Here is a 110,333-nt window from a genome sequence, read left to right as displayed (position 1 = left end):
TGACCGCATCGGCCAGGGTCAACGCCTGCGCGCCGCGGTTGAACAGATAGGTCTCGAAGCGGTTGAGCGGCTCGACCGCGATCTTGACGCCGACCTTCTTGGCATGGGTGAAGCATTCGCGGGTGGCGTCGACCACCCACTTCCATTCCTCTTCCTCGGTGCCGTCCGGTACCACTTTGCCGACGGTCGCGGGCACCAGCGTTATGATCTCGCCATCAAGTTCGCTGACCATGGTCAGCACGTCCTTGACGTACTGCACCGAGCGTTCGCGCTGGCCCTGGTCCCTGGCGGCAAGGTTGCGTTCGCCCAGCATCAGCGTCACCGACCCCCAGCAGCGGATGCCGTATTCTTTCAGCAGCGCGCGGGTCTCCTTGGTCTTGTATTGCTCGGGCTCGCCGGAAATCTCGATCGACTCGTAGCCGAATTTCTTGATGCGCTTCAGCGTCACCTCCAACGGTTCCGCGCGCATCCAGTTGTGCGTCGAAAGATGCATGGTCTATCCTTCCCAGAATTCGTCTGTGCCAGTTCGCCTGCGACGCGCCCCACAAGGCGCGTCGCGTGTTTCCTCCCCAAGGCGCTCCAGCGTTTTTGCGCAACTGGTTCGACCAATTGGGCCCTAATGGAGGTCTACAGCAATTTTTGTCGCGCGGCAAGAACCGCCGCCATGCGATATCGACATCTGTGTACCGTATTGATTATGCTGGTATATATCGCCAAAAATGGAATGCCCTGGCAGCTTTGCGCGTGAGTCAAATGGCTTGACCCATTTTCGGTATTTGGTAATACCAGAATGCCGATACGAGAATGCACATCACGAGAGACCAAAGAGGCTGGCCCTGCTTTCATCAGACGCTATGCTTGGTCCTTGGAAAAATGAATTGGGAGGATGCCGATGCCGTCGACAATGAAGGGTCCGGGGCTGTTTCTGGCGCAGTTCGCGGGGGATACCGCGCCGTTCAATTCGCTGGCCTCGATCACCAAATGGGCGGCCGGTCTCGGTTACAAGGGCGTGCAGATCCCGACCTGGGATGCACGCCTGTTCGACCTCAAGAAGGCGGCATCTTCCAAGACCTATTGCGACGAGGTGAAAGGCATCTGCGCGGATGCCGGCGTCGAGATCACCGAACTGTCGACGCATCTTCAAGGGCAGCTGGTGGCGGTGCACCCGGCCTATGATGCCCAGTTCGACGGCTTTGCACCGCCTGCGGTGCACAACAACCCCAAGGCCAGGCAGAAATGGGCGGTCGAACAGATGGAGTTCGGCGCCAAGGCCTCGAAGAATCTTGGCCTGAAAGCCTCGGTGACGTTTTCCGGCGCCCTAGCTTTCCCGTACCTCTATCCCTGGCCACAGCGGCCGGCCGGGCTGATCGAGGAGGCCTTCGCCGAGCTCGGCACACGCTGGAAGCCGATCCTGGACGTCTATGACGAAAACGGCGTCGATGTCGGCTACGAGATCCATCCTGGCGAGGACATCTTCGACGGCGCAACCTTCGAGATGTTCCTAGATGCGGTTGGCGGTCACAAGCGCTGCAACATCAACTACGACCCGTCGCATTTCCTTTTGCAGCAGCTCGACTATCTCGAATTCATCGACATCTATCACGAGCGGATAAAGGCCTTCCATGCCAAGGATGCCGAGTTCAATCCGACGGGGCGGCAAGGCGTCTATTCCGGCTATCAGAGCTGGACCAATCGCGCGGGGCGATTCCGTTCGCTTGGCGACGGGCAGGTCGATTTCGGCGGCATCTTCTCCAAGCTTACCCAGTATGGCTACGATTCCTGGGCGGTGCTGGAGTGGGAGTGTTGCCTCAAGCATCCGGAGGACGGCGCGGCCGAAGGCGCGCCCTTCATCCAGCACCACATTATCCGGGTGACGGAAAAGGCCTTTGATGATTTCGCCGGCGGCACCACCGACAAGAAGATGCTGCGCGCCATGATGGGTATTTGAGACAAGCAGGAGAAAGACATGGTCGGCGCATCGAAGTCGGAAGCGGGGGGCGGCCCGATCCGCTATGGTATGGTCGGCGGCGGCCAAGGCGCCTTCATCGGCGCGGTGCACCGGATCGCGGCGCGCATGGACAATGACTTCGTGCTGGTGGCCGGCGCCCTGTCGGCCAGTCCCGAGCGCGCCAAGGCTTCCGCCGCCGAACTCGGTCTCGACCCGGCGCGCAGCTACACCTCCTATGCCGAGATGGCCAAGGCCGAGGCCAAGCGCCCGGACGGCATCGAGGCGGTGGCGATCGTCACCCCCAACAATGTGCACGTGCCGGCGGCCAAGGTCTTCCTCGAGGCGGGCATCCACGTCATCTGCGACAAGCCGCTGGCGACGACTTTGGCCGAGGCCAAGAAGCTCGCGGCCGTGGTTGAAAAGACCGGCAAGGTGTTCGTGCTGACGCACAATTACACTGCCTATCCGATGATCCGGCAGGCGCGCGAGATGGTGGCCAAGGGCCAGCTTGGCGACATCCGCATCGTGCAGTCCGAGTACCCGCAGGACTGGCTGACCGAAGATCTTGCCGCCACCGGCCAGAAGCAGGCGGCGTGGCGCTCCGACCCCAAGCAGGCGGGCGCGGGCGGCGCGCTCGGCGACATCGGCACGCACGCCTACAATCTGGCGCGCTTCGTCTCGGGTCTGGAGCTCGGTTCGCTGTCGGCCGATCTCGACGCTTTCGTGCCGGGGCGGCTGCTCGACGACAATGTCAATGTCATGCTGCGCTTCAAGCCGGTCGGCAAGGTGCATCCGGCCAAGGGCATGATCTGGGCGAGCCAGGTGGCGCCGGGCCACGAGAACGGGCTGAAGCTGCGCATCTATGGCTCTAAAGGCGGGCTGGAATGGGTGCAGGCCGATCCGAACTATCTCTGGTACACGCCGTTCGGCCAGCCCAAGCAGTTGCTCACCCGCAACGGCGCCGGCGCGCTGCCAGTTGCGGGACGCGTCAGCCGCGTTCCGTCTGGCCATCCGGAAGGCTATCTCGAAGGCTTCGCCAACATCTACCAGGAGGCGGCGCGGGCGATCCGCGCGGCACGCAAGAAGGGCGGCAAGCCGGGCAAGGACGTGGTGTTCCCGACCATCCAGGACGGCGTCGAAGGTATGGCGTTCATCGAGGCCTGCGTTAAGTCATCGAAGAAGAACGGGGCGTGGACGAAACTTTAGGGAGCGCCGGCGCCAAGTCTCTTCTCCCTTCGGGGAGAAGGTGGCCGCGAAGCGGCCGAATGAGGGCGCATGGTGCGAGATGCGAAAGAAACCAGCGCGCGCCGTCAAACGGGGAGGGGCTGTCGATGAAAATCGGCATGTGCATGTTTTTGTGGACGACTTCCGTGTCTAAGAAACACGAGCCGTTGCTGCGCGACATCAAGGCGACCGGCTTCGACGGCGTCGAGATACCGATCTTCTCAGGCACGCCAGAGGACTACAAGAACCTTGGCGATTTGCTCGACCGCATCGGGTTGGAGCGCACGGCTGTTACGGCGATGGGCGACCCGGCGATGAATTTGATTTCGCCGGATGCCGCGACCCGCAAGGCCGGCATCGGCTACATGAAATGGGCGATCGATTGCGCCCAGGCGCTCGGCGCGAGTACGCTGAGCGGGCCGCTGCATTCGACGCTCGGCGCCTTCTCCGGCAGCGGGCCGACCGCTGCCGAGAAGAAGCGCTCGATCGCCTCGCAGCGCGCCATTGGCGATCATGCCGGCAAGCGGAACGTTACCATCGGGTTGGAGGCGCTCAACCGTTTCGAGTGCTATCTGCTGAACACGATGGCCGATCTGTCCGAGCACGTCGATGCCATCGACCGGCCGCACATCAAGGCGATGTACGACACCTTCCACGCCAATATCGAGGAAGCCGACCCGATCGGCGCCTACATGAAGCACCGCAGGAATGTCGTGCACATCCACATTTCGGAGAACGATCGCGGCGTGCCGGGACGCGGGAACATTCCGTGGAAAGAGACTTTCGCGGCCATCCGCAAGAGCGGCTATGACGACTGGCTGACGATCGAGGCGTTTGGCAGGTCGCTGAAGGATCTGGCGGCGGCGACCAAGGTGTGGCGGGATTTTTCCGAGACGCCGGAGGCAGTTTATCGCGAGGGATACAGGCATATCAGGGATGGGTGGAAGCGGGCGGCTTAGCCGCTCACTTCCCTCATCCACGGGCGCAGCGGACGCGGAGACTCGAGGACCCATGCCGCGACTGTCGCGCGCCGCAGCGGTGCAGGTAGGAGATGCGAATGGACGCCTCTTTTTGCACCGCTGGATTCTAGCGCAGACGTCACCGAATGAAACCTCGGGTCTGCGCCGCGTCGCTTCGCTCCTTGCTCCGCCCGTGGATGAGGAAGCGACGGGCCTTTTCGCAAATCGCCGAGGTATGCGATCTGCCTTAACTCGGCACTTATCGCTCCACCAAATTTTTCGGATGTCTTACCCCACCTCGATCACAGCCTTGATCAACCCCGATTTCTCATGCGCCCAGCGGGCGAGATCATCCGGCGTGCCGGCCAGCGTGGTGCGGTGGGTGACGAGTTTTGCCAGCGGCACGGCGCCGTTGCGGATCGAGGCGGCGACGTGGTCGAAATCGACTTTCAGCGCGTTGCGGCTGCCGATCAATGTCATTTCCCGCTTGTGGAATTCCGGGTCGGAAAAGACGATGTCGTCCTTGACGACACTGACCAGCACGAGCGTGCCACCATGCGCGACATGTGCGAAGGCCGACTGCACCGAGGCGGTGTTGCCGGTGGCGTCGAAGACGATGTCGAACCCTTCGCCGCCGGTTGCCTCGCGCACCAGTTCGGCTGCCGCTTTTTGTGAGGCGTCGAGCGTGGCGAAGCCGAGTTCGCCTTTTGCAAAATCCAGCCGCTCCGTGCTCATGTCGAGCAGGCTGACATCGAGCCCGGCGATGCGCGCAAACAGCGCTGCGCCAAGGCCGATCGGCCCGGCGCCGATGACCAGCGTGCGGGCGCCTGGTTCGGCGCGAGCGCGCCGCACGGCATGCGCGCCGATGGCGAGGAATTCCACCGCCGCCGCATCGGCCAGCGACAAGCCGTTTGCCGGATAAAGATTCTGCGCCGGCACCAGGATCTGCTCGGCCATGGCGCCGTCGCGATGGACGCCAAGCACTTCGATCCTGACGCAGCAATTCGGCTTGCCGTGCCGGCAGGCGATGCATTTTCCGCAAGCGAGATAGGGATTGATGATGACGGGCTCGCCCACGGCAAGGTCGACATCTTCGCCGGTCTCGACGACGGTGCCCGACACTTCATGGCCCATGATGCGGGGATAGGCAAGGAACGGGTGCTTGCCTTCGAAGATGTGGTAGTCGGTGCCGCAGATGCCGACATGGCTGACGGCGACCAGCGCCCAGCCGGCAGGCGGCGCTCCTGGCGCCGGCCGGTCTTCCAGGACAAGCTCGCCGGGCGAGCGGCAGACAACAGCTTTCATTCGGCAATTCCAGTGTTTCTCAAAAAGGCGCCGGTCCGTTGTTAAGCAGGCCGGCGCAGAAGGTCAGGGAGAATTACTTGCCGCGACGGCGCAGCCCGTCGAAATAGACGATGATTATGATCAGCGCGCCGGTGATGATGCGCTGCCAGAACGAGTTGACGTTGAGCAGATTGGCGCCGTTGTTGATGGTGGCCAGGATGAAGGCGCCGAGCAGTGGGCCATGCACCGAGCCGACGGCGCCGAACAGCGAGGTGCCGCCGATCACCGATGAGGCGATCGCCTGCAACTCCCAACCTTCCGCCTGGGTCGGGTTGCCGATGCCGATGCGCGCCGCCAGCAGCACGCCGACGAAGGCCGCGCATAGGCCCGACAGCGTGTAGGCCATGTAGATGGTGCGCTGGACATTGACGCCCGAGAGGCGCGAGGCCTCGGCATTGGATCCCACAGAGAAGAGATAGCGGCCCCAGCGGCTGTGGTGCAGGAAGATGTAGGCCGGGATACCGACCAGGATCACCATCCAGAACAGATTGGGGATGCCGACAAAGGAACTGCGCGAGAACGCGGTGAAGCTGTCGCTGTTGATGTTGATCGAATTGCCGTTGGTCATCAACAGGCCGATGCCGCGCAACGAGGTCAGCGTCGCCAGCGTGATGATGAAGGGCGGCAGGCCCATCTTGACGATGCCGAAGCCATGGAACAGGCCGATGGCAACGCCGACCAGCAGCGTCACCAGAATGGCGACCCAGATCGGGAAGCCGGCATTGATCATCATGGCGACAATGACGGTGGCGAAGCCGACCACGGCGCCGACCGAGAGGTCGATGCCGCCGGTGATGATGACGAAGGTCTGGCCGACCGCCATGATGGCGATCATCGAGCCCTGCCGCAAAAGATTGGCGATGTTGTTGGAGGACGCGAAGCTCGGCGTCGCCACCGACAGCACGATCCAGAGCAGAACCAGCAACGCCAGAAGCGTCAGCCCGAACAGGACGTTGTAGTTCCGTTTCGGTTTTTCGATCGCGGCGGTTTCGATGCTCATGGTTCCTCCCGTTTCTTCTTGTCTGGACGGCGTTTTCAGCCGATCGCCTGCGTCAGCACGTCTTCATGGCTGGCGGCGCGAAAACCGTGGCTGGCGACCAGTTTGCCGCGCCGGAACACGTGCAGCGTATCGGCGAGCTCGTAAACCTCGGGCAGATAGGACGAGATCAGGATGATGCCGGCGCCCTTGGACAACAGTTCCCCGAACAGGCGGTAGATCTCGGCCTTGGTGCCGACATCGACGCCGACGGTCGGCTCGTCGAAGATGAACAGCTTGGCGCCATGCGCCAGCCATTTGCCGATGACGATCTTCTGCTGGTTGCCGCCGGACAGGCTGGAGGCCAGGGCGCCGCGCGTCGGCGTTTTGATGCGGAGGCCGGCGATCTGGCGATCGGCCTCGGCCTTTTCCTTCGCACCGGAGATCAGCATGTTGCTGGAGATGCGCTTGTAGATCGGCAGGTTGAGGTTGAGGCCGACCGGCAGGTTCAGGCACAGGCCCTGGTCGCGGCGGCTTTCCGGCGCCAGCGCCATGCCGAGCTTGATCGCGTCGTGCTCGGAATTGATGTGGACCGGCTTGCCTTGCCAAAGGACCTGTCCGGCCGACTTCTTGTGGCGGCCATAGAGCGTGGTGACGAACTCGCTCCGCCCGGCGCCGATCAGGCCATAGAGCCCGACGATCTCGCCGGCGCGCACCGTCATCGAGACGTCTTCGAAACCCTTGCCCGACAGGTTTTTCGCTTCAACGATCACGGCACCGGGGGTGAAATGCTCCTTATGGTAGACTTGCTCGATCGAGCGGTTGATCATCATCTTGACCAGCTCGGCGTCATTGGTCTCGGCAATGTTGCGGGTGCCGACCAGCGTGCCGTCGCGCAGCACCGAGACGCGATCGGCGAGTTCGAACACCTCTTCCATGCGATGGCTGATGTAGATGATGGTGACGCCTTCGCCCTTGAGCCTGCGGATCAGCGTGAACAGCTGGTCGGCTTCCTTGCGGGTGAGATAGGCGGTCGGCTCGTCGAAGATCAGGAATTTGGTGCCGCGCACGGTGGCGCGGGCGGCGGCGATCAGCTGCTGCTGGCCGATGGTGAGGTCACCCAGCATGACATGCGCCGGCAGGTCGAAGCCGAGACCGTCGATGATCTTCTGCGCTTCCTTGACCATGGCGCGCTGCTGCAGGATGCCGAAGCGCGAATTCTCCTCGCCGAGGAACATGTTGGCGGCGACGGTGAGATGGCGACAGAGCACGACCTCCTGATGCACGGCGTTGATGCCCAGCGCCATTGCCTCGTGCGGGGTTGCCAGCGCTGCCGGCTTGCCCTCCCAGATGACATCGCCGGAGGTGCGCGGCATGACGCCGGTCAGAAGCTTGATCAAGGTGGATTTGCCGGCGCCGTTCTCGCCGACGATGGCGTGGATCTCACCTGCCTTGAAGGCAAGGTGAACGGGCTTCAGCGCATGCGTGCCGGGATAGCGCTTTTCCAGCCCGTGCAGTTCGAGGATCGTCCTGCCGGGCGCTAGCGTTGGGGCCGGGTGCAGTTCCTGCGCCATGGGCGTCATGACAATCCTCCCAGATTGGCCTTACGATTGGCACGTCGCGATGCAGTCAAGCCGCATCGTCGAGGTGATTCAAGCCGGTGGATATTCAAGCTTGTATCCGGTGTTTCCGGGGCGCGAGGCCCCGGAAAGGATTTTTGGTCGACGGGCTCAGAGCTTCGGGTTGAGCAGGGCGTCGATCTTGGGGTCTTTCATGTTTGCCTTGGTCACCAGGTTGGCGCCTGTGTCGACATTGGCCTCGACCTTCTCGCCCTTCGAGGCGGCGAGCGCGGTCTTGATGCCGTCATAGCCCATCCGGTACGGATCCTGGACGACGAGCGCGGAAATGACGCCGTCATTGAGGAACTTGATCAGCTTCTCGTCGCTGTCGAAGCCGACCAGCGCCAGCTTGCCGCCAAGGTTGTTCTCGGCGACTGCCTGACCGACGCCCTGCGCCATGATCAGGTTGGACGCGAAGATGCCCTTGAGGTTCGGGTTGGCGGTGATCAGGTCGGTGGCGATGTTGAGACCGGTCGTTGCCTGGCCGTCGGCATATTTGTCGGCGACGAGCTTCAGCCCCGGATATTTCGCGGCCAGCTGCTCGGTGAAGCCCTGCTTGCGCTGCTCCAGCGAACCGGCGCCCGGCGCGTTGGTGATCAGGGCGACGTCGCCCTCGATCTTGCCGCCATTGGCTTCGCCGATGGCTGCTGCAAGACCGTCAGCGGCGACGCGACCGCCCTGCACATTGTCGGTGGTCAGGAACGAGGTGAACGCCTTGGAGTCGGCGCCGGAGTCGATGCCGATGACCTTGACCTTGCTGGCCGCTTCATCGATGGGCTTGCCGAGCGCCTTGAATTCGGTCGGCGCGATGACGATCGCGGCCGGGTTGCCGGCGACGGCATTCTCGAGGATCGAAACCTGGCCGTTGACGTCGGTTTCAGCCTGGGCGCCGAGTTCGGGTACGTTGACGCCGAGATCCTTGCCGGCCTTGCGGGCGCCGGCCAGGACGATCTGCCAGTAGAAGGACGTGGTGTCCTTGACGATGATCGGAATGGTCACGTCCGCCGCCGAAGCCGGCGCCGTCTGCAGCGTGCCGGCAAGCATCGAGGCGGCAGCAAGTGCCATCAGTGAGCGGCGGTTGAGAATGCTGGTCACGAATTTCATTAGGAATCCTCCCTAGATCGCCCGGTGAAGGTTGCGGAAGCTCCATTTGGATAGGCGCGGCCCAAAAGGAACTTTATCAATAAAAAACAGTTGCCGCTTTTTGATAGTGCATCGGTCCGGCCGACGCAAGCGGTGTTTCATATCGGCCTGCGCATGGCTCGGCGGGGAAACCTCCCTGCCGATCCTCAGTGCCACGTCCAGACGCTCCCGATCCTCCTTGATCATCATGGAATATTAATTCCACCGTCGAGTCAATATGGAATATTCATTCCTTCTTGAGAGCCGTGATCGTGGCGTTTCGTCAGCCGAGCTCCTGAACGATGGTGTAGGGAGTGTAGCGGGCGAATTCCGCTTGCGGCACCTGGACGTTGAACAGGTCGAGGTTGCGCGTCAGGTTGGCGGGCTTGGCCGTTCCGGTCAGCACGCTGGCCACGACAGGCTCCTGCAGCGGAAACTGCAATGCAGCCGCCGCCAGCGGATATCCGCCCTCATCAGCGATTTTCTCCATCGCCCCAACACGCTCGAGTATGTCCTGCGTCGCCGGCAGATAATCGAAATGCGCGCCGTGCACCGGCCCGGTCGCCAGGATGCCGGAGTTGAAAACGCCGCCGATGATGAGCGAAGTCTGTCGCTCACGACACAGCGGCAGCAACTCGGCTTCAGCCGAGCGGTCGAGCAGCGAATAGCGGCTGGCCAGCAGGATGCAGTCGAGCGGCGCTTCGCACAGCACGTCGAGGCAGATCTGCACCTCGTTGACGCCGAGCCCATAGGCGGAAATCACGCCGGACGTTTTAAGCTCTTCCAGCGCCTTCAAGCCGCCGTCGATCAGCTGGCGAAAGTGCAGCTTCGTCTTCTCGACGCCATGTGTGTAGGTGCCGATGTCGTGCACAAACAGGATGTCTATCCGGTTCAGCCCGAGCCGGGCATAGGAGAACTCGACCGAGCGCATGATGCCGTCATAGGAGTAGTCGTAGTCGAGCGCGAAGGGCAGCGGGTCGACATAGGAATGATCGGGAACCTGGTCTTCCGGCACCGGGCGGAACAACCGTCCGACCTTGGTCGACAGCACATAGGAATCCCGCGGCTTGTAGCGCAGGAAATCGCCGGTCCGCCGTTCCGACAGGCCGAAGCCATAGAAGGGCGCGGTGTCGAAATAGCGCAGGCCGGCATCCCAGGCTGTCTGCAGCGTCTCCATCGCCGCTTCGCGCGGACACGCCCGGTAGAGCCCGCCGATCGCCGCCCCGCCGAAGCTTATCTCGGTTACCTCGAGCGCAGTCGTGCCGATGCGGCGTTTGTCCATCCACAGCCTCCCCTTGTGAGCCGTCTTTGCAGCCCGCTTTTTTCGTCGGTGGTTAGAGCGTCGCGCCGAGGTGCCACGGCACGAACTCGTTGTCGCCGTAGCCGAACGCCTCGCTCTTGGTCTTGCGGCCCGATGCCGTCTCGACGATGAGTTCGAAGAGTTCCCGGCCCATGCCGGCGATGGTCTTCTCACCCGAAGCGATGACGCCGCAATTGACGTCCATGTCCTCTTCCATCTGGTGGTACATGGTCGAGTTGGTGGCGACCTTGATCGACGGCGTGGGCCGGCAGCCGAAGCAGGAGCCGCGGCCGGTGGTGAAGACGATGATGTTGGCGCCGCCCGCCACCTGACCGGTCGCCGAGACCGGGTCGTAACCGGGCGTGTCCATGAACACCAGGCCACTGCCGGTGACCTTTTCGGCATAACCGAAGACGCCGTTGAGCGGAGTCTGGCCGCCTTTGGCCACGGCGCCCAGCGACTTTTCCAGGATGGTGGTCAGACCGCCGCGCTTGTTGCCGGGCGAGGGGTTGTTGTCGATCGAGGCGCCGTGCTTGGCGACATGGTCCTCCCACCATTTGACGAAACCGTCGAGCTTCTTGGCGATCTCCGGCGTTGCCGCGCGATAGGCGAGCAGATGTTCGGCGCCATAGATCTCCGTCGTCTCCGACAGGATGCCGATGCCGCCGACGCCGGCCAGGATGTCGACCGCCGCTCCCAGCGCGGGATTGGCGGTGATGCCCGACATGCCGTCGGAACCGCCGCATTGCAGGCCGACGACGATCTCCGAGACCGGGATCGGCTCGCGCTGATACTGGCCGACTTCCTCGGCGATTTCGGCGAGCACGCCCATCGCCTTTGCGACCGATTTGCGCGAACCGCCGGCGTCCTGGATGTTGAAATGGCGTTTTCCCGCCGCCGCACCCTTCTGGCCGTAAAGGGTGAGCTGGTTGACCTCGCAGCCGAGGCCGACCATCAACGCGCCGCCGAAATTCGGATGGCGGGTGTAACCGGCGAGCGTGCGGTGCAGCACCATCATGCCGTCGCCGGTGCCGCTCATGCCGCAGCCCTGGCCATGGACGATCGGGACGAAGCCGTCGATCCCCGGATATTTCGGCAACAGCACGCGGTTGGCCTCGTCGGCAATGGCGTGGCAGACGGTGGCCGAGCAATTGACGCTGGCGATGATGCCGATGAAGTTGCGCGTGCCGGCACGGCCATCGGCGCGACGATAGCCCATGAATGTCCGGGCGCGGTCAGCTTCGGTGGCATGCTCCGCTTCGCTCGGCGGCACGACCGGCAGACGGCCGGACTCGAAGACCAGATTGTGCGAATGGACGTGGTCGCCGGGCGCGATGTCCTGGGTGGCGCGGCCGATGGCCTGGGCATACTTGACCACCGCCTCGCCGGCGGCGATAGGCTTGATCGCCACCTTGTGGCCGGGCTCGATCAAGGCCGTGGCGACGGCGCCGCCGGGCAGAGGGGTGCCGATCTCGATGCGGCCATTGGCGACCGCGACATTGTCGGCGGGGGACAGAAGAATGCTGTTCGAGGCGTTCACGGGCAGTTTCCTGGGTCTGTTCCTGGGGATGCGCGGATTGACACGCGTCTGTTTACATATAATGTCTTTTATCGTGAAAAAACATTTGTGCGTCAATTGTTTTTTCAGGAGGAGACCATGCGTCCGATGGACGCTTGGCTTGTGGGGAGCGGCGTCTGACACGCAGAGCGTTTTGCTTTGCCGGGTGAGCGCCAGGACATATGTGATATCGCGCTTCAAGCCAGCCACAGCAAGCGCCGGCGCGCAACGGGGCAGGGATGTCGAAGAGCAACAACGTCTACAAGGACGCTTACAACAGGGGTCTGCGGCTGCTCGATGAAACGCAGAGCCTGCCGTCGGAGCCGGAACTGGGCACTTTGCTCGGCGTCAGCCGGACCACCGTGCGCACCATTCTGGCGCGCATGGAAGAGACCGGGCTGATCGCGTGGAACAAACGCAGCAAGACAGTGCTCAGGGCGCCGAAGCCGGATGATTTCTTCCCCGAGGAGGAGACAGACACACTGGCCCAGATCATCGAGCGGTCGTTTATGCGCAGATTGCTGGCTGGCGGCGCCGAGGCCGGCATGCAGATCAACGAGCTCGAACTGGCGCGCGAGATCGGCGTCGGCACCACCAGCGTGCGCGAGTTCCTCATCCGCTTCTCCCGCTTCGGCCTGATCGAGAAGCGGCGCAACAGCCACTGGGTGCTGAAGGGGTTTACGCGAGCCTTCGCGCTCGAACTCACTGAAATCCGCGAGATGTTCGAGATACGCTCGGCGGCGGCCTTTGCCGCCTTGCCTGGGGATAGTCCGGTCTGGGCGGATCTCGACCGGCTGGAAGACGAGCACCGGCTTCTGGCCAGCGAAATCGCCATCCGCTTCAACGAATTCTCGGAGCTAGACGAGCGCTTCCACCGGCTGATCCACCGGGCGTCGCACAACCGCTTCATCGTCGATTTCTACGACGTCATCGCCATGATCTTTCACTACCACTACCAGTGGAACAAGGCGCAGGAGCGCGAGCGCAACGAAGTCGCGGTGAGCGAGCATCTCGCCTACATCGCGGCGCTGAAATCGCGCGATCTCGGCAAGGTCGACGCCGCCTGCCGCAAGCATCTGAAGTCGGCACGCCACACGCTGTTGACGTCGATCCCGGAAATCGGCGGCCGCCCGGCTTCCTGAGCGCGACGTCCGAAGGGACGTTATGCGCACAAGATCTCTGCCTCATGCCGTTATCCCAAACCGCTGCGCACTTTTGTGCGACATGGATCGAACGCGCCGCGTTGCCGCAGCGATGATTTGGCGATTTTCCGCCGACATGCCGCGTGCTAGATATCCACGCGTTGCTGCGTGAAGAGGCAGGTCTTTGGACTTCCGGCGTAAGAGATGGAGCATGACGGCCGCCTTTGTCGCGGCCTGTGTGCTGCTGCTCCAGTCGACGCTCGGCGTGCTTGCTTTCGGCATTGCGCCGGATGCCTCGCAACTCGACGCTTTCGGCAACGTCATCTGCAGCCATGATGGGGCGGTCCAGCTTCCCGGCGGCGATCCGCACCAGCAGCATATGCCCGCGTGCTGCATGCTCGGCTGCAGCATGGCCTCCGTCGCCTATGCGCCGCCAGCAGGCGTCGGCGTGGCGCCGGTGAGCCTGTCTTTTGAAACAGTCGCGTTTCTCCCGCCGGCAGTCAGGCATCCCGACGTCACGCGTGAGCGCTCTCCGGCCAATCCGCGCGCGCCGCCGCTTGCGGGCTGAAAAACCGCCGCTCGCTTCGCGTAACCTGCGCAGGCGATAATCATCCAATGATAAACACGTTCGCAGCCGGACAAAGGCGCGACCTCATATTCATGGAGCCTACCCATGTTCCTTTTTCTTCGTGCCGGCGCGTTGCGCCGCAGTGCCCCTTTCTCCATCACTATCGAGCAGCGTCTCGGCAGCGCCCTCTTCGCCTTTGCACTGTTGTTCGCCGGCCCCCATTCCGTCCTTGCGCATGAGTTCAAGGCCGGTGACATCGAGATCGAGCATCCCTGGTCGCGCGCCACGCCGGCCGGCGCCAAGGTTGCCGGCGGCTATTTCACCATCGTCAACAAGGGCAGCGCAGCGGACCGGCTGCTGTCGATTTCCTCCGACATTTCGGGGAAGGCCGAACTTCATGAAATGGGGGTGAAGGATGGCGTCATGACCATGCGCCCGGTCAGTGGCGGCCTGGACATTCCGGCGGGCGGCAAGATCACGCTGGGTCCCGGCGCCTACCACGTGATGTTCATGGATTTGAAGCAGCCCCCTAAAGAAGGCCAGATGTTTGCCGCTAAGCTGACTTTCGAGAGGGCCGGAACCGTGACCGTCGAGTTTGCCGTGCAAGCCATAGGCAGCGCGCCACCCCTGGAAGACAACGACTGACCAATTATTGCCAATCAATTTTTTCGAGAGGGACCCATCATGAACAAGCATCATTTGCCGGCCGCTGCATTCCTCGTCCTGGGGACAAGTGCCGCCTTCGCCCATATCACGCTCGAAACACAGGAGGTTGCGGTCGGTTCGACCTACAAGGCCGTGCTGCGCGTGCCGCATGGCTGCGACGGCAAGGCGACGATTGCCGTGCGCGTGCAGATCCCGGAAGGGGTGATCGGGGTGAAGCCGATGCCCAAGCCCGGCTGGACGCTGCAGGTCAAGAAAGGCAAGTACGAGAAATCCTACCAGCTCTATGGCGAGGCGGTGACCTCGGGCGTCAAGGAAGTCGACTGGAGCGGCGGCAGCCTGCCGGATGAATTTTATGACGAGTTCGTCTTCCGCGGCACGTTGGCCGCCGATCTGCCGGCCGGGCAAAAACTCTATTTTCCGGTGGTGCAGGAATGCGATGGGGCCACCACGCGTTGGATAGAGATTCCGGCGGCTGGTCAGGATGAGGATGCGCTGGAAGATCCGGCGCCCGGCCTCAACCTGCTGCCGAAGAAATGATGCATTGGCGGCGCGCTGCTTCGAAGCGGCGCGCCACTGTTTTGGTGGATGGCATGAACGTGGCCTGTTTTCAGCGGATAGAACGGACAGCCGGCAGGTGCTTCGGCCTGCTGGCCGCGATCCTGCTGCTTGCCGTCCTTGCCACGCCAAACCAGGCCTTTGCCCATGCGGCGCTGATCAAGGCCGAGCCTGCCGACGGCGCGGTTCTGGAGCGAGCGCCGACGCAATTTTCGCTGACCTTCAGCGAGCCTGTGTCGCCGCTGGTGCTGACCTTGGTGCGGCCCGACGGTACGCCTGTCGCTTTGACCTCGTTTCGGTTGAGCGACCAAACGGTTGAGATCGACAATCCACAAAAGCTCGGGCCGGGCACCCATGTCTTGAGCTGGCGGGTGATTTCCGCCGATGGCCATCCGGTCGGCGGCTCGGTGCTGTTTTCCGTTGGCGCGCCAAGTGCGGCGCCGGCGGTGGGGGAAGCTGTCGATATAGATTTGCGGTCAGCGATCTGGACCGGCAAGGTTCTTCTCTACATCGGGCTTTTCCTCGGCATTGGCGGCGCCTTCGCGCTGACATGGCTGGCGCAAGGCCAGCGCTCAGGCCAGCGCTTCGTCATTGCCGCCATCCTGTGCGGGCTGGTCGCAGCACCCCTGTCGCTCGGGTTCCAGGGGCTGGACGCGCTGGGCGCGCCACTCGCCCGGCTGGCGCAACCGGTGGTCTGGCGGACGGCGCTTGGCACCAGCTTCGGCTGGACGGTGCTGATTTCGCTGGCGGCGCTCGGGCTTGGCCTGCTGTCGTTGGTCGGATCGCGTGCTGGCGCCAGGCCGTTGGCGCTCGCCGGGCTGGCCGGTGTGGGTGCAGCCCTTGCCGCCAGCGGCCATGCCAGTGCAGCCGAACCGCAATGGCTGACGCGGCCTATGGTGTTCCTGCATGGCGCCGGCATCGCTTTCTGGGCTGGAGCATTGCTGCCGCTCGGCCTGGCGTTGAGCAGCCAATCGGTGGAAACCGGGGCGTTCCTGCGGCGGTTTTCGCGCGCGATCATGCCCGTGGTGGTAGTGCTTGCCGCCGCCGGTGTGGTGCTCGCCATCATCCAGGTGCAGACACCGGCGGCACTGGTCAACACCGCCTATGGCCGGCTGCTGCTGATCAAGCTGGCGCTGCTGGTGTTTCTGTTCACGCTGGCGGCGGTCAATCGATGGCGGCTCACCGCCTTGGCCGAGGCCGGAGCGACGGAAGTGCGGCGACGGCTTAGCCGCTCGATCTCAGTCGAAATGCTGATCGTGCTCCTGATCTTCGGCGTTGCCGCCGGCTGGCGCTTCACGCCGCCGCCACGGGCCCTGGCAATCGCCGCGGCACAACCGACGTCGACCCATATCCACACTATGAAGGCGATGGCCGACATCGACATCACGCCCGGCCATACCGGGGAGGTCACCGCCTCCATCGTCATCATGGATGGCGATTTCGGCCCGCTCGACGCCAAGGAAGTGACGCTGGTGCTGTCCAAGCCCGATTCGGGGATCGAGCCGATCAAGCGTCCGGCGACCAAGCCAGGCGACGGCACCTGGCGGGTCGATAATCTCGTCATTCCGATTCCAGGCCGCTGGACGGCGCGGCTCGATGTTCTGGTTTCGGATTTCGAAGTGATAAAGATCGAAGCGCCGATCGATATCCGCGCCGAGTGATATTCAGCCCGCCCGCGAAGGACGCTCAGCCGAGTTCCTGGGCTAACCCGATGAGATGCCCTTCCGGCCCGCGGATGTAGCAGAGCCGATACACGTCCTCGTAACGGACGACTTCACCGACCAGCTGCGCGCCACGCTTGCGGAGCCTTTCAAGCGTGTCGTCGATGTCGTCCACGGTAAACATGACGCGCAGGTAGCCCAAGGCATTGACCGGGGCGTTGCGGTGATCGGCAACGACAGGCGGCGTGAGGAAGCGGGAGAGCTCGAGCCGGCCATGACCGTCCGGTGTGCGCATCATGGCAATCTCGACGTGCTGATCGCCGAGCCCGGTGACACGTCCGGCCCACTCGCCTTCGATCGTCGCCCGCCCTTCCAGTTCGAGGCCGAGCTCGCGAAAGAAAGCAACTGTCTCGTCGAGGTCCTCGACGACGATTCCGACATTGTCCATCCGTTTGACTGCCATGTGTCCAACCTATCGCCATATGTTCGATCGGCAAGGCGTCGCCTGGTCACCAACTGACCCTTCCTGACTCGGTCTGACACAACGCAGACGCAACACAATTCGGCGAGGCGGTTGACGTGGCGCGAAAGGCCCGTCAATCATCTCGCCGAAAAGTGGGCATCCCGAAAAACGCGGCCTCAACAAAATCCGAAAGCAGGGAAGAAACGATGGAAAAAGCCGAAATAGGCCTGATCGGCCTTGGCACAATGGGCTCCAACCTCGCGCTCAACATTGCCGAGCACGGGCACCGCATCGCCGTCTTCAACCGCACCAAGGCGCGCACCGATGCCTTCCTCGAAGGCGCCGGTTCGCTCAGGGACATGGTGGTGCCCTGCTACAGCCTGGAGGAACTGGCAGCTGCGATCAAGCCGCCACGCCCGGTCATCATCATGGTGCTGGCCGGCAAGCCGGTCGACGAACAGATCGAAGCGCTGCGCGGCGTGTTGTCTGACAACGATATCGTCATCGATGCCGGCAACGCCAATTTCCGCGATACGATGCGGCGCTTTTCGGAACTGTCGGGCTCAGGTCTCACCTTCATCGGCATGGGCGTATCCGGCGGCGAGGAAGGCGCGCGCCATGGACCGTCGATCATGGTCGGCGGCACCGAAGACTCCTGGAAGCGCGTCGAACGCGTGCTGACCGCGATCTCGGCCAAGTTCAAGGATGAACCGTGCGCTGCCTGGCTTGGCACAGACGGCGCCGGGCATTTCGTGAAAACCATCCACAACGGCATCGAATATGCCGACATGCAGATGATCGCCGAGATCTACGGCATCCTGCGTGACGGTCTCGGCATGGGGCCGAAGGAGATCGGCAAGGTCTTCGAGGACTGGAACAAGGGCCGGCTCGATTCGTATCTGATCGAGATCACCGCCAAGGTGCTGGCCGCCGACGATGCAAAGACCGGCAAGCCGGTGGTCGACATCATCCTCGACCGTGCCGGCCAGAAGGGCACCGGCAAATGGTCTGTCATCGAGGCGCAGCAGCTCGGCATTCCGGCGACGGCCATCGAGGCGGCAGTGGCGGCCCGCGTGCTGTCCTCGATCAAGGATGAGCGGCAGGCGGCCGAAAAAGCCTATGGCAATATCGGCGTCACCAAGATCTCCGGCGACAAGGCGGCACTTCTGAAAGACCTGGAGCTGGCGCTGCTCGCCGGCAAGATCGCCGCCTATGCACAAGGTTTCGCGGTGATGAGCGCCGCCTCGAAGGAGTTCAACTGGAACTTGCCGATGCCGACCATCGCCAAGATCTGGCGTGCCGGCTGTATCATCCGCTCGCAGATGCTCGACACCATGGCGGAAGCCTTCGGCTCGGGCGGCGCGTCCACCAACCTTTTGATGGCGCTGGCTTTCACCACCATGATGCAGGAGGCGCATCCGTCGCTTAGGCGCACCGTTGCCAAGGCATCGGAAGCAGGCTCGCCGGTGCCTGCACTGGCGTCGGCACTTGCCTATTTCGACAGCTACCGCCAGGGCCGCGGCACCTCGAACCTGATCCAGGCGCAGCGCGACTTCTTCGGCGCGCATGGCTTCGAGCGCATCGGCGAGCAGGGCGCTTTCCATGGGCCATGGGGAAGTGGAGCGGCCGGATAGGGTCAGGTGAGGCGGACCTCTCAGGTCGTGCCAGTCAGCCCTGATACGCGACGACGTCGCCTGGCTTGACCACTGTCTGCAAAGAGCCAGGTGCCGCGCCGCCTATCCAGCCCAGCACGGCGCGGGCAAGCTCGGTGCCGGCGAGGCGGAAGTCTTCGTTGACGATCAGCAACTCCCGGCGGAACAGATGCAGCAGTTCCGACGATTGCTTGGACACGACATCGACGTCGCGGCCGAGTTTCAGGCCGGCATCCTCGATGCCGGCGACGATGGCCAGCGTCGCTGCGGCGGCGCTGCTGACGAAACCGTCCGGCCTGACGTCGCGGCGCATCAACTGCGCGGTCCGCGTCCTGATCTGATCGATCGACTGGTCGATCGAAACAGCGTTGAACGGCACTTCGCTGGCGTCGACCTCGCTCAGTGCGTCGGCAAAGCCATTGACCGTGTGGTCGTAATAGGTGAGCCCGACCGGCGGCGCTACCAGCGCCAGCCGGCGCCGGCCGACGCTGGCCAGATGGCGTACCGCTTCGGCGGCGAAGGCGTAATTGTCGAAGTCGTGATAGGGGTGGACAAGCCCCATATCGGTGCGGCCATGCGTGGCAAAGGGTATGCCACGCTCCAGCATGTAGCGGGCGCGCGGATCGTTGGGCTGCGTGCGTGAGATGATGACGCCATCGGCCGAGCCGGACTCGACCAGATACTTTACCGGGTCCAGCGGATCCTGCGAGCGCGAGTAGGGCGTGACGATCAGGTGATAGGGTGTGTCGGCAATGACCTCCGAGACGCCGTAGATGATGTCCGAGACAAAGCTCATGATCTCGCGCTCGGTATTGAGCACGAGGCTGATAACATTGGTCTTGCCAGTCCGCAGGCGCACGCCGGCGCGGTTCGGCCGGTAGCCGATCTGCCTGGCGACGAGTTGAACCCGCCGCCTGGTCTCGGCGCCGATCTCGGGTGCATCCTTGAGCGCGCGCGAGACGGTGGTGACGCCGAGCCCGGTCATGAAGGCAAGCGTTTTCAGCGTCGGCCGCTCATGCGCCGACGCCTCGTCGTCCTTCTCCGTCTGGTCCCTGTCCATTCGTCCCGCCCCGTCAGGCGCATAGCAGCCGCCGGACCAGCCGACAATCGCTTCGATGACGATGTGGCACGGTTCTTCGCCGTCAGGCCTCAATATACTGAAACGTTACAGATTTCCAACATCGCAGCGCGTGGGTCTCTCAAGCCATGGTTTTGGCAGGGTTTGGCGGCCAGAAACGTTGCGCGAGAATCAGGTTCGAGACGGTTTTCTTGCGCTGCAGCATGATTTTGCAGCGCAGCACCCGGTTTTGCGCGGAGTTTGCCGGTTTGCACGCAACGAATTTGTTCGCGCCTCGAAAAAACATTCGAGCGCGTTTATCTCAGGGGTTGCACGCTCCGCATAATTGCCGTATCGAAAATCTGTAACGTTTCAGATTCTGGGAGGAACCGAAATGCGCTATAGACTTTTGACCGCTGCCCTTGCCGCGACGGCCGCGCTTCAGCTTGCCGGCCCGGCGGCCGCCACCGACCTGGAAGTCACCCATTGGTGGACGTCGGGCGGCGAGGCGGCGGCGGTTGCGGAATTCGCGAAGGCTTTTGACGCGACCGGCAATCACTGGGTCGACGGCGCCATTGCCGGATCCGGCGGCACGGCACGGCCGATCATGATCAGCCGCATCACCGGCGGCGATCCGATGGGCGCCACCCAGTTCAATCACGGCCGGCAGGCCGAAGAACTGGTGCAGGCCGGCCTGATGCGCGACCTCACCGATGTCGCCACCAAGGGCAAGTGGACGGAAATCGTGCGGCCGAAGAGCCTGCTCGACAGCTGCACCATCGACGGCAAGATCTATTGCGTGCCGGTCAATATCCACTCCTGGCAGTGGTTGTGGCTGTCGAACGAAGCCTTCGAGAAGGCCGGCGTGCCGCTGCCGAAGGACTGGAATGAATTCGTGGCGGCAGCGCCCGCCCTGGAAAAGGCGGGCATCATCCCGCTCGCTGTCGGCGGACAGGCCTGGCAATCTTCCGGCGCCTTCGACGTGCTGCTGGCGGCGGTCGGCGGCACCGACGCGTTCCTTAAGGTCTACAAGGACAAGGATGCCAAGTTCGCCGCCGGGCCCGAGATCGCCAAGGTCTTCAAGGCCGCCGACGATGCCCGCAAGATGGCGAAGAACACCAATGTGCAGGACTGGAACCAGGCAACCAATCTCGTCATCACCGGCAAGGCCGGTGGCCAGATCATGGGTGACTGGGCGCAAGGCGAGTTCCAGGTTGCCGGCAAGGTCGCCGGCAAGGACTATGCCTGCCTGCCGGGCCTCGGTCTGAACGAAGTGATCGCCACCGGCGGCGACGCCTTCTATTTCCCGCTGCTCAAGGATGCCGACAAGTCCAAGGCGCAGGAGGTGTTGGCAGAGACGCTGCTCGACCCTAAGACTCAGGTCGCCTTCAATCTCAAGAAGGGCTCGCTGCCGGTGCGCGGTGACGTCGATCTCAATGCGGCGAACGACTGCATGAAGAAGGGTCTGGCGATCCTCGCCAAGGGCGCCGTCATCCCGTGGACGGACCAACTGCTTTCGCAGGATACCCAGAAGCAGAAGGAAGATCTCTTCGCCGAATTCTTCGCCAAGCCGGACCTGACCATCGAAGACGCGCAGAAGCGCTTTGCCGACCTCATCGCTTCGGCAGACTGACGTTGGAGGCAATACACCTCGATCCCGGCCTTGCGAAAGCAGGGCCGGGATCGCACCGCCCTTACCCAGCCGGCTGACGAGATGAGCAAGAGCGAACGCCCCAACCCGCTGTTCCGCAACATCAATGCGAAGGTCGCCTCGATCCCGATGATCCTCACCGCGTCGGTGGTTTTCGTCGGCGGCACCGTCTGGACGGTGTTCTATTCCTTTACCAATTCGAAGCTGCTGCCACGGCTGAATTTCGCCGGGCTCGACCAGTATTACCGGCTGTGGGCGACGCCGCGCTGGCTGATCTCGATCGAGAACCTTTTGATCTACGGCGCGATCTCGCTCGTGTTCTCACTGGTCATCGGCTTCCTGCTTGCAGCGCTTCTCGACCAGAAGATCCGTTTCGAGGACACGTTCCGCACCATCTTCCTCTATCCGTTCGCGCTTTCCTTCATCGTCACCGGCCTGGTCTGGCAGTGGCTGCTCAATCCGGATTTCGGCATCCAACATGTGGTGCGGGACCTCGGCTGGACGAGCTTCAACTTCGACCCGCTCTACAATTCCAGCATCGTCATCTACGGCATTTCGATTGCGGCGCTGTGGCAAGGCACCGGGCTCATTATGTGCCTGATGCTGGCCGGCCTGCGCGGCATCGACGAGGACATCTGGAAGGCAGCGCGGGTAGACGGGATCCCGATGTGGAAGACCTATCTGTTCATCGTCATCCCGATGATGCGGCCGGTTTTCATCACCACGCTGGTCATCATCGCGTCGGGCATCGTCAAGGTCTACGACCTCGTTGTCGCCCAGACCAGCGGCGGCCCCGGAATCGCCTCCGAAGTGCCGGCCAAATATGTCTATGACTACATGTTCTTCGCACAGAATCTTGGCCAGGGCTTTGCCGCCTCGACCATGATGCTGCTCTCGGTGGTGATCGTCGTCGTGCCGTGGGCCTACCTTGAATTTGGAGGCAGGAAGCGTGGCTGACCCGGCCGTCCCTTTGCCCGCCAGCGCGGGTGCCGCCGAGCGCGAAGCCTCCGGGCCGCGCGGGCCGAAGCCGCGGCATGTCTTCTCGCGCCGCAATATCTTCCTCTATGGCACGCTGATCGTGGTGGCCGTCTACTATCTGCTGCCGCTCTACGTGATGGTCGTAACCTCGCTCAAGGGCATGCCCGAGATACGGATGGGCAATATCTTCTCGCCGCCGCTCGAAATCACGTTCGAACCGTGGGTGAAGGCGTGGGCGACCGCCTGCACCGGCCTGAATTGCGACGGGCTTTCGCGCGGCTTCTGGAATTCGGTGCGCATCACCGTGCCGTCGGTGCTGCTGTCGATCGCGATCGCCTCGGTGAACGGCTATGCGCTCGCCAACTGGCGCTTCAAGGGCGCCGACACATTCTTCGTCATCCTGATCGTCGGCGCCTTCATCCCCTATCAGGTGATGATCTATCCGATCGTCATCATCCTGCGCGAGATCGGCCTCTACGGCAGCCTCAGCGGCCTGGTGATCGTCCATTCCATCTTCGGCATGCCGATCCTCACGCTTTTGTTCCGCAACTATTTTGCCTCGATGCCGGAAGAGCTGTTCAGGGCGGCACGGGTCGACGGCGCCGGCTTCTGGGGCATCTTCCTGCGGATCATGGCGCCGATGTCGCTGCCGATCTTCGTCGTCGCCATCATCCTGCAGGTGACCGGCATCTGGAACGACTTCCTGTTCGGCGTCGTCTACACCCGCCCCGACACCTATCCGATGACGGTGCAGCTCAACAACATCGTCAATTCGGTGCAAGGCGTGAAGGAGTACAACGTCAACATGGCCGCCACCATCCTGACCGGCCTTGTGCCACTCATCGTCTACTTCATTTCCGGCAAGCTTTTCGTGCGCGGCATCGCCGCCGGTGCGGTGAAAGGGTGATGGCGATGACGGCAGCCAACGGCACCAGCGTTTCGATCCAGGACCTGTCCCTGAACTTCGGCTCTGTATCGGTGCTGCAGACCCTCAATCTCGAGGTCGCAGAGGGCGAGTTCATCGTGCTGCTCGGTCCATCGGGCTGCGGCAAGTCGACCTTGCTCAACTGCATCGCCGGGCTGCTCGATATTTCCGAAGGCCGCATCTTCATCAAGGGCAAGAACGTCACCTGGGAAGAGCCCAAGGATCGCGGCATCGGCATGGTGTTCCAGTCCTATGCGCTTTATCCGCAAATGACGGTGGAGAAGAACCTGTCGTTCGGCCTGCGCGTTGCCGGCGTGCCCAGGGACGAGATCGCCAAGCGCATCGCCCGCGCCGCCGAGATCCTGCAGATCGAGCCGCTTTTGCAGCGCAAGCCCGCGGCCTTGTCCGGCGGCCAACGCCAGCGCGTGGCGATCGGGCGGGCGCTGGTGCGCGACGTCGACGTCTTCCTGTTCGACGAGCCACTATCCAATCTCGACGCCAAGCTGCGCTCGGAACTGCGCGTCGAAATCAAGCTTCTGCATCGCAAGCTGCAGAACACCATGATCTACGTCACCCACGACCAGATCGAGGCGATGACGCTGGCCGACCGTATCGCGGTAATGCGCGGCGGCGTCATCCAGCAGCTTGACGCGCCGCAGACGATCTATAACCGGCCGGTCAACCGGTTTGTCGCCGGCTTCCTCGGCTCGCCGGCGATGAATTTCCTCGAAGGGGAGCTGGAGGCCAGTGCTGCTCCAGTGTTCAGGACCGACGGTGTTTCGGTGCCGCTCGATCGCTATACCTTTGACGGCACGGAGCGCCCGGCCGGCGCTTGCGTGCTGGGCATCCGGCCTGAACATATCGCTTTCGGTGACGCGGCGAAGTCGATGCCGTTTTCCGCCGGCGGTTCGGTCGAGATCGTGGAGCCGATGGGTTCCGACACGCTGGTGTGGACGAAGCTTGCCGGCCGCAACCTCTCCTTCCGCGTCGAGGCGGAACGGACGCTGCGCAGCGGCGATCCGATCCAGTTCGGTTTCGATCCGGCGCGCGCCTCGCTGTTCGACGCTGCGACCGGCAATCGCCTGTGACCCTCTAGAATCATCCGCAAACCATCCTCCCAAGAACGATCCCCCTAAAACGATCTCGCGAAAACGATCCCCCGAAAACATCCCCAAGCCTTAACCACCCAAGAAACGGACAGAGACGATGAACTGGTCATTCCAACTCTACAGCGCCCGCAATTTCCAGCCGTGGGACGGCATCCTGAAAATGCTTGGTAAGCTCGGCTACAAGGAAGTCGAAGGTTTCGGCGGCGTCTATGACGACCCCAAGGCGTTCCGCGCCGAACTCGACAAGAACGGGCTTTCGATGCCGACCGGACATTTCTCGATCGATGCGCTGGAGAATGATTTCGACGGCGTACGCAAAACAGCCGACGCACTCGGCATTACGCTCGTCATCTGTCCCTATCTCGTGGCCGAGCAGCGGCCGGCCGACGCTGCCGGCTGGCGCGGCTTCGGCGAGCGTCTGGCCAAGGTCGGCGAGACCGCAATAAAAGCTGGCTACGGCTTTGCCTGGCACAACCATGATTTCGAGTTCAAGACACTCGCCGACGGCTCGGTGCCGCAGGATCACATCCTGTCGGCTGCGCCCGACATCGGCTGGGAGATGGACGTCGCCTGGGTAGCCCGCGGCGGCGTTGATCCGCTGCCGTGGATCGAAAAGCACGGCAAGCGCATCAGCGCCGTCCATGTCAAGGACATGGCCAAGTCAGGCGAAGGCCTTGACGAGGACGGCTGGGCGGATGTCGGCCACGGCACCATCGACTGGGCCGGCCTGATCAAGACACTTCGGGCGAAGAGCGCGGCCAGATACTACGTCATGGAACAGGACAACCCCAACGACATCGAGCGCTTCGCCAGCCGCTCGCTCGCATCCGTCAAGGCTTACTAGGAACAATCATCATGGCAAAGAAACTGGGTATCGGCGTCATCGGCTGCGGCAACATCTCGAAAGCGTATTTCTCGCTGGCGCCGCTGTTTCGCGGCATCGAGATGCGTGCCTGCGCCGACATCAACATGGACGCGGCGAAGGCACGGGCGAAGGAGTTCGAGCTGCGCGCCGAGACCGTCGAAGAACTGCTCAAGGACGACGAGATCGATATCATCGTCAACCTCACCATCCCGGCGGTGCACTACGAGGTGTCGAAGCAGATCCTCGATGCCGGCAAGCACGTCTATTCGGAAAAGCCGTTCGTGCTGTCGGTCAAGGAAGGCCTCGACCTCAAGAGCCGGGCCGAGAAGAAAGGGCTGCGCATCGGTTCGGCTCCGGACACTTTCCTCGGCGGCGCGCACCAGCTGGTGCGCAACCTCATCGACACCGGCGCGCTCGGCAAGATCACCAGCGGCACCTGTCATGTGATGGGCCACGGCATGGAGCACTGGCACCCCAATCCCGATTTCTTCTTCCAGCCGGGCGCCGGGCCGGTGCTCGATATCGGACCTTACTACATCACCAACCTGATCCAGCTGATCGGGCCGGTGAAGCAGGTGGCGGCCTTCGCGACGACGCCTGCCAAGGAACGCACGATCTCATCGAAGCCGCGCGCGGGCGAGAAAATCCCGGTCAACACGCCGACGACGATCCACGGCTTGCTGGAGTTCGAGAACGGCGCCGTGATCACGCTCAACACCAGCTGGGACGTCTGGGCGCATGGTCACGCGCCGATGGAACTCTATGGCGAGACGGGCACGGTGTTCGTGCCGGATCCGAATTTCTTCGGTGGCGACGTGCGCATAACCAAGGCGGCAAAACCGGTGAAGAAACTGCCGAAATGGCAGCATCCGTTCGGCGTGCTCAACGAAATGCACGGCCAGGGCATGATGGCCAACTACCGCACCGCAGGCCTTGCCGACATGGCGCTGGCGATCGCCGAGGGCCGGCCGCATCGTTGCTCGATGGAGCTCGCGCTGCATGCGGTCGACGTCATGACCGGCCTGTTGCGGTCGGGCGAGACCGGCAAGTTCGTCGCCATGCAGACCAGCTGCGAGCGGCCGGCTGCACTCGGCGTCAAGGACGCAAAAGGACTGTTGGCGAAGCAGAAATGAGGTAGAAGGGTGTCGGCGCGCTCGCGCCGACACCCATACAATCCAGGATCTGTACCCATGCGCTGGCAGCCGGCTGAACACCGCTATGAGAAAATGCTCTACAACAGATGTGGGCGATCCGGCCTGAAACTGCCGGCGATCTCGCTCGGCCTGTGGCACAATTTCGGCAACGACACGCCGCACAAGACCAAGCAGGCGATCGCGCGCAAGGCCTTCGATCTCGGCATCACCCATTTCGATCTCGCCAACAATTACGGCCCGCCGCCCGGCTCGGCCGAGATCGCCTTCGGCGAGATATTGCGCACCGACTTCGCCGGCTATCGGGACGAGCTGATCATCTCGACCAAGGCGGGCTATGAGATGTGGGCAGGGCCTTATGGCGAATGGGGCAGCCGCAAATATGTGCTGGCGAGCCTCGACCAGAGCCTGAAGCGGATGGGGCTCGACTATGTCGACATCTTCTATTCGCACCGCTTCGATCCGGATACGCCGCTTGAGGAAACGATGGGCGCTCTCGACCATGCGGTGCGTTCCGGCAAGGCGCTCTATGCCGGCATCTCGTCCTACAATTCGCAGCGCACGCGCGAGGCGGCCGACATATTGAAGCAGCTCGGTACGCCCTGCATCATCCATCAGCCGAGCTATTCGATGCTCAACCGCTGGGTCGAAGAGGACGGACTGCTCGATACGCTGGAAGGGCTCGGTGTCGGATCGATCGTGTTCTCGCCGCTGGCGCAAGGCATGCTGACCGACAAATATCTCGGCGGCATCCCCGAGGGTAGCCGCGCCAGCCAAGGCAAGTCGCTGCGGCCCGCCTTCATCAACGAAAAGACCATCGCTAACATCCAGGCGCTGAACGCGATCGCCGGCAAGCGTGGCCAGACGCTGGCGCAGATGGCGCTAGCCTGGGTGCTGCGCAAGGGCCGGGTCACCTCGGCGCTGATCGGCGCCAGCCGGCCCGAACAGGTCGAGGACTGCGTCGGCGCGCTCAAGGTGCTCGAGTTCAGCGATGCCGAGCTCGCCGAAATCGACACTTACGCACGCGAGTCCGACATCAATCTGTGGGCGGCGTCGGCCGAGCGCAAAGGCCCGCCGCGGAAGTAAGCGGAACAGCCGGCACCGGACATGAATCAAAACGGCGGGAAAGATCCCGCCGTTTTGCGTTTATCAAGCTTCGGGCCCGTTCAGGGCTTCTTGGCCGTGCCGAGACCGGCCTTGGGCGCCGCCGCGGCTGCGGGAGCCGGGGTCTTCATCTTGGCTTCGATCCAACCCGTATAGTTGGCCAATCGCGTGTAGATGCCATAGGCATTCTTGTGGCCGCAAGCGGCGGTGCCGTCGGACGGACCTTCGCCCCAGGAGACGACGCCGACCTGGACCGGACCGTTGGCGCCGGTCATGAACAGCGGACCGCCGCTGTCGCCGTTGCAGGCGTCGCGTTCGCCGCTGTCGGTGCCGGCGCAGATCATGTTCTTGGTCAGCGGATCCGACATATCGGCGGCGATCGCATTGGCGGCGGCATCGATGCCCTTTTCCGAATAACGCATCCGATGCGAGAGATCGCCAAGTGCCGCCTTCAGGTCATGCGCATAGATCGACTTGATGCCGCTGTTGCAGGCAGCGCTCGGCTCGAGATCGAGATCGGCCACCATCAGCGCGGTCGGGAAGGTGCCGTCCTGCATCTTGCCCCAGCCGATGACCGTGGTCTTGCCGCTGTCTGGCGTCGGCTCATTGGTGATCTTGATGACCGGCGCATCGGCGGGCTCCGCCAGCCGGAGCAGGCCGAGATCATTGTCCAGCGTCTGTTCGCTGTAGCCCTCGTTGACGATGACCTCGACCACCTTGTAGCGCTTGCCTTCGGTAAGATCGGTGGCGCCGGTCAGCACGGTCACCGTGTCGGGCGAAATCGGCCGGCCCTTGTCGTTGAGGCAGTGCGCCGCCGTCAGCACCCATTGCGGAGCAATCAGGCTGCCGCCGCAGAATTGCGCGTTCGGCTGCGAGGCCGGGCTGGGGTCCAGCCGGGCGCTGGTCAGCAGCGCCACCTGGAACGGATAGGCCCCTTTGTCGGCTTCCTTGCCGCCATAGACGCGGTCGGCCCCGTCGGGATTCTCGGCCTTGGCCTTGTCCCGGGATTCGGCGACGCGCTGCATCGGCGAGACCGCCGCTTCCGGCCTGGCGGCGTCGTCGGCTGCATAGAGCGCGTTGACGGCGGGGAAAGCGGCCGCGATGCCCAGCAGCGATGCAGCGGCAAGCGGCCTGAACCGATGGATAATGTTCACCTTGAAACCCTCCTGAGATGAAAAATGCCGAGCCATGCCGCCATGACGCATAACCAACAGAAGCGGTACCGGTACCTCGATCGCCTTCTGCCAGAACGAACGACATCCGCGCGGTCATAAAACCGAAATACGACTTTTGCTAATCGTGCCCCATCGGGCAGAGCCCACCCAAACCCTATAGCCCCCCACGGGCTACGTGGAAGCGATTTGTCATTGCCAATGTTGGATTATTTTAGGCAGTATATCGACGCGGGTGCGTTTGGCGGAGGGCTTTAACGAGGCCGCCCGGACCGATGATCCGATACGGGCGGGTAACCAAACTAATTTTTTAACTCCACCACGATCTCGACAATATTTCTGTATTTTGCTCCACTCCTTGCTGACTTTTGGGAGAGTCTCACCATGACGAAACTGACAAGCACTATCATTGCGTCCGCACTGCTATCCACCGCACTGTGGACGATGCCTGCCTTCGCCGCCGATCCCGGCTCAGCGAATGCCGGCAATGGCGAAAGCATGCGCGATCTCGGAACGGGCGACTACCAGCCCGGCCGTGCAAAGCCGATCGCGCCGCCGAAACTGACCGAAGATGAAGCCAGCCGGGCAGCGCCGCTGACCGACGAGGGCACGGCGGTCAAATCCTATGGCATCGTCGGACGTTCCGCCGATGGCAAGGACATCAAGATCGATGCCGGCGAGACGCTGAAGGACCTTGTCATCAAGGAACTGAATGCGCCCGCTAACGCACCAGCGGCCAACAAGACCGGGCTGACGGGCGGCGACGAAGCCGGCCGCCAGGTGTTCGGGGCCGACGACCGCGAGCAGATCAAGAACACCAAGACGTACCCGTTCACCGCGATCGGCTATATCGAAGGCAAAGCCAAGAGCGGTTACGGCAGCTGCTCGGGAACCCTGATCGGTCCGCGCACGGTGCTCACCGCGGCGCATTGCCTCTACAGCAATGAAGACAAGGCTTGGCTCGACGACGTCATCTTCGTGCCGTCGCTCAACGGCAACACCGCCGACGATGCACCGTTTGGCGCTTTCAGCTACGAGAGCGTCTATATCTTGCAGGGCTTCATCGACAATTATCAGGGTTACTACGGCTCGGTCATTCCGTGGGATCTCGGCATCATCACGCTGAAGCAGGATGTCGGCACCAATCTCGGCTGGCTGGGTTATGCCAACTATGAGAACCTCGGCGATTTCACCGCAAACATCGTTGGCTACCCCGGCGACAAGCCGATGGGAACGATGTGGAAGGCGACCTGCGAAGTGAAAGCCGAAAACGTCGGCGCGGAGTATTTCCAGTACGACTGCGACACCTATCCGGGATCGAGCGGCAGCTCGGTCTACGCCTATGATAATGGCGCCAAGCAGCGCGTCGTCACCGGCGTGAACGTGGCCGAAAGCCCCAACGCCAACACTGCGGTGCGCCTGAACGCCGCCAACGTGGCGTGGATCAACAGCCTGTACAAATAAGGCTGAATGATCTTTCGCCGGCAAACAGCGGCGATAACCAGCACTACCAAACCGGCGGCGGGACGTTCCTGCCGCCGGTTTTTTTTGTATCGAAACACCTCTCTTGCACTGTGTTGCAGCGGTGCTTACGCTAGGCGATCCAAGGGGTTGGGTAAGATGGCGCGGGCAAGAATGATCTTCGGGGTCAAAGCGATGGCGGCTGCATCCATGCTGGCCGCACTGACATGCTTTTCCGCTATGGCCGATCAAGGCGGTGCCGCACCCGATGGCGCCTGGGCCGAGCGGGTGCAAATCCTCTATCAAAGCGAAACACGTTCGGTGCTGCGCAAGAATGTACGGGTCTGGGATTCCCACCCGGAATTGGGTCTTGATTTCACCTGGGAGCCGGCAGCCGGCGTGTCGCCGGACCGCACCGTCGCAGCCGACGGCACCGTCAACGGCAAGGGCAGGCTGGTCTGGCGCGTACGCGGCTCGGCGAGCTACGACCCCAAGACGATCTATTCCAGCTATTTCGGCGAGATCAGGAATGGCCGCCCCGAAGGACAAGGCCGGCTGGAGCTGCGTTCGGGCGAGATTCTCGACGGCCATTGGGTCGCCGGCCAGCTCGACGGCCATGCGATCCATGTCGATGCCGACGGCAATCGCTATGAAGGGCAATTCAGGGCCGGTGTGCCGAATGGCGAGGGCAGGCTGGAGACGAAGACAGGCGAGATATTCGTCGGCTCTTTTGCCGATGGGCTGAAGGACGGCAAGGGCCGCACCCGGCTGCCCGGCGGCACCGTCTACTGGTCGCAATGGGCGATGGGCAAGGAGATCGGCGGTGCGCGCCCCGATGTGCTGGCCGATGCCAGAGTGGGCGGGTTGCTCAAGGCGCAGACCGGCGGCGGTTCCGCCGACAAGGTCGAGATCGGCATTGCCGTCGACCAGCGCATGACGCAGCAGGCCGACATGCAGTACCAGCATCTGGTGCGCGACGAAGACATCGCGATCTATCCGGTGTCGGACCAGTACAACGATGCCTGGAACGGCACCGGAGAGATTCGTACCGGCAATGTCTATGAAGGCATGGACTGGGAGACGGCGCCGGCCTTCGCCGAAGTCGACCTCAAGACCACCGACCAGTCGAGGGTCAAGATCGACAGCCTGGAAATGAAGGTGGCCGCGAGCGAGGCCTACCGCAAGCCGATGCTGTCGATCAGCGAGCACTATGGCTGCGTCGGCTTCCGCCCCGACTTCTCGATCGTCAACAATGGCTGGGGCGACGTGAAAGACATGAAGATGTCGATCCAGTTCACCAGGACCGACGAGGAGGACAACGCGACCGGCGAGCCGAGCCGCACGTTCACGAAGGACATCGGCACTTTCGGCGACGGCGTCGACGTCTCGATCAAGAACGTGCTGATTGAAGCCGGCGTCGACACAACCACGCTCGAGACCGAGCGCTTCACCTGCCCGTCAAGGGACAGCCTGGATGTCTGCCGCGCCCAGGTAGCCAACAAGGTCAAGTTCGGCGACGTTGCCGATTACATCAGCGGCAGCGTCGAGAAAATGAGCGCGACCGGGATCGGCAAGTTCGATTATTCCTGGGCGGACGATCATGGCGCTGTCTACCAGCAGAGCGAGCCGTTTCGCGTCGTCGTCTCGCTGGTCAGCATCGAGGTCCCAGAATCGCTCGCCGAATGCGGCGATGGCGGCGGCGCGTCGCCCGAAGCGCTGCGCTACCAGAACATCGAATTTCCGATCGGCAAGACCGATTACAGCATCCCCATGCCGGTGCGCGGCAACAAGAATCTCAGCGCCTACACGGCACGGCTGAAAATGTGGTCCTCCATGTCGTCGATCCATCGTTTCAGCATCGCCGCCCATTTCGCCGATGGCAGCACACGCGAGAGCAAGCCGGCCACGTTCTTCTATTTCAGGCCGAAGCAGTCGCTGTTTGAAACTAGCACCAAGCCGGCGGTTTGCTATCTGCCGGAAGATCTGCAAGGCTGTTGAGATCCTGTCACATCCTTTCGGGAATGGCGTTATTTCGAGCCCATCTCGAAATAATTGGGCAGCGGGATCAGCCGGGCAAAGATCGTGCCCTGGCTGAACACCCTGAGTTCCAGCATCGACCCGGACGATCGTTCGGCCTTCTGGTCGAACAGGAAATTGCCGAGCGAATAGATCTCCGCAACATCGCCGCCGCCGAGCGGCAGGATCGCCTCGCTCGATACATGTGGATGACCGCCGACGATTGCCGTGACACCGCGCAGCCGCATCTGGTCGGCAAGCATCTCCTCGCGCGGCGACGGCTCCGTCTTGTACTCGCGGCCCCAATGGACGAAGGCAATCACCGGCCGCTCGGCATTGTCGTGCAGCAGCCGGTCTTGCAAAGCAGGCGTCAGAAGGTCGGTGTTCCTGGAGCCGTTGGTATCGATGTCGGTCAGCCCGACCAGGTCGAGATCGGCAAGCGCCAGCGTCTCGCCCTGCCCGAAATGGGCGATGCCGGCCGCATCGAGTGCGGCCAGCGTCTCGGCATAGCCTGACGGGCCGAGGTCGTAGGCGTGATTGTTGGCGAGGCTGACAGCGGCGACATGCAATTTCTTGAGCATGCCGATGGCGAGATCGGTTGGCATCGCCAGCGTCATGTCGTCGATCGCTTCAGGGACGTTGGGCAGGATCACGCCTTCGAGATTGACGATCAGCGGCCGCGAGCGGGTCAGGGCCAGCACGCTTTCGACGATCTTCTCGGCAACACCGTCGCGGACCAGGATCTTCTTCATGGCGCGGCCGAAATTCACGTCGCCCGCGAAATAGTAGAGCTTGTCGTCGGGACGGGCAGGATTGTTGAAGCCGGGGCCGAAGGCGCCGAACAGCGCCACGACATAGCTGGTGGTGCGCTCGACATAGTCGCTTGAATGCGCCTGCGAGTTCTCGTTGGCGACGACCAGCGGCGCAGCACCGAACAGTTCGCGCTGCAGCCTGGTCTGGATATAGAGCGCACCGACCGAATCGGCGTGATCCGGCTGGCGCAGCGCCGCGATGCCGTCGAGCGAACCGGCGGCGAGCATGTTCAGCGTCTGCTGGTCGAAACGCCTGGCTTCGTGCTGCGGCAGATAGTGGGAGAAATCGGTGGATTCGACGATCAGCGTGTCCTTGTCGACGATCGCTTTCAGCGCCTGCGCCAGCCGGTCCCAGTCGGCTCGCTTGGCTTTGACCGACATCGCCACCGGCACGATTTCAGCTTCGGGGAAATAGTGATGCAGGAAAGGCAGCATCGCCTGCACGCCATGCTCCCTGGCGAACAGGCAGGAGTCTTCGACCATGTCGCTGTTCGCTTCCAGGAGGTGCACGGCTTCCGTGTCGGCCTGGACTGGACCGAGCACTGTTTCAAAACCGCGCGGCGTCGTGGCGAAGAGTTTCTGCGTCTCGTGGAAATGGTCCGGCGACAGGATGACGATGCGCTTGTAGCGGAAGCCGGACGCGGCGTGGAAACCGAGTGCGACGAGATCTGCGACGAGCAGGTGGTGGGGGACTGTGATGCCGGTGAGGCGTTGGTTGGACGGCTCGATTCTGGCGACGGCGGCGATGGCGTCGGTGAAGAGTGTGGGGTCGGAATAGAAGGACGGGAAGTTTGTGTCGCCGGGCGGGCAGGTGATGGGAGCGGCAGACGCTTGAGGCACTGAGAGGATAAGCAAGGCGGTGGCAAAGATCAGAATGCTGGTCCGTGCCCAGGCACCCCCCTCTGTCCTGCCGGACATCTCCCCCGCAAGGGGGGAGATTGGATGTCGCCTCGACTTTCGCCAATCATCAACCTTGAAAATAGATCTCCAACAATGAAGAGACCGATCTCCCCCCTTGAGGGGGAGATGTCCGGCAGGCGAGAGGGGGGTGCCTGGGCGCCGACCTCTCACGGCTCAGCCAGCACAATGTTCTCCACGCCGCCGACATAGTAGAACGGCTTCTGCTTGGACGCGGTCAGCCGCAGCACTTCGCGCGAGATGTAGTCGGCGAGGCCGAACAGCGTCACGCCGCCGTCGGAGGTCTTGGCCCGGCCGCGCAGGCCTTCGAGGATCGAATAGGTGAAGACGCCATGGCCGAGGTCGGGCAGTTCGGCGGCGGTGTTGTTGGCAGCGGTGGCCGAGAAGACGACGATGCGTGCGTCCTGCGCGTCTTTTTCCAAGCGCGGGTTGAAGGCGTTGGCGGCGTGGCAGGTGTCGAGCAGCATGAAGCGCATGCCCTTGGCCCGCTCAACCGATTTCTGGATGTCGCCCCAGTCGACCAGCGAGGAGCGCTTCCAGCGGTCGGGATCCTGTTTGCGGCCGTCCGTGGGGATGAAATAATAGTCTTCGTCGATGTTGATGCCGTGACCGGCGACGAAAATGATGGTGGTGTCGTTCTCGCCGGGTCTGTCGAGGAAATCGGCGAGCTGGTCGTCGATGGTGTCGGAATCCGGCTCCAGGATGCTGTCGGCGCTGGCGACCTTGAACACGTCCTTGCCGGCATCGGGCGCCTCATCCAGCGCTTCGCGGTTGACCAGAACCAGCGTCTCCATCGCCGAGAACAAGGGCGCGGATTTCTGCGAGATCACCTTGAGGAATTCGGTAGCGTCGTCGACGGGATAGCGCAGATCGCAGGCGTGGCCGGCGCATGCATCGGTGAGGAAAGGATATTTGTCGACGCCGATCACGGCGACGTAGAGCTTGCCCTTGTTGGCGGGCTTTTCGGTTTTCCTGCCAATTGCTGTGACACTGCGCTCGGTCAGATAGCCGAACTCGTTGGTGCCGGTGATGCGAATGGTATTTTCGCCATTCTCGACCGGCACTTCGACGATGGTGCTCTTGCCGCCATCGGCCGAGCGCGCCGTGACATTGCCGACATTGCGGCTGTTCGACAGGATCGAAAATCCGGCGACATCGGCGCCGGCTTCCTGCGCGCCCGAAATCTCGACGGCGACATAGCCCTCGCGGACGTTGCTCTGGTCGGCGGCAAGCTTGATGCCGAATTCCGGCGGTTTGCGCTCGAGCAGCTTTTCCAGCTGGCGGTCGACGCCGGGGCGCATTTCCTGGACCGCCTGTTCGGCGCTGCGCAGGATGATGGCCCGGCGCACCATTTCCGGGCTCCAGAGATATTTCTTCAGCTGGCCGGCGCTGATGAAACGCCCTTCGTGGTCGCGGCCCTGATTGACGTGCCAGCCGATCAACTTGTCGCCATCGGCGGAGGAATAATAGTAGCCCTGCGGCATCCAGGCGATCCATTCGGAGCCGGCGAAGAACATCGACACGATCAGTTTGTGGCTCTTCAAATTCCACAGCCGCACGGTCTGGTCGGCGCTGCCGGTGACCAACAGCCCTTCCTTCTCGACGGCAACCATGGCGTTGATCTCGCCGGTGTGGCCGGTGAATTCACCCGATACCTCGGCGGTCGCGGTTTTGTATTCCAACAGCGTGCCGTCGCTTCCGCCGGTGATCAGGCCAAGCCCATTGCCGATCAGCGTGTAAGCCGAATGGACGAAGCCATTGGTGGCGGCATTCTCGATGCTGTGCATCACCTTTCCGCCGCTCGCGATTTCGAGCACGGCATTCTCCAGGCCGTCCTTGCCGCCGGGGACGGCGCGAAGCGACCACTCACCGTCGGTCAGTGCGGCGCGGGTATAGGTGCCCTGTTCCGCCAACGCCTTCGGGTCTTCGAAGAACCGCTCGGCCGTCGGTAGTGCCAGCACCTTGTCCAGCGTGCCCTGCAGCTCGGGACAGGACACGCGTTCAGGGCAGGGGTTGGTGTTGCCCCAAGCGATGGAGCTGCTCGCCGCATCGATCCCGATCGCCGTCACCGGTTCGCCGACCCCTTGCAGCATCGCCTTGCGCTCGCCGGTCATGGCGTTCCAGACCTGGATGGCGTTGCGGGTGCCGCCGGCTGTCGCCACCAGCGAGCCGTCGGCATTGCCGGCGCCAGCAAAGACCGTGCCGTCATGGCCGTTATAGTCGAGCAGTTGCTCGCCGCTGTCGGTATTCCAGACCACCGAGCGATGCTTGTCGGCGCAGCGATAGCTGCATGACGCAACAAGCCGCGAACCCGTGGCGAAGCTCAGAGCGCCGATCTGGAAATCCTGCTTCGGCATGGCGCGGACGAATTTGCCCGTGCTGGCCTGCCAGAGCTGGACGTCGCCGTCCTTGCTGCCGGTGGCGAACAGGCTGCCATCCAATGACACGGCGAGTGCGGCGACGCCGACATCGCGCAGCGGCTCGGCCTCGGCGGGCAAAGGAATTTCCTCGGCCTTGGCGACGTCCCAGAGCCGGATGCCGTTGTCGGTGGTCGTCGCTGCCAGCCGGGTTCCCGCAGCGGCGAAGGCGAGCTTTTCCACACGCCAGGAATCGGCATCGAATTTTTCCGCCAGCGTCCAGCCCGACGCGGATTTGTCGTCCGCCCGCCAGAGGTAGACGAAACCATCGCCACCGCCGGCGGCGAGCGTGTTTCCGTCGGGTGAAAAGGCGACATCATAAATGGCATAGTCGGCGGCCTTGAGCACGGTTTTGATCTTGCCGGTGGCGAAATCGAACAGCCTGATATCGCCATAAGGGGGCTTGTCGCCGATGCCGGCGCCGAAATAACCGCCGGCGGCGATCGTCTTGCCATCCGGCGACACGGCGATCGCAAAGACCTTGCCGTCATTGCCATTGCCAAGATAGCCGCGGATGGTGCGGAGCGTCACCCCGCTCTGCCAGTCCCAGATGCGGATGGTCTTGTCGTCAGATGCGGAGACCAGTTCCTCGCCGTCCGGCGTGAAGGCAAGGTCGGTGACCCTGGCGCTGTGGCCGCCGGTGTTGAGATCGAGGTGGAAATCGAGGTCCTCGGCACCGGCCGTTGACGTTAACACCAGAAGACCGACCAGGATTAGCCACCGGATAGCACGCAAGGGATGGGAGCTGCCCGGCACCTTGTTGCGCCGCTATTTGGAGTCGGTGGGCGGCGGCGACCCGTGACGCACATAATTCTCGATCGCCTGGGCATAATTGGCGGAACCGGCCTTGCGTTCTTTTTCGATGTAGCCGGCAAAATAGCTCCAGAACGACACCGCATAGTCGCGGAAATAGGCATCGGCGACATCGCGCGAACAGAGCTTGCCCTCGACGCAGATCGAGAGACGATTGAGGAAATAGACGATGCGATCGAAATTGTCGTTGAAGTCGGCGATCGGCATGGTGCCGCCGCCGGCAGTCATGGCCTCGATCCCGATGCGTTGCCGAAACACTTGTTCCTCGGTCGGCGACGGCGTGGCGCTGAGCAGATTGTCGTATTTGGCGTTGAGTGCCGACAGGCGCTCCTTGAGCGCGCGTTGCGCCTGCTGAAAATCCTTGCTTTCCCAGAGCTCGACCAGCGACATCGTCTGCTCGACGCGCTTCTGTTCCTGGTTTGCCAGAAACTGGAAGACCGAGAAGCCCAGGGTGAAGATGATCGCCAGGCGCACGGCGAGACCCGACCAGGCGTAGATCAGCATGCGCCAGTCGCGGTCGGTGAACGGGTTGGCTTCCTTCTTGATCTCGTGACTGCTCGGCCACGGAAAGCCTTCGGTGGTTTCGGGCAAGGTCGCCGGCTTCTTGGCCGGTGCCGGCGCCGATGTGGCCGGCGATTTTTGCGTTGCAGTGCCCCCCGGCTTTTTCACCCGCAGCTGTCCAGTTGGATAATGGCGGTGGGATCGAGCACGATGCCAGGTGTCTCCAGCTTCTTTTTCAGGCAATCGAGCTGCGTGCGCGAAATCATGAACTGCACGTCCGGTTCGGCAGCCGCCTTGCTTGGTGACGGCAAGGGCTCGACCACGCCGCGCGAGGCGCAGCTGGAGAGATCGACGACAACGGCCGTGTTGCCGGTCTTGGCGATCTGGTCGTACTGGTCGAGAAAGCAGGTGGCGAGCTCGGAATTGGTGACGATCTGCTTGGCGCACAGGCCGCAATTCTCGTCCGCCGAGGCGCTGGCAATCAGCAACAGGCTGCCGGCAAGGCCGGCCGTCGCTGCACGCCAGGAGAGCACGGGGATAGTCACTGATGTCCTCATCTGTTGCATCCAGCCGCGGCGCATAGAAGTGTCGCGAGCCGGGAATGTTCATATATCACGCCGGCAAGAGCCGGCGAAGCGATGTCAGGTCAGGCGCGGGGCACCGTCTCCATCGGGAAGATCATCACCGCGCCTTTGGGACCGCTCTTGTCGGCAAGCCGCATCACCGAGCGCGTCGCCGGCGCCATGCCGATGTCGGCCAGCATGTCGGAAAAACCAGGCGTTCCCGATGCGGCACGCGTCACGGCGCGCACGCCTTCCTGGGCAAGAAAGCTCAGGTCCTCTTTCTCGCTCTGCGGCGGCGCCTCGGTCAGCACGGCAATCATGCGCTCCATGCCGAAGCTGGTGTCGGTGAAGGCGAGCAGCCCTTCCTTCAGGCCCTGATCGGCCTGCTGGTTGATCGGCGCCAGCCGCTCGGCGACGATGTGGGTGATCGAATAGTCGCTGCCGATATAGAGCACGTTGATGTCGACGAACTCGTCGGACTCGTTCCTGGCCGCAATGTGTACCTGATCGCCCGGCGAAACGCGCGGCACCGTCGAGGATTCGATCGGCTCCAGCACATCGCTGTCCTGGCGCTTGATCAGGAACTGGACGCTGACCTCGTCCGGCCGGTAGTCGGACGCCGCGGCGAGCCGCGACAGGCCGGTGGCGCGGAAGATCGTGGTCAGGGTCTTGGCTGTGTTTTCCGCAAGCTTGTCGCGGCCATCCTGATGGATGACGATGCGCGGCGGCTTGCTGCCGTCCTTCAAGCTGATGTCGCCGGACGCCGGCAGGAACCACAGCGCCGGTTCGTCGCTGGCGTTGGCGGCAGCGCCGTCCATGGATTTTTCGCGCAGCACCGCAAGCCGCAGATCGGCGCTCTTGCCGGGCTCGACCAGCGCGATGTGGAAGCCGGACTTCGGCTTCGCCACCAATTCGTCCAGAACCGAATTGACCAGCTCGGTTTCCTTTTCGAGCCCTGCGGTCGGCGCCGGCTTTGCCACCAGCAGCTTGTAGTCGACCGCGAGTTCGGCAACGCGCGCATAGGCGCCGGCGGGCACCGCCGTCGGCGCAAGCGCCGGCTTGCCGTCGAATTCGACCGGTGCGAGCTGGCATTCGAGGTTTTTTGCCGATTTCACTTCGAGATAGCCGACGGCGTCGGAGAGCTTCGACAGCGCCGAAGGCAAAATGGCGAGCTTGCTGCCGGGGGTCAGACCCTGCAGCAGCCCGGCGCCGATCGCGACATCGCCGTCCTTGACGGCAATCGGCCATTGCATGACGGCGTCGGTCTTGTCGGTGCCGAACACGCGGGCGTCCAGTTCGCCCTCGAACAGGGGCGTCGGCCTTGTGCGGCCGTCGGCCGAATATTGCTGCAGCACGGCCTGGCCGAGCTGGCGATAGGTGACGTTGGGGTTCTCGGCCAATTTCGACAGGATGGTGAAGGTGAACAGGCCGAAGCGCGGCGCGTCGGGCGTGCCCTTGGGCAGCGGCATTTCCGGCGTCGTCTCGACCGTCTGCGCGGCATAGAAGGCGACCAGCTTGCCCCTGGCGATCGGCTCTGCGCCGGTCGGCGTCAGGTTGAAGGCCGGCTTGCGGCCGCCATTCTCGTCGAAACCGCGCGATGCGCTTGCCGAGATGTCGTCATAGGCCTTCACCGCGGCTGCTCTCGCCGCGTCGTCGCCGCCGACGAGGTCGGCGAACTCGACCTTGCGCTCCAGTTCGTCATCGACTTCCGCGGCGCGCGTCGCGGTGCCGGAATGGCAGCAGTCGAACACCACCCAGACAAAGGCGCCCTTGTCGCGGATGGCGTCGAGTGCGGCGCCGACCTCGTTGTCGACCAGCGCGTTCGGCACGCCCTCTTCGCGGTTGATCCATTTGTCGATATCGGACGGCAGGAAAATCTCGTCGAGGCCGTCGGTCTCGTCACCGGCCTTGGCTTGCGGCTGCTGGGCGCCGTGGCCCGACAGATGCAGATAGACGAAATCGTCGCGTTGCACCTTGCCGGCGAGGTCGGCAAGAGCGGCCTTGATCGCCGCATGCGTCGGCGGGCCGTTGGCGCCTTCGACGTCCTTGGCGAGCAGGATCACGTTCTCGGCCGAGAACTTCACCGGATCGGGCGTGTTCTTCAGGAGATAGTCGCGCACTAGGCCGGCATCGTTCTTCGGCCCGATCAGCCAGTTCTTCTGCGGCAGGTTCGGATAGTCGGTGCAGGCAACCAGCAGCGCGTGATAGGTGCGCGAGGCGGCGAGGGCGCGGAACGAGACCGTACCGGCAGCCACAAGCGCCGACGTGCCGACGAGCAGCGTCCGTCGTGTCAGTTTGATCATAATTGCTTCCCCAAGCCCGATCGAATTTGCAAGTGCGGCACCTTTCGTCGCGAATTTTGTCAGTATTTTGAATGTGGTCGGTGCCTTCAATCGGCGGTGGTGGTCATGGTGTCGATGGCGATAACGGAAACAGTGGCAAAAAGCCCGCTTCATCGCTATCTCAAGGGAATTGAGACCGTCGCATGGCAGAAATGATTTGCGAGCGGCGCTGGATCAAACAGATAGAACATGATGTCGTCCGAGAACCGCTCCACACTTTTCGGCATCATGCTCTAAACGATCGGAAAACGGGATCATGGCGGCAAGGGATGTGCTGACGAAGAATCAGCTGAGCGTGCTCGAAAAGCTCGAGGCCGCCAGCGGACCGCTCAGCGCCTATACGCTTCTCGACCAGCTGCGCGAGCGCGGTTTCCGCGCGCCGCTACAGGTTTACCGGGCGCTCGACAGCCTGGTGAAGTCAGGCTTCGTGCACCGGTTGGAAAGCCTCAACTCCTTCGTCGCCTGCGCCGAACCGCACGACCATACGCATTCGATGACAGCCTTCGCTATCTGCGACACATGCGGGCAGGTGATGGAGATGTCCGACCATGACGTCGACCATCGGCTGGACGAATGGGTGCGCTCGACCGGGTTTGCTGCGAAGAAGGCGGTGATCGAGTTTCGAGGGACGTGTGCCAAGTGCCTGGCTGAGGCTGCCTAACGTTTCGACGCTGGCGGGACAGCACCCCCCTCTGTCCTGCCGGACATCTCCCCCGCAAGGGGGGAGATTGGCAGTTCAAGCGCTGCGCCCATTGCAGCAACGTCGGAGATTGGCGAAACCGGAAGTGGCGGCTGATCTCCCCCCTTGCGGGGGAGATGCCCGGCAGGGCAGAGGGGGGTGTGAAGGATCGCGGCGTATCCGGCGCTAATGCGCCTCGTCCCAGTTGTTCGCTGCGCGGGCATCGACATGCAGCGGCACCGACATCGAGATGGCCGGCATCGGCGCGTTCTCCATCACCCTGCGCACCACGGGGATCGTCGCCTCGACTTCCGCTTCAACCGTCTCGAAGATCAATTCGTCATGCACCTGCAAGAGCATGCGGGCGGACAGGCCGGCCTTTTCCAGCGCCTCGTCCATATGCACCATGGCGCGGCGGATGATATCGGCAGCGGTGCCTTGCAGCCTGGCGTTGATCGAGGCGCGCTCGTTGAAGGCACGGATCGACGGGTTTGACGACCGGATCTCAGGATAGTGGATGCGGCGGCCGAAGATGGTTTCGACGAAGCCATGCTCGCGGGCATAGGCTTTTGTTGCCTCGATATAGTCGCGGATGCCGGGGAAACGCTCGAAGTATTTCTTGATGTAGGCGCCGGCCTCCTCGCGCGGGATCGACAGCTGGTTGGCCAGCCCAAAGGCCGAGATGCCGTAGATGATGCCGAAATTGATTGCCTTGGCGCGGCGGCGCACTTCGGAAGGCATGCCTTCGACCGGCACGTTGAACATTTCCGAGGCGGTGATGGCGTGGATGTCGGCTCCATCGGCGAAGGCCTGCTTCAACTGCGGGATCTCGGCGACGTGGGCAAGCACGCGCAGTTCGATCTGGCTGTAGTCGGCCGAGACCAGTTTCTGGCCCTTGTCGGCGATGAAGGCCGTCCTGATCTTGCGTCCCTCCGCGGTGCGCACCGGGATGTTCTGCAGATTGGGATCGGAGGAGGACAGCCGGCCCGTCGTCGTTGCGGCCAGCGCATACGATGTGTGCACGCGCCTGGTGTCGGGATGGATGAAGCCGGGCAGCGCGTCGGTGTAGGTCGATTTCAGCTTGGTCAGCTGACGCCAGTCGACGATCTTGCGCGGCAGTTCGTGGCCTTCGGCGGCGAGGTCTTCCAGAAGCTGCGCGGAGGTCGACCATTGCCCGGTCTTGGTCTTGGAGCCGCCGGGCAGGCCCATGCGGCCGAACAGGATGTCGCCGAGTTGCTTTGGCGACCCGATGTTGATGCGCTCGCCGACAAGGCCGTAGATTTCCTCTTCCAGCCGTGCGGCGCCTTGCGCCAGCTCGCCGGAGAGCCGCGACAGGATCTGGCGGTCGACTGAGATGCCGCGCTGTTCCATCCGCGCCAGCACCGGCACCAGCGGCCGTTCCAGCCGTTCATAGACCGAAACCAGGCCCTTGGCGGCAAGTCGCGGCTTCAGCACCTGCCATAGCCGCAGCGCTACGTCGGCATGGCCGGCGGCGTAGGCGGTCGCCCGGTCGATGTCGACCTGCTCGAACCCGACCGAGCTTCTGCCGGAACCGGCGAGATCCTTGAGCGGCGTCGTGGCATGGCCGAGCCATTTGTCGGCAAGCGAGGACAAAGTGTGGTGGCCGGTGCCGGCGTCGAGCACATAGGAAATCAACATCGTGTCGTCGAAGGGTGCGATATCGATGCCGTGGCGGCTCATGACGACGATGTCGTATTTGGCGTCCTGGGCGATCTTGAGCACCGATTTGTCTTCCAGCAACGGCTTCAGCAGCGCCAGCGCCTCGCGGACCGGAATCTGGTTCTCCAGCGTGCCGCCGCCGAGCAGGTCGCCAGCGCCGCTCTTGTGGGCGAGCGGCACATAGGCGGCGCGGCCGGGGCCGATCGCCAGGGAGAAACCGATGAGGTCGGCCAGCATCGGATCGGAAGACGTGGTTTCGGTGTCGAAGGCGACGGTTCCGGTCTCCTTGGCTTGGGCCAGCCAGGTCTTGAGCGTTGCCGTGTCGCGGATGGCGACATAGGCGGCAGGATCGATTTTGGCCGCGGCGGCCGTTTCCAGGCGAAGTGCGGCAAGCAGCGAAGGCGCGTCCCCGGCCCTTGCGGTTTCGGATTTGGCTTCATCCTGTGTTGCCGCAGGCACCGGTGTGCCGGAGCCGACATCGGGGCCGTGCGCGGTGTCGGCGCGCTCGACGGTGACGGCGACAGCCTGCACATCGCCGGCTTCGGTGCTGGTCGCCTCGGCCACACGGCGGGTCAGCGAGGTGAATTCCATGGTTTTGAGAAAGCCGATCAGCTTCGGCCCATCCGGCGCATGCAGCACGAAATCGTCGAGCCCGTCGGTCACCGGCACGTCGTTCTTCAGCGTCACCAGCTGGCGCGATATGCGCGCCTTGTCGGCATTGGCGATGATGGATTCGCGCCTCTTGTCCTGCTTGATCTCGCTGGCCCGGGCGAGCAGCCCGTCAAGGTCGCCGAACTGTTCCAGAAGCTGCGCCGCCGTTTTCGGCCCGATGCCGGGTACGCCCGGCACATTGTCGACGGAGTCGCCGGTCAGCGCCTGCAGGTCTATCATCTTTTCCGGCGGCACGCCCCATTTCTCGATGACTTCGGGGATGCCGATCTGGCGGTCCTTCATCGGGTCGTACATGCCGACCGTGGGTCCGACCAGCTGCATCAGATCCTTGTCAGAGGAGATGATAGTGGTGTCGCAGCCGGCCTCGCACGCCAGCCTGGCATAAGTGGCGATGAGGTCGTCGGCCTCGTAGCCTTCGATCTCGATGCAAGGCAGGTTGAAGGCCACGGTTGCCTGGCGGATCAGACCGAATTGCGGGATCAGGTCTTCGGGCGGTGCGTTGCGGTTGGCCTTGTATTCCGGGTAAAGATCATTGCGGAAGGTTTTCGACGAATAATCGAAAATGACCGCTAAATGCGTCGGCACGATGCCTACATCGGTGTTGCGGGCGTCCTGCATCAGCTTCCACAACATGTTGCAGAAGCCGGAGACCGCGCCGACCGGCAGCCCATCGGATTTGCGGGTCAGCGGCGGCAGCGCATGATAGGCGCGAAAGATGTAGCCGGAGCCGTCGATAAGGAAGAGATGGTCGCCTTTTTTCATGCCGGCAGGGATAGCGCGGCAGGACGGCGCGGTCCATGGCAAAGGCGGGCTTCCAACAGGTGTTGCGGCGACATGCTGACAGAGCCTGCCTGCCGATAGGTCCTGCTGCTGTTTGCCTCGGCGCTCACGGCTATGTTACAAAAGTGTAATTTTTGTGCCCTTGAAACGCCACGATCCGAGACACAAATAAAGGTCATCGGCAGTTTTCGCCGAGTCCGGAGCAAGGCCCGTCCCCCGCCTATCCCGGACAATTGCGGCAGCCTATCCCCCCTCTCCGGGCTGCCGCATCGTTTCGAGTAAAAGACCGCCGTGGTTCCCCTCCACCACGGCGGTTCTTTTTTGCCTTCTGACAAGTGTTTACGGTCCGTGGTCCAACGATCGCGGGCTTTTCGTTTTGATGCGCTGCCTTTACGGTCCCGGCACCGAAAAGAAAGGCCCGCAGTAATGTCCACCATTTCCTCCGTCCTCGACCGTCTCGACAAAAATCTCGACCAGAGCCTGGAGCGCCTGTTCGGCCTGCTCCGCATCAAGTCGATCTCGACCGATTCCCACTATGCCGCCGACTGCCGCAAGGCCGCCGATTGGCTGGTGGCGGACCTCAAGCTGATCGGCTTCGACGCTTCGGTGCGCGACACGCCGGGACACCCGATGGTGGTTGCGCACCATGAAGGCCCCGCCGGTTCGCCGCATGTGCTGTTTTACGGCCATTACGACGTGCAGCCGGTCGATCCGATCGAGCTTTGGGAGAACGACCCGTTTGCGCCGGCGGTCAAGGAGATCGAGCCCGGTCACAAGGTAATCACCGGCCGTGGCTCGGCCGACGACAAGGGGCAGCTGATGACCTTCGTCGAGGCCTGCCGCGCCTGGAAGCAGGTGCATGGCAATCTGCCCTGCCGCATCACCATCCTGTTCGAGGGCGAGGAGGAGTCCGGTTCGCCGTCGCTCAAGCCGTTCCTCGAGGCCAATGCCGATGAGCTCAAGGCCGATTTCGCTCTGGTCTGCGACACCGGCATGTGGGACCGCGAAACGCCGTCGATCTGCGTTTCGCTGCGCGGAATGGTCGGCGAGGAGGTCACGGTCAAGGCTGCCGATCGCGACCTGCATTCGGGCCTCTATGGCGGCGCCGCCGCCAACCCGATCCGCATCCTGGCGAAAATCCTCGCCGACATCCATGACGAGAACGGCCACATCACCATTCCCGGCTTCTATGACGGGGTCGAGGAAACGCCGTCGCAGATCCTGAAATCATGGGAAACTCTGGGCGAGACCGCCGAAACCTTCCTCGGACCGATCGGCCTCTCGATCCCGTCGGGCGAAAAAGGCCGCTCGGTGATGGAACTGACCTGGGCGCGGCCGACGGCCGAGTTCAACGGCATCATCGGCGGCTATACCGGCAAGGGGTTCAAGACGGTGATCGCGGCGGAAGCGTCGTCCAAAATCTCCTTCCGCCTCGTCCACAAGCAGGACCCCGAGAAGATCCGCGCCGCGTTCCGGAAATTCGTCAAGGCGCGCATTCCCGGGGACTGTTCGGTCGAATTCCACCCGCATGGCGGCGGGCCGGCAATTCAGCTTTCCTACGACTCGCCATTCCTGGCCAAGGCCAAGACTGCGCTGTCGGATGAATGGCCGAAGCCAGCGGTGACGACGGGCAGCGGCGGCTCGATACCGGTGGTCGGCGACTTCCAGACCTATCTCGGCATGGAATCGCTGCTGGTCGGGTTCGGCCTCGACGACGACCGCATCCACTCGCCCAACGAGAAATACGAGCTGACCTCCTTCCACAAGGGCCAGCGCTCCTGGGCGCGCATTCTCGATGCGCTGACGCGCTGAGGAGGCTGGGAAGTTTTCTTGTTGATTTTTCAGCGGATCGCGGCGAGGACGAGTTACGCCGCGATCCGGAGAAAACCATGCCCGACATCCGCTTCCACAAGAACGATCTGCCCGACCTCGCCCACTACAATGTCGACGCGGTGGCCATCGATACCGAGACGCTGGGGTTGAACCCGCACCGCGACCGGCTGTGCGTGGTGCAGATCTCGCCCGGCGATGGCTCGGCCGACGTGATCCAGATCGCGCCCGGCCAGAAGAAAGCGCCGAACCTCGTCAGCCTGCTCCGCAACCGCGGCATATCGAAACTGTTCCACTACGGCCGTTTCGACCTCGCCGTGCTCTACAACGCCTTCGGCGTCATGCCGGAGCCGGTGTTCTGCACCAAGATCGCCTCGCGGCTGACCCGCACTTATACCGACCGGCACGGCTTGAAGGACATCTGCTTCGAACTGCTTGGCGTCGGCCTGTCGAAGGCGCAGCAATCGTCGGACTGGGCGGCCGAGACCCTGTCGCCCGAACAGCTCGAATATGCCGCTTCCGACGTTCTCTATCTGCACCGTCTGCGCGAGGTGCTGGCTGGACGCCTGGCGCGGGACGGGCGCACCAAGGAAGCCGACGCCTGCTTCCGCTTCCTGCCGACGCGTGCCAAGCTCGATTTGATGGGTTGGGACGAAGAGGATATTTTTGCCCACAGCTGATGGCCTTCGGATAACGCTTCCGGCAGCCTTGCAACCAGACACGCGTCGTGGCGTTCTGTCGACTCAATGAGGGGGATGACGTGGCAGACCGCAAACCGATAGCGACCGCCCCGACGGATGGATCCAAGGTCACTGTTCTGTGGAAGGACGGCGCCGGCGTCGTCAGCGAATCCGTCGGGCAATATCGCGACGGCGCCTGGTGGGTCTACACCGACAGCGATACCCAGAAAAAGGTCGACCCGACCAGCTGGCGGCCAGTCTCCAGCGACGATGACGACGATCAATGAGCGCCGCTGGCGGGTGCAACTGCTTTCGCATACCCTGAAGTCGTTGATATCGAGGCCGATTCGGGGCCTTCCGCTCCGTAGCCTCTCTTCCTGGAGGAACGCGTCATGGGCATCGAAAGCCTTCTCATCTTCATCATAATCGGCGCCATTGCCGGCTGGCTCGCCGGCCTCATCGTCTCGGGCTTCGGCTTCGGCCTTATCGGCAACATCATCGTCGGGGTTATCGGCGCCCTGATCGCCGGCTGGCTGTTTCCAAGGCTCGGCTTCGCTATCGGCGGCGGCATTCTGGCTGCCATCATCAACGCAACGATCGGCGCCGTCATCCTGCTGGTGCTGGTCAAAGTTCTGAAGCGAGCTTGAAGTTCGACAAAAACAAGGGCGCGCCATGAAGCAGAACATCCTCTATCTCCTCATCGGCGCGCTCTTGGTCGTGGTCATTGCGCTCGGCATCTATGTCTATCACGAGCAGACGAAGCCAAAGGGCGTGGAGCTGAAGATCGACGATAACGGCATTTCGATCCAACAGAATTGATGATGTCCGCCTGCGGGTGGCGCTGATTTGTCATCCAGGTATTTTACGGCGATTTGGGAGTTGCCTTGTGCAAATATTTGCACACGAGATTGACTTCCGTTTCCACTATGTGCAAAGATTTGCACATAGTTGAGCCGAGAAATGAACGAAACCAACACCGCCAAAGTTAAGGGCCGGCTCGAGAGGGAAGGCTGGAAGAACGTCGGCGGCACGAAGCATGACAAGTACAAAAAGGACGGAATGCCGACGATCATGGTTCCTCGCCACAGGACTCTGACGCCGTTGGTAGCTCGGTCTATCGCCCAGGCGGCAGGTTGGGCCTAACGGCTTGCAAAATCGGAATAAGGAAAGTTCTTAGATATGTCTCGCTATGTCGCACTCGTGGATGCTGCCGACGGCTTTGTCGGCGTCTCGTTTCCCGATGCTCCTGGCTGCGTCGCGCAGTCGGAAAGCCGGGACGAGGCTGTAAAGGACGCTATGGCCGCGTTGGCCGAATGGGTGGCTGAAGAAATCGCGGACGGCCGTAAAATCCCCACTCCTCGCAAAGTCGACGCGCTTTTAGAAGATGCTGAGGTTCGAGCAGCGCTCGCCGCTGGCGCTATCTTGATGTCCGTGCCCTTGATCCGAGATGCCGGCCGTCCGGCCCGGGCCAATATCTCGTTGGATGCCGGTTTGCTCGCCGAGGCTGACGAAACAGCCAATCGGTTGGGGGTCACCCGATCGGCCTTTGTCGCCGCCGCGTTGCGAGACAAGATCCGTCAAACTGTTTGAACAGTGATCTCGGGCACCCGCCAAAGTACCGCGTTGCCGACGCCTGTTAGCCAGCGGCAGCGGATTTTAGAAATTCTTGAGGAATTTCAGAAGGGTGCATAAACCCTGCTTTAACGCGCCCTTAAACCGCCGCATCTACCCTCCAACCCGAGCGCCATTGACACCGGGAAGACAGCGCAACGCATGGCGAACCGCAGAGACAGTCGCATCGAACCCAGCTTCGAGGGATCGCCAAAGGCGAAATCCGCGGCCGGTTTCTCGGTGAACGAGGAGGATCGCGTCGTGCCGGGCAATCGCAAATCCTCCACGGCGCGCAAAACCTCCAGAGCAAAATCATCCTCGCGCGGCCGGCGCGGCAAAGCCCGGCGCGGGCTGTTCGGCGTCATGGCCCGGATGTTCTACTGGTGCTTCGTGCTCTGCATCTGGGGCGGCATCGCGGTGGCCGGCATCGTCGTCTATTACGGCGCCAAGATGCCGGCGGCGACCACCTGGTCGATCCCCGACCGTGCCCCCAACATCAAGATCGTCTCGGTCGACGGGCAACTGCTTGCCAACCGCGGCATGAGCGGCGGCGAGGCGGTCGGCCTGCACGAAATGTCGCCTTACATTCCCGAAGCCGTCATCGCCATCGAGGACCGCCGCTTCTATTCGCATTTCGGCATCGACCCGATCGGCCTGTCGCGCGCCATGGTGACCAACGTTCTGGGCCGCCGTTTCTCGCAGGGCGGCTCGACGCTGACCCAGCAGCTGGCCAAGAACCTGTTCCTGAAGCCCGACCGCACGCTGGAGCGCAAGGTGCAGGAGGTACTGCTGGCGCTGTGGCTGGAGCACAAGCATACCAAGGACCAGATCCTCGAAATGTACCTCAACCGGGTCTATTTCGGCTCGGGCGCCTATGGCGTCGAGGCGGCCTCGCGCCGCTATTTCGGCAAGAGCGCGCGCGATGTCACACTTTCGGAGGCGGCCCTTCTCGCCGGCCTCTTGAAGGCGCCGTCGCGGCTGTCGCCGGCGCGGGATCCGAAGGCGGCGGAGGAGCGCTCGCAGCTGGTGCTGGCCGCCATGCGCGACGAAGGCAAGATCAGCGCCAAGGAACTGGCCTCGGCGATGAGCGCGCCGGCAACGCGCGCGCCGTCCTATTGGACCGGTTCGGAAAACTACGTCGCCGACACCATCATGGAAGAGCTGCCCGATTTGATCGGCGACGTGCGCAGCGACATCGTCGTCGACACCACCGTCGACCTCAACCTGCAGAAGCTCGCCGAAGAGTCGATCCGCCGGCTGATCGACGAGAGCGGCAAGAAGCTCAATGTCAGCCAGGGCGCGCTGGTCTCGATCGACAATTCCGGCGCCGTGCGCGCCATGGTCGGCGGCTACGACTATTCGACCAGCCAGTTCGACCGCGCCTCCGAAGCACGCCGTCAACCGGGCTCGGCCTTCAAGCCGTTCGTCTATATGGCCGCGCTGGAAGCTGGTCGCACGCCCGACAGCGTGCGCAACGACGCACCGATCAAGATCGGCAAGTGGACACCGGACAATTACGGCGGCAAGTATTTCGGCAAGGTGACGTTGGCGACCGCTTTGGCGAAGTCGCTGAATTCCGTCGCGGCACAGCTAACCATGGAGGTCGGCCCCGACGCGGTGGTCGAGGCGGCGCATCGCATGGGCATCCAATCCGATCTGATCGCCAACACCTCGATCGCGCTCGGCACCTCGGAAGTGACGCCGCTGGAGCTGACATCGGCCTATGTGCCGTTCGCCAATGGCGGCTACAAGCCCGACATCCATTTCATCCGCCGCATCACCACGACCGAAGGCAAGGTGCTCTATGACGACAATGGCGGCAGCGCGCCGCGCGTCGTCAAGCCGAACATTGTCGGCATGATGAACTCGATGATGACCGGCACGGTCGAGATCGGCACGGCGAAGAAGGCGGCCTTCGCCTGGCCGTCTGCCGGCAAGACCGGAACCAGCCAGAATTCGCGCGACGCCTGGTTCGTCGGTTACACCGCAAACCTCACCACCGGCGTGTGGTTCGGCAACGATGACGGCACGCCGATGAAGAAGGTCACCGGTGGCGCGCTGCCGGCACAGGCCTGGCACGAGTTCATGGTGGCCGCGCATGAAGGTGTGCCGGTCCGGCCGCTGCCCGGCACCTGGAAGTCGACGCCGCCCGACACCATCGTGCCCGACGATATTCCGTCAGTCGATAACAATCAGGCGGCGCCGTTGCCTGCCGTGGCCGTCAGCCGTTCTGAGCCTGCTGCCGCACCGGCACCTGCTGCTGTACCCGCACAAGCACCGGTCCGCCGTCCGGCCGAAACCGTCGATGCCGACGGTTTCAACATGCCGGGCGACGGCGGCACCACGGCCTCGATCAAGCATCCGGTACCGCCGGGCAGCGTCGGCGGCCCGACCAAGAAGCGGAAAACCTCAATCCTGGATATTCTCGGCGGCGGCTGAGCGGCTCGTCATTCTAGCTTCGAACCAAATGCGAGCTGGCAATCCGTTCCTCATATGAGAGCTGCGGTGACAATTCGGCCTCTCGCCACCTTCGCGGCATTCGGCTACATCTCCGGCCGGAGTGACAGACATGGCTGAGACCGACACCAGAAAAACCATCGTGCTGACCGGAGCCAGCCGCGGCATCGGACATGCCACGGTCAAGCGCTTTTCGCGTGAGGGCTGGCGGGTCATCACCTGTTCGCGCCAGGCTTTTGCCGAGGATTGCCCGTGGCCAGCCGGCCCAGAGGACCACATCAAGGTCGATCTCGCCGACCAGGAGGATGTCGGCATCGCCGTCTCGGAGATCCGTCACCGGCTGGAAGCGCATGGCGGGCAATTGCACGCGCTGGTCAACAATGCCGGCATTTCGCCGAAGCTCAAGGACGGCAACAGCCGCATGGATTCGATCGACACGCCGATGCATGTCTGGCGCGACGTGTTCCAGGTCAATTTCTTCGCGCCGATCATGCTCGCGCGGGGCCTCTTCAAGGAGCTTGCTGCAGCAAAAGGCTCGATCGTCAACGTCACCTCGATCGCCGGCACGCGCGTGCATCCTTTCGCCGGCACCGCCTATGCGACCTCGAAGGCGGCGCTCGGCTCGCTGACGCGCGAGATGGCGCATGATTTCGGCCCGCACGGCATCCGCGTCAATGCGATTGCGCCGGGCGAGATCGACACCGCGATTCTGTCGCCTGGCACCGACAAGATCGTCGAGACGATCCCACTCAGGCGCCTTGGCGCCACCTCGGAAGTCGCCGACATCATCTTCTTCCTGTGCTCGCAGCAGGCGTCCTATGTGACGGGCTCGGAAATCCACATCAATGGCGGCCAGCACGTCTGAGCACTGACAGACTGCTCATTCGGCGATGGTGAGAACAGCCTTGCCGCTGAAGCTGCGCTGTCGCAAGGCGTCCAGAGCCTGGGCGATGTCTGTCCACGGCACGGTCATGGACACACGGGTTTCCAGCCGGCCAGCCGCGACCAGAGCGAGCAGCGAGGCGATGTCCGCGCCAATGGCTGGACCGGATGTGTAGTAGGCGAAAGTCTGAAGCCTCGCTCCCTCATGGCCCGGAACGAACTGTCTGAAGCCAACCGGCGTGAGTTCGCCGCTGCTCGAACCGAACATGACGATGGTGCCGCCGGGGGCGACGCGTTCGATGGCATGGGCGAGGCTTTGGCCGCCGACCGACTCGGTGATCAGAGAGAATGGCCCTTCGGCCAGTTCGATCGACTCGACGACTTCGTGAGCACCAAGACCGCGGAGATCCTCGGCGTGCCGGGCGGCGGCGATTGCAGTCACCGCGGCGCCTTGCTCGCGGGCGATCTGGATCTGGAAACGGCCGACCGCGCCGCTGGCGCCGGTGATCAACACCTGCTGTCCCGCGAGGTCGCCGCCATGGCGCAAGACCCTTAGGGCCGTCGTGCCCGCCACGGGAAGCGTGGCGGCGGAAACGAAGCTCTCCGGTGGGGCTGTCGGGAGAGATGACGAGGGCGCGCATGGGAAGCCTTCCTGCCGGTTTGTGACATGCCAGCCACGAACCGGAGCCTATCGACTTCCCGGATCAAAGAATTTAGCTATCATGGCGAATAGTCGCTAAAAGCCGTCAATCATGAGACAGCCTCTCCGCTACCCGTGGGTCAATTTCGACGTCGATGATGTGATCGCTCCTGCAATTGCGGTGCGCGTCGATGTCACCGAAACCAAAGCGGAAGTGGCGACCCATTGGCATCGGAAGGGCCAGCTCGTCTTCGCGCTCGGCGGTGGCGTCACATGCCGCGTCCCGAGCGGCCTGTGGATGGTGCCGCCACATTGCGGGGTGTGGATTCCCGGCGGCATGGAACACAGCAATATCGCGACCGCCAATGCGCGGATTTTCTTCGTCTATATCGAGCCGGGAGCCGCCGATCTGCCGGACCGGTGCTGCACGCTGTCGATCTCGCCGCTGCTGCGCGAATTGATCATCGAGCTGGCCGACCGCATGGAGGAAGACGACGGGAAGGACGCGCTTTTGACTGGGATGCTGCTCTCCGAACTGCCGCGCATGCCGGTCCAGCAGCTGCATTTGCCGATCTCCGCCGAGCCGCGCTTGCGGCGGATCGCCGATGCGTTGGCGCAAGACCCTGCCGACCGCAGCACGCTTGCCGAGTGGGCCACCCGCGTCGCGCTCTCAGAAAGCAGTCTCGCCCGTCTTGTGGTGAAGGAGACCGGACTGAGCTTCGGCCGCTGGCGCCAGCAATTGCACCTGATCGTCGCCATACGGGAGCTGGCCTCCGGTGCGAGTGTCCAGCAGGTTTCGGGCGATCTCGGCTACGCCTCCGTCACCGCCTTCATCACCATGTTCAAGAAAGCGCTCGGCAAGCCGCCGGCAAAGTATCTCGCCAGCGTCGCGCACAATGGCGGCTCCGCCTTCGTGGCGTGATCAACGCGCCTGTGGGCAAGCCTCAGGCCGGGGAGGGCTCAATGGCTTCGGGGCGCGGCATCGGCTTTTGCTCCAGCACTTCTTGCACGATGCCGCGGGCGATCTCGCGTTCGCCCATGATGACGGTGTCGGCGCCGAGCCCCTTCAGATGCTCCACCTCGGCGTCGGAATGGGCCCGCGCGATGACGTTGATGCCGGGATTCGCGGCGCGTGCCCTGAGCACGACCTGCCCCGCCTCGAAGGCGTTGGGGATGGCAAGGATCAAGCGTTTGGCCCCCTGCGGATTGGCGGCGGCAAACACGCCCGCACTGGCCGCATTGCCGGAGACGATTTCGACGCCGTCGTCTCTGAGCCTCGCCAGCGTCTTGTCGGCGTCCTCGATGACCAGGAACGGTAGCGATGCCTGTTTCAGCGCCGCGCCGACCAGGCTGCCGACGCGGCCGTAGCCGATCAGGATGGTGTGGCCCGAAAGCGTTGTGCGTGGCGGTGGGCCATTCTCTTTTGCCGCGGCGGCCACCGAGGCCACTTGTCCGGGCTGCGTCGCCGGGCCGACCGGCTTGGCCTCTTCCGGTGGTGCTGCCTTGGCGGCGCGCGCGTCCAGCCATGGCTTCATCCAGTCGAGGGCGAGGAACATCAGCGGATTGACCAGGATCGACAGGATGGCGCCTGCCAGGATCAGTTCGCGTCCCTGTTCGGGCAACAGCTTCAGCCCGACGCCGAGCTCGGCCAGGATGAAGGAGAATTCGCCGATCTGCGCGAGGCTGGCCGAGATCATCAAGGCGGTTCCCAGCGGATAGCGGAAGGCGATGACGATAACGAAGGCGGCCAGCGACTTGCCGATGACGATGATGGCCAGCGTCGCCAGGATCGGCCAGCCATTGCTCATCAGGCTGAACGGATCGAACAGCATGCCGACCGAGACGAAGAACAGCACCGAGAAGGCGTCGCGCAGCGGCAGTGATTCCTCCGCCGCGCGGTGGCTGAGCTCGGATTCGCTCATGATCATGCCGGCGAAGAAGGCACCGAGCGCCAGCGAGACGCCGAACAGTTTGGCGGCGCCGAATGCGACGCCGAGCGCGATCGCCAGCACCGCCAGCCGGAACAGTTCGCGCGAGCCGGTATGGGCGACGTAATGCAGGATCCACGGAATGACCCGGCGGCCAACCACCAGCATGACGATGACGAAGGCGACGACCTTGGCCAGCGTGAGGCCGACGACGCCCCAGATGCCGAAGCTGGCCGGCAGCGACAAAAGGCTCGCATGGTCATCGACCTGCGGCTGGCCGCCGAGCACGCCGGCCAACGCCGGCAAAAGCACCAGCGCCAGCACCATGGCGAGGTCCTCGACGATCAGCCAGCCGACGGCGATGCGGCCGCGCTCGGTCTCGATCAGCCGTCGCTCCTGCAACGCGCGCAACAGCACCACTGTGGACGCGACGGAAAGCGCCAGGCCGAAGACGAGGCCTGCGCCCATCGACCAGCCGAGCATCCAGGCAAGGCCGGCGCCCAGCGCGGTGGCAAAGCCGATCTGGACGATGGCGCCGGGTACGGCGATGGCGCGGACGGAGAGAAGATCCTTCAGCGAGAAATGCAGGCCGACGCCGAACATGAGCAGGATGACGCCGATTTCGGCCAGCTCATTGGCAAGACCGGCATCGGCGACGAAACCCGGCGTGTTCGGTCCAACCAGCACGCCGGCGACGAGATAGCCGACCAGCGGCGGGATGCGAAAACGGTTGGCTAGCGCCCCGAAGATGAATGCCAGCCCCAGACCGGCGACGATGGTGGCGATAAGGGGCGTGTCATGCGGCATTGTCTATGGAGCGCCTTTCGGGAAATGTCGGGTGTGCGCCGCCCGCAGCCGCCGCCTTTGCAATATGGTGGAGGGGGTGCGGGCGACGCAACCCGCGAGACGTAAATTGGTGGCCAGAGGCGCCGAAAAACGAAAGGCGCGCGCAGCGAAAACGCTGCGCGCGCGAATGATCTATGAGATAGGGTCAGGCTGCCTGCTGCAGCATGGCCTCGATGTCGATCAGCGGGCGGTTGGTCAGTGTCTTTGGGATCTCCGCCTGCACCTTGTCGGTGACTTCCTTGTGCAATTTCTTGCGCATGGTGCCGAGCACCAGCGGCGGCGCGACCAGCACGATGTCGTCGAAGATGCCGTGATGGGCGAGCTTGTAGAGCCGGTCCGCGATCTCTTCGGCAAAGCGTTCCTTGCCCTGCCGGTGCCAGTCGGTTTCCTCAACCGCGCTGCGATGCACGGAGGGGCCGTCATTGTAGCGGCCGGGACTGTCGCTGCCTTGTTCGCGCGTTGCCGGATTGCCCTGGTTCATCTCCTGGAAGAGCTGCAGGTGCGGATAGAGATTGTCGCCCTCGTTCTTCAGGAACAGCGCTTTCTCGCCATCGGCCACCATGACCAGAAGGCCATGTTTCAGGTTGATCTTGCTCATTTGCGGGCTCCTGCTTGAAGGTTCAAATCCAGCCGACGATTGTCTGTTACGGCAGGGGCAGAACGCGTGGCGAAGCGGGAACGTTCCACTTCGTTCGCCGAGATCGCACGCAGCCATATCAAGCCCGATCTATCGTCTATCGGAGCAATGTCCGAGGTGACGGCTTTAATCTACTAGATTGGTAGAATTTAGAAAAAATAATTTTGCAGCTTGGCCGGCTCCCGGATAAAAGAGCCGCAGAACAAAGCCTGCGGCAGCAGCTTGAATCCGCCTGATATGCGGATGTGGAATATTTTTCTCTTGGCCCTTTGGCTTGCGGAAAACCGATTGCCTCCCGTCAGGGGATGCGCGAGTGGGTTCCTTCAGCTTTTTCGCGTCCGCGCCTAAAACTGCCGAATTGTTCCGGAATCTGTTCGTCATGCCGCACACCAATCCCAAGCTCACCGCGTTCCCGGTCTTCATGCGGGTCGAAGGCGAAGCCGTGGCCATCGTCGGCGGCGGAGGCGAAGCGTTGGCCAAGGCGCGGCTACTTGATCAGTCGAGTGCTGTGCTTCGCATCATTGCCGATGTTGCCGACGCCGAATTGCTGAGCTTCATCGCCACGACCGGCGCCATCCGTATCGACGCCCCCTACGACGCCGCGCATCTCGAAGGCGCGGTCCTGGTGTTTGCCGCCAGCGGCGACGAGACGCTCGACCGCCGCGTCGCCCACGATGCGCGCCGCCTTGGCATTCCGGTCAATGCCGTCGACCGGCCGGAGCTATGCGATTTCTTCACCCCGGCGCTGGTCAACCGCGCCCCGGTCGCCATCGCCATCGGCACGGAAGGCGCGGGTCCGGTGCTGGCGCAGATGCTGCGCAGCCGCATCGACCGCATGCTGTCGCCGTCGCTCGGGCCGCTGGCAGCGCTTGCCGCCTCGTTCCGGGGTGCCGCCGAAAAGCTGCTGCCGAAAGGCAACGCCCGCCGCCAGTTCTGGAGCAGTTTTTTCCAGGGTGCACCGGCGCGCGCCGTCGAAGCCGGCGAGCTTTCGCAGGCGCATGACGCCGCCGCCGATCTGTTGCTGTCGAAGGCTCCGGCTTCGGGCCATATCGCGTTGGTTGGCGCCGGGCCAGGTGCTGAGGATCTTCTGACGCTGCGCGCGCATCGGCTTTTGATGGAAGCCGACGTCATCGTCTATGACGCGCTGGTGCCGGAGGCGATCGTCGCCATGGGCCGCCGCGACGCCGAGCGGCTGCCGGTCGGAAAACGCAAGGGATGCCACACCAAGAGCCAGGCCGAGATCAATGCGCTGCTGGTCGATCTCGGCAGGCAGGGCAAGCGCGTCGTGCGGCTGAAGTCGGGCGACCCGCTGGTGTTCGGCCGCGCCGGCGAGGAGATGGCCGCACTGCGCGATGCCGGCATCGCCTATGATGTCGTTCCCGGGGTCACCGCCGCCTTTGCCGCCGCCGCCGATTTCGAGCTGCCGCTGACGCTGCGCGGCGTCTCCTCGTCGATGGTGTTCACCACCGGCCATGATCTGAAGGGCAATTCGCTGCCGGATTGGGCCAAGCTCGCCATTTCCGGCGCCACCGTAGCCGTCTATATGGGCCGCTCGGTCGCCGCCGAAGTCGCCGGACGGCTGATCGAGGCCGGCCTGTCGCCGGACACGGCGGTTGCCGTGGTCGAGAATGCCAGCTTGCAGAACCGCCGCCGTTTCCACGGCACACTGGCCGATTTGCCGTCGCTGGAAGAGCGCGCCGATCTGGCCGGTCCGGTGATGACCATCATCGGCGACGCGGTTGCCGGCGCCAACTTTGAACGTTCCGAGCCGCTCGCGGCACATAACTATGAGGGCGCCGCCAACGCGGCCGACGCAGAGGTCGAGCCATGAAGATACTGACCGCAAACCGCCTCTCCGACGGCATCGCCGTCTGGTATGCCGATGGCGGCTGGGCCGAGACGGTCGACCATGCCGACCTTGCCCATGACCAAGCGGCAGAGGACAGGCTGGAAGCAATCGGCGCCAAGGCCAACGCCAACAATCAGGTTGTCGACGTGAATCTGATCGACGCTGAAGTCGTCAATGGCGTCGTCGTGCCGGTGCGGCTGCGCGAAAAGATCCGCGCCGCCGGCCCGACCATCCGGGAAGATCTGGGCAAGCAGGCTGCGCGGGCAGCTTAACAAAATACGGGCGGACGCGCCCTGAAAGACGAAACATGTACCGCTACGATGAGTTCGACCACGATTTTGTCCAGGCCCGCGTCGCCGAGTTCAGCGACCAGGTCGAACGCCGCCTGTCCGGCGAGATCACCGAGGATCAGTTCCGGCCGCTGCGGCTGATGAACGGCGTCTACCTGCAGCTGCACGCCTACATGCTGCGCATCGCGGTGCCCTATGGCACGCTGAACAGCGCGCAACTGCGCATGCTCGGCCACATCGCGCGCAAATACGACAAGGGCTACGGCCACTTCACCACGCGCCAGAACATCCAGTTCAACTGGCCGGCGCTGTCCGACATTCCGGCGATCCTGGCCGATCTCGCCAGCGTCGAGATGCATGCCATCCAGACCAGCGGCAATTGCATCCGCAACGTCACCGCCGACCATTTCGCCGGCGCCGCCGCCGACGAGGTCGCCGATCCGCGCCCCTATGCCGAGATCCTGCGGCAATGGTCGTCTGTGCATCCGGAATTCTCGTTCCTGCCGCGCAAGTTTAAGATCGCGGTGACCGGGGCCGAGCGCGACCGCGCCGCCATCCAGACGCATGATATTGGTCTGCATCTGAAGAAGAACGCCGCCGGCGAGCTCGGCTTTGCCGTCTATGTCGGTGGCGGCCAGGGCCGCACGCCGATGGTGGCGCGCAAGATCCGCGACTTCCTGCCGGAAGCCGACCTGCTTTCCTACTGCACGGCGATCCTGCGCGTGTACAACCTCTATGGCCGCCGCGACAACAAGTACAAGGCGCGCATCAAGATCCTCGTCCACGAGACAGGCGTCGAGGAAATCACCCGCCAGGTCGAGGCCGAATGGCAGGAGCTGAAGGACGCCGAGCTGAAGCTGCCGGAAGCCGACATCCGTGCCATCGACGCCTATTTCGCGCCGCCGGCACTGACCGCCCGGCCGGAAGGCGACGCGGCGATCAAGCTGGCGCGGCTCGATTCCAAAAGCTTCTCGGATTGGCTCGACCAGAATGTCGTGACGCATCGCCATCCTGACTATGCCGCGGTGACGATCTCGCTGAAAGGCATCGGCGAGGTGCCGGGCGATGCCACCGACAGCCAGATGGAAGCGGTCGCCGACATCGCCGAGAAATACGCGTTCGACGAACTGCGCGTCAGCCATGAGCAGAACCTGATCCTGCCGCATGTGGCGCGCGCCGATCTCAAGGCTGTCTATGATGCGCTGGTCGATATTGGTCTGGCGACGGCCAATTCCAACCTGATCAGCGATATTATCGCGTGCCCTGGCCTCGACTATTGCGCGCTGGCGACGGCGCGCTCGATCCCGATCGCGCAGGAGATTTCGCTTCGCTTCGCCTCGCTGGAGCGGCAGCGCGAGATCGGCGAATTGAAGCTGAAGATTTCCGGCTGCATCAATGCCTGCGGCCACCACCATGTCGGCCATATCGGTATCCTCGGCGTCGAGAAGAAGGGCTCCGAGCTCTACCAGGTGACGCTTGGCGGATCGGCCGACGAGAACACCTCGGTTGGCGAAATCATCGGCCGCGGCTTCTCTTCGGAAGAGATCACCGACGCCATCGAGCAGATCGTCGACACCTATCTCGGCCTTCGGCTCGGTCCCAGTGAACGTTTTATCGACGCCTACCGCCGTGTCGGTCCCGCGCCGTTCAAGGAGGCGCTCTATGCTGGCGAAACCAAGGCCGCTTGACCGCATCCTCGACGTCGACGACAGCATCGCCGCCAAAGCGGCGGGCTTCGACGCGCTGTATGGACATCTGAGCCCGCTCGACATCATCGAACGCGCGGCGAGCGAATTGTTTCATGACGAGATCGCCGCCGTGTCGTCCTTCGGCGCGGATTCCGCCGTCCTGCTGCATATGATCGCCAAGGTCGACCGCACGCTGCCGGTCATCTTCCTGGACACCGGCAAGCATTTCGAAGAGACGCTGGGCTACCGCGATGCGCTGGTCGCCGATTTCGGGCTGACCAACATCAGGGTGATCAAGCCCGAAGACGCAGCGCTCGAACGGGTCGATCCGACCGGCAATCTGCACCAGAGCAACACCGATGCCTGCTGCGACGTGCGCAAGGTCGAGCCGCTGGCGCGCGGCGTCGCCCCCTTCCGGGCCTGGCTGACCGGCCGCAAGCGCTTCCAGGCGGCGACGCGAGCCGCGCTGCCGGTGTTCGAGGCGGTCGGCCCGCGCGTACGCATCAATCCGCTGGCGCACTGGACGACATCCGATCAGGCCGACTACATGCGCGCGCATGCGCTGCGCGAAAATCCGCTGGTTGCGTACGGCTATCTGTCGATCGGCTGCTTCCCATGCACGCAGCCGGTGCAGCCGGGCGAAGATGCGCGCAGCGGACGCTGGGCCGGTTATGCCAAGACCGAGTGCGGCATCCATCTGTCGGGACTGGAAGTGTCGCTGACCGACGCATCCCTTTAAGCTATGGTGATATTCAGGTGAGGTTGGCCTGCAACGGCGGCTTCCGCCCGGAGGCCGCCGGTTTCGTGTGGACCGGCTTTCGCGGACTTCGATTTTGGGGCTTTTAGGAATTTTCGATGACTGAACCGACGACAGCAGAGACCCGCCTCTGGACCCGGACGGGTTTTCGCGAGGACGAGTGGACACATGCCGAAAGTGCGGATGCACTGGCGGGCAATGGCCGCTTCATCCTGCCGTTGCAGGCATTTCTCGGCCTCGATGCCGAAGTGCGGCGCTCGGCCAAGGAGCGGCTTGGCGTCGCGCTGCAGCCCGGCGACCAGCTGGAAAAGATTGTGGATCTGCTCGACCAGCTGTCGCTGGTGGCGCTGGCCTTCCCGGCCTTCAGCGACGGCCGCTCGTTTTCCAAGGGCGAATTGCTGCGCAGCCGCTACCATTTCGAGGGCGCGGTCCGCGCCACTGGCCAGGTGCTCGTCGACCAGCTGCCGCATATGCTGCGCCTCGGCTTCGACGAGTTCGAAATCTCCAACCCGGTTCTGCTGAAGCGCCTCGAAGAAGGCCGCACAGGCGGGCTGGGCCTTTACTATCAGCCGACCGAAGCGTCGGAGCCGAAGGGGCCGAAATACTCCTGGCGGCGCGTTCGCAACATCTGACGCAGCGGTAATTTCGCCTGTCTTTACAAAGACTGTGATCGGGCCTTCTCCTGGCTGTCCGGACGGAAATATCCGCCGGGCGCGAGGGAGGAATCGGCGCTCATCGGCGGCAACACCAATGCACCGTCCATCATGATCGCCGAAAAGGCGCCTGACATGATCAGGGCTGCAAGGTCTGGATGCGCGAGGAGCGCAAGGCTGCCTGAGCCGGTTTTTGGGAGATGCCGCCGCGCCTTCGGTGCGGCGGTTTTTTTCTTTGTCTTACGGAATTCCCAAGCGAAAGCCCGGAAAACCGCCTCACACTTTGCTGGAATTGCTTTTAGGCCAAGGCCCGCGCTTCGCGAAACGAGACCAGCTTGCGGCGGTTCTCGTCCCACAACGCAAGCTTGACGCAGCGCAGGCTGTCGAGGAGCGTGACGCGGCCGATGCCGCGCAGTTCGGGATAGTCGCGCAGCACTTCCTGCAGCCGGTAGCCCGGCACCTTGGCCGAGAGATGGTGCACGTGATGGACGCCGATATTGCCGGTGAACCAGTTCAGCACCGGCGGCAAATCATAATAGGACGAGCCGTGCAGGGCGGCACGCTGGAATTCCCACTCTTCGTCCTTCGCCCATTCCGTCTCCTCGAACTGGTGCTGGACGTAGAACAGCCAGATTCCGGCCGATCCGGCCAGGATCACGATCGGCAAATGGACGATCAGGAAAGCGCCGGGGCCGACCAGCCAGATAAGCAGCGCTGCCGCGACCGCGATGCCGAGATTGGTGGTCATCGACGACACCCAGGGCGTCAGGCCGCCGCGCATCATGCCGACCGGCAGCCTCTGCTCGAAGATGAACAGCCAGATCGGGCCAAGGCCGAACATCACCAGGGGATGGCGGTAGAGACGATAGGCAAGGCGTCCCCGCCAAGACAGCTGCCGGTATTCAGCAACCGTCAACGTCCTGATATCGCCCATGCCGCGCTCGTCAAGATTGCCGGCGCTGGCGTGATGGGTGGCGTGCGCGCGCCGCCAGCAATCGTAAGGGGTCAGCGTCAGCACGCCGAGCGCGCGGCCGATCCAGTCGTCGGCAGTGCGGTTGGCGAAGAAGGAGCCGTGGCCGCAATCGTGCTGGATCATGAAGATCCGCACCAGAAAACCGGCGGCGGGAAGGATCAGGATCAAGCCCCACCAGTGGCCATAGGAATAGGCTGCCGAAGACAGCGCCCACAGCGTAACGAAAGGAATAAGGGTGATGGCGAGTTCAAGAGTGCTGCGTCGCCGGTCGGGCTTCTTGTAGCGCGCCAGGATCTTCAACCAGGCGCGCTTGCTGTTGGCGGCCGTCTCGGGGGAAATCATGTTCATCAGGAAGCATAGGCGGGGCGTCCCGCTGCCGCAAGGAAAAGCTCACGCAAAATTACTGCGCGTAATTGTCGCGCGATAGCATCGCTATTGACGGCGTTGGCCGCCGGCCATGCTGGCTTCTATGCCGTCCAGCCGGTCGAGCAGATCCCGGAAACGGGCGGGAATGTCGGCCTCGGTGCGGAAGGCCGGCAAGGTGCGCAAGAAGCGCGTCGTCGCCTCGGTGCCGAACTGGCGCCTGATGTCGGCGGCGAGCTCTTCGCTTCTGTTGCCAGTATTGCGGTCCATTGTCTCAAATCCTGTGTCGGTTTCAAAACTCCTCCAAGCTTTGAATGGTTCCCCATAGCGGGGTATTGGCAAGCAAAGGCTGCCGTTACGGTAAAGTTTGAATTAATTTTGAACGTCCTTGCGCCCCGCACCAAGTCCGACGGGCAGCCCGCAACATTGCCTGCTGTGGGGCGTCCTCCTGGGCTTGCCCCTTGATTTTTGGCCGCCAAACCTCGATATCGGGCGCAAATCCAAACCATTCGAATGACGGGAAATGGCGATGAGCGACCAGACAAAAGACGAACGCGCGCCCGAGGATATCGAAACGGCCGAGGCCGAGCGCACGCAAGGCGGCATCGACGGCGACTATGAAGCGCTGGTGCGGCTGCTGAAGGAAAACGAGGAGCTGAAGGACCGCGCGCTGCGCGTCGCAGCCGAGATGGAGAATCTGCGCCGCCGCACCGCCCGCGACGTGCATGATGCGCGCGCCTATGCGGTGGCCAATTTCGCCCGCGACATGCTGTCGGTGTCGGACAATCTGCGCCGCGCGCTCGATGCTATCCCCGCCGAGGCGAAAGCGGCCGGAGATGCCGGCTTCAAGGCGCTGATCGACGGCGTCGAGATCACCGAGCGCGCCATGCTGTCGACGCTGGAACGGCATGGGGTGAAGAAGCTCGAACCGGAAGGTGAGAAGTTCGACCCGAATTTCCACCAGGCGATGTTCGAAGTGCCCAATCCCGATGTGCCGGCCAACACCGTCGTCCAGGTCGTGCAGCCGGGCTATTCGATCGGCGAGCGCGTGCTGCGGCCGGCCATGGTCGGGGTCGCCAAGGGCGGCCCCAAGATCGCGGCCACCGAAGCGCCGGTCGAGCCGGGGCCGGTGAACGAGCAGGCCGAGAAGGATGCGTGAGTAGGGTAGGCAGTAGGGAATAGGGAATAGGGAATAGGGAATAGGGGCAGGCGTATCAATCGCGCGGCTTCGTGTTATTCATACTTTCCCTAATTCCCAATCCCTACTACCTCATGTCCCTGACACCCATCGACCTCCTCGACTATGCCGGCGTCGCCGTCTTTGCCGCGACCGGGGCGTTGGCGGCTTCGCGCAAGCAGCTCGACATTATCGGCTTCCTGTTTCTGGCCAGCGTCACCGGCATTGGCGGCGGCACGCTTCGCGACGTCATCCTCAACCTGCCCGTCTTTTGGGTCGCCAACTCCGGCTATGTGCTGGTTTGCGCGGCGGTTGCGGTGCTGGTCTTCTTCATCGCCCACCGCGTCGAATCCCGCTGGAAATGGCTGCTCTGGCTCGACGCCATCGGATTGGCGGCCTTTTCCGTAATGGGCGCGGCCAAGGGGCTGGCCATCACCGGCTCGCCGGTCGTCTCCGTTGTTATGGGCGTGTTGACCGCCACATTTGGCGGCATCCTGCGCGATCTGCTGGCCGGCGAGCCATCGGTGCTGCTCAGGCCCGAAATCTACGTCACCGCCGCACTCGCGGGCGCCGGCCTCTACACACTTGGCGATCTTGCCGGCCTGCCGCCGCTCGCCTCGGATATCGCCGGCTTCGTCGCGGCTTTCCTGGTGCGCGGCGGCGCGCTGAAATTCGGCTGGACCTTTCCGTCCTACAAGAGCCGCCCGGGACGGCGACCGGAGGATATTCCGTAGGGAGAGGGATTAGGGAATAGGGAATAGGGAATAGTCGGTAGTCAGCAATTCGCGGCAGCCTTCACTACTGCCTAATGCCTACTGCCTACTGCCTCACGCCGCAAAGCGCTGCGCTTCCCCGCCATAATAGTTGACGTAGCGGGCGCCGATTTCCTTGACCGGCATCACCACGAACACATCGACGGTGGAGAACTCACGGTCGATGACGCAGCCGTCGCCGATGCGGGCGCCGACGCGCAGATAGCCCTTGACCAGCGGCGGCATGGCCGCGATCGCCGCCTTGGCGTTGACCGCCTCGATCGGCATCAGATCCATCGAGCAATAGCGGCCGGAGACCGCCCGCACATCCCAGGCGGAGTTGGTCCGGCAGTGATGGGCAAGGTAGGTGAGCGCCTCGGCATGCGCAGCCGGCACCGTGCCAGGGAACGAGGCACAACCGGTCATCACGCCGATCTCATAGTGGTTGATGTAGGCCCAGATGCCTTGCCACAGCGCCTCAATGGTGCGCTTCGAGCGGTATTCCGGCAGCACGCAGGAGCGGCCGAGCTCAAGGAAGCGCTGGCCGGGATGGCGGGCGATCAGCTTGGTCAGTTCGAACTCGCCTTCGGAATAGAAGCCGCCGGCGGTCGCCGCAATCTCTTGCCGCAGCAGGCGGTAAGTGCCGACGATGCGGCGATGCTCGGGGCCGGAGATCGAGGTGTCAAGCACCAGGAGATGGTCGCACAGCGGGTCGAAGCGGTCGGCGTCGCGCCGGTCCTGCGCCTGGAACAGGTCCTTCCTGGCGCCAAGCTCGTCATAAAACACCCGGTAGCGCACTTCCTGCGCGGCGGCGATCTCGGCCTCATTGCGGGCAAGCCGCACTTCGAGATTGCCGATACGGCCCAGCGGTGCGCCTGTTGCGACGGCATCGGCGTTCCGCGCGGCGAGCAAAGCGCCGCCTGCGCTGGGCCGAGTGTCACATTCCGGCATAACTGTATGCACGAGTGATTCTCCTTCGAGCCATCCCTCTTGGCACGGGGATACGGTGTAGGTGCAACAGGATTGTGACAGTACCGTGATACGGCGCGACGGGCAATACTTCGTCGGCTGGCGAAAACCCTCATTCGGCTACCTACGTGACGCGAGGATTGCGCCAGCGTCACCTTGAAGCGCGTCGCGCTGGGACGATTCACGCGACGCGCTTCAAGTCTTTGTTTTGTGCATGTCGTCTTCTCAAAACCGGGGCCATTTTCGAGCGACATGAATTCAGGCGGCCACCTGGCCCTCGACGGCATGGACCAGCGCGTCGGGATCGAGCGGCTTGGTGACAAAGCCGCTGGCGCCATGGGCGAGCACGGTGTGGCGAGTCTTTTCCTGGCTGTCGGCCGAAAGCACCATGATCGGAACCGGCGGCACAGCCATTTCCTCCTCGTGGCGGCGGATGGCGGCGATCGCGTCCAGCCCGTCCATGACCGGCATGTGCAAATCCATCAGCACCACATCGAAGCGATTTTTCAGCCCGGCTTCGGTCACCGCCTCGACCGCGGCCTTGCCATTGCCGACCACTTTCACGCGATGTCCCGCCTTCAAAAGCGTGGCGCGGGCAAGCATGGCGTTGATGTCGTTGTCTTCGGCGATCAGCACCGACAAACCTTGCTGGCGCCCGCCATGGGCACGAAGCGAGGACGCGCCGGTCTTTTCCGGCTTGGGCGGCGGCAAGGCAGGGGCATGACTGGTCAGCAGCACGCGCAGCAGGGTTTCGCCGCGCACCGGCCTCGCCAAGAAGGTGGCGTAGCCGCTGGTGCGGAATTCGCCAAGCATGCCGCGGTCGGTCGGCGCGATCAGCGTGATCGCCTCGCAATCGGCAAAGCCACTCTGGCGCAGGCGCTTGAGCAGTCTGCCGTCGCCGTCCTCCAGGGCCGCGTCGATCAACAGCACATCGCAATGTTCGGCGAAGGGCGTCGCCTGGGAAGCGGTTGCGGCGACGTCGACGGCGCCGCCATGGGCGCGGATGGTGCGGGCGATGGCGTCCGCCTCGACGGCGTTCTTCGACACGATCACGGCGCGCCGGCCGGCCAGGATGTTCTGCCGGTTCTGCGGTGCTTCGGTTGCTCCTGCGGCCGGGATCTCGAAGACGAATTCCGATCCCTCGCCAAGCCGGCTCGACACCGAAATGGCACCGCCCATGGCGGCGACCAGGCGCCTCGATATGGCCAGACCGAGGCCGGCGCCCCCATGGGTGCGGGTCGAGGTGCCGTCGGACTGTTCGAACTCCTCGAAGATGCGCTCCATATCCTCTTCGCGCAGGCCAGGGCCGGTGTCGGCGACGGTGAAGCAGATGCGGTCGCTGGTCTCGGTGCGGGCCCGTGCAACCGAAACCAGCACGCCGCCGGTGTCGGTGAACTTGATCGCATTGCCGATCAGGTTGAGCAGCACCTGCCTGACTCTTCCCGGATCGGCCATGATCATCTGTGGCACGTCGGGCTCGACATGACAGCCGAGGCCGATGTTCTTGGCGAAGGCTTTCGCCGCCATCAGTTCGATGATGTTGTCGGCGATTTCGCGCAGCGATGTCGGCTGCGGCTCCGGGTCGAAACGGCCGGCCTCTATCTTGGAATAGTCGAGCAAATCCTCGATGAGCGCCAAAAGCGCGCTGGCCGAGGTCGAGACGGCGCCGACATAGGTGCGCTGCTCGGGCGACAGATTGGTGTCGGCCAGTAGCTTGGCCATGCCCATGATGCCGTTCATCGGCGTGCGGATCTCATGGCTGACGGTGGCGAGGAAGCGCGACTTGGCCTGGCTGGCATATTCGGCGCGCTCGCGCGCGGTGATCAGCGAGGATTCGGCGCGTTTGCGCGCGGTGATGTCGCGGGCAATCGCCCGGTGCGAGACGGCGCCGCTATCCTTGTCGCGTACCGACAGTTCGATCCACGAGAACCAGCGCGGACCGTTCGGCGTGCGGATGGAGACGTCGGTGGAACTCAGGCATTCGTGATCCGAAAAGGCGGCGTCGGGAACGATACCGACATCGATGCCGAGGTCGGCCAGAGTCCTGCCGGCAAGGTCGCGTTGGTCGGTTCCGACGAGGCTGGCGAAAACCTTGTTGGCGTAGACGATGTGGCCGTCGCGGTCGCGGTGGACGACGAGATCGCCGAGCGCATCGATCAGCCCGCGAAAACGCTCCTCGCTCTCCTGCATCTCCCACATGCGGTCGGCCAGCGTCTCGATTTCGGCGCGGCTACGGGCCGCGGTTTCGTCGAGCAAGGCCGCCGCGCGGCGGACGGTGCGCCGGCTGCGCAGGTGCATGGCGACGCCGGCAAGGCCTGTTGCCAGCAGGCCGAGGGTGATGAAGATCGGCGCACCGGTGAGGTGGGAGAGGCCCGCCAGCACGACACTGGCGACCACCGTCAGGAACGGCAGGCCCTCGGACGTGGCGCGCGGCAAATCCGGCGCCAGCGGCGGCGGCGCAACACGCTGCCGCTTCGCCGTCGCCGGACTCGGCCCGTCGACGCTTTCGGCACGGCTCTTCTCTTTCCTGGCGGACTCCGCGATCATGCGGAACTCCTTGCCAGATAGAGATTATGGAAAAGCGCGGCGGATCGTTCGAATTTTAGCGGTCATGCATTTTTGGCGGTTTTCCGCATCGCCTGATCTTTTCCGAAACCTGATTCCCTTCGGGATCATGCTTCGGGAGCCTCACATATCGACAACCACGCGGCCCCTGATCTTGCCCTCGACGATGTCATGGGCGGCGGTGATGATGCCGTCGAAGCCGATGGTCGTCGAGAGGCCGGCGAGCTTCTTGAGATCAAGATCGCTGCCGATGCGGCGCCAGGCTTCCAGCCGCACAGCCTTTGGCGCCATCACTGAATCGATGCCGAGCAGCGAGACGCCGCGCAGGATGAACGGGGCGACGCTCGACGGCAGATCCATGCCACCCGCCAGGCCGCAGGCGGCGACCGCGCCGCCATAGGCAGTCATCGACAGCACATTGGCCAGCGTGTGGCTGCCGACGGCATCGATGCCGCCGGCCCAGCGCTCCTTGGCCAGCGGCTTGGCCGGCTGGGAGAGTTCCTCACGCGAAATCACTTCGGCGGCACCGAGGTCGATCAGATAGGGGCTCTCGGCGTTGCGGCCGGTCGAGGCGATGACGTGATAGCCAAGGCTGGACAGGATCGAGACCGCGACCGACCCAACGCCGCCGGCCGCACCCGTCACCACCACCGGGCCGCGATCCGGCAGGATGCCGTGCCGCTCCAGCGCCATGACGCTGAGCATGGCCGTATAGCCGGCGGTGCCGACCGCCATCGCATCGTGCGCGCTGATGCCGTCGGGCAACGGCACCAGCCAGTCGCCGTTGACGCGCGCGCGCCCGGCATAGGCGCCGAAATGCGTCTCGCCGACGCCCCAGCCATTGAGGATGACCTTGTCGCCCTTGCGCCAGTCGGCATGCGATGAGGAGAGGACGGTTCCGGCGAAATCGATGCCCGGCACCAGCGGCCAGCGGCGGATCACTGGCGCTTTCCCAGTGATGGCCAGCCCGTCCTTGTAGTTGACCGTCGTCGCCTCGACGGCGACAGTGACGTCGCCTTCCATCAGATCGGCTTCGCCGAAATCGACGACCTCCACCGACTGTTTCTTTTCGGCGTCGCGCGAAACGAGGATGGCTTTGAAGGTTTCAGGCATCTCTTCTCCTCGGCTTCGCAAAGGCTGGCGGTCGGCATTGGCTGGCTCTGGCCGAACTGTGCGGCGACCGTCCGGCGAGGTCAATTGGTCAAAAGAGTCGGGCCGTCAGGCTTCTGGGCCTTGCGGCTTGGCCTCGCGCCGCCAGCCGATGAACTCGTCGAAGACGACCAGCGCCGCGCCGACCGAAATGAAGGCATCGGCAAGGTTGAAGACGGCGAAGGACCATACCGGCGTGTGGAACAATATATAGTCGATGACGTGGCCGTAGACGGCGCGGTCGATCAGATTGCCGATCGCGCCGCCGATGATCAGGGCAAAGCCGATGCGGGCCAGCACATGGCCGGAGGGCGTGCGCGTCGCCAGATAAAGCACGAAGGCAACGACCACGACCGCGATGACGACCAGGCCGGTGTCGCCGAAGGACGAGAACATCGAGAAGGCGATGCCGGTATTGTAGGTGCGAAACAGCGCCAGGAATGGCACCAGGTCGAGCTTTTCCTGGAAGACGAGGCCGGTCTCGATCAGATGCTTTATCCACTGGTCTAGCGCGATTGCCACCACCACCAGCAGCGCATAGGGAGACCATGATTTCACGATGTGGCGTCCTCGGGGGCAAGTTTCAGCGCGCCGCGCCGGATCTCGAACAGCATGATTCCGGTGGCGACCGCCAAATTGAGTGAATCGGCGCGGCCGGCCTGCGGAATCCGCAGCAGCCGGTCGCAGCTTTCCGCCAGATTGTCGGGCAGGCCCTGCTGCTCATTGCCCATCATCAAGAGCACCGGTCCTCGGGAGAAATCGACCGAGCGGTAGTCGACCGCACCCTTCAGATGGGTGCCGACCACCAGGCCCGAGAAGCTGTTTCGCCAAGCCAGAAATGCTTCCGGCGTCGCCTTGGTCACCGGCACGGCGAAGATCGAGCCCATGGTGGCGCGCACGGTCTCGACAGAAAAAGGATCGGTAGTCTCGCCGACCAGGATGACGCCCTTGGCGCCGACGGCATCGACGGTGCGGATGACGGTGCCGAGATTGCCGGGATCGCGCACCCGGTCGAGCGCCACCCAGACGTCGCCGTCGTGAGCGCGGATGTCTCTTAGCGGCAGCAGTTTTTGCCGGAAGACGCCGACCACCATTTGCGGATTGTCACGGCGGGTGATGGCGACCAGCACTTTTTCGGACACTTCGAGCACGGTGCCGCCGGCGGCAACCGTGCGCGCCGCCACCTTTTCGACCGCCGCATTGCCGCGTCCGGCCTTGGCGAAAACCAGCGTCCTGATCGACCAGCCGAGGTCGAGGGCGTCGATGACCAGCTTCAGCCCTTCGGCCATGAAGGCGTTCTGCTGGTCGCGGAATTTCTTCTGGGCGAGCGCCTTGATGTCCTTGATCAGCGGATTGGCAAGGCTGGTGACTTCCTTGACCTGCCCGGGCGCGCCGATGTGCCGCTCATTCATTCGGGACTCCCGGGCATTCAGGTCTCCGGGGCATTCAGGCCACCCAGCGCGAAAACAGCGATGTCGACAGCGCCCGCCCGGCGGACTGCTCGCGGATGATCAGTTCGCCTGATTTAACCGTGCCGCCCATGCCGGCAAAGGTGTCGCGCATCAAGGCATGGATGGCGAAGAAGGAGGCGCGGATGGAATAGGCGGTCAGCACCACGGTGAGCGGTTTCGGCGTCAGGATCGCGCGGCAAAGATCGGTCAGGCCGGGCAGGTCCTCGAACAATTGCCAGACCTCGCCCTTGGGGCCGCGGCCATAGGCGGGCGGGTCGAACAGGATGATGTCGTAGCGGCTGCCGCGGCGCTCTTCGCGCTCGGCGAATTTCACAGCATCGTCGACGATCCAGCGGATCGGCTTGCTGCCGAGACCGGCCATTTCCTGGTTTTCGCGCGCCCAGCCGACCGCCTTCTTGGAGGCATCGACATGGGTGACCTCGGCGCCGGCACGGGCGGCCACCAGAGACGCGAGCCCGGTATAGCCGAACAGGTTCAGCACCTTGACCGGGCGCTTGGCCGCCACGATCTGGCTGGCCATATGGTCCCAGTGCGAAGCCTGCTCGGGGAAGACGCCGACATGGCGAAACGAGGTGAAGCGGCCGAGATAGTCGATGCCGTCATGCCTCATCGGCCAGGTCTCGCCCAGCGGCACCTTCGGAAAACGCCAGCGGCCGATGCCTTCTTCGTCGGTATCGCCGGTGAAGATGGCGTCGGCTCGGTCCCAGTCCCTGGCGGGCAAGGCCTTTTGCCAGATCGCCTGTCCCTCGGGCCGCACGATGCGGTAGGGGCCGTATTGTTCGAGCTTTTCGCCGGCGCCGCTGTCGAGCAGTGCATAATCCTGATTTGGCGCAACTTCGAGGATCACCGGCAGGCGCTCAGTGGGCAGGACGCCTTCGCGACGCGCCAGGATACGGGGGGCGGGCTTCGGATCAGACCGGTCGTCCGGTTTTGTTTCGTGGCGTGGCTGTCTGGCTTCGGGTCGGACTGGTACGGTGCCCGGCTGCGGCCGCGCGTGTTCGGTCCTGCCCTTTGCGGGCGGACGGTTGTCGCGGCGTTTGTCGCGAAAAGACTTCAAGCAGGAGCGTCTCCGGAGGCGGCAGGCCGCTTTTGACATAGGGTCACCGGCTGCGCAAACAAAATGGTCCAGCGTGCGAATGTCTGAGGTGGTGGACCTCGCTGAGGAAACAGGCAAATCTGGAATCATGTCCCGTTCCGAACGCCTGCTCGACTTGATCCAGATCCTGCGCCGGCATCGCCGGCCGGTGAGCGGTCGCACGCTTGCCGGCGAGATGGACGTTTCGATCCGAACGCTCTACCGCGACATTGCCACGCTGCAGGGGCAAGGCGCGCCGATCGAGGGCGAGGCTGGGCTGGGCTATGTGCTGAAACCCGGCTTCATGCTGCCGCCGCTGATGTTCACCGACGAGGAGATCGAGGCCATCGTTCTGGGATCGCGTTGGGTTGCCAGACAACCGGACAAGCGGCTGTCGGCCGCCGCCACCGACGCGCTGGCCAAGATCGCCGCTGTGCTGCCGGATGATCTGCGCGAGGACCTCGATGCGACCGCGCTTTTGGTCGGGCCGCACGGCGATGCTGTCGAAAGCATCGACCTTGGCCTGGTGCGCCAGGCGATCCGCAACGAGAGAAAACTCGGCTTTCTTTACCGCGACGCCGGCGGCGCCGCCTCCGAGCGCTTGATCTGGCCATTCGCGCTCGGCTTTTTCGACAAGGTGCGGGTGGTGGTGGCCTGGTGCGAGACGCGGCAGGATTTCAGACATTTTCGCGCCGACCGGATGTCGGGGCTCAACACCACGTATATCCGCTATCCGCGTCGTCGGCAGGCGCTGCTGAAGGAATGGCGCGCGACGCTGGACGCACCGAAGCGCCAGCCTGGCGCTTAATGCTCCTTTCCACGCGCCCACAAGACGCTGCTGCCAGAATCTGACAGTGGGGTCACCTATGCTCCTCCAATCGAAACCCTGGAGAGCAGACATGAACACCCCCAATTTCGTCATCCTTTATGTCGACAGTCCGGAGCGGAGCGGCGCCTTCTACGGTGCGCTGCTGGGACGCCAGCCGGTGGAGACGTCGCCGACCTTCGTGCTGTTCGTGCTCGACAATGGCTTCAAGCTCGGCCTGTGGTCGCGCCACACGGTGGAGCCGTCGGCCGCGGCCGCGGGCGGCGGTGCGGAGCTCGTCTTCGCGTTGGACCGGCCTGATGCGGTGGACGCCGCCTACACGGACTGGGCAGGACGCGGCTTGACCGTTCTGCAGACGCCGACCGACATGGACTTCGGCCGCACCTTCGTTGCGCTCGATCCCGACAAGCACCGGCTGCGCGTCTACTGGCTGAACGACGGAGAACAGGCCAATGGGGAACAGGCCAATGGAGAACAGAAATGAGTGCGCACTGGATCGCGGTCGCTTCCGCCGAACATGTCCGGCGCGGCCGCGAGGCCGGCTTCATGCAGGTCAACCACGGCAAGGCGGCACCTTTGCGCCGCATCAAGCCCGGCGACGGCATCATCTACTACTCGCCGACCACAATTCTGCGCGAGAAGGACGGCCTGCAGGCCTTCACGGCAGTCGGCACCGTGCGCGAAGGCGAGCCTTATCAGGGCGACATGGGCGGTGGCTTCACGCCGTTCCGCAGGGATGTCGAATGGGCCAAGGCCGAGGAGGCGCCGATCAAGCCGCTGCTCGAGCAGCTCGACTTCACCGCGGGCAAATCGAACTGGGGTTATCAACTGCGCTTTGGCCTGTTCGAAATTACGGCGCATGATTTCGCGCTGATCGCCGAGGCGATGGGCGCTGCCATGAAGGCAGGCTGGAAGCATCCAGCCGCCGGATCGGCAAGGCACCGTGACAAGGCTGCTGACACCAAGTTGTCAGCAGCCTTGTGCGACAAGCGATTGTCTTCAGATAGCGTCGCGCTTGCCCCAGGAGAATAAGATGGACTTCGTCTCGATCCGCATCATTACCGATCAGATCAAGCCCTTGGTGGCATTCTACGACACGATCACCGGGCTTACCGCAACCTGGTTCACAGACGATTTCGCCGAACTGGCAACGCCGTCCTGCACACTGGCGATCGGCAGCACCCGCACGCTGGCCCTGTTCGGAACTGATGTGGCGCAGCCGGCCGCCAATCGCTCAGCGATCATCGAGTTTCGCGTCGCCGATGTTGATGCTGAGTACAGCAGGCTGGCGAAAATTATCGGCGATTTCGTACAGACGCCGACGACGATGCCATGGGGTAACCGGTCGCTGCTGCTGCGCGATCCCGATGGCAATCTGGTGAACTTCTTCACCCCGGTCAGCGCGGAAGCGATCAGGAAGTTCGATCGCAGAACCGGCGCAGACGCTACTGCTTGAGCGCGTTGTAGACGGCAATGCCGGCGGCAAGGTCCTCAAGCGCGGCGCCGACCGACTTGAACAGCGTGACCTCAGTGGGGCTCTGCCGGCCCTGTTTTTCCCCGCGCGCCAGCTCATGCAGATCGGCGACGATGGCTTCCGGCTTCAGCACGCCGGAGGCGAGCGGCTGGACGATGTCGCCGGCTTCCTTGGTGGCGCCGGCGCGGGTGTCGACATAGACGCGGGCGCGCGCGATCGCGTCGTCGTCGCTCTCGCGCATGGTCGGCGTGAAGCCGCCGACCAGATCGACATGCGCGCCCGGCTTGAGCAGCGCACCCTTGACCAGCGGCGTCGTCGTGATCGTCGCCGATGAGACGATGTCGGCCTCGGCGAGTTCGGCGTCGAGATCGCTTGCGGCCTCGGCGTTGAAACCGTCCGCGCGCAAATCAGCCGCGACCTTTTCGGCATTGGCGGGCGTGCGGTTCCAAATGCGGATGGTCTTGATCGGCCGCACCGCGGAGTGCGCCTTGGCGAGGAACGGCGACAGCGCGCCGGCGCCGACCACCAGAAGCTGCGATGCGTCCTCGCGGGCGAGATAGGAGACGGCCAGCGCCGAGGCGCAAGCGGTGCGCCACTGTGTCAGCCGTTGGCCGTCGATCAGCGCTTCGGGCTCGCCGGTGGTGCCGTTGAGCAGGAGGTAGAGCCCCATCACCGCCGGTTTGCCGATGGCGTTGTTGTCGGGCGATACGGTGACGATCTTGACGCCGATATGACCCCCGACCGATGTGCCGGCCGCATGGAAGTCGGTCCACGCCGGCATCAAAAGCAGCGTGGATGTGGCACCGTCGGGCCGCTCGACCCCGTGATGATGGCGGACGGGTTGCACAGCACCCTCGCGGAAGGCCGCGCGCAATGTCTCGACCAGCCCGGGAAAGGTCAGCGCCTGGTCGACAGCGTCGGCCGAAATGGTCAGCATGCAAAACTCCGCGAAGATAAAAGCGCCGGCTTCAGGCCGTTGGCTTCGGCAGCGCCGGCCCGGTGGCCGCGCCCTGCTGCACGGCGGGTATACGGCTGACCGCCTGGCGCAAATTCTCGGCCTCGACCCCGCGCTGGCGCGCCAGCTTGCGGTAGCGGCCCTGCTTGACCCAGGTCGCCAGGCTGCCGACGACCATGCCGATGGCGAGCGCCACGAACAGGAAGATGAACAGCGGCAAGGTCAGCGTCAGTTTCGGATTGCCGGGGTTGAACGGGTCGAGCGTGAAGGCGACCAGCTCGCGGTTGGCGACGGCCAGCGCAATCAGGATGACGGCGAGCGGCACGAAGACCACGATAAGTATGAAGCGGTTCAACATAGAAATTCCCTGGAGAAGGCAGGCCTTGATAAGGTCGGCGCGTGGTCCGCGCCTACTTGCCGCCATTCAGCCTTTCACGCAATTCCTTGCCGGTCTTGAAGAACGGCACCCACTTCTCCTCGACCTCGACGGATTCGCCGGTGCGCGGGTTGCGGCCGGTGCGGGCAGGGCGATTTTTCACCGAAAAAGCGCCGAAGCCACGCAACTCGACCCGATTGCCTTCCGCCAGGGCATCGGTGATCTCGTCGAAGATCGCTCCCACGATGTTTTCGACGTCGCGCAGGAAAAGATGCGGGTTGCGCGTGGCAATGATCTGCACAAGCTCGGATTTGATCATCAGAAAGGTCCCCGTGAAAGCGCTGCGGTCAAATTATCAGGATGATTTTATTTGCTTTTTTACTCGCCCCAACCGGCAGATCAAGGGTGCCAGACGGAAACGAGACCGTCAAGAAACAAGCGATCCGCGCCAATTTCGTGAAGCACGTCGCTGCCGGCCTCCGACAGGCCGAGCGCGCTGCCGACGCTGCGCGCTATTGCTTTCGAGAACAGGAAGCCGCCACGCCGCTCGGTGTCCTTCCATTCCACCACCTTGAGCTTGGCGTCGACACCCTTGGTCGCCAGCCAGTCGATCGCCACGCTCTCGCCGCCGACAGCGTCGATCAGACCGTTGGCAAGGCCCTGGCGGCCGGTGAAGATCGAGCCGTCGGCAAGGGCCAGTGCCTGATCGCGGGTCATTTTGCGGCGCTCGGCGACGATGCCGACGAACCAGTCATAGCTGTCGAGGATGAGCTTGCGGACCATGGCTCGCTCGTCTTCATTGGTCGGCTTGAAGGGCGAGGGCGATGCCTTCAGCGGCGAGGATTTCACTTCCTCGAGCTTGATGCCGACCTTGTCCATCAGACCGCTGACATCGGGATACTGGATGAGCACACCGATCGAGCCGACGATCGACGTCTTGCGGGCAACAATATGGTCGCTGGCGCTGGCGATCATGTAGCCGGCCGATGCGGCCAGCGTGCCGACCTCGGCCACCACCGGCTTGTCGGCGGCAAGCTTGCGCACCTCCTCGTAGATCGATTCGCCGCCGACCGTTGTGCCTCCGGGCGAATCGATCGCCAGGATGACGCCCTTGACCTGCGGGGATGTGCGGATGGTTTCCAGCCGCTTGATCAGTTCCTCGTCCTCGGTGATGGTGCCTTCGATCCTGACCTTGGCGATGTGGTCGACGGAAGAACCGCCGAGGTCGCCCCCATAGAACCAGCTTGCAAGCGCAATCACCCCAAGGGCCACGATGGCAATGGCGGCGCCGCGCCAGAAGGTCAGCTTGCGCCGCAAGCGGCGGCGGTCGATCAGGTCGTCGGCTCTCAGTGCCATGGTCTGCCTCACAGTCGGTGGGAAGCGATGCTTTTAAAGCAAGCGTCCGCGCCCGGCTACCTCTTCCTCAAGAGCCTGCGACGAAGCGACCTTCACGACGGAGGCATTTCAGGAAAAAATGACGCGGCGCGTTCGTTTCTGCTATGAAGTGACGAAATTGTGTCGCCTGAGTTCCGTCTGTAAAACAGCGGCCGTCACATTTTTGCGGTTTTCCTCCGCTTGTGCTTGCTTGCGGGGGCCGGCAACCCACCTATAGCAGGTGTTTTGGCGGACAAGGGTTTATTAGAAGTCAGTCATGCTTGCGCGATCGAACGAACCGACCAATGCCGATGCGGCCTTGGCGCCCACGGCGCCAGCGGGCACGCGCGGCGACGCCTTCGACCGCGCCCAGCGCCACTCGCGCCGCGTGCGCGTGCTTAAGTTTGCCGTGCCGGTGCTTGCCGCCGGGATCGCGGTTGCGTTTCCGGTCTATTCCTATCTGGCGGCGCCGATCAACATTTCGATACAGGCAGACGGCACCGCTTTCGCGGATGGCAAGCTGGTGATGGCCAATCCGAAGCTCAACGGCTTCACCAAGGACAAGCTGCCCTATTCGCTGACGGCCTTGCGCGCCATCCAGGATGTCGGCAAGCAGGACATCATCGAACTCGAAGGCATCCATGCCAAATTGCCGCTGACGGCCGACAATGTGGCGACCGTCGACGCCAAGCGCGGGATCTACAACAGAAACGCCAACACGATGGACATGACCAGCGACGTTACCGTCACCACCACCGACGGCGTCGCTGCCATCTTCAAATCGGTCTTCCTCGATATGGGCAAAGGCTCTATGAAGACAGGTGATGCGGTCGATGTCAGCCGTAACGGCTCGCGGATCACCGCGGGTTCAATGTCGGTCGAAGACAATGGCAAGGTCATCGTTTTCGAGAACAAGGTAAGCGTTCACATCGATCCGGCCACTATGAAGGCGGCAGAGGCAAAGAGCGGAGAAACGAATGCGTCCCAGTAATTCGGCACGGCTAGTCGCCGCAGCTTCGGCCTTGCTGTTGCTGGGTATGGCGCCGTCCTGGGCTCAGTCCAGCGCCAGCAGCCAGTCCGGGCTCAAACTGTCGGGCGACCAGCCGATCCAGATCGAGAGCGACAAACTTGAGGTCCGCCAGGCCGACAGCATGGCGCTGTTCAGCGGCAACGTCACCGTCACGCAAGGGCCAACGCTGCTCAAGGCCGGCAGCATGGAGGTCTACTACGTCAAGGACCCCAACGCCGCCAAAGGTGCTGCCGCCGGCGCTTCGGCGATGACCGGTTCGGCCAATATCGACCATCTGGTGGTCAAGAACAAAGTCTACATCAAGTCGAATGACCAGATCGCAACCGGCGACAACGCCACGTTCGACATGAAGACGCAGGTGCTAGTTCTGTCGGGCAAGGAGGTCGTCTTGTCCCAAGGACCCAACGTCCTTAAGGGCTGCAAGCTCACCGTGCAGATGAAAAGCGGCCTTGCTCAGGTCGATGGCTGCGGCGGGCGCGTCATCATGTCGATGACGCCGCCACCGAAATCCGAGGCCCCGAAGCCCGAATGACTGGCGTGTCTTCGCTGCTGACCCGCCTTCCGGGACGGGCGGCCAGTAAACTTGCAGCACCGGCCACAGTCACCGTTGATTCCTCGAAGTTCAAGGGCACCCTGATCGCCAAGGGTCTGACCAAGAGCTACAAGGGCCGCAGGGTGGTCAGCGGTGTCACCATCGGCGTGCGCGCCGGCGAGGCTGTCGGGCTGCTCGGGCCGAACGGCGCCGGCAAGACCACCTGTTTCTACATGGTCACCGGCTTGGTGCCGGTCGATGAGGGCACGATCGAGATCGACGGTTTCGACGTCACCTCGATGCCGATGTACCGCCGCGCCCGCCTCGGCATCGGCTATTTGCCGCAGGAAGCCTCGATCTTCCGCGGCCTGAATGTCGAGCAGAACATCCGCGCCGTGCTCGAAGTGGTTGAGAAGGACCGCAAGGTGCGCGAGCGCAATCTCGACGAACTGCTCGAGGAATTTCACATCAGCCATCTGCGGAAGTCGCCGTCCATGTCGCTGTCGGGTGGCGAGCGGCGGCGTCTTGAGATCGCCCGAGCTTTGGCGACGCGCCCGGCCTACATGCTGCTCGACGAGCCGTTCGCCGGCATCGACCCGATTGCCGTCGCCGACATCCAGCAACTGGTTCGTCATCTAACGGCGCGCGGCATCGGCGTGCTGATTACCGACCACAATGTGCGCGAAACGCTCGGCCTCATCGACCGCGCCTACATCATCCATGCCGGCCAGGTGCTGACTCATGGCCGTGCCGACGAGGTGGTGGCGAACCCCGATGTGCGCCGGCTCTACCTCGGCGAAGGTTTCACGCTCTGAGCGTGAAATTTGTTTCCTGACGTGATTTTTGCCGCCCCGCCGGGCTTTTTTCTCCGATTTTGCGTGAGATAATGCTTCGGTAGGGGCCTTTTGCCATCGTTCGCCTTGACAAGCAAAAGCCGGGCCAGTTTCTATGGAAGGTCGGAAAAATTCATTTTCCGGCAGCTTCTGATGTGTAGGCTTCCGGGTGCAGAAGGGCGTTTGAAACCGAACCATGGCGTTGGCGGCGAAACTACAGCTACGACAATCCCAGTCGCTGGTGATGACGCCGCAGCTGATGCAGTCGATCAGGCTGTTGCAGCTCACCCATGTCGAGCTCGACCACTTCATCGACGACGAGATCGAGCGCAATCCGCTGCTGGAGCGCGCCGAGCCCCAGGATGACGCCGCAAGCGACCAGGTGCAGAAGGGCGATGCCGCTCCTGAGCCTGCTGCCGATGGCGACTGGTTCGAAAACGAGACGGCGTGGAGCGCCGAAGCGATCTCCGACAAGCTCGACAGCTCGCTGGAAAATCTGTTCCCCGACGATCCCGGCACCAGCGAGCGGCTCGGTCCGGACCTGACGGCGCAGTGGAAGTCGGCCACCGGCAATAGTTCGTCCGGTTCTTCCGAAGGCTTCGACGTCGGCGACATGGCCGCCGCGGCGATCACGCTGCGCCAGCATGTCGGCGAGCAGATCGCGCTTGCCTTTGCCGATCCGGCCGCAAGGCTGATCGCAGCCGAACTGGCCGACGGCCTGGACGAGGCCGGCTATCTGCGCGCCGATCCCGCCGAGATCGCCAAACGGCTCGGCGCCGATCAGGCGGTGGTGGCCAAGGTGCTGGCAGCCTGCCACACATTCGAGCCGGTCGGCCTTTTTGCGCGCGACCTTGCCGAATGCCTGTCGCTGCAACTTGCCATGCGCGATCGTCTCGATCCGGCGATGAAAACGCTGATCGGCAACCTCGAACTCCTGGCGCGGCGCGATTTCCAGACGCTGAAGCGGCTTTGCGGGGTTGACGAGGAGGATCTTCTCGACATGCTGGCCGAAATCCGCGCGCTCGATCCGCGTCCGGGCACGGCATTTTCAGGCGGCGCCAGCGATGCCATCGTCGCCGATGTCGAAGTCCGTGCCGCCAATGACGGTAGCTGGACGGTCGAGCTCAATGCCGAGACGCTGCCGCGCGTGCTGGTCGATCACATCTATTTCGCCCAGGTCTCGCCGCATGCGAAGAATCAGGCGGAGAAGGATTTCCTGGCCGAATGCCTGCAGAATGCCAACTGGCTGACGCGGAGCCTCGACCAGCGGGCAAAGACGATCCTGAAAGTGGCGTCGGAAATCGTGCGCCAGCAGGACGCTTTTCTCGTCCATGGCGTGCGCCAGCTCAGGCCGCTCAACCTGCGCACGGTGGCCGATGCCATCGGCATGCATGAATCGACCGTCAGCCGGGTGACGGCCAACAAATACATGCTGACGCCGCGTGGCGTGTTCGAGCTGCGTTATTTCTTCACGGCTTCGATCGCGGCGTCGGGCGGCGGTGATGCGCATTCCTCGGAAGCGGTGCGCGACCGCATCAAGCAGCTGATCGACGAGGAAAAGCCCGCCGATGTGCTGTCCGATGACGCAATCGTCGATATGTTGAAGGAAAGCGGCGTCGATATTGCCCGGCGCACGGTGGCCAAGTACCGGGAGGGTATGAATATTCCCTCGTCGGTGCAGCGGCGGCGTGAAAAGCGCGCTCTGGCGAGCGCGGGGCGCTAGCTCTGCTTGCCCGGCAAGGCTTTTGCTATGGTTGGATTTCCACAACTTTCGACCTTAAAGCGCGTCGCGCTGAAACGGATTCATGCGACGCGCTTTAAGTCTTTGTTTTGATGCATGTCGTTGTCCCAGAACCGCAGCGCACTTCTGGGCGACATGCATTAATTGACAAGCTGCAATGAAGTGTCTAGAAGCCCGCCCGCATGAGACGGGCTCGCGGCCCGCATGCGGATGGTCCGTCACGATGAAGGCCACGGGACGGCCAAGAAGGCGGATTGTGATCAACCGGAAAGTTCGGATCTAAAATCGGCGCGAGTTGACGCCGCAAAGCTTGTGCGCACGGATCACGAGTATAAACTCTGGCCAGTTTGAAGCCTGAGCAAGGAAGGTCAGTTTTCAGATGAAATTGCGCATATCGGGTAAACACATGGATATCGGCGATGCGTTGCGTACGCGCATTACCGATCGTGTCGGCGAGGCGATTGGAAAATATTTCGATCGCGGTTTTTCAGGGCACGTCACGGTCATCAAATCGGGGTCGCGTTACTCGGCCGATTGCATGATCAGGCTGGATTCCGGCGCTTCGCTGCAGGCAACCGGCGATTCCCAGGATCCGACACTTGCCTTCGAGGCGGCCGCGGACCGCCTCGAAACCAGGCTGCGGCGCTACAAACGCCGTCTGAAATCGCACAATTCAGGCACTGGAAATGGTGAAATCACCGACATCGCCTATACGGTGATGGCGCCGCTGACCGATGATGATGAGGACATTCCGGAGGACTACGCCCCGGCCATCGTCGCCGAATCAACCATGACGCTGCAGACCATGTCGGTGGCGTCGGCGGTTATCGAACTCGACACCAAGGACAGCCCGGTTTTCGTATTCCGCAACGCCGGAAACGACCACCTCAACATCGTCTATCGGCGGCCGGACGGAAATATCGGCTGGATCGACCCGTCGACGACCAAAGTCGCACAGGCGTGACGACAACGACAATGGTCGCACAGGTGACGACAATGGTCGCACAGGGATAATAGCCAGCCGCGCGAGGGGCGAGGACTGGCGACGGCAGGCGAATAAGGGATTTCAAACATGGATCTGAGCGATCTTCTCAACGTTCCGGCGATCTTGCCGGCGTTGAAGGCGAACTCCAAAAAGCAGCTTTTGCAGTTGCTGTCCGAGAGAGCGGCGGCGATTTCCGGCATTCCGGAGCGCGAAGTGTTCGACACCATCCTGCAGCGCGAACGGCTGGGCTCCACCGGCGTCGGCAACGGCATCGCCATTCCGCACGGCAAGCTCGCCGGGGTGAAGCGCATCGCCGGCGTCTTTGCCCGGCTGGAGACGCCGGTCGATTTCGAGGCCCTGGATGACCAGCCGGTCGATCTGGTGTTCTTGCTGCTGGCCCCGGAAGGCGCCGGCGCCGATCACCTCAAGGCACTGTCGCGCATCGCCAGGGTTTTGCGCGACGCCGACACGGTGGCCAAGATCAGGGGCACGCGCGACGCGGTCGCCATCCACGCTCTGCTGTCGGACACGCAAGCCTCGCACGCCGCCTGAAGTTCTTTGGAATTAAGTCTTCCAGGGGCCGCCGAAGGCGGCCCTCTCCATTTCAACCGCCAGCAGTCGCCTTAGTGAATGGCGACAGTGGTCAGGTCGTTTTCCATGGCGCCGGCCAAAGCCCGGTCTTTCGCATCCGAAAGCAGGATCGGCTGGCCGTTGGCGGCAAACAGGGCCCACAGGACCATACCAGGCGCTATTTCGCCGAGGTTGGGGAAGCGCCCGAGCAGCTCGTCGCTCGAGACCTTCCGGAGATAAGCGACCGAGCCTTCGCCGAGATGGGCGAATTCGCCGCTGGTCATGGTGATGGTTTCGTCAGTTCTGGTCATTTCAAGCCTCCTTGGCGCGAGGACGCCGCTCAAGGCCATCCCGCATGAGAGCCATCGGTAAAGATCAGTCTTTCACCGATATATTTATTTTCCGTACCAGCCGTTCGGTATCCGGCCGATCGAGATCGATCGACAAAAGGCCGTTCTTCAGTTCCGCTGCGATCACCCGCATGCCGTCGGCCAGCACGAAACAGCGCTGGAATTGGCGCGCGGCGATGCCGCGATGGAGGAATTCGCGCTCGGTGTCGTCGGTTTGACGGCCGCGCACGACCAACTGGTTTTCCTCCGTGGTGACATCGAGATCGCTTTCGGCGAAACCCGCGACAGCCAGCGTAATGCGCAGCCTTTCGGCCTTGCCGTCAGCACCGCTGAGGCGCTCGATGTTGTAGGGAGGATAACTGTCACCGGATTTCGCCAGTCGTTCCAGGGTCTTTTCCATGGCATCGAAACCAAGGAGAAGCGGGCTGGAGAAGGGCGTCATTCGGCTCATGTTACACTGTCCTCTTTGGAGCGACATAAACTGGAAAAACCCGGATGGCATTTTTCCCGATGGTCTTGATATGGTCCGCGCCGCGGCCAAGTTCAAGCCGCCGAACACCCCCGCCAAAAAGACTCCCCCGCATAAGGAAATGAAATGCCCCAGACCCGCAAGATCATCATCGACACGGATCCCGGCCAGGACGATGCCGTCGCCATATTGCTGGCGCTCGGCAGCGCCGAGCTGGAGATCGTCGGCATCTCTGCTGTTGCCGGCAACGTGCCGCTGAAATTGACCGAAAAGAACGCCAGGAAAATCTGCGAACTGGCTGGCCGGCCCGACATCAAGGTCTATGCAGGCGCCATCCGCCCGTTGGCGCGCGAGCTGGTCACCGCCGAGGAAGTGCATGGCAAGACCGGCCTCAACGGCCCGCAACTGCCCGATCCGAAGATGAAGCTGCAGGGCCAGTATGCGGTCGACTTCATCGTCGAGACGCTGATGAAGGAAGAGGCCGGCACGATCACGCTGTGCGCGCTCGGCCCGCTCACCAATGTCGCGCTGGCGCTGATCCGTGAGCCGAAGATCGCGCCGCGCATCAAGGAAATCGTACTGATGGGCGGCGGTTTCTTCGAAGGCGGCAATGTCACGCCGACCGCAGAATTCAACATCTATGTCGATCCGCAAGCCGCCGACCTGGTGTTCAAATCCGGCATTCCGATCGTCATGATGCCGCTCGACGTTACCCACAAGGCGCTGACCACGGCCAAGCGCACGCAGGCCATCCGCCAGCTCGGCACCCGGGTCGGCACCGCGACGGCCGAGATGCTGGAGTTCTTCGAGCGCTTCGACGAGGAGAAATACGGCACCGATGGCGGCCCGCTGCACGACCCCTGCGTCATCGCCTATCTGTTGAAGCCGGAGCTGTTCAAGGGCCGCAACTGCAACGTCACCGTCGAAACCGCCTCCGAACTCACCATGGGCATGACCGTGATCGACTGGTGGGGCGTGACCAAGCGGCCGAAGAACGCCATGGTGATGCGCGACATCGACCATGACGCGTTCTTTGCGCTGCTGGTGGAGCGGTTGGCTCGGCTTTAAGCCTGCCTTGATACAGATCGTTCGCCCAGGGGCTTAGCGCTTCTGGGCGATACCTGTGCACTTATTCGCGAAGCAGGCGGTATGTTTCGGTATCGTTGCGGCGACGCTGCCGCTCGATCGAAACCTTGGAGCCAATGGCTCTCGGCACTGTCGTGTTGTCATATGCAAACACCAGGCCGTCATTTTCATCGAGGCGAATTCCATACAAGTAACGGAACCCGCTGCCGATCGCGACCTCGGGACTTGCAGGAGCGTTGAGAACGTTGACCACTGTACCGGTCAGGCGTTCGACATTGACGATGGGGCTGCTTTGCCTCGCAATCGGGATGCCAATTGCAAGGGCGCAAACGCCCACGACGAGGATGGTGATGAGGATGCCCCTGAGGTTCTCCTGCAGGGTCATCCAGGCAAGGGAATGCCGAGCCTTGGCCAATGCGTATCACCTGACAGCAAGGACGCTGCGTTTCATTGGTATCGTGACCGGCGGTAGTTCAATTTGCGAACCTGTAGAAGGTCGATCCATTCTCGCGCGTGACGCGCTCCAATCTTGCCGGCGCGCCGATCAGATGCGGGAGGTCGTCTTCGACAAGAATGGACGAACCGGTTTCGAGTGCAACCAGATAAAGCGTGCGGCCGTTGTCTGAATGGGTACTTTTGACCGTTGCGTCGATTGGCTCGACCGACCGGATGGGGCTCGCATCATTCGTCCATTTGTAGAGAGCCGAAGGAACCATCACCGCAAACAGGACGACGATCAGGATCACGCCGGGCGCGTCCCTTTTTATGCCAGCGTAAGTCCATGACATCGACGTGAATCCCCCCACGCCGATTCATGTGGTGGCGTGAAGACTGACTTTCAATCAGCCTTCACGTACCGGCTCCGTTGGGAACGACCGTTGGCGGTCGTCACTTCGCCTTGGAAAACGCCAGCCACAGGCCGCCGCCGACCAGAAAGCTGCCGCTGATCCTGGACATCAGCTTGATGCGGCTGGCCGAGAGCAGGCGGCCGGCGCGGCTGGCGGCGAGCGCGTAGGTCGAGTCCGAGACGGCGGCAAAGATCATGGCGGTAAGGCCCATGACGACGATCTGCAGGGTGTAATTGCCCTGCGGGGCGATGAATTGCGGGAAGAAGGCGCCGAAGAACACCAGGGTCTTGGGGTTGCTCAGCGCCACGAGCAGGCCCTGCAGGAAGAAGCCGCCGCGCGGCTTTCTCGCGGTGCCGTCGGCATTCAGCGCGCCCTTGGAACGGAACATCTGCACCCCCATCCAGATCAGATAGGCGGCGCCGATCAGACGCACCCATTCGAACCAGTGGCCCATGCCCGCGATCAGCGTGTTGAGGCCGATGCCGACGATGGCGATCATGATGGCAAGCCCGGCCTGCGTGCCGGCGACATTGGCAAGCCCGGCGCGCGCGCCGTGGCGGATGCTGTTGGCGATGATCAGCGTCACCGTCGGACCGGGCACCAGGATGATGACGATGCAGGCAAGGACATAGGCGGCGTAGAGTTCCAGCGACATGGGGATTTCCTCGAGGATGCGCTTAGGCGGCTGGCTGCAATCAATGCATGGCGGCGGGGCTGGTGCAAGCCGTCGCAGACCGTGCCGCCCCTCGCGTCAGGACGCCCCCGCCTGCCAAGGCAAGGTCGCCTCATAGGCCGCGCCGGCCCTGAGCACGGCGAGGTCGCCGCGCGGGCGTCCGATCAGCTGCATGCCCATGGGACGGCCTTTGTCGTCGAAGCCGACCGGCACATTGAGCGCAGGACAGCCGCCGAGCGTGGCGAAGGCCGAAACCTGCATCCAGCGATGGTAGCTGTCCATCGTCCGCCCGGCGACCTCACTTGGCCAATGCGTGCCGACTTCGAAAGGAAAGACCTGCGCCGTCGGCAGCGCGATGAGATCGAAGTGCTCGAACAGCGACAGCAGCGTCCGGTGCCAGGAGGTGCGGATGACCGAGGCCGCGCGGATCTGCGGCGCCGTCAGCCGCATGGCGTTCTCCACCTCCCAGACGGCTTCCGGCTTCAGCAGGGCGCGCTTGTGCGGGTCGTCATAATGGACTTTCAGCGCCGAGCCGCTGCTCGCCTGCCGCAGCGTCACGAAGGCTTGCCACAGTGCCTCGAAATCGAAATCCGGCAGCAAGGGCTCGGTCAGGAAGGATGCCTCCGCGAAGCGGCCGAGTGCGGCCTCGCACAGATCGAGGATGCCAGGCTCTACCGGCAGGTGACCGCCGAGATCACCGAGCCAGCCGACGCGGCCGCCGCTTGCCGGCGTTGCCAGCCCTTCGAGGAATGAACCAGGCTTTTCCCAGGACAAGGGCGCATGCGGATGGTAGCCCGCCTGCACGTCGAGCAGCAGCGCCATGTCGCTGATGCTGCGGCCCATCGGCCCGTCTATGCCCATCTGAGCATGAAAGACTTCCAGGTCCGGCCCTCCGGGGACAAGGCCCTGCGACGGGCGGAAGCCATAGACATTGTTCCACGCCGCCGGATTGCGCAGCGAGCCGCCGAAATCGCTGCCGTCGGCGACCGGAACCATGTCGAGTGCAAGGGCGACCGCAGCGCCGCCGCTCGACCCGCCTGCGGTGAGCGCCGGATCGAAGGCGTTCAGCGTCGGGCCGAACACGTTGTTGTAGGTGTTGGATCCCAGCCCGAATTCGGGAACATTGGTCTTGCCGATGATGATGGCGCCGGCCTTGCGGATGCGCTCGACGAAGAAATCGTCCTCCTGCGGCACGAAATCGGCAAAGATCGGCGAGCCGAAACTGGTCCTCAAGCCGCGCGTCATGGCGAGGTCTTTTATCGCCATCGGCAGGCCAAACAGCGAGCCGGCCGGCCCGCCTTGCGCTAGATGCGCGTCCGCCGCGTCGGCCTCGCGCAGGATGTCGGAGCGCTCGCGCAACGAGACGATGGCGTTGACCAGCGGGTTTACCGCGTCGATGCGGTCGAGGAATGCGGCGACCAACTCGCGCACGGACAGGCGGCGCAGCCGGATCGCCTCGGCCAGGTCGACAGCGGACATCCGGCAGATGTCGCCGGCGGGGGGCACGGCGTGCTTCGTTGTAGGGCGCAGGGCAGTCATCCGGCGTTGTTGCGCAGGGCGGTGTCCACATCCGCGGCCAGCGGGATGGCCGGCTGGGCGCCGGGCTTCAGGCAGGCGAGTGAGCCGGCGGCTGCGGCGCGGGTGAGAGCCTGCTCCAGCGGCAGGTTGGACGCCAGCCCGGCAGCGAGATAACCGCAAAAAGTATCGCCAGCCCCGACCGTGTCGACCGGCGTGATTTTCAGCGCCGGCACGGTCAGGAAATCCTCCGGGGTCGCCGCCAGCACGCCGTCGCCGCCGAGCGTGACGACGATGGTGCGGCCGGTTTTGCCGGCGAAGTCGCGCATGCGCGCCGGGCGGTCGCGGCCTTTCAGCGACAGCGCCTCGCCGTAAAGGTCGAATTCGGTTTCGTTGGCGACGGCGTAGTCGGCCTTGCCGAGCAACGCTGCCGCCTCGCTACGGAACGGCGCGGTGTTGAGCACGGTGACGGCGCCGGCGGCGCGTGCGGCGTCAAGCGCTGCATCGACGGTCTGCAGCGGGATCTCGTGCTGCAGCAGGACGACGTCGCCCTTCGCAAGGAAAGCCTTGGCGAGATCGCCGGGCAGCACCGAATCATTGGCGCCCGGCACCACGGCAATGACATTCTCGCCATCGGCGCCGACGAGGATCAGCGCCGTGCCGGTGGAGGCGAAGCTCTGGCCGACGCCGGAGAGATCGACCTTGCCGGCCACGAGCAAAGCCAGGGCTTCGGTTGCGAAATTGTCCTTGCCGACGGCGCCGACCATGCGCACCTTGGCGCCGGCGCGCGCCGCAGCCAGCGCCTGGTTGGCGCCCTTGCCGCCGGGCGCGGTGGTGAAGCCGGAGCCGCGGACCGTCTCGCCCGGCGAAGGCAGGCGGTCGACATTGGCGATAAGGTCGAGGTTGATCGAGCCGACAACGATGATCAAGAAAGCCTCCTGCGGAATGCGCGGGAAGCTAACCTGTAAGCCGGCGGCTTGCCAGAGCGTGCGGATGTTTTGCGCCGGGAGCTCGCAAAAAGAAAAACACCGGCGACAGGGATTTCGCCGGTGTTGTTTGATGCGGGCAGCTTCAGGACGCGGTCTGGCCCGCTTCCCAACCGAGGATGGCGCGTTTGCGGGTCAGGCCCCAGTGGTAGCCGGTGAGTGCGCCGGACTTGCCCAGCGCCCGATGGCAAGGGACGACGAAGGACAATGGGTTGGCGCCGACCGCCGCCCCCACCGCCCGGCTGGCGTTTGGCGCGCCGATCCTGGAGGCGATCGAGGAATAAGTGCAGGCCTTGCCCATCGGGATCCTGAGCAGCGCGTCCCAGACGCGCAGCTGGAAGTCGGAGCCGATCATCACCACGCGCAGCGGCTGGTCGGCGCGCCACAATGTCGGATCGAAGATGCGCGCCGCATAGGGCTGGGTGGCGCTCATGTCCTCGACATAGGTGGCGTTCGGCCAGCGGCCCGACATGTCGGCGAAAGCCGCCCGCTCGCCGCCCGGATCGTTGAAGGCGAGCCCCGCAAGGCCACGGTCGGTGACCATGATCAGGGCGATGCCGAAGGGCGAGATGTGGTAGCCGTAGCGGATGGTCAGGCCGGCGCCGCGCGTCTTGTAGTCGCCCGGCGACATCGCCTCGTGGGTGACGAACAAATCGTGCAGCCGGCCGGGGCCGGACATGCCGAGTTCGAACGATGTTTCGAGGAGCGGCATGCCGGAATCGAGCAGTTTGCGGGCATGGTCGAGGGTGACCGCCTGCAGGAAGGCTTTTGGCGACAGGCCGGCCCAGCGGGTGAACAGTTTTTGCAGGCCCGTGGGTGTCTCGCCGACATCGGCTGCCAGGGCTTCCAGCGAGGGCTGGTCGCGATAGTCGAGGCTGATCTTCTCGATGGCGCGGCGCACGACCTCGTAGTCGCTGCCCTCGGGGGTGATGTCGTGCTGCAGGATCGCTGTCGGTTTCATCTGCGTATTCATGGTCATCTGGGCGTTCATGGCAATATCTCCTTGACCGCGAATGTCGGTCTTTCCGCCCCTTGCAACCACCCGAAACTTGCCTTGTTGCCGCCTGTTCCCAGATAAATACTGGATTGCGCCCCGGGAGATGCCAATGGCCGGCGAAAGGGTGAATCTGAGCGGAGCAAGGGAGACCTTGCTGATGACGCTTTATGGCAAGGCACTGGAAAGCCGGCTGCCGCATTCGCTGCTCGGGGATCGCTTCGCCGACGAGGCCGTGCGCAAGATCGACTATGATTTCTCGCGCCTCAAGGTCGACACCAATCTCGGCATCGGCCTGGCGATCCGGGCCAAGACGTATGATGTCCGCGTTCAGGACTTCATCGCCAAAAATCCCGGCGCCATCGTGCTGCATCTCGGCTGCGGGCTCGATACGCGCATTTTCCGTGTCGATCCACCCGAAGGCGTGGAGTGGTTCGATGTCGATTTTCCGGATGTCATCGCGCTCCGGCGCAAGCTTTACCCGTCCCGGGACCACTACCACCTCGTCGGCTCTTCGGTAACCGACCCAGACTGGCTGGCAGAAGTGCCGAGCAATCGTCCGGCCGTCGTGGTGATGGAGGGGTTGACGCCTTATCTCCCGGTAGAGGAGGGGCCACGGCTGCTGTCACGCCTTGTCGCGCATCTTGCCGGCGGCGAGCTGATGTTCGACGCCTACAGCCACTTCGGCCTGAAGATGCTGCGCCTCAATCCGACCATCAGGGCGACGGGCGCCGAGGTTCACTGGGCGATCGACCCGCAGGTACTGGAGCGTGCCGTTCCGAAGCTGCGCTTTGTCGACGATATCTCGGCCTACAGCGCGGAACGCACAGCGCATATGAGCTGGTCCGCAAAACTGTTCATCGGGCTCTGGAGACACATTCCCGCATTGCGCAAGGTCGGCAGGATTTTACGCTACCGGTTCTGACGCGCCGGCTCTAATGCGTCCTGGCTTTTGTCAGAGCACGTGAAAATGCAGTGGCAAAACTCTCGCGGGAGTCAGGGTCCAGGAATGACCCGATCGGCACATTCTGTCCTTGTGCTTCCACCGTCATCCTGGTGATGCCGATCTCGGCATGGCGAGCGACGGAAAAGCGCGCCCAGAACGGGTTGAAGCTATGCGCTTCCGACCGGCCCGAGGGCGCCGTCTTGCGGATGTCGAGGCTGGTGCGCGACACCGACACTTCCTCGCGGGCACGGGCGGCGCGATAGTTGGCGCGGAAGGCGACGTAGACGGCGATGACGTCGAGGCCGAAGAAGCCGAACACCGGCCAAGCGCCGCGCGACAGGAAAAACGCCCCGGTCACCACCCAGCCGAACAGCAGCGCGCCCATCAGCACGGCAAAGCCGGTGCGGCCCAGCGAGCGGTGCGGTGTCAGCAGCGCCTGGAAGAATGGCTCGTCGGCCTGAAACGAGGCGTTTGTGTCGCTCATCCCAGGATATTATAGGAGGGAAATGGCCAGCCCCAAGTCCAAAAATCTTTCCCTATCCAAAAGTGAACTGCCGCCCGGGCGGCGCGACGGCTCGAATGCCAAGCCGCGACCGCGGCCGGCGCGGCTCCGTTCGCTCTACAGCGCCGCCGAGGTGCATGAGATCTTCCGGCGGTTTTCGGTGCAGCGGCCCGAGCCGAAGGGCGAGCTCGAGCACGTCAACGCCTTCACGCTGCTGGTGGCCGTGGTGCTGTCGGCGCAGGCGACCGATGCCGGCGTCAACAAGGCGACGCGGGCGTTGTTCAAGGTCGCCGACACACCTGGAAAGATGCTGGCGCTGGGCGGAGCCAGGGTTGGCGAGTACATCCGCACCATCGGGCTCTGGCGCAACAAGGCCAAGAATGTCGTGGCGCTCTCGGAGGCGCTGATACGCGATTACGGCGGCGAGGTGCCCAGCGAGCGCGATGAGCTGGTCAAGCTGCCGGGGGTCGGGCGCAAGACCGCCAATGTCGTGCTCAACATGGCGTTCGGCCAGCACACGATGGCGGTCGACACCCATATTTTCCGCATCGGCAACCGCCTCGGCCTGGCGCCAGGCAAGACGCCCGAACAGGTCGAGCAAGGGCTGCTGCGGATCATCCCGGACGAGTATATGCGCCATGCGCATCACTGGCTGATCCTGCATGGCCGCTATGTCTGCAAGGCGCGCAAGCCCGATTGCCCGGCCTGCGTCATCGCCGATCTCTGCAAGGCCGAGGTGAAGACGACAGACGTGCCGGCGCCGCTCGTGGAAATCGCGGCGCCCGGCGTCCCGACAACTAGCTTTCCTCCACGAACACCTCTTCGCGCTTCTTCTTGACCGACGGCAGGAAGACGACGACGAGCACGGCCAGTGCGACGAGCAGCAGGCCGGCGCTGATCGGCCGCGTCACGAAGGTCGAGGGGTCGCCGCGCGACAGGATCATGGCGCGGCGCAGGTTTTCCTCGAGCAGCGGGCCGAGCACGAAGCCGAGCAGCAGGGGTGCGGGTTCGCAGCGCAGCTTGGTCAGGATGTAGCCGAGCAGGCCGAAGAATGCGACCGCGTAGAGATCGAAGGCGTTGGTGTTGACGCTGTAAACGCCGATCGAGCAGAACGCCATGATGATCGGGAAGAGCACATAATAGGGGATCGTCAGCAGCTTCACCCATAGCCCGATCAGCGGCAGGTTCAGCACGATCAGCATCAGATTGCCGATCCACATCGAGGCGATGATGCCCCAGAACAGCGCCGGCTGCTCGATCGCGACATTGGGGCCGGGCACGATGCCCTGGATTATCATGGCGCCGATCATCAGCGCCATGACCGGATTGGCCGGAATGCCCAGCGTCAGCATCGGAATGAAGGAGGTCTGGGCGCCGGCATTGTTGGCCGATTCCGGGCCGGCGACGCCGGCGATGGCGCCCTTGCCGAACTCCTCCGGGTGTTTCGACACGCGCTTTTCGACCGTGTAGGAGGCAAAGGCCGCAAGCACCGCGCCGCCGCCGGGCAGGATGCCGAGCGCCGAACCGATGATCGTGCCGCGCACGATGGGCGCTGCCATCGCCTTGAAGTCGTCGCGGGTCGGCATCAGGCCGGAGACCTTTTTGATCATCACCGAGCGCTCGTGCTCGTTTTCGAGATTGCGCAGGATCTCGGCAACGCCGAAGACGCCGACCGCCACCGCGACGAAGTTCAGCCCGTCGGCATATTCGCGGATGCCGAGCGTGAAGCGCGGCGTGCCGGTGTAGATGTCGGTGCCGACAATGCCGAGCAGCAGGCCGAGCACGACCATCGCCAGCGCCTTGACGATCGAGCCGTGGGCGAGCGCGATGGATGAGACGAGGCCGACGATCATCAGCGAAAAATATTCGGCCGCGCCGAATTGCAGGGCTATTGCCGTCAGCGGCGGGGCAAAGACGGCGACGAGAAAGGTCGACACCGTGCCGGCGAAGAACGAGCCGATCGCGGCGATCGCCAGAGCCGCCCCGGCGCGACCGTTCCTGGCCATCTGGTAGCCGTCGATGGCGGTCACGGCCGAGGAGGATTCGCCGGGCATGTTGATGAGAATGGCGGTGGTCGAACCGCCATACTGGGCGCCGTAGTAGATGCCGGCCAGCATGATGAGGGACGAAACCGGGTCGCCGATCTGAAAGGTGATCGGCAGCAGCATGGCGATGGTTGCGGTGGCGCCGATGCCGGGCAGGACGCCGATCAGCGTGCCGAGCAGAACGCCGATGAGGCAAAAACCCAGATTGGCCGGCGTGGTGGCCGTCGAAAAGCCGAGTTCGAGGTTCCTGAGGAGGTCCATCTCAGCGCCTCACAATGCCAGCCATTGGGGCAACCAGGGGCCGAAGCGCTGGAATGGCAGCCCGAGCGCGTAGCTGAAGACCAGCACCGAAAACAGCGTCAGGCCGGCCGACAGCAGAAGTGCCGTCAGCGGCTTCATGCGGGCGCTGGCAAAAGAGGCGATCAGCGCCGTCAGGAAGATCGACGGGACGAAGCCGAGGCCGCGCACGGTCATGCCGAAAAAGATCGGCGCCGGCAGGATGAAGAGCATGCCGCGCCAGGCAATGGGGCCGATCGGCTCGCCCTCGACGCGCACCGCCTGGACGAGGATGATGGCGCCGAGCACGATCAGCACGATCGCCAGCACCAGCGGGAAATAGCCCGGTCCCATGCGGAAGGCGGTGCCGATTTCGAGGCCGAGCGATTGTACCGCGAAAAAGGCGCCGAAAAAGATGAACAGCGCGGCGCACAGGCCGTTTGTCCTGTCGATGGCGAAAGGTTTCATGGCGGTCCTCCCCTGACCTTGCGATGGGCTGCCGTTGCAAATGTGAAACGGATGTCAAAGCGAAAACGGGCGCCGGCAGCGCCCCGTTCAAGCCTCAGTCGGCGTATTGGCCGGCGGCTTCGATGATCGGCTTCCAGCGCGTGATCTCGCCTTCCAGCTTGGCCTTCAGCGCTGCCGGCGTCGCGTCGGACTCGGACGACGGCTTGGTGCCGAGTTCGGCAAAGCGGGCGATGACGTTGGGGTCCTTCAGCGCGACCTGGAGCGATTTCGACAGTCGGCCGGTGATCTCGGCCGGCGTGCCCTTCGGCGCATAGAGGCCGTGCCAGATGCCGACCTGCACCGCGGGCAGGCCGGCTTCGATGGTCGTCGGCACGTCCTTCAGCACGTCGAGGCGCTCCGGCGTGGTGACGGCATAGGCCTTGATCGTGCCGCCCTGGATCTGCTTGGTGGTGTTGGTGGTCTGGTCGCACATAATGTCGACCTGGCCGCCGAGAAGGTCGGTCATGGCCGGGCCGGTGCCCTTGTAGGGCACGGTGACCAGCGGCGTGCCGATGGCGCTCATGAACAGCATGCCGCACAGATGCGAGGCAGCGCCGATGCCGGCATTGGCGACAGTGATGGTGTCCTTGTTGGTCTTGGCGTATTCGACCAGCCCTTTCAGGTCGGCCGGCTCCAGGTCCTTGCGGGCGACGATCGCCATCGGCACCTCGGTGACGAGGCCGACATACTCGAAGGCGTTCAGCGTGTCATAGGCGAGTTTTCTGTAGAGGGTCGCGCTGGTCGCCATGCCGATGTGATGGAGGAGCAGCGTGTAGCCATCCGGGTCGGCGTTGGCGACGCGGCCGGCGCCCAGCGTGCCGCCGGCGCCGCCGACATTTTCGACGATGATCTGCTGGCCGAGATCCTTCGACATGGCTTCGGCGACGAGCCGCGTGACCGTGTCGGTCGGACCGCCGGCCGCAAACGGCACGACGACGGTGATGGTGCGCTCGGGATAGGTCTGTGCGCTGGCGGTGAACGAATAAAGCGTGACGGCCGCGGCGGCGGCCAGGGCGGCTACAATTTTCCTCATCGTAATTCTCCTCCCAGGATATCAATCTCCGATCGCTGTGCAGGTCAGGCAGCAGGGTGCAACAAAGGCAAGCTAACAGATTGTCGCCTGACGCAAACTGCAAAATACAGTCGTGCGCAACCATGGCAATCAGGGGGAGTATGCCCGGCGAAGATGGGGTTTCGTGTTGGCGTTGCTTCAATAACCGTAGCCGCGCGCCATCGCCGCCGCGAAGACCGGGATCAGCAGGAAGATGAAGGCCTCGGCGCGCACATAGGTCTTCACCGAGGCGAGTTCCGCCGCCGGCACCTGGAAGCCGGGACTGGCGCTGGCTTGCCGGTTCCAGGAGATGAAGCGGATGGTCGGGATGATCGACAGCAGGCCAACGATGCCGAACGCCGCCATCTTGGCCCAGAACACCCAGTTGTAGACATAGAACTCCCAGCCCTTCAGGCCGTAGACGACGCGGCCGATGCCGACGATGATGATCGACATCGCGAGGATGCCGTAGTGGCGGTCGATGCCGGCAAGCCGCTTCAGCGTGGCGGCGGAGAGGTCGCCGCGGATCAGGACAAATTCGGCGCCAATGATGCCGGCCAGCGAGAACACCAGCAGATGATGGAAAATGGCAAGCACGAGATCGGTGGTGTCCATGGCGTTCTCCTCCCATTGGCGGTATCGAGACCGGCCCTTGCCGGACCGGTTGCGAAAGGTAGCATCGTTCGGCAGAATTCCCAGAGGCGGACCTGGGTTGGACCATCGGCGTCGCCATCCTGACAGCTGGGGTTTTCTGAAATGACCGGACTGAAGCGCGCCCTGAACCCGATGCCGGACGACATCCGCATCGCCCTGACCGAAAAAGGACTGACAGCGGCCTACGAGGCGCGGCCGGACTACCAGAAGAACGATTATCTCGGCTGGGTCGCCCGCGCCAAACGCAGCGACACCAGGCAGAAGCGGCTCGACCAGATGCTGGACGAATTGCGGCGCGGTGGGCTCTACATGAAGATGGTCTGGCACGGCTGAAAGTAAGCCGACGCTGTTCGCTTCGACCGCCTGGTCGCGCCAGGCCGTTCGGAAGCTTCCCTGGCTGAATGATGATCCGGCTTGGCCCTTGTCCGGGCGCGCTGGTTTGCTAAGCGCTGACCGTCAACGGAGGCAGAGTTTCATGGGCAGTCCAAAAACAGCCGGCGTCCCGGTTCTCGAAACGGAACGGACCATCATGCGGGCGCACCGGATCGAAGATTTCGACGACTATGCCGTCATGTGGGCCGACCCCGTCACCACCCGTTTCATCGGCGGCAAGCCGCGGACGCGGGAGGAAAGCTGGATGCGGTTCCTGCGGCATGCCGGCCTGTGGTCGCTGCTCGGCTACGGCTTCTGGGCGGTCGAGGACAAGGCCAGCGGTCGCTTCATCGGCGAGGCCGGATTCCACGATCTGAAGCGGGACATCGAGCCGTCGCTCGAGGGCATTCCGGAAGCCGGCTGGGCGCTGGCGCCGCAAGCGCATGGCAAGGGTCTTGCCAGCGAAGTCGTCAGAAGGGCCCTGGCCTGGGGCGACGACACCTTTGCCGGCGCGAGAACCGTCTGCATCATCGATCCGGAAAACACCGGTTCGTTGAACGTTGCGGCAAAGTGCGGCTACACCAAGGTCCTGGAAACCACCTATCACGACGGGCTGACGATCCTGCTCGAACGGCGGGTGTGAAGCGCTTCATCGACGCAATTTCCACGTTCTGCCAGGGTTGGCTATTCTAATCTAGCTACGCAATTCCTGTGGGAAAACCGCTCACACTTTTCCTGGAATTGCTCTTTGGGGGAGCCGACCATGCGTGCGATCAATGCGATATTTCTGAAGCTTTTCTGGGCGGGGCTGCTGCTGCTGGCGGCCGTGCAACTGGCGGGCGCCGATGCGACGGTGCCGACCGCCGACATCGAGGGCGGTGCCGACAATCATCTGGCCAAGCGCTACGAGGGGTCGTTCATCGTCTCCTACGAAAAATTCGCCTATACCGATTTTACAGTGCCGCTGTCGCCGCTGAAGCCGAGCGCCGATCCGGAGGCCCGTGACACGATGAACAACCGTGTGTTCGCGCCGGACAAGAAGGCTGAGGTCGAAGGCGCGCTGACCCGCATCGCCTATGTGCTGCCGGCCGAGCGCTCCCCGCTCGAAGTGCTGCGCAACTACCAGGATGTGATCGCGGCCGCCGGCGGCGAAGTCCTGTTCGAATGCAAGAAGGAAGAGTGCGGCGGCGCCGCCGACCGGTCGTCGAGCGGTGGCGGCGGCGACATGAGCCTGATGATGTATTTCTTCCATGAAAGCGACGTCAAGGACGCGGCCTTTTCCAATGGCGCCTGTGCGGTAACCACCGGTATCAACGACCAGCGCTTCTTCGCCGCCAAGCTGCCGCAGGACGGCGGCGACGCCTATGTCACGGTTCAGGCCTATTCGCTGATCGACGACCTCTACTGCAAGGAACTCAACGGCCGCACCATTGCCGTCGTTCAGGTGCTGGAGCCCAAGGCGCGCGACAAGAAGATGGTGGTGGTCGAAGCGGCCAAGATGGCGGATTCGCTGTCGGCCACCGGCTCCATCTCGCTCTACGGCATCTTCTTCGACACCGACAAGGCCGACATCAAGCCGGAATCGGAACCGACGCTGAAGGAGATCTCGACGCTTCTGACCAACGAGCCCGGCATGGCGGTGATCGTCGTCGGTCATACCGACAACCAGGGCGCGTTCGACTACAATATCGATCTGTCGTCGCGGCGGGCGCAGTCGGTGAAGGCGGCGCTGGTCTCGAAATACGGCATCGATGGCGGCCGGCTGACCGCCGCCGGCGCCGGCATGATGGCGCCCGTCGCCAGCAATGACGACGAAGCCGGCCGCGCCAAGAACCGCCGCGTGGTGCTGGTCAAGGCGAACTGAGGCCGATCACGGTTTCAGCGCCGGCTAGGCGCGCTGCCTGCTCCAGCATCGAGGCATCCTCGCCAAAGGCGCGGGTGGCGCGAGCGGCGGCCTCCAGCAGGTCCGGTGTCATGCGGCGCAGGAACGCCGTATCGACGCGTGTCGACGGGCCGGCCAGCGTCAAGGCGCCGAGCAGAACGCGGCCCGGTCCGAACACCGGCACCGAGACGCCCGCCGTCTCAGGGTCGCGATCGCCGATCGACAGATAGTGGCAGGCCTTGCGGATGGTCTCGTATGGTTCGCCCGGCTGGCCTGAAAACGCTGCCAGCACGCGGCCGCCCGAGCCGGTGAGCAACGGCAGCAGGTCGCCTTCCCGGATCGTGTAGCGGATAGGATGCTTGGATTCGACGCGGTAGAGACAGGTGCGGGCGTCGCCCGAGCGGACATAGAACGCCACGCTTTCCCAGCTGCGCTCGGCGAGATCGCGCATGATCGGCAGCAGGATGTCGACCGCCACCACGGAGCGCTGGTAGAGCGCGCCGAGCCGGAAGGTGGCGGGTCCGATGCGGTAGCGGCCATCGTCGAGCCGCTCCAGCAACTGCCCGCGCAGCAATGAGTTCGCCAGCCTCAAAATGGTGCTTTTGTAGAGCCCGGTGCGCGCCGCGATCTCGGCCAGGCTGAGCGAGCGGTCGGCGGTCGCGAACGCGTCGAGAATGGCGATCGCGCGGTCGAGCGCGGCAACGCCATCGGCCGGCAACGGCTGGGATCGCGCTTCGGTCATCTCACGAACAGTTTCATTCCAGTTTACCTGCTCGGACAAAGGCCGGCCGAAGCGATTGTGCCGCACATCCATGGTTCTGTCTAGTAGAACAGCGTTCCTGTTGACAGAACGTACCGAAATCGGCATGAATTTTTGCCGAGCGGGTCTGTTTTCAGGCTACGTTTCTGGCAGGCACCGGAGGAGGTGTCGTGATTTGGAGGAATCCCATGCTGAACAGACGCAGATTTTTGATGAGCACCGCGGCCGCAGGCGCTGCCGGATTCGTCGCAACGCATTTGACGCCCGCTTTCGCTCAGGATGCACCGCAGATCCAGATCTTCGTGCCGGCCGCGCCCGGCGGCGGCTGGGACCAGACGGGGCGCACCATCGACCAGGTGCTGCGCAGTGAAAAACTGATCTCCGGCTCGCAGATCACCAATGTCGGCGGCGCCGGCGGCACTGTCGGCCTGCCGCAGTTCATCAGCCAGTGGAAGGGCAAGGGCAATTCGCTGATGGTGGCCGGCATGGTCATGGTCGGCGCCATCATCGCCAACAAATCGGCCAACAACCTTTCCGAAGTGACGCCCATCGCCCGCCTCACCGGCGAGTTCGAGGCGCTGGTGGTGCCGGCGGATTCGCCGTTCAAGACGGCCGGCGATTTCGTCGCCGCGCTCAAAGCGGATCCGACCAAGGTTCCCGTGGCCGGCGGCTCGGCCGGCGGCTCCGACCACATCCTGTTCGGGCTGATCGCCAAGACGGTCGGCGTTCCGGCAACCAACCTCTCCTATGTGCCTTTCGCCGGCGGCGGCGAGGCGCTGTCGGCGCTGCTCGGCAACCAGGTGGCGGCCGGCATTTCCGGCTTCGGCGAGTTCTCCGAGCAGGTCAAGGCGGGCGCGCTTCGGCTGTTGGCGATCTCCGCCGACAAGCGCCAGGACGGCATCGACGCACCGACGATGAAGGAAGCCGGCATTGACGTCGAACTGTTCAACTGGCGCGGCGTCTTCGCACCGCCAGGCGTCTCCGACGCCGACAAGGCGGCGATGGTCACGATGATCGAGACCATGGCCAAGAGCGATGCCTGGGCAGCCGAGTGCAAGAACCGTAACTGGACGCCCATCCTGCTTACCGGCGACGACTATGCGAAATTCCTCGTCGACGACACCGCCCGCATCACCGCGATCCTCAAGGATCTCGGCCTCGCCTGATGTCTTCAGGGGCGGCCACGGCCGCCCCTCCGACATTCGCCTGCGGCATGGACATATCATGCGCTGGGAGTGAAACTGCGGATGCGGCCGGCGGGAGGATGCCGGCCATCTCGGGAGGACATCGATGAGCACCAGCGACCAGCAGCCGGCGCCCCCGCGCCTTGCCATGCCCGAATTGTTGATCGGCATCGGGCTTCTCGCCTGTGCTGCGGCCGTGGCGTGGCAGACCCTGGCGATCCCGGTTTCGCCGCTCTATTCCAAGGTCGGGCCGACCGTCTTTCCCTACATCACCATGACCGGCATGATCGTGCTTTCGCTGCTGCTCATCGTCGCCGCGCTGCGCGGCGGCTGGCAGCCGCAGGAGGAAAAGGAAACGCCGACCGACTGGAAGGCGATGGGCATCGTCGTTGCAGGCCTGGTCGCCAATCTGGTGCTGATCCAGCCGCTCGGCTTCACCGCCGCCTCGGTCATCATGTTCGTGCTCGTCTGTTATGGCTTCGGCAGCAAGCACACGCTGCGCGATGCGCTGACCGGCTTGATCCTGGCGCTTGCCGCCTATTTCGGCTTTGCCAGGGCGCTCGGCGTCAACATTGGCGCCGGCTTCATCGAAAACCAGCTGAACACGGTGATCGACGCGATCATCGCCACTGTAAGGGGCTGACGCCATGGAGACGCTCGGCCATCTCGCCCACGGATTTTCCGTCGCTTTCTCGCCGATGAACCTGTTGTGGTGCCTGGTCGGCACCACGCTCGGCACCGCCATCGGCGTGCTGCCCGGCCTCGGGCCGGCGCTGACCATCGCGCTGCTGCTGCCGATCACCTACCAGGTGGCGCCGGAGGCGTCCTTCATCCTGTTTGCTGGCATCTATTACGGCGCCATGTATGGCGGCTCGACGACCTCGATCCTGCTCAACACGCCGGGCGAAAGCGCCACCATCGTCACCGCGCTGGAAGGCAACAGGATGGCCCGCTCGGGTCGCGGCGGCGCGGCACTGGCGACCTCGGCGCTCGGCTCCTTCGTCGCCGGCACCATCGGCACGATGGGCGTCGCCTTCCTGGCGCCGGTGGTGGTGAAGTTCGCGCTGGCCTTTGGTCCGGCCGAATATTTCTCGCTGATGGTGCTCGCCTTCATCACGGTTTCGGCGGTGCTCGGCTCGTCCTCCGTGCGCGGCCTCACCAGCCTGTTCATCGGCTTCGTCATCGGCATGATCGGCGTCGACCTGCAGACGGGACAGCCGCGCTTCACCTTCGGCATGAACGAACTGCTCGATGGCGTCGATGTTATCATTGCCGCGGTCGGCCTGTTTGCCGTCGGCGAGACGCTCTACATGGCCTCGCGCCGCTATGCCGGCAAGGACGAGATCGTGCCGCTCAAGGGATCGCTCTACATGACAGCGGCCGAATGGGGACGATCGTGGAAGCCATGGCTGCGCGGCGCTTTTATCGGCTTCCCGATCGGCGCCATGCCTGCCGGCGGCGCCGAGATCCCGACCTTCCTGTCCTATGCCATCGAAAAGAAGCTGTCGAAGCACAAGGAGGAGTTCGGCACGGTCGGCGCCATCGAGGGCGTTGCCGGACCGGAAGCCGCCAACAATGCGTCTGCCGCCGGCGTGCTGGTGCCGATGCTCACCCTTGGCCTGCCGACCTCGGCGACCGCCGCAATCATGCTGTCGGCCTTCCAGAGCTACGGCATCAATCCGGGACCGCTGCTGTTGACGACCCAGGCCGATCTGGTCTGGGGCCTGATCGCCAGCCTGTTCATCGCCAACGTCATCCTGGTCGTCCTCAACCTGCCGCTGATCGGGCTGTGGGTACGGCTGTTGAAAATCCCGGCGCCGCAGCTCTATGCCGGCATCCTGGTGTTCGCCACCGTCGGCACCTACGGCATCTCGCAATCGCCGATCGACCTCGTCATCCTCTATCTCCTGGGGGCCGCCGGCTTCCTGATGCGGCGCTTCGATTTCCCGACAGCGCCGGTCATCATCGGCATGATCCTGGGGCCGCTCGCCGAAACGCAGTTCCGCCGGGCGATGACGATCTCGAACGGCGACTGGTCGGTGTTCTACACCCACAAGCTGTCGCTGGTGCTGCTGATCCTCGCCTTCATCGGTCTAGCCGGGCCGCATATCTGGGCCTTCATCGAGCACCGGCGCCGTCGCGGACCGGAGCATGTGCCGGGCGATGCCTGAGCAACCTGGAGCATCATGACCGATCTGCTTGCCGGCATCCGCATCCTCGACCTGACCAATGTGCTGGCGGGCCCTTATTGTGCCTATCAGCTGGCGCTGCTCGGCGCCGATGTCATCAAGGTCGAGACGCCGCAAGGCGGCGATCTGGCGCGCCAGCTCGGCGCCTCGCCGGCGCTCAACAAAGCCGGCATGGGCGCGTCGTTCCTGGCGCAGAATGCCGGCAAGCGATCGGTGGTGCTGGATCTCAAAAGCGAAGCCGACCGCGAACGCTTCCTCGATCTCGTCGCCTCGGCCGACGCGCTGGTCGAGAATTTTCGACCGGGCGTGATGGGGCGGCTGGGTCTCGGCTATGAGGTGCTGAAAGCGGTCCGCCCCGGTCTCGTCTATTGCGCCATATCCGGTTTCGGCCAGAGCGGGCCGATGCGCGACAATCCGGCCTACGACCAGATCATCCAGGGGCTGTCCGGTATCATGAGCATCACCGGCACGCCGGAGACAGCACCCTTGCGGGTCGGCTATCCCGTCACCGACACGCTGGGCGGGCTGGTCGGGGCCTTCGCCATCGCCGCGGCGCTGGTCAAGCAGAAGACCTCGGGCGAGGGCGCGTTTCTCGATGTCTCGATGCTGGAATGCACGCTGTCGGCGCTGGGCTGGCCGGTGTCCAACTATCTGACCGCCGGTGTCGAGCCGCAGCCGATGGGCAATGAGAACATGACGGCTGCGCCCTCCGGCGCGTTTCGCACCGGCGACGGCCTGCTCAACATCGCCGCCAACAAGCAGGAGCAGTTCGTCACGCTTTGCCGGCTGATCGGCCAGCCGGAACTGGCCGACGATCCGCGCTTTGCCGAGCGCGAGACGCGCAAGCAGAACCGCGCCTCCTTGAAAGGGCTGATCGAGACAGCGCTTGCGAGCGCCTCGGCGGCTGCCTGGGAAGAAAAGTTCAACCGCGCCGGCGTTCCGGCGGGCCGGGTGCTGACGATCCCGCAGGTGCTTGGCGAGCGCCAGGTGGTCGAGCGCGACATGACCGCGCGTTTCCAGGGTCTGCCCGGCATGGCGCAGCCGCTGACCGTGGTGCGCGGCGGCTTCATGGTCGATGGCGCGGCACCCTTGCCGGTCCTGCCGCCGCCTGTGCTGGGCGAGCATATGGACGAGGTTTTTTCCACCCTGCCGCCGCGCGCCAGGAGAAGCGCGTGAGCGAGAGAAAAACCGGCCGCGAACGCGGCGAGGAATGGTGGCAGACCGGCATCATCGAGATGAGCCCCGGCATCATCCGGCTGCGCGGCTATGAAATCCAGGAGCTGATCGGCCGCGTCAGCTTTCCGGCCACGATCTGGCTGATGCTGCGCGGCGAATTGCCGAGCGAGGAGCAGGCGGCGCTGCTCGGCATTGCGCTGGGGGCGGCCGTCGACCACGGGCCGCAGGCGCCGTCGATCGCCATTGCCCGCATGGCCATCACCTGCGGCGTCGGCATCAACAGCGCCATGGCGTCCGCCGTCAACGTGCTGGGTGACGTGCATGGCGGCGCCGGCGAACAGGCGCTGTCCTTCTATGGCGACATTGCCGTGGCACTTGACCAGGGTGTTGCGCTGGACCAAGCCGTAGCCGCACGGCTCGACCGTTTCTTCGCCGAGGAGAAAGGCTATGTGCCGGGATTTGGCCATCGCTTCCACCCGGTCGATCCGCGCGCGCCGCGCCTGATCGCAGTGACGCGCGAGTTTGCCGCGCGCGGCGTCGTCAGCGGACGCTTTGCCGACATCGCCGAGGCCGTCGAATCAGAGGTGGCACGGCGCAAGGGGAAGAAAATACCGCTCAACATCGACGGCGCCACCGCCGTCATCTATGGCGAGCTCGGCTTTCCGCCGCCGTTGACGCGCGGCCTGTTCGTGCTCTCGCGCTCGGTCGGCATCCTGGCGCATGCATGGGAACAGTCGCAGCAAAGCGAGCGCAACAAAGGGCCGCTGCCGCGCGAATGGCTGTGGGCCTATACGGGCACGCCGCTGCGGCCATTTCCCGCTGAGGGGGATGAGGGTCCCGCTGAAGGGGACGAGGGCAAGTGAGGTTGGTCAGGCCGGGTCCGGCACTGCCGGCTGAGGCGGCGCCAGGTTGGCCATCAGCGTCGAGAGATCCGGCTCATCGATGAGCAACGCCGCGTCCTGCGGCTTGAGCCATGCCCGCTGGCGGCTCTTGGCCTCCTGCCAGTTGGCCAGTTCCTCGGACACCTCCAACAGATAGACGACGACGTCGACGCGCACAAAATTGTGCTCCAGCCGTTTCCAGTAGGAATAGCTGCCGGCAGGCGCCTTGCGGGTCTTGCCGAGCACGCCGGCTTCTTCGCGCGCCTCGATGGTGGCGGCCTTGCGCCCGCTCTTTCCTTTCATCGGCCAGCCCTTGGGCACGATAAAGCGCTTCGTCGCTCGCGACGTCACCAGCATCACTTCGAAATTGCCTGAAACGTCCAGACGAAAGGGAATGGCGGCGACCTGGCGAATGCGTTCGCCTCGCCTTGCCTTGCGTACCGCCTTTTTCTTCGTCGTCGCCATGTGCTGAAAATCCGGTCGGCGGGCGCACCGCCGCACGCCGCCTGCAAACCTGATATGCCCGCGAGGCAATGAGCATTTTTAGTAAATAAGTCGACTAAGTAAATCGCAAGCAACCGATATCAACGGCAAACACGCACAATCTGGTTGTTGACGATCTGAATCGGACAAGCTTGCCGGACGACGGGCACTTCGGGGCGCGGCTGCGGCACGATCCGACGGTCCTGCTCGCGATATTGCTGCTGCTGTTGCTGGAACTGCTGCCGCTGCAGGCTGTTGCGCAATTGCTGCAGCTGGTTCTGCTGGATCAGCCGGTTGGCGCTGGGATTGACGGATTGAGCCGCAGCAGATTGCATGATGCCGGCGAGCGTTGCTGCTGCCAGCATTGCCGACATCAGAACTGTCGATAGGCGAAGCGTCGACATCAGTTCATTCCCGTACAGATATAACCTCCTCTCTATATAGGGCGTTCGTCTCGATCTGCCATGGGCCGGTCTGCCATGGGCCGGTCTGCCATTGGCCGATCTGCCACGGGTTGGCGAAATCCCTGAGGATGCGGCCTGCCGCACTTGACAGAAAAGATCGATTGACCGCTCTATCGGGCGCGGATCTCGGGCTCAATCGCGGCTGACTCGAGGCACAATCGGGAGCATATTGATGAAAAGCAGGCAAGTATATTTCGCGGCGCTACTGGGCAGCATCTGTATTCTTGGCCCGGTGGCAGTCGCGGCGCAAACCAAGACCGACAAGGCGGCGCCTGCCGCCGCAGCGCCCGCCCCTGCTGCCGGCCCGACATTGCCTGGCGGCGCCTCGGCGCTGTCCGAGACACATGGCGACTGGACGGTCAATTGCCAGGTAACCGGCACGGCCAAGGTTTGCAGCCTGTCGCATCAGCAGTTCAACAAGCAGTCCAACCAGCGCCTGCTGGCGATCGAGCTGTCGAGCAAGAGCGGCGAGGATGCCGCCGGAACGCTGGCGCTGCCGTTCGGCCTGGCGCTCGCCAAAGGAGTCAGCCTGACCATCGACGACCAGAAGCTGGAAGGCAGCCTGCCGTTCAACACCTGCCAGGCCGTCGGCTGCCTGGTGCCGGTGGCGTTCGATGCCAGCGTCACGCCGCTGCTCAAGGCAGCCACCACGCTGAAGATCGACGCCTTCGCGGCCGACACCGGTCAAGCGGTGAGTTTCACCATCCCGCTCAACGGGTTCGGCGGCGCACTGGCACGGACCGCGGAACTCTCGGCGGACTGAGCGGAAAACGTCCGGTCACTCAACCTCGCGCAGCCGGTACCCAACGCCGGTCTCGGTGGTGATGTAGCGCGGCTGGTCGGGCGACTTTTCGATCTTCTGCCGGAGCTGGCGGACATAGACCCTGAGATACTGCACGTCGGTCGAATCGCCCCACACCTGCTTCAGCAGGAAATGGTGGGTCAGCACCTTGCCGGCATGCTGCACCATAATACGCAATATGTCGTATTCCTTGGGGGAGAGCTTTATCTCCTTGCCTTCGACCTTGACGATGCGCTTGACCAGGTCGACCGAGAGATCGCCGGTCTGAAACACCGGCTTTTCGCCCTGCTGCTGGAATCGGTGGCGCAGCGCGACGCGGATGCGGGCGACCAGTTCGTTCATGCCGAACGGCTTGGTGATGTAGTCGTCAGCGCCGAGTTCCAGCGCCGCGACGATGCCGGCTTCGTCGGTGCGGCTGGACAGGATGACCACGGGCACGTCGAGGCCGTCGCCGCGCCATTTCCGCAGGAGGTCGAGGCCACCCATGCCGGGCAGGCCGAGGTCGAGCAGGATCAGATCCGGCTTTTGTGCATCGACGAGTTCGATCGCAGCCTTGGCGTTGGGCGCTTCGCTGACCGCATAGCCCTGGCTGCCGAGGCCGACGCGCAGCAGTTTGCGGATCGGCGGCTCGTCGTCGACGACCAGTATGCTGACGTTGGAATTTGTCATGCCGGATCACCAGAGTTTTGCCCGTCCGCGTTCCGTTCGTCCAGGCCGGGCGATCGTGCCGGCTTCGGCATGCGGATGGTGAAGACCGCGCCTTGGCGATCGCTGCGGTTCGCCGCCATGATCGTGCCGCCCATCGCCTCGATGAAGCCCCGGCAGATCGACAGGCCGAGCCCGGTGCCGGCCTGGACCTGATCGCGCTTGCGCACCCGGTAAAAGCTGTCGAAGACGCGCTCCAGGTCGGCGGGCGGAATGCCCGGTCCCTCATCCATGATCTGCAGCGCGACGGAGCCATTGTCGGCCCAGCCCTGCAGCCGGATTGTCGATCCCTGTGGCGCGTATTTCGCGGCATTGTCGAGCAGATTGAACAGCATTTGTTCGAACAGCACGGGATCAAGCTTCAGCATCGGCAGGTCGGCCGGAATATCAACCTCGGTCTTGTGCCCGGCAGTGATCTTGCGTGCCCGCTGCAAGGCCGAGCCAACGACATCGCCGACATAGTGCAGGGCGAAATTCGGTTCCATGGCGCCCGATTCAATCTTGGTCATGTCGAGCAGATTGGCGATGAAGCGGTTCAGCCGTTCGGACTCGTCGAGCACGGTGGTCAGCAGCTCGGCCCGATCGTTCTCGGGCAGTGCCGGCGCAAATTCCCTGAGCGTGCCGGCCGCGCCCATGATGGCCGCCAGCGGCGTCTTCAGATCATGCGAGATCGACGTCAGCAGTGCCGAGCGCAAGCGGTCGGCCTCGGCCGCCAGCCTGGCGCGGTCGACATCGGCGACCAGCTGGATGCGCTCGATGGCAACCGCCGCCTGGTCGGCCAGCGCGTCGAGCAGGCGCTGTTGCTCGGGCGTCAGCAGCGGGCCTTGCTTGTCATTGTCGAGGCCGACGACGCCGACGGCCGTGCGTGCGGTGCGCAAGGGGAGGTAGAGGCGTTTTGCCCCGGGCAGGGTATCGGCGCCACGGCCGGCAGCCCGGTTGTGTTCCCAAGCCCAGCGTGCAGCCGCGATGTCGGCCTCGGCCAGCGTGTCATCGGGGGGATAACCGGCCTTGACGGTGATCGTGCCTTCTTCCGGCAAAAGCAGCACCACGCGCAGCTTCAGCATCGAGGCGATCTGGAAGGCTGTGGCCCACAAAACGTCGTCGAGCGTGCCGGCGCCGGCGAGCTTCTTTGAAAAGAGGTAGATGTCCTCGGTGGCCCGGGCGCGTGAACGGGCGGCGGCTGCCTGACGCTGCACACGCGCCGTCAGATTGCTGGCGATGACGGCAACGACGAGGAAGACGGCGAAGGCAACGATGCTCTCCGGATCGCGGATCGTCATCGTGTAGCGCGGCTCGAGAAAGAAGAAGTTGAAGGCAATGGCGCTGAGGAAACAGGCGTACAGCGCCGGCCACAGGCCAAAGGTCACTGCCGATGTCAGCACCGCCAGCAGAAGCACGCTGGCAAGGTTGCGAACGTCGAGGAACTGATCGAGGACGGCGCTGACGGCAAGCGCGCCGGCGACATAGACGGTCGAGAAAAGATAAGGCCAGATTTGAAATGGCGTCTGCTCGGCCGCCGCCTTGACCCTCGACGTGGCCTCGTTGTCGCGCTCCGTTCCTGAAATGACATGGACGCTGATATCGCCGGCATTGCGGATCAGATCGTAGGTGAGCGAACCCTCGATCAGTTCGCGCCAGCGCGAGCGGGTCGGCCTGCCGACGACGATATGGGTGAAGTTGTTGGCCGTGGCGTGGCGGACGATGTCCTGGGCGACGTTCTGGCCCGGAATGGTCGTCACCTCGGCGCCGAGCTGCTCGGCCAGGCGCAAGAGCGTGGCCAGCTGGTCCTTGTCTTCCTCCGACATGGCGGCCGAACGCGGCGTGTCGACATGCAGCGCCGTCCACGGTGCGCGCAGCCGGTCGGCCAGCCGGCGCGCATAGCGGACACGAGACGCTCCGCCCGGACGCGCATCGACGCAGACGAGCACCCTTTCGCCCGCCGCCCAAGGGCCGGGAATCGCGTGCGACTGCATGTGGTTGAGCAACTGCTCGTCGACGCGCTGGGCGGTACGGCGCAGCGCCAATTCCCGAAGCGCGGTCAGATTGCCCGGCGAGAAATAGTTTTCGACTGCGCGCTGGGCAGTGTTGGGGAAATAGACCTTTCCCTCTTTCAGCCGCTTGATCAGGTCGTCGGGCGTGAGGTCGATGATCTCGATGTCGTCGGCCTGGTCGATGATGGAGTCCGGGACCGTTTCGCGCACCCTGACGCGGGTGATCTGCGCCACCACGTCATTCAGGCTCTCGACATGCTGGATGTTGAGCGTGGTGTAGACATCGATGCCGCGCGTCAGGATTTCCTGGACGTCGAGATAGCGCTTGGGGTGGCGGCTGCCTGGCGCATTGGTGTGGGCGAGTTCGTCGACGAGCACCAGCGCCGGCCGGCGGGCGAGAATGGCATCGATGTCCATCTCGTCCAGCACGCGGCCTCTGTAGTCGACCTTCTGGCGCGGGATCACCTCGTAGCCTTCGACCAGCGCCAGTGTTTCCTTGCGGCCGTGGGTCTCCACGACGCCGACCACTACGTCGACGCCGTCAGCCAGCCTGGCGCGGCCGGCCATCAGCATTTCATAGGTCTTGCCGACGCCGGGGGCAGCGCCGAGAAATATCCGCAGACGGCCGCGCTCTTCCCGTTCCGCATGCTCGAGCAGCGCGTCCGGAGAGGGTCTGGTATCGTTGCTTCTGGCGTCCGGCATCAGGCTCGATCATGAACGGCGCCGAGGATCGTGTCGATCCCCGGCCCCTGGCTTCAGAGATTGTCTCTCACTGCTTGGTATCGTCCAGTGCCAGGTTGAGCGCCAGCACATTGACGACCGGCTCGCCGAGGAAGCCGAGTTCGCGGCCTTCGACATGGCTGTCGACAAGCGCCTTGACCTTGGCTTCGTCGAAGCCCCTGGCCTTGGCCACCCGAGCGACCTGGAAATAGGCGGCGTCCGGGCTGATGGCGGGGTCGAGGCCGCTGCCGGACGTCGTCACCAGATCCATCGGCACCGGCTGGTTCGGGTTCTCCGCCTTCAGCTTTGCAACATCGCCCTTGATGCGGTCGATCAGCTTGGGGTTGGTTGGACCGAGATTGGAGCCGCTGGACGCTGCGGCGTTGTATCCGTCGCCGGCAGCCGAGGGGCGGCCATGGAAATACTTGTCGTCGGCAAAGCCCTGGCCGATCAGTTCGGAGCCGATGACCGTGCCGTTTTTCTCGATCAAGCTGCCATTGGCCTGGTGCGGAAACAGCGCCTGGGCGATGCCGGTCATGCCCAGGGGATAGATCAGGCCGGTCAAAACGGTGAAAAAGACGATCATGATAACAGCGGGTCTTATCTGAGTGAGCATGGACGTATTTCCTTAAGCGAGGCCGAGGCCGGTGACGATCATGTCGATCGCCTTGATGCCGACGAAGGGAACGATGATGCCGCCGAGGCCGTAGACCAGCAGGTTGCGGCTGAGCAGCGCGCCGGCGCCGATGGCGCGGTATTTGACGCCTTTAAGCGACAGCGGGATCAGAGCGATGATGATCAGCGCGTTGAAGATGATGGCCGACAGGATGGCGCTCTGCGGCGTCGCCAGATGCATGATGTTGAGCGCTTGCAGGGGGCCGATTGTATGTCCCGGCGCAACGTAGAAGACGGCAAACATGGCCGGGATGATGGCGAAGTATTTGGCGACGTCGTTGGCGATCGAGAAGGTCGTCAGCGAGCCGCGCGTCATCAGCAGCGCCTTGCCGATCTCGACGATCTCGATCAGCTTGGTCGGGTCACTATCGAGGTCGATCATGTTGCCGGCCTCGCGGGCGGCAACCGTGCCGGTGTTCATGGCGACGCCGACATCGGCCTGCGCCAAGGCCGGCGCGTCGTTGGTGCCGTCACCGCACATGGCGACCAGCTTGCCCTTGGCCTGTTCGTCGCGGATCAGCTTCAGCTTGTCCTCGGGCGTGGCCTGGGCGAGGAAATCGTCGACGCCGGCTTCGGCTGCGATCGCCGCCGCAGTCATCGGATTGTCGCCAGTGATCATCACGGTGCGGATGCCCATTTTGCGCAGTTCGGCAAAGCGCTCGCGGATACCACCCTTGACGATGTCCTTGAGGTGGACGACGCCGAGCAGGCGGCCGTCACGCTCGACGGCCAGCGGCGTGCCGCCGGCCTTGGCGATCTCGTCGGCGATCGCCTGGAGATTCTTG

Annotated in this window: 110 protein-coding genes and 1 pseudogene (2 of these 111 only partly in view); 58 read left to right on the top strand and 53 right to left on the bottom strand. The window is 63.6% G+C overall.

Annotated elements, in window-relative coordinates:
- Nucleotides 1–493: the 5' portion of a sugar phosphate isomerase/epimerase family protein gene (locus tag ACYG9V_RS30590; RefSeq protein ID WP_352762646.1), read on the bottom strand. 395 nt of this gene lie to the left of the window's left edge; the window shows 493 of its 888 coding nt (coding positions 1–493); its start codon is at nucleotides 491–493; its stop codon lies off the left edge, out of view.
- Between the two features lie 399 nt (nucleotides 494–892).
- On the opposite strand from ACYG9V_RS30590, the gene ACYG9V_RS30585 reads away from it, so the two are divergent.
- The 3 genes from ACYG9V_RS30585 to ACYG9V_RS30575 all read left to right on the top strand — a co-directional run bounded on the left by ACYG9V_RS30585 (nucleotide 893) and on the right by ACYG9V_RS30575 (nucleotide 4,131).
- Nucleotides 893–1,948, top strand: coding sequence for a sugar phosphate isomerase/epimerase family protein (locus ACYG9V_RS30585; protein WP_023726430.1), 1,056 nt, complete (start codon nucleotides 893–895; stop codon nucleotides 1,946–1,948).
- A gap of 18 nt (nucleotides 1,949–1,966) precedes the next feature.
- Nucleotides 1,967–3,154 carry a Gfo/Idh/MocA family protein gene (locus ACYG9V_RS30580; protein ID WP_352762645.1) on the top strand — a complete coding sequence of 396 codons (1,188 nt, stop codon included), beginning with the start codon at nucleotides 1,967–1,969 and terminating at the stop codon, nucleotides 3,152–3,154.
- Between the two features lie 125 nt (nucleotides 3,155–3,279).
- Nucleotides 3,280–4,131, top strand: a complete 852-nt coding sequence (locus ACYG9V_RS30575) for a sugar phosphate isomerase/epimerase family protein (RefSeq protein ID WP_023683013.1) — start codon at nucleotides 3,280–3,282, stop codon at nucleotides 4,129–4,131.
- Between the two features lie 288 nt (nucleotides 4,132–4,419).
- Here ACYG9V_RS30575 and ACYG9V_RS30570 read toward each other — a convergent pair whose 3' ends face one another.
- The 7 genes from ACYG9V_RS30570 to ACYG9V_RS30540 form a co-directional block, all read right to left on the bottom strand.
- Nucleotides 4,420–5,436: a zinc-binding alcohol dehydrogenase family protein gene (locus tag ACYG9V_RS30570; RefSeq protein ID WP_352546174.1), complete on the bottom strand. Its 1,017-nt coding sequence runs from the start codon at nucleotides 5,434–5,436 to the stop codon at nucleotides 4,420–4,422.
- 73 nt (nucleotides 5,437–5,509) lie between these two features.
- Nucleotides 5,510–6,475, bottom strand: a complete 966-nt coding sequence (locus tag ACYG9V_RS30565; protein ID WP_023669818.1) for an ABC transporter permease — start codon at nucleotides 6,473–6,475, stop codon at nucleotides 5,510–5,512.
- A gap of 35 nt (nucleotides 6,476–6,510) precedes the next feature.
- Entirely contained in the window at nucleotides 6,511–8,034 is a 1,524-nt protein-coding gene (locus ACYG9V_RS30560; RefSeq protein WP_023828310.1) for a sugar ABC transporter ATP-binding protein, read from the bottom strand.
- Between the two features lie 147 nt (nucleotides 8,035–8,181).
- On the bottom strand, nucleotides 8,182–9,174 hold the full coding sequence (locus tag ACYG9V_RS30555; RefSeq protein ID WP_023686618.1) for an ABC transporter substrate-binding protein: 993 nt from the start codon (nucleotides 9,172–9,174) through the stop codon (nucleotides 8,182–8,184).
- A gap of 12 nt (nucleotides 9,175–9,186) precedes the next feature.
- Complete coding sequence (locus tag ACYG9V_RS30550; protein WP_352543192.1) at nucleotides 9,187–9,402, bottom strand: hypothetical protein; 216 nt, start codon at nucleotides 9,400–9,402, stop codon at nucleotides 9,187–9,189.
- 73 nt (nucleotides 9,403–9,475) lie between these two features.
- Nucleotides 9,476–10,474, bottom strand: coding sequence for an aldo/keto reductase (locus ACYG9V_RS30545; protein ID WP_023686616.1), 999 nt, complete (start codon nucleotides 10,472–10,474; stop codon nucleotides 9,476–9,478).
- Nucleotides 10,475–10,526: 52 nt separating this feature from the next.
- The gene (locus ACYG9V_RS30540) at nucleotides 10,527–12,032 is read right to left on the bottom strand and encodes a UxaA family hydrolase (RefSeq protein WP_023728563.1); all 1,506 of its coding nucleotides are present in this window, start codon (nucleotides 12,030–12,032) and stop codon (nucleotides 10,527–10,529) included.
- 257 nt (nucleotides 12,033–12,289) lie between these two features.
- Here ACYG9V_RS30540 and ACYG9V_RS30535 point away from each other — a divergent pair, with 257 nt between their 5' ends.
- The 5 genes from ACYG9V_RS30535 (at nucleotide 12,290) to ACYG9V_RS30515 (ending at nucleotide 16,642) form a co-directional block, all read left to right on the top strand.
- On the top strand, nucleotides 12,290–13,192 hold the full coding sequence (locus tag ACYG9V_RS30535; RefSeq protein ID WP_023815733.1) for a GntR family transcriptional regulator: 903 nt from the start codon (nucleotides 12,290–12,292) through the stop codon (nucleotides 13,190–13,192).
- 211 nt (nucleotides 13,193–13,403) lie between these two features.
- Nucleotides 13,404–13,760 carry a DUF2946 family protein gene (locus ACYG9V_RS30530; protein ID WP_023686614.1) on the top strand — a complete coding sequence of 119 codons (357 nt, stop codon included), beginning with the start codon at nucleotides 13,404–13,406 and terminating at the stop codon, nucleotides 13,758–13,760.
- 105 nt (nucleotides 13,761–13,865) lie between these two features.
- On the top strand, nucleotides 13,866–14,405 hold the full coding sequence (locus ACYG9V_RS30525; RefSeq protein ID WP_023815734.1) for a copper chaperone PCu(A)C: 540 nt from the start codon (nucleotides 13,866–13,868) through the stop codon (nucleotides 14,403–14,405).
- A gap of 39 nt (nucleotides 14,406–14,444) precedes the next feature.
- On the top strand, nucleotides 14,445–14,963 hold the full coding sequence (locus tag ACYG9V_RS30520; protein ID WP_023686612.1) for a YcnI family copper-binding membrane protein: 519 nt from the start codon (nucleotides 14,445–14,447) through the stop codon (nucleotides 14,961–14,963).
- Nucleotides 14,964–15,016: 53 nt separating this feature from the next.
- The gene (locus ACYG9V_RS30515; RefSeq protein ID WP_031209150.1) at nucleotides 15,017–16,642 is read left to right on the top strand and encodes a copper resistance CopC/CopD family protein; all 1,626 of its coding nucleotides are present in this window, start codon (nucleotides 15,017–15,019) and stop codon (nucleotides 16,640–16,642) included.
- Nucleotides 16,643–16,667: 25 nt separating this feature from the next.
- On the opposite strand, the gene ACYG9V_RS30510 is transcribed toward ACYG9V_RS30515, so the two are convergent.
- On the bottom strand, nucleotides 16,668–17,105 hold the full coding sequence (locus ACYG9V_RS30510) for a VOC family protein (protein WP_023700136.1): 438 nt from the start codon (nucleotides 17,103–17,105) through the stop codon (nucleotides 16,668–16,670).
- Nucleotides 17,106–17,311: 206 nt separating this feature from the next.
- Here ACYG9V_RS30510 and gndA point away from each other — a divergent pair, with 206 nt between their 5' ends.
- Nucleotides 17,312–18,739 carry an NADP-dependent phosphogluconate dehydrogenase gene (gndA, locus tag ACYG9V_RS30505; RefSeq protein WP_352762642.1) on the top strand — a complete coding sequence of 476 codons (1,428 nt, stop codon included), beginning with the start codon at nucleotides 17,312–17,314 and terminating at the stop codon, nucleotides 18,737–18,739.
- A gap of 34 nt (nucleotides 18,740–18,773) precedes the next feature.
- Here the strand turns inward: gndA and ACYG9V_RS30500 are convergent, their stop codons facing one another.
- Nucleotides 18,774–19,817, bottom strand: coding sequence for a LacI family transcriptional regulator (locus tag ACYG9V_RS30500; RefSeq protein ID WP_023683027.1), 1,044 nt, complete (start codon nucleotides 19,815–19,817; stop codon nucleotides 18,774–18,776).
- Between the two features lie 391 nt (nucleotides 19,818–20,208).
- Here ACYG9V_RS30500 and ACYG9V_RS30495 point away from each other — a divergent pair, with 391 nt between their 5' ends.
- The 7 genes from ACYG9V_RS30495 (at nucleotide 20,209) to mgrA (ending at nucleotide 27,579) form a co-directional block, all read left to right on the top strand.
- Nucleotides 20,209–21,447, top strand: coding sequence for an ABC transporter substrate-binding protein (locus tag ACYG9V_RS30495; RefSeq protein WP_023683028.1), 1,239 nt, complete (start codon nucleotides 20,209–20,211; stop codon nucleotides 21,445–21,447).
- An 81-nt stretch (nucleotides 21,448–21,528) separates the two neighbouring features.
- The gene (locus tag ACYG9V_RS30490; protein ID WP_023683029.1) at nucleotides 21,529–22,422 is read left to right on the top strand and encodes a carbohydrate ABC transporter permease; all 894 of its coding nucleotides are present in this window, start codon (nucleotides 21,529–21,531) and stop codon (nucleotides 22,420–22,422) included.
- Nucleotides 22,415–23,350: a carbohydrate ABC transporter permease gene (locus tag ACYG9V_RS30485; RefSeq protein ID WP_023669802.1), complete on the top strand. Its 936-nt coding sequence runs from the start codon at nucleotides 22,415–22,417 to the stop codon at nucleotides 23,348–23,350. The genes ACYG9V_RS30490 and ACYG9V_RS30485 overlap by 8 nt, the downstream gene beginning before the upstream one ends.
- A 5-nt stretch (nucleotides 23,351–23,355) precedes the next feature.
- Nucleotides 23,356–24,456 (top strand): ABC transporter ATP-binding protein, encoded by a 1,101-nt coding sequence (locus ACYG9V_RS30480; RefSeq protein ID WP_023728557.1) that lies wholly within the window; start codon nucleotides 23,356–23,358, stop codon nucleotides 24,454–24,456.
- A 118-nt stretch (nucleotides 24,457–24,574) separates the two neighbouring features.
- The gene (locus ACYG9V_RS30475) at nucleotides 24,575–25,321 is read left to right on the top strand and encodes a sugar phosphate isomerase/epimerase family protein (protein ID WP_352738136.1); all 747 of its coding nucleotides are present in this window, start codon (nucleotides 24,575–24,577) and stop codon (nucleotides 25,319–25,321) included.
- An 11-nt stretch (nucleotides 25,322–25,332) separates the two neighbouring features.
- Nucleotides 25,333–26,475, top strand: a complete 1,143-nt coding sequence (locus ACYG9V_RS30470) for a Gfo/Idh/MocA family protein (protein WP_352738138.1) — start codon at nucleotides 25,333–25,335, stop codon at nucleotides 26,473–26,475.
- Between the two features lie 57 nt (nucleotides 26,476–26,532).
- Nucleotides 26,533–27,579 carry an L-glyceraldehyde 3-phosphate reductase gene (gene mgrA / locus ACYG9V_RS30465; RefSeq protein ID WP_023686605.1) on the top strand — a complete coding sequence of 349 codons (1,047 nt, stop codon included), beginning with the start codon at nucleotides 26,533–26,535 and terminating at the stop codon, nucleotides 27,577–27,579.
- An 80-nt stretch (nucleotides 27,580–27,659) separates the two neighbouring features.
- On the opposite strand, the gene ACYG9V_RS30460 is transcribed toward mgrA, so the two are convergent.
- Nucleotides 27,660–28,751: a S1 family serine peptidase gene (locus ACYG9V_RS30460; protein ID WP_023713445.1), complete on the bottom strand. Its 1,092-nt coding sequence runs from the start codon at nucleotides 28,749–28,751 to the stop codon at nucleotides 27,660–27,662.
- 402 nt (nucleotides 28,752–29,153) lie between these two features.
- Here ACYG9V_RS30460 and ACYG9V_RS30455 point away from each other — a divergent pair, with 402 nt between their 5' ends.
- The gene (locus tag ACYG9V_RS30455; protein ID WP_023686603.1) at nucleotides 29,154–30,233 is read left to right on the top strand and encodes a trypsin-like serine peptidase; all 1,080 of its coding nucleotides are present in this window, start codon (nucleotides 29,154–29,156) and stop codon (nucleotides 30,231–30,233) included.
- A gap of 156 nt (nucleotides 30,234–30,389) precedes the next feature.
- Nucleotides 30,390–32,228, top strand: a complete 1,839-nt coding sequence (locus tag ACYG9V_RS30450; protein WP_352762640.1) for an MORN repeat-containing protein — start codon at nucleotides 30,390–30,392, stop codon at nucleotides 32,226–32,228.
- 29 nt (nucleotides 32,229–32,257) lie between these two features.
- Here ACYG9V_RS30450 and amrB read toward each other — a convergent pair whose 3' ends face one another.
- The 5 genes from amrB to ACYG9V_RS30425 form a co-directional block, all read right to left on the bottom strand.
- Nucleotides 32,258–33,976, bottom strand: coding sequence for an AmmeMemoRadiSam system protein B (gene amrB, locus ACYG9V_RS30445; protein ID WP_023669794.1), 1,719 nt, complete (start codon nucleotides 33,974–33,976; stop codon nucleotides 32,258–32,260).
- A gap of 149 nt (nucleotides 33,977–34,125) precedes the next feature.
- The gene (locus ACYG9V_RS30440) at nucleotides 34,126–37,089 is read right to left on the bottom strand and encodes a hypothetical protein (protein ID WP_352543196.1); all 2,964 of its coding nucleotides are present in this window, start codon (nucleotides 37,087–37,089) and stop codon (nucleotides 34,126–34,128) included.
- 72 nt (nucleotides 37,090–37,161) lie between these two features.
- Nucleotides 37,162–37,875, bottom strand: a complete 714-nt coding sequence (locus ACYG9V_RS30435) for a DUF4760 domain-containing protein (protein WP_023712320.1) — start codon at nucleotides 37,873–37,875, stop codon at nucleotides 37,162–37,164.
- Nucleotides 37,872–38,264 (bottom strand): hypothetical protein, encoded by a 393-nt coding sequence (locus ACYG9V_RS30430; protein ID WP_031207749.1) that lies wholly within the window; start codon nucleotides 38,262–38,264, stop codon nucleotides 37,872–37,874. The genes ACYG9V_RS30435 and ACYG9V_RS30430 overlap by 4 nt, the downstream gene beginning before the upstream one ends.
- Before the next feature lie 89 nt (nucleotides 38,265–38,353).
- Nucleotides 38,354–40,573, bottom strand: coding sequence for a caspase family protein (locus tag ACYG9V_RS30425; RefSeq protein ID WP_023691987.1), 2,220 nt, complete (start codon nucleotides 40,571–40,573; stop codon nucleotides 38,354–38,356).
- A 295-nt stretch (nucleotides 40,574–40,868) separates the two neighbouring features.
- Here ACYG9V_RS30425 and ACYG9V_RS30420 point away from each other — a divergent pair, with 295 nt between their 5' ends.
- Entirely contained in the window at nucleotides 40,869–41,273 is a 405-nt protein-coding gene (locus ACYG9V_RS30420) for a Fur family transcriptional regulator (RefSeq protein WP_023669789.1), read from the top strand.
- A 204-nt stretch (nucleotides 41,274–41,477) separates the two neighbouring features.
- Here the strand turns inward: ACYG9V_RS30420 and polA are convergent, their stop codons facing one another.
- Nucleotides 41,478–44,405 carry a DNA polymerase I gene (polA, locus tag ACYG9V_RS30415; protein WP_352521630.1) on the bottom strand — a complete coding sequence of 976 codons (2,928 nt, stop codon included), beginning with the start codon at nucleotides 44,403–44,405 and terminating at the stop codon, nucleotides 41,478–41,480.
- Nucleotides 44,406–44,849: 444 nt separating this feature from the next.
- On the opposite strand from polA, the gene ACYG9V_RS30410 reads away from it, so the two are divergent.
- From ACYG9V_RS30410 to ACYG9V_RS30370, 9 genes are all read left to right on the top strand, one after another.
- Nucleotides 44,850–46,235 (top strand): M20/M25/M40 family metallo-hydrolase, encoded by a 1,386-nt coding sequence (locus ACYG9V_RS30410; protein WP_352762637.1) that lies wholly within the window; start codon nucleotides 44,850–44,852, stop codon nucleotides 46,233–46,235.
- A gap of 77 nt (nucleotides 46,236–46,312) precedes the next feature.
- Nucleotides 46,313–46,933 carry a ribonuclease D gene (locus ACYG9V_RS30405; protein WP_023698188.1) on the top strand — a complete coding sequence of 207 codons (621 nt, stop codon included), beginning with the start codon at nucleotides 46,313–46,315 and terminating at the stop codon, nucleotides 46,931–46,933.
- A gap of 80 nt (nucleotides 46,934–47,013) precedes the next feature.
- Nucleotides 47,014–47,220 carry a hypothetical protein gene (locus ACYG9V_RS30400; protein WP_023683046.1) on the top strand — a complete coding sequence of 69 codons (207 nt, stop codon included), beginning with the start codon at nucleotides 47,014–47,016 and terminating at the stop codon, nucleotides 47,218–47,220.
- 105 nt (nucleotides 47,221–47,325) lie between these two features.
- On the top strand, nucleotides 47,326–47,580 hold the full coding sequence (locus ACYG9V_RS30395; protein WP_023814764.1) for a GlsB/YeaQ/YmgE family stress response membrane protein: 255 nt from the start codon (nucleotides 47,326–47,328) through the stop codon (nucleotides 47,578–47,580).
- 25 nt (nucleotides 47,581–47,605) lie between these two features.
- On the top strand, nucleotides 47,606–47,752 hold the full coding sequence (locus tag ACYG9V_RS30390) for a hypothetical protein (RefSeq protein ID WP_352762634.1): 147 nt from the start codon (nucleotides 47,606–47,608) through the stop codon (nucleotides 47,750–47,752).
- 141 nt (nucleotides 47,753–47,893) lie between these two features.
- A complete protein-coding gene (locus tag ACYG9V_RS30385) occupies nucleotides 47,894–48,076 on the top strand; it encodes a hypothetical protein (RefSeq protein ID WP_023733598.1) in 183 nt (60 codons plus the stop codon).
- Nucleotides 48,077–48,112: 36 nt separating this feature from the next.
- The gene (locus ACYG9V_RS30380; protein WP_352762632.1) at nucleotides 48,113–48,523 is read left to right on the top strand and encodes a type II toxin-antitoxin system HicB family antitoxin; all 411 of its coding nucleotides are present in this window, start codon (nucleotides 48,113–48,115) and stop codon (nucleotides 48,521–48,523) included.
- Nucleotides 48,524–48,706: 183 nt separating this feature from the next.
- Entirely contained in the window at nucleotides 48,707–50,983 is a 2,277-nt protein-coding gene (locus ACYG9V_RS30375) for a transglycosylase domain-containing protein (RefSeq protein ID WP_352762630.1), read from the top strand.
- Nucleotides 50,984–51,113: 130 nt separating this feature from the next.
- The gene (locus ACYG9V_RS30370) at nucleotides 51,114–51,866 is read left to right on the top strand and encodes an SDR family NAD(P)-dependent oxidoreductase (RefSeq protein WP_023669777.1); all 753 of its coding nucleotides are present in this window, start codon (nucleotides 51,114–51,116) and stop codon (nucleotides 51,864–51,866) included.
- A 15-nt stretch (nucleotides 51,867–51,881) separates the two neighbouring features.
- Here ACYG9V_RS30370 and ACYG9V_RS30365 read toward each other — a convergent pair.
- A pseudogene (locus ACYG9V_RS30365) lies at nucleotides 51,882–52,487 on the bottom strand (zinc-binding dehydrogenase); the annotation flags it as partial.
- 148 nt (nucleotides 52,488–52,635) lie between these two features.
- On the opposite strand from ACYG9V_RS30365, the gene ACYG9V_RS30360 reads away from it, so the two are divergent.
- Nucleotides 52,636–53,445: an AraC family transcriptional regulator gene (locus tag ACYG9V_RS30360; RefSeq protein ID WP_023669775.1), complete on the top strand. Its 810-nt coding sequence runs from the start codon at nucleotides 52,636–52,638 to the stop codon at nucleotides 53,443–53,445.
- Between the two features lie 22 nt (nucleotides 53,446–53,467).
- Here the strand turns inward: ACYG9V_RS30360 and ACYG9V_RS30355 are convergent, their stop codons facing one another.
- From ACYG9V_RS30355 to ACYG9V_RS30345, 3 genes are all read right to left on the bottom strand, one after another.
- Complete coding sequence (locus ACYG9V_RS30355; protein ID WP_352762628.1) at nucleotides 53,468–55,258, bottom strand: cation:proton antiporter domain-containing protein; 1,791 nt, start codon at nucleotides 55,256–55,258, stop codon at nucleotides 53,468–53,470.
- Between the two features lie 184 nt (nucleotides 55,259–55,442).
- Nucleotides 55,443–55,895 (bottom strand): host attachment family protein, encoded by a 453-nt coding sequence (locus tag ACYG9V_RS30350; protein WP_352762627.1) that lies wholly within the window; start codon nucleotides 55,893–55,895, stop codon nucleotides 55,443–55,445.
- Between the two features lie 165 nt (nucleotides 55,896–56,060).
- Nucleotides 56,061–56,315: a hypothetical protein gene (locus ACYG9V_RS30345; RefSeq protein WP_156933432.1), complete on the bottom strand. Its 255-nt coding sequence runs from the start codon at nucleotides 56,313–56,315 to the stop codon at nucleotides 56,061–56,063.
- Here ACYG9V_RS30345 and cysG point away from each other — a divergent pair.
- The 5 genes from cysG (at nucleotide 56,314) to ACYG9V_RS30320 (ending at nucleotide 61,150) form a co-directional block, all read left to right on the top strand.
- Nucleotides 56,314–57,765 carry a siroheme synthase CysG gene (gene cysG / locus ACYG9V_RS30340; protein WP_023704213.1) on the top strand — a complete coding sequence of 484 codons (1,452 nt, stop codon included), beginning with the start codon at nucleotides 56,314–56,316 and terminating at the stop codon, nucleotides 57,763–57,765. The two genes, ACYG9V_RS30345 and cysG, sit on opposite strands and share 2 nt — an antisense overlap.
- Nucleotides 57,762–58,055, top strand: coding sequence for a DUF2849 domain-containing protein (locus ACYG9V_RS30335; RefSeq protein WP_023737532.1), 294 nt, complete (start codon nucleotides 57,762–57,764; stop codon nucleotides 58,053–58,055). The genes cysG and ACYG9V_RS30335 overlap by 4 nt, the downstream gene beginning before the upstream one ends.
- A gap of 35 nt (nucleotides 58,056–58,090) precedes the next feature.
- Nucleotides 58,091–59,761: a nitrite/sulfite reductase gene (locus ACYG9V_RS30330; protein ID WP_023683051.1), complete on the top strand. Its 1,671-nt coding sequence runs from the start codon at nucleotides 58,091–58,093 to the stop codon at nucleotides 59,759–59,761.
- Nucleotides 59,736–60,500 carry a phosphoadenylyl-sulfate reductase gene (locus tag ACYG9V_RS30325; RefSeq protein WP_352762625.1) on the top strand — a complete coding sequence of 255 codons (765 nt, stop codon included), beginning with the start codon at nucleotides 59,736–59,738 and terminating at the stop codon, nucleotides 60,498–60,500. The genes ACYG9V_RS30330 and ACYG9V_RS30325 overlap by 26 nt, the downstream gene beginning before the upstream one ends.
- A 116-nt stretch (nucleotides 60,501–60,616) precedes the next feature.
- On the top strand, nucleotides 60,617–61,150 hold the full coding sequence (locus ACYG9V_RS30320; RefSeq protein WP_023691978.1) for a DUF934 domain-containing protein: 534 nt from the start codon (nucleotides 60,617–60,619) through the stop codon (nucleotides 61,148–61,150).
- Between the two features lie 319 nt (nucleotides 61,151–61,469).
- Here the strand turns inward: ACYG9V_RS30320 and ACYG9V_RS30315 are convergent, their stop codons facing one another.
- Both ACYG9V_RS30315 and ACYG9V_RS30310 read right to left on the bottom strand, forming a co-directional pair.
- A complete protein-coding gene (locus ACYG9V_RS30315; RefSeq protein ID WP_023669767.1) occupies nucleotides 61,470–62,492 on the bottom strand; it encodes a fatty acid desaturase in 1,023 nt (340 codons plus the stop codon).
- Nucleotides 62,493–62,576: 84 nt separating this feature from the next.
- Entirely contained in the window at nucleotides 62,577–62,777 is a 201-nt protein-coding gene (locus ACYG9V_RS30310) for a hypothetical protein (protein WP_023669766.1), read from the bottom strand.
- A 259-nt stretch (nucleotides 62,778–63,036) separates the two neighbouring features.
- Between ACYG9V_RS30310 and grpE the strand changes: the two genes are divergently transcribed.
- Entirely contained in the window at nucleotides 63,037–63,666 is a 630-nt protein-coding gene (grpE, locus tag ACYG9V_RS30305) for a nucleotide exchange factor GrpE (RefSeq protein ID WP_023691975.1), read from the top strand.
- Between the two features lie 119 nt (nucleotides 63,667–63,785).
- The gene (locus ACYG9V_RS30300) at nucleotides 63,786–64,418 is read left to right on the top strand and encodes a trimeric intracellular cation channel family protein (RefSeq protein WP_023683056.1); all 633 of its coding nucleotides are present in this window, start codon (nucleotides 63,786–63,788) and stop codon (nucleotides 64,416–64,418) included.
- Nucleotides 64,419–64,511: 93 nt separating this feature from the next.
- Here ACYG9V_RS30300 and olsB read toward each other — a convergent pair whose 3' ends face one another.
- The 6 genes from olsB to ACYG9V_RS30270 all read right to left on the bottom strand — a co-directional run bounded on the left by olsB (nucleotide 64,512) and on the right by ACYG9V_RS30270 (nucleotide 71,648).
- The gene (gene olsB / locus ACYG9V_RS30295; RefSeq protein ID WP_023683057.1) at nucleotides 64,512–65,387 is read right to left on the bottom strand and encodes a l-ornithine N(alpha)-acyltransferase; all 876 of its coding nucleotides are present in this window, start codon (nucleotides 65,385–65,387) and stop codon (nucleotides 64,512–64,514) included.
- Between the two features lie 276 nt (nucleotides 65,388–65,663).
- The gene (locus ACYG9V_RS30290; protein WP_352498289.1) at nucleotides 65,664–67,952 is read right to left on the bottom strand and encodes a response regulator; all 2,289 of its coding nucleotides are present in this window, start codon (nucleotides 67,950–67,952) and stop codon (nucleotides 65,664–65,666) included.
- A 141-nt stretch (nucleotides 67,953–68,093) separates the two neighbouring features.
- Entirely contained in the window at nucleotides 68,094–69,083 is a 990-nt protein-coding gene (gene acuI / locus ACYG9V_RS30285) for an acrylyl-CoA reductase (NADPH) (protein ID WP_352543204.1), read from the bottom strand.
- 105 nt (nucleotides 69,084–69,188) lie between these two features.
- Complete coding sequence (gene lspA / locus ACYG9V_RS30280) at nucleotides 69,189–69,677, bottom strand: signal peptidase II (protein WP_023669760.1); 489 nt, start codon at nucleotides 69,675–69,677, stop codon at nucleotides 69,189–69,191.
- Nucleotides 69,674–70,531 (bottom strand): TrmH family RNA methyltransferase, encoded by an 858-nt coding sequence (locus tag ACYG9V_RS30275; RefSeq protein WP_023733590.1) that lies wholly within the window; start codon nucleotides 70,529–70,531, stop codon nucleotides 69,674–69,676. Before ACYG9V_RS30275 ends, lspA begins: the two co-directional genes overlap by 4 nt.
- Nucleotides 70,532–70,565: 34 nt before the next feature.
- On the bottom strand, nucleotides 70,566–71,648 hold the full coding sequence (locus tag ACYG9V_RS30270; protein WP_460222059.1) for a class I SAM-dependent methyltransferase: 1,083 nt from the start codon (nucleotides 71,646–71,648) through the stop codon (nucleotides 70,566–70,568).
- Nucleotides 71,649–71,775: 127 nt separating this feature from the next.
- Here ACYG9V_RS30270 and ACYG9V_RS30265 point away from each other — a divergent pair, with 127 nt between their 5' ends.
- The 4 genes from ACYG9V_RS30265 (at nucleotide 71,776) to ACYG9V_RS30250 (ending at nucleotide 73,948) form a co-directional block, all read left to right on the top strand.
- Entirely contained in the window at nucleotides 71,776–72,474 is a 699-nt protein-coding gene (locus ACYG9V_RS30265) for a helix-turn-helix transcriptional regulator (RefSeq protein ID WP_023683063.1), read from the top strand.
- A gap of 91 nt (nucleotides 72,475–72,565) precedes the next feature.
- Nucleotides 72,566–72,976 (top strand): VOC family protein, encoded by a 411-nt coding sequence (locus tag ACYG9V_RS30260; protein WP_023683064.1) that lies wholly within the window; start codon nucleotides 72,566–72,568, stop codon nucleotides 72,974–72,976.
- Nucleotides 72,973–73,524 (top strand): EVE domain-containing protein, encoded by a 552-nt coding sequence (locus ACYG9V_RS30255; protein ID WP_023733588.1) that lies wholly within the window; start codon nucleotides 72,973–72,975, stop codon nucleotides 73,522–73,524. The genes ACYG9V_RS30260 and ACYG9V_RS30255 overlap by 4 nt, the downstream gene beginning before the upstream one ends.
- Before the next feature lies 1 nt (nucleotide 73,525).
- Nucleotides 73,526–73,948, top strand: coding sequence for a VOC family protein (locus ACYG9V_RS30250; protein ID WP_023714120.1), 423 nt, complete (start codon nucleotides 73,526–73,528; stop codon nucleotides 73,946–73,948).
- On the opposite strand, the gene lhpI is transcribed toward ACYG9V_RS30250, so the two are convergent.
- The 4 genes from lhpI to sppA all read right to left on the bottom strand — a co-directional run bounded on the left by lhpI (nucleotide 73,938) and on the right by sppA (nucleotide 76,653).
- Nucleotides 73,938–74,903: a bifunctional Delta(1)-pyrroline-2-carboxylate/Delta(1)-piperideine-2-carboxylate reductase gene (gene lhpI, locus ACYG9V_RS30245; RefSeq protein ID WP_023691966.1), complete on the bottom strand. Its 966-nt coding sequence runs from the start codon at nucleotides 74,901–74,903 to the stop codon at nucleotides 73,938–73,940. The genes ACYG9V_RS30250 and lhpI overlap by 11 nt on opposite strands.
- Nucleotides 74,904–74,934: 31 nt before the next feature.
- Entirely contained in the window at nucleotides 74,935–75,279 is a 345-nt protein-coding gene (locus ACYG9V_RS30240; RefSeq protein ID WP_023691965.1) for a lipopolysaccharide assembly protein LapA domain-containing protein, read from the bottom strand.
- A 52-nt stretch (nucleotides 75,280–75,331) separates the two neighbouring features.
- A complete protein-coding gene (locus tag ACYG9V_RS30235) occupies nucleotides 75,332–75,616 on the bottom strand; it encodes an integration host factor subunit beta (protein WP_006200394.1) in 285 nt (94 codons plus the stop codon).
- Nucleotides 75,617–75,696: 80 nt separating this feature from the next.
- Nucleotides 75,697–76,653 carry a signal peptide peptidase SppA gene (sppA, locus tag ACYG9V_RS30230; protein ID WP_023686570.1) on the bottom strand — a complete coding sequence of 319 codons (957 nt, stop codon included), beginning with the start codon at nucleotides 76,651–76,653 and terminating at the stop codon, nucleotides 75,697–75,699.
- Nucleotides 76,654–76,948: 295 nt separating this feature from the next.
- On the opposite strand from sppA, the gene lptC reads away from it, so the two are divergent.
- The 6 genes from lptC (at nucleotide 76,949) to ptsN (ending at nucleotide 82,344) form a co-directional block, all read left to right on the top strand.
- Nucleotides 76,949–77,662, top strand: a complete 714-nt coding sequence (gene lptC, locus ACYG9V_RS30225) for an LPS export ABC transporter periplasmic protein LptC (RefSeq protein WP_023669748.1) — start codon at nucleotides 76,949–76,951, stop codon at nucleotides 77,660–77,662.
- Nucleotides 77,649–78,233 (top strand): LptA/OstA family protein, encoded by a 585-nt coding sequence (locus tag ACYG9V_RS30220; protein WP_023683069.1) that lies wholly within the window; start codon nucleotides 77,649–77,651, stop codon nucleotides 78,231–78,233. Before lptC ends, ACYG9V_RS30220 begins: the two co-directional genes overlap by 14 nt.
- Nucleotides 78,230–79,048 (top strand): LPS export ABC transporter ATP-binding protein, encoded by an 819-nt coding sequence (lptB, locus tag ACYG9V_RS30215; protein ID WP_027049737.1) that lies wholly within the window; start codon nucleotides 78,230–78,232, stop codon nucleotides 79,046–79,048. Before ACYG9V_RS30220 ends, lptB begins: the two co-directional genes overlap by 4 nt.
- Nucleotides 79,049–79,262: 214 nt before the next feature.
- Nucleotides 79,263–80,789: an RNA polymerase factor sigma-54 gene (rpoN, locus tag ACYG9V_RS30210; RefSeq protein WP_023735117.1), complete on the top strand. Its 1,527-nt coding sequence runs from the start codon at nucleotides 79,263–79,265 to the stop codon at nucleotides 80,787–80,789.
- Nucleotides 80,790–81,186: 397 nt separating this feature from the next.
- Nucleotides 81,187–81,771, top strand: a complete 585-nt coding sequence (gene hpf / locus ACYG9V_RS30205; RefSeq protein WP_023683071.1) for a ribosome hibernation-promoting factor, HPF/YfiA family — start codon at nucleotides 81,187–81,189, stop codon at nucleotides 81,769–81,771.
- A gap of 108 nt (nucleotides 81,772–81,879) precedes the next feature.
- Complete coding sequence (gene ptsN, locus ACYG9V_RS30200; RefSeq protein WP_023669743.1) at nucleotides 81,880–82,344, top strand: PTS IIA-like nitrogen regulatory protein PtsN; 465 nt, start codon at nucleotides 81,880–81,882, stop codon at nucleotides 82,342–82,344.
- Nucleotides 82,345–82,415: 71 nt separating this feature from the next.
- On the opposite strand, the gene ACYG9V_RS30195 is transcribed toward ptsN, so the two are convergent.
- Both ACYG9V_RS30195 and ACYG9V_RS30190 read right to left on the bottom strand, forming a co-directional pair.
- Nucleotides 82,416–82,673, bottom strand: coding sequence for a BQ00720 family protein (locus ACYG9V_RS30195; protein WP_023683072.1), 258 nt, complete (start codon nucleotides 82,671–82,673; stop codon nucleotides 82,416–82,418).
- 64 nt (nucleotides 82,674–82,737) lie between these two features.
- Nucleotides 82,738–83,163, bottom strand: coding sequence for an Hsp20 family protein (locus ACYG9V_RS30190; RefSeq protein WP_023669741.1), 426 nt, complete (start codon nucleotides 83,161–83,163; stop codon nucleotides 82,738–82,740).
- A 144-nt stretch (nucleotides 83,164–83,307) separates the two neighbouring features.
- On the opposite strand from ACYG9V_RS30190, the gene ACYG9V_RS30185 reads away from it, so the two are divergent.
- The gene (locus ACYG9V_RS30185; RefSeq protein ID WP_023669740.1) at nucleotides 83,308–84,249 is read left to right on the top strand and encodes a nucleoside hydrolase; all 942 of its coding nucleotides are present in this window, start codon (nucleotides 83,308–83,310) and stop codon (nucleotides 84,247–84,249) included.
- Between the two features lie 61 nt (nucleotides 84,250–84,310).
- On the opposite strand, the gene ACYG9V_RS30180 is transcribed toward ACYG9V_RS30185, so the two are convergent.
- The 6 genes from ACYG9V_RS30180 to ACYG9V_RS30155 all read right to left on the bottom strand — a co-directional run bounded on the left by ACYG9V_RS30180 (nucleotide 84,311) and on the right by ACYG9V_RS30155 (nucleotide 89,280).
- Complete coding sequence (locus ACYG9V_RS30180) at nucleotides 84,311–84,682, bottom strand: hypothetical protein (protein WP_023712341.1); 372 nt, start codon at nucleotides 84,680–84,682, stop codon at nucleotides 84,311–84,313.
- A gap of 58 nt (nucleotides 84,683–84,740) precedes the next feature.
- Nucleotides 84,741–85,013, bottom strand: coding sequence for a hypothetical protein (locus ACYG9V_RS30175; protein WP_023712342.1), 273 nt, complete (start codon nucleotides 85,011–85,013; stop codon nucleotides 84,741–84,743).
- Nucleotides 85,014–85,155: 142 nt separating this feature from the next.
- On the bottom strand, nucleotides 85,156–85,770 hold the full coding sequence (locus ACYG9V_RS30170) for a LysE family translocator (protein WP_352656203.1): 615 nt from the start codon (nucleotides 85,768–85,770) through the stop codon (nucleotides 85,156–85,158).
- Between the two features lie 96 nt (nucleotides 85,771–85,866).
- Entirely contained in the window at nucleotides 85,867–87,327 is a 1,461-nt protein-coding gene (locus ACYG9V_RS30165) for an amidase (RefSeq protein WP_031249030.1), read from the bottom strand.
- Nucleotides 87,324–88,232 carry a ribokinase gene (locus tag ACYG9V_RS30160; RefSeq protein WP_023704197.1) on the bottom strand — a complete coding sequence of 303 codons (909 nt, stop codon included), beginning with the start codon at nucleotides 88,230–88,232 and terminating at the stop codon, nucleotides 87,324–87,326. Before ACYG9V_RS30160 ends, ACYG9V_RS30165 begins: the two co-directional genes overlap by 4 nt.
- A 142-nt stretch (nucleotides 88,233–88,374) precedes the next feature.
- Nucleotides 88,375–89,280 (bottom strand): methylated-DNA--[protein]-cysteine S-methyltransferase, encoded by a 906-nt coding sequence (locus tag ACYG9V_RS30155; RefSeq protein ID WP_023669734.1) that lies wholly within the window; start codon nucleotides 89,278–89,280, stop codon nucleotides 88,375–88,377.
- A gap of 115 nt (nucleotides 89,281–89,395) precedes the next feature.
- On the opposite strand from ACYG9V_RS30155, the gene ACYG9V_RS30150 reads away from it, so the two are divergent.
- Entirely contained in the window at nucleotides 89,396–90,208 is an 813-nt protein-coding gene (locus ACYG9V_RS30150; RefSeq protein WP_352762618.1) for a class I SAM-dependent methyltransferase, read from the top strand.
- Nucleotides 90,209–90,218: 10 nt separating this feature from the next.
- On the opposite strand, the gene ACYG9V_RS30145 is transcribed toward ACYG9V_RS30150, so the two are convergent.
- Nucleotides 90,219–90,713 (bottom strand): DUF2244 domain-containing protein, encoded by a 495-nt coding sequence (locus tag ACYG9V_RS30145; protein WP_023699119.1) that lies wholly within the window; start codon nucleotides 90,711–90,713, stop codon nucleotides 90,219–90,221.
- 22 nt (nucleotides 90,714–90,735) lie between these two features.
- Between ACYG9V_RS30145 and nth the strand changes: the two genes are divergently transcribed.
- Complete coding sequence (gene nth, locus ACYG9V_RS30140) at nucleotides 90,736–91,569, top strand: endonuclease III (RefSeq protein WP_352762616.1); 834 nt, start codon at nucleotides 90,736–90,738, stop codon at nucleotides 91,567–91,569.
- Here nth and ACYG9V_RS30135 read toward each other — a convergent pair.
- The 4 genes from ACYG9V_RS30135 to ACYG9V_RS30120 all read right to left on the bottom strand — a co-directional run bounded on the left by ACYG9V_RS30135 (nucleotide 91,529) and on the right by ACYG9V_RS30120 (nucleotide 95,225).
- Nucleotides 91,529–93,037 carry a tripartite tricarboxylate transporter permease gene (locus ACYG9V_RS30135; protein WP_023683079.1) on the bottom strand — a complete coding sequence of 503 codons (1,509 nt, stop codon included), beginning with the start codon at nucleotides 93,035–93,037 and terminating at the stop codon, nucleotides 91,529–91,531. The genes nth and ACYG9V_RS30135 overlap by 41 nt on opposite strands.
- A 9-nt stretch (nucleotides 93,038–93,046) precedes the next feature.
- Entirely contained in the window at nucleotides 93,047–93,520 is a 474-nt protein-coding gene (locus tag ACYG9V_RS30130; protein ID WP_352762614.1) for a tripartite tricarboxylate transporter TctB family protein, read from the bottom strand.
- Nucleotides 93,521–93,614: 94 nt separating this feature from the next.
- The gene (locus ACYG9V_RS30125) at nucleotides 93,615–94,592 is read right to left on the bottom strand and encodes a tripartite tricarboxylate transporter substrate-binding protein (protein ID WP_023833667.1); all 978 of its coding nucleotides are present in this window, start codon (nucleotides 94,590–94,592) and stop codon (nucleotides 93,615–93,617) included.
- A 177-nt stretch (nucleotides 94,593–94,769) separates the two neighbouring features.
- A complete protein-coding gene (locus ACYG9V_RS30120; protein ID WP_023700090.1) occupies nucleotides 94,770–95,225 on the bottom strand; it encodes a DUF2214 family protein in 456 nt (151 codons plus the stop codon).
- 141 nt (nucleotides 95,226–95,366) lie between these two features.
- On the opposite strand from ACYG9V_RS30120, the gene ACYG9V_RS30115 reads away from it, so the two are divergent.
- From ACYG9V_RS30115 to ACYG9V_RS30105, 3 genes are all read left to right on the top strand, one after another.
- On the top strand, nucleotides 95,367–95,597 hold the full coding sequence (locus ACYG9V_RS30115; RefSeq protein ID WP_023683083.1) for a YdeI/OmpD-associated family protein: 231 nt from the start codon (nucleotides 95,367–95,369) through the stop codon (nucleotides 95,595–95,597).
- A 142-nt stretch (nucleotides 95,598–95,739) separates the two neighbouring features.
- Complete coding sequence (locus ACYG9V_RS30110; RefSeq protein WP_023683084.1) at nucleotides 95,740–96,279, top strand: GNAT family N-acetyltransferase; 540 nt, start codon at nucleotides 95,740–95,742, stop codon at nucleotides 96,277–96,279.
- Between the two features lie 120 nt (nucleotides 96,280–96,399).
- Nucleotides 96,400–97,500, top strand: coding sequence for an OmpA family protein (locus ACYG9V_RS30105; protein WP_023733581.1), 1,101 nt, complete (start codon nucleotides 96,400–96,402; stop codon nucleotides 97,498–97,500).
- On the opposite strand, the gene ACYG9V_RS30100 is transcribed toward ACYG9V_RS30105, so the two are convergent.
- Nucleotides 97,487–98,260 (bottom strand): IclR family transcriptional regulator, encoded by a 774-nt coding sequence (locus ACYG9V_RS30100; protein ID WP_023683085.1) that lies wholly within the window; start codon nucleotides 98,258–98,260, stop codon nucleotides 97,487–97,489. The two genes, ACYG9V_RS30105 and ACYG9V_RS30100, sit on opposite strands and share 14 nt — an antisense overlap.
- 206 nt (nucleotides 98,261–98,466) lie before the next feature.
- Here ACYG9V_RS30100 and ACYG9V_RS30095 point away from each other — a divergent pair, with 206 nt between their 5' ends.
- From ACYG9V_RS30095 to ACYG9V_RS30075, 5 genes are all read left to right on the top strand, one after another.
- Entirely contained in the window at nucleotides 98,467–99,444 is a 978-nt protein-coding gene (locus tag ACYG9V_RS30095; RefSeq protein WP_023691946.1) for a Bug family tripartite tricarboxylate transporter substrate binding protein, read from the top strand.
- A gap of 124 nt (nucleotides 99,445–99,568) precedes the next feature.
- Complete coding sequence (locus ACYG9V_RS30090) at nucleotides 99,569–100,105, top strand: tripartite tricarboxylate transporter TctB family protein (RefSeq protein ID WP_023700086.1); 537 nt, start codon at nucleotides 99,569–99,571, stop codon at nucleotides 100,103–100,105.
- A 4-nt stretch (nucleotides 100,106–100,109) separates the two neighbouring features.
- Nucleotides 100,110–101,633 carry a tripartite tricarboxylate transporter permease gene (locus tag ACYG9V_RS30085; RefSeq protein WP_352762611.1) on the top strand — a complete coding sequence of 508 codons (1,524 nt, stop codon included), beginning with the start codon at nucleotides 100,110–100,112 and terminating at the stop codon, nucleotides 101,631–101,633.
- Nucleotides 101,634–101,648: 15 nt separating this feature from the next.
- A complete protein-coding gene (locus ACYG9V_RS30080; protein ID WP_352762610.1) occupies nucleotides 101,649–102,827 on the top strand; it encodes a CaiB/BaiF CoA transferase family protein in 1,179 nt (392 codons plus the stop codon).
- Nucleotides 102,824–103,690: a citryl-CoA lyase gene (locus tag ACYG9V_RS30075; RefSeq protein WP_031196006.1), complete on the top strand. Its 867-nt coding sequence runs from the start codon at nucleotides 102,824–102,826 to the stop codon at nucleotides 103,688–103,690. The genes ACYG9V_RS30080 and ACYG9V_RS30075 overlap by 4 nt, the downstream gene beginning before the upstream one ends.
- A 6-nt stretch (nucleotides 103,691–103,696) precedes the next feature.
- Here the strand turns inward: ACYG9V_RS30075 and ACYG9V_RS30070 are convergent, their stop codons facing one another.
- Both ACYG9V_RS30070 and ACYG9V_RS30065 read right to left on the bottom strand, forming a co-directional pair.
- Entirely contained in the window at nucleotides 103,697–104,173 is a 477-nt protein-coding gene (locus ACYG9V_RS30070; protein WP_023669717.1) for an NUDIX hydrolase, read from the bottom strand.
- Between the two features lie 119 nt (nucleotides 104,174–104,292).
- On the bottom strand, nucleotides 104,293–104,595 hold the full coding sequence (locus tag ACYG9V_RS30065) for a hypothetical protein (RefSeq protein WP_023683090.1): 303 nt from the start codon (nucleotides 104,593–104,595) through the stop codon (nucleotides 104,293–104,295).
- 232 nt (nucleotides 104,596–104,827) lie between these two features.
- Between ACYG9V_RS30065 and ACYG9V_RS30060 the strand changes: the two genes are divergently transcribed.
- On the top strand, nucleotides 104,828–105,418 hold the full coding sequence (locus ACYG9V_RS30060) for an invasion associated locus B family protein (RefSeq protein WP_023669715.1): 591 nt from the start codon (nucleotides 104,828–104,830) through the stop codon (nucleotides 105,416–105,418).
- Between the two features lie 15 nt (nucleotides 105,419–105,433).
- Here the strand turns inward: ACYG9V_RS30060 and ACYG9V_RS30055 are convergent, their stop codons facing one another.
- From ACYG9V_RS30055 to kdpB, 4 genes are all read right to left on the bottom strand, one after another.
- Complete coding sequence (locus ACYG9V_RS30055; RefSeq protein ID WP_023814694.1) at nucleotides 105,434–106,126, bottom strand: response regulator transcription factor; 693 nt, start codon at nucleotides 106,124–106,126, stop codon at nucleotides 105,434–105,436.
- Entirely contained in the window at nucleotides 106,123–108,855 is a 2,733-nt protein-coding gene (locus ACYG9V_RS30050; protein WP_352762608.1) for a sensor histidine kinase KdpD, read from the bottom strand. The genes ACYG9V_RS30055 and ACYG9V_RS30050 overlap by 4 nt, the downstream gene beginning before the upstream one ends.
- 67 nt (nucleotides 108,856–108,922) lie before the next feature.
- Entirely contained in the window at nucleotides 108,923–109,489 is a 567-nt protein-coding gene (gene kdpC / locus ACYG9V_RS30045; RefSeq protein ID WP_023744101.1) for a potassium-transporting ATPase subunit KdpC, read from the bottom strand.
- A 12-nt stretch (nucleotides 109,490–109,501) separates the two neighbouring features.
- Nucleotides 109,502–110,333 carry the final stretch of a potassium-transporting ATPase subunit KdpB gene (kdpB, locus tag ACYG9V_RS30040; RefSeq protein ID WP_352762607.1) on the bottom strand. 1,262 nt of this gene lie beyond the right edge of the window, so the window shows 832 of its 2,094 coding nt (coding positions 1,263–2,094); its start codon lies beyond the right edge, outside the window — the gene reads right to left on this strand; the stop codon is at nucleotides 109,502–109,504.

The sequence above is a fragment of the Mesorhizobium sp. W016 genome (genome assembly GCF_054719485.1).
This window is presented reverse-complemented; position numbering and strand designations above follow the sequence as displayed.

Excerpts from the sequence above, each read along its gene's own strand:
- ACYG9V_RS30585 (WP_023726430.1), top strand. The coding sequence starts at position 893 with ATGCCGTCGACAATGAAGGGTCCGGGGCTGTTTCTGGCGCAGTTCGCG.
- ACYG9V_RS30580 (WP_352762645.1), top strand. The coding sequence starts at position 1,967 with ATGGTCGGCGCATCGAAGTCGGAAGCGGGGGGCGGCCCGATCCGCTAT.
- ACYG9V_RS30575 (WP_023683013.1), top strand. The coding sequence starts at position 3,280 with ATGAAAATCGGCATGTGCATGTTTTTGTGGACGACTTCCGTGTCTAAG.
- ACYG9V_RS30570 (WP_352546174.1), bottom strand. The coding sequence starts at position 5,436 with ATGAAAGCTGTTGTCTGCCGCTCGCCCGGCGAGCTTGTCCTGGAAGAC.
- ACYG9V_RS30565 (WP_023669818.1), bottom strand. The coding sequence starts at position 6,475 with ATGAGCATCGAAACCGCCGCGATCGAAAAACCGAAACGGAACTACAAC.
- ACYG9V_RS30560 (WP_023828310.1), bottom strand. The coding sequence starts at position 8,034 with ATGACGCCCATGGCGCAGGAACTGCACCCGGCCCCAACGCTAGCGCCC.
- ACYG9V_RS30555 (WP_023686618.1), bottom strand. The coding sequence starts at position 9,174 with ATGAAATTCGTGACCAGCATTCTCAACCGCCGCTCACTGATGGCACTT.
- ACYG9V_RS30550 (WP_352543192.1), bottom strand. The coding sequence starts at position 9,402 with ATGATGATCAAGGAGGATCGGGAGCGTCTGGACGTGGCACTGAGGATC.
- ACYG9V_RS30545 (WP_023686616.1), bottom strand. The coding sequence starts at position 10,474 with ATGGACAAACGCCGCATCGGCACGACTGCGCTCGAGGTAACCGAGATA.
- ACYG9V_RS30535 (WP_023815733.1), top strand. The coding sequence starts at position 12,290 with ATGTCGAAGAGCAACAACGTCTACAAGGACGCTTACAACAGGGGTCTG.
- ACYG9V_RS30530 (WP_023686614.1), top strand. The coding sequence starts at position 13,404 with ATGACGGCCGCCTTTGTCGCGGCCTGTGTGCTGCTGCTCCAGTCGACG.
- ACYG9V_RS30525 (WP_023815734.1), top strand. The coding sequence starts at position 13,866 with ATGTTCCTTTTTCTTCGTGCCGGCGCGTTGCGCCGCAGTGCCCCTTTC.
- ACYG9V_RS30520 (WP_023686612.1), top strand. The coding sequence starts at position 14,445 with ATGAACAAGCATCATTTGCCGGCCGCTGCATTCCTCGTCCTGGGGACA.
- ACYG9V_RS30515 (WP_031209150.1), top strand. The coding sequence starts at position 15,017 with ATGAACGTGGCCTGTTTTCAGCGGATAGAACGGACAGCCGGCAGGTGC.
- ACYG9V_RS30510 (WP_023700136.1), bottom strand. The coding sequence starts at position 17,105 with ATGGCAGTCAAACGGATGGACAATGTCGGAATCGTCGTCGAGGACCTC.
- gndA (WP_352762642.1), top strand. The coding sequence starts at position 17,312 with ATGGAAAAAGCCGAAATAGGCCTGATCGGCCTTGGCACAATGGGCTCC.
- ACYG9V_RS30500 (WP_023683027.1), bottom strand. The coding sequence starts at position 19,817 with ATGGACAGGGACCAGACGGAGAAGGACGACGAGGCGTCGGCGCATGAG.
- ACYG9V_RS30495 (WP_023683028.1), top strand. The coding sequence starts at position 20,209 with ATGCGCTATAGACTTTTGACCGCTGCCCTTGCCGCGACGGCCGCGCTT.
- ACYG9V_RS30490 (WP_023683029.1), top strand. The coding sequence starts at position 21,529 with ATGAGCAAGAGCGAACGCCCCAACCCGCTGTTCCGCAACATCAATGCG.
- ACYG9V_RS30480 (WP_023728557.1), top strand. The coding sequence starts at position 23,356 with ATGACGGCAGCCAACGGCACCAGCGTTTCGATCCAGGACCTGTCCCTG.
- ACYG9V_RS30475 (WP_352738136.1), top strand. The coding sequence starts at position 24,575 with ATGAACTGGTCATTCCAACTCTACAGCGCCCGCAATTTCCAGCCGTGG.
- ACYG9V_RS30470 (WP_352738138.1), top strand. The coding sequence starts at position 25,333 with ATGGCAAAGAAACTGGGTATCGGCGTCATCGGCTGCGGCAACATCTCG.
- mgrA (WP_023686605.1), top strand. The coding sequence starts at position 26,533 with ATGCGCTGGCAGCCGGCTGAACACCGCTATGAGAAAATGCTCTACAAC.
- ACYG9V_RS30455 (WP_023686603.1), top strand. The coding sequence starts at position 29,154 with ATGACGAAACTGACAAGCACTATCATTGCGTCCGCACTGCTATCCACC.
- ACYG9V_RS30450 (WP_352762640.1), top strand. The coding sequence starts at position 30,390 with ATGGCGCGGGCAAGAATGATCTTCGGGGTCAAAGCGATGGCGGCTGCA.
- amrB (WP_023669794.1), bottom strand. The coding sequence starts at position 33,976 with ATGTCCGGCAGGACAGAGGGGGGTGCCTGGGCACGGACCAGCATTCTG.
- ACYG9V_RS30430 (WP_031207749.1), bottom strand. The coding sequence starts at position 38,264 with ATGAGGACATCAGTGACTATCCCCGTGCTCTCCTGGCGTGCAGCGACG.
- ACYG9V_RS30425 (WP_023691987.1), bottom strand. The coding sequence starts at position 40,573 with ATGATCAAACTGACACGACGGACGCTGCTCGTCGGCACGTCGGCGCTT.
- ACYG9V_RS30420 (WP_023669789.1), top strand. The coding sequence starts at position 40,869 with ATGGCGGCAAGGGATGTGCTGACGAAGAATCAGCTGAGCGTGCTCGAA.
- polA (WP_352521630.1), bottom strand. The coding sequence starts at position 44,405 with ATGAAAAAAGGCGACCATCTCTTCCTTATCGACGGCTCCGGCTACATC.
- ACYG9V_RS30410 (WP_352762637.1), top strand. The coding sequence starts at position 44,850 with ATGTCCACCATTTCCTCCGTCCTCGACCGTCTCGACAAAAATCTCGAC.
- ACYG9V_RS30405 (WP_023698188.1), top strand. The coding sequence starts at position 46,313 with ATGCCCGACATCCGCTTCCACAAGAACGATCTGCCCGACCTCGCCCAC.
- ACYG9V_RS30395 (WP_023814764.1), top strand. The coding sequence starts at position 47,326 with ATGGGCATCGAAAGCCTTCTCATCTTCATCATAATCGGCGCCATTGCC.
- ACYG9V_RS30390 (WP_352762634.1), top strand. The coding sequence starts at position 47,606 with ATGAAGCAGAACATCCTCTATCTCCTCATCGGCGCGCTCTTGGTCGTG.
- ACYG9V_RS30385 (WP_023733598.1), top strand. The coding sequence starts at position 47,894 with ATGAACGAAACCAACACCGCCAAAGTTAAGGGCCGGCTCGAGAGGGAA.
- ACYG9V_RS30380 (WP_352762632.1), top strand. The coding sequence starts at position 48,113 with ATGTCTCGCTATGTCGCACTCGTGGATGCTGCCGACGGCTTTGTCGGC.
- ACYG9V_RS30375 (WP_352762630.1), top strand. The coding sequence starts at position 48,707 with ATGGCGAACCGCAGAGACAGTCGCATCGAACCCAGCTTCGAGGGATCG.
- ACYG9V_RS30370 (WP_023669777.1), top strand. The coding sequence starts at position 51,114 with ATGGCTGAGACCGACACCAGAAAAACCATCGTGCTGACCGGAGCCAGC.
- ACYG9V_RS30360 (WP_023669775.1), top strand. The coding sequence starts at position 52,636 with ATGAGACAGCCTCTCCGCTACCCGTGGGTCAATTTCGACGTCGATGAT.
- ACYG9V_RS30355 (WP_352762628.1), bottom strand. The coding sequence starts at position 55,258 with ATGCCGCATGACACGCCCCTTATCGCCACCATCGTCGCCGGTCTGGGG.
- ACYG9V_RS30350 (WP_352762627.1), bottom strand. The coding sequence starts at position 55,895 with ATGAGCAAGATCAACCTGAAACATGGCCTTCTGGTCATGGTGGCCGAT.
- cysG (WP_023704213.1), top strand. The coding sequence starts at position 56,314 with ATGCCGCACACCAATCCCAAGCTCACCGCGTTCCCGGTCTTCATGCGG.
- ACYG9V_RS30345 (WP_156933432.1), bottom strand. The coding sequence starts at position 56,315 with ATGACGAACAGATTCCGGAACAATTCGGCAGTTTTAGGCGCGGACGCG.
- ACYG9V_RS30335 (WP_023737532.1), top strand. The coding sequence starts at position 57,762 with ATGAAGATACTGACCGCAAACCGCCTCTCCGACGGCATCGCCGTCTGG.
- ACYG9V_RS30330 (WP_023683051.1), top strand. The coding sequence starts at position 58,091 with ATGTACCGCTACGATGAGTTCGACCACGATTTTGTCCAGGCCCGCGTC.
- ACYG9V_RS30325 (WP_352762625.1), top strand. The coding sequence starts at position 59,736 with ATGCTGGCGAAACCAAGGCCGCTTGACCGCATCCTCGACGTCGACGAC.
- ACYG9V_RS30320 (WP_023691978.1), top strand. The coding sequence starts at position 60,617 with ATGACTGAACCGACGACAGCAGAGACCCGCCTCTGGACCCGGACGGGT.
- ACYG9V_RS30315 (WP_023669767.1), bottom strand. The coding sequence starts at position 62,492 with ATGAACATGATTTCCCCCGAGACGGCCGCCAACAGCAAGCGCGCCTGG.
- ACYG9V_RS30310 (WP_023669766.1), bottom strand. The coding sequence starts at position 62,777 with ATGGACCGCAATACTGGCAACAGAAGCGAAGAGCTCGCCGCCGACATC.
- grpE (WP_023691975.1), top strand. The coding sequence starts at position 63,037 with ATGAGCGACCAGACAAAAGACGAACGCGCGCCCGAGGATATCGAAACG.
- olsB (WP_023683057.1), bottom strand. The coding sequence starts at position 65,387 with ATGCCGGAATGTGACACTCGGCCCAGCGCAGGCGGCGCTTTGCTCGCC.
- ACYG9V_RS30290 (WP_352498289.1), bottom strand. The coding sequence starts at position 67,952 with ATGATCGCGGAGTCCGCCAGGAAAGAGAAGAGCCGTGCCGAAAGCGTC.
- acuI (WP_352543204.1), bottom strand. The coding sequence starts at position 69,083 with ATGCCTGAAACCTTCAAAGCCATCCTCGTTTCGCGCGACGCCGAAAAG.
- ACYG9V_RS30275 (WP_023733590.1), bottom strand. The coding sequence starts at position 70,531 with ATGAATGAGCGGCACATCGGCGCGCCCGGGCAGGTCAAGGAAGTCACC.
- ACYG9V_RS30265 (WP_023683063.1), top strand. The coding sequence starts at position 71,776 with ATGTCCCGTTCCGAACGCCTGCTCGACTTGATCCAGATCCTGCGCCGG.
- ACYG9V_RS30260 (WP_023683064.1), top strand. The coding sequence starts at position 72,566 with ATGAACACCCCCAATTTCGTCATCCTTTATGTCGACAGTCCGGAGCGG.
- ACYG9V_RS30255 (WP_023733588.1), top strand. The coding sequence starts at position 72,973 with ATGAGTGCGCACTGGATCGCGGTCGCTTCCGCCGAACATGTCCGGCGC.
- ACYG9V_RS30250 (WP_023714120.1), top strand. The coding sequence starts at position 73,526 with ATGGACTTCGTCTCGATCCGCATCATTACCGATCAGATCAAGCCCTTG.
- lhpI (WP_023691966.1), bottom strand. The coding sequence starts at position 74,903 with ATGCTGACCATTTCGGCCGACGCTGTCGACCAGGCGCTGACCTTTCCC.
- ACYG9V_RS30240 (WP_023691965.1), bottom strand. The coding sequence starts at position 75,279 with ATGTTGAACCGCTTCATACTTATCGTGGTCTTCGTGCCGCTCGCCGTC.
- ACYG9V_RS30235 (WP_006200394.1), bottom strand. The coding sequence starts at position 75,616 with ATGATCAAATCCGAGCTTGTGCAGATCATTGCCACGCGCAACCCGCAT.
- sppA (WP_023686570.1), bottom strand. The coding sequence starts at position 76,653 with ATGGCACTGAGAGCCGACGACCTGATCGACCGCCGCCGCTTGCGGCGC.
- lptC (WP_023669748.1), top strand. The coding sequence starts at position 76,949 with ATGCTTGCGCGATCGAACGAACCGACCAATGCCGATGCGGCCTTGGCG.
- ACYG9V_RS30220 (WP_023683069.1), top strand. The coding sequence starts at position 77,649 with ATGCGTCCCAGTAATTCGGCACGGCTAGTCGCCGCAGCTTCGGCCTTG.
- lptB (WP_027049737.1), top strand. The coding sequence starts at position 78,230 with ATGACTGGCGTGTCTTCGCTGCTGACCCGCCTTCCGGGACGGGCGGCC.
- rpoN (WP_023735117.1), top strand. The coding sequence starts at position 79,263 with ATGGCGTTGGCGGCGAAACTACAGCTACGACAATCCCAGTCGCTGGTG.
- hpf (WP_023683071.1), top strand. The coding sequence starts at position 81,187 with ATGAAATTGCGCATATCGGGTAAACACATGGATATCGGCGATGCGTTG.
- ptsN (WP_023669743.1), top strand. The coding sequence starts at position 81,880 with ATGGATCTGAGCGATCTTCTCAACGTTCCGGCGATCTTGCCGGCGTTG.
- ACYG9V_RS30195 (WP_023683072.1), bottom strand. The coding sequence starts at position 82,673 with ATGACCAGAACTGACGAAACCATCACCATGACCAGCGGCGAATTCGCC.
- ACYG9V_RS30190 (WP_023669741.1), bottom strand. The coding sequence starts at position 83,163 with ATGAGCCGAATGACGCCCTTCTCCAGCCCGCTTCTCCTTGGTTTCGAT.
- ACYG9V_RS30185 (WP_023669740.1), top strand. The coding sequence starts at position 83,308 with ATGCCCCAGACCCGCAAGATCATCATCGACACGGATCCCGGCCAGGAC.
- ACYG9V_RS30170 (WP_352656203.1), bottom strand. The coding sequence starts at position 85,770 with ATGTCGCTGGAACTCTACGCCGCCTATGTCCTTGCCTGCATCGTCATC.
- ACYG9V_RS30165 (WP_031249030.1), bottom strand. The coding sequence starts at position 87,327 with ATGACTGCCCTGCGCCCTACAACGAAGCACGCCGTGCCCCCCGCCGGC.
- ACYG9V_RS30155 (WP_023669734.1), bottom strand. The coding sequence starts at position 89,280 with ATGAACGCCCAGATGACCATGAATACGCAGATGAAACCGACAGCGATC.
- ACYG9V_RS30150 (WP_352762618.1), top strand. The coding sequence starts at position 89,396 with ATGGCCGGCGAAAGGGTGAATCTGAGCGGAGCAAGGGAGACCTTGCTG.
- ACYG9V_RS30145 (WP_023699119.1), bottom strand. The coding sequence starts at position 90,713 with ATGAGCGACACAAACGCCTCGTTTCAGGCCGACGAGCCATTCTTCCAG.
- nth (WP_352762616.1), top strand. The coding sequence starts at position 90,736 with ATGGCCAGCCCCAAGTCCAAAAATCTTTCCCTATCCAAAAGTGAACTG.
- ACYG9V_RS30135 (WP_023683079.1), bottom strand. The coding sequence starts at position 93,037 with ATGGACCTCCTCAGGAACCTCGAACTCGGCTTTTCGACGGCCACCACG.
- ACYG9V_RS30130 (WP_352762614.1), bottom strand. The coding sequence starts at position 93,520 with ATGAAACCTTTCGCCATCGACAGGACAAACGGCCTGTGCGCCGCGCTG.
- ACYG9V_RS30125 (WP_023833667.1), bottom strand. The coding sequence starts at position 94,592 with ATGAGGAAAATTGTAGCCGCCCTGGCCGCCGCCGCGGCCGTCACGCTT.
- ACYG9V_RS30120 (WP_023700090.1), bottom strand. The coding sequence starts at position 95,225 with ATGGACACCACCGATCTCGTGCTTGCCATTTTCCATCATCTGCTGGTG.
- ACYG9V_RS30115 (WP_023683083.1), top strand. The coding sequence starts at position 95,367 with ATGACCGGACTGAAGCGCGCCCTGAACCCGATGCCGGACGACATCCGC.
- ACYG9V_RS30110 (WP_023683084.1), top strand. The coding sequence starts at position 95,740 with ATGGGCAGTCCAAAAACAGCCGGCGTCCCGGTTCTCGAAACGGAACGG.
- ACYG9V_RS30105 (WP_023733581.1), top strand. The coding sequence starts at position 96,400 with ATGCGTGCGATCAATGCGATATTTCTGAAGCTTTTCTGGGCGGGGCTG.
- ACYG9V_RS30100 (WP_023683085.1), bottom strand. The coding sequence starts at position 98,260 with ATGACCGAAGCGCGATCCCAGCCGTTGCCGGCCGATGGCGTTGCCGCG.
- ACYG9V_RS30095 (WP_023691946.1), top strand. The coding sequence starts at position 98,467 with ATGCTGAACAGACGCAGATTTTTGATGAGCACCGCGGCCGCAGGCGCT.
- ACYG9V_RS30090 (WP_023700086.1), top strand. The coding sequence starts at position 99,569 with ATGAGCACCAGCGACCAGCAGCCGGCGCCCCCGCGCCTTGCCATGCCC.
- ACYG9V_RS30085 (WP_352762611.1), top strand. The coding sequence starts at position 100,110 with ATGGAGACGCTCGGCCATCTCGCCCACGGATTTTCCGTCGCTTTCTCG.
- ACYG9V_RS30080 (WP_352762610.1), top strand. The coding sequence starts at position 101,649 with ATGACCGATCTGCTTGCCGGCATCCGCATCCTCGACCTGACCAATGTG.
- ACYG9V_RS30070 (WP_023669717.1), bottom strand. The coding sequence starts at position 104,173 with ATGGCGACGACGAAGAAAAAGGCGGTACGCAAGGCAAGGCGAGGCGAA.
- ACYG9V_RS30065 (WP_023683090.1), bottom strand. The coding sequence starts at position 104,595 with ATGTCGACGCTTCGCCTATCGACAGTTCTGATGTCGGCAATGCTGGCA.
- ACYG9V_RS30060 (WP_023669715.1), top strand. The coding sequence starts at position 104,828 with ATGAAAAGCAGGCAAGTATATTTCGCGGCGCTACTGGGCAGCATCTGT.
- ACYG9V_RS30055 (WP_023814694.1), bottom strand. The coding sequence starts at position 106,126 with ATGACAAATTCCAACGTCAGCATACTGGTCGTCGACGACGAGCCGCCG.
- ACYG9V_RS30050 (WP_352762608.1), bottom strand. The coding sequence starts at position 108,855 with ATGCCGGACGCCAGAAGCAACGATACCAGACCCTCTCCGGACGCGCTG.
- kdpC (WP_023744101.1), bottom strand. The coding sequence starts at position 109,489 with ATGCTCACTCAGATAAGACCCGCTGTTATCATGATCGTCTTTTTCACC.